Origin of the sequence: Pseudorhodoplanes sinuspersici, from assembly GCF_002119765.1 — a bacterium.
GTDB classification, from domain to species: Bacteria; Pseudomonadota; Alphaproteobacteria; order Rhizobiales; family Xanthobacteraceae; genus Pseudorhodoplanes; species Pseudorhodoplanes sinuspersici.
The window spans coordinates 1290340-1405682 of sequence record NZ_CP021112.1; the positions used below are offsets into that span (position 1 = coordinate 1290340).

Below are 115343 nucleotides of genomic sequence, written 5' to 3' on the forward strand. Positions count from 1 at the left end.
CGCCCTGCATCAGGGCGTCTTGCCGGGCCGCCCCGCCTCGCATGGCTGCATCCGCCTGCCCGAGCAATTTGCCAGCTTCCTCTGGCGCACGACCAAGCTCGGCGCCCGGGTAGTGGTCTCACGCGAAGACACCGCGCCTTATGACATCGCGCACGCCAAGCTGTTCCAGCCAAAGCCGGCGCCGACCACGGTCGAAACCGAGCCGCCGCTGCGCCGGACGCTGGATACGACGATGCCAGTCTTGGTCCGCACGGCCGGGATGGGGCTGATCGAGACCGGCGCGTCGGCCCGGCACACGCACGATGAAACAGCGGCGCCCACCGCGGAGCCTACGAAAGAGAGCCTCACCGCCTCGCTGTCGTCGGAAAAAGCCGACATCCCGGACGCGATCCTGGACAGCTTCGCGCAATCGCTGCAGGCCAAGCAGAAGAAGGCATCGCCGAGCGGTCCGATCTCTGTGTTTATCAGCCGCAAGCAGAAGCAGCTTTACGTGCGCCAAGGCTTTATTCCGCTGTTCACCGCACCGGTCACCATCCGCGACGAGCAGGCGATTGTCGGCACCCATGTCCTGACTGCCTACAACAGAGGCGATGACAGCAAGGAATTGCGCTGGATGGCGGTAACCTTGCCAGCTGAACTGCCGCGCGGGGAGAGGTCGAAAAACTCATTGCAGATCGATTCATCGGTTCGCATAGAAGCTCCGGCGAAGCATGCGCGATCGCAAGCGAAGGAACCTGATCAACTAGCGGGACAGAGCATCGTCAATGTGCTCGACCGGATCGATATCCCGCAGGATGTGATCGATCGCGTATCGGAATACATCACCGCCGGCGCATCACTGATCATTTCCGATCATGGTCTTGGAAAGGAGACAGGGCTGTACACCGACTTCATCGTCGAGACGCACTAACACGGTGTCACCTAACCTCAGCGCTTCGTCACTACCTGTTCGGACCGCTCGTCATAAGGCGGCGCATAGATCACCAGCAGCCGGATCACCGGACTGGCGACCTTGATGTTGTGAAACACTCTGGCAGGGAAATAGGGCAAATCACCAGCCTTGACGTTGTACGGTTCGTCGTCGTTCTCGACCAGCGCCTCGCCTTCCAGTACACAAGCGGCCTGATCGAGATCGGGGTGCGCATGCGCCAGCGCACCTTCGTTGCGCTCGATTTCTCGCAGCACAATTTCCAGATGCCGGGAGCCATTGACGCGCGGACCGATCAGTCGCTTGTTGCGCGTGCCCGTATGATTGGCGGCGAATAAGCTTCGATCTCATCGGGACGGATCACATATTTCGAGCATTGTGACATTGGCGTAGCCTCTCGTTCTTCATAACGCTGGCGACAACGCAGGCCCGCCAATGGTCGGCGACAACAGCCCCCGATCCCGCGCAATCCTGGTCACGATTGCAGCGACGGTATCGAGCGTCGGCGTTGCGAGATTGACCGAACGGGCGAAGGCCACCGGCGCAAGAACAATTTCGGCGATTTCCATCGGCCGCCGCTGCTCGTAATCCTGCAGGAGCGACGGCTTGTGATTGAGCAACCGCGCGACCATGCGCTCGGGATCAAGCTTGTCATCAAGCGGAAAGCCATGCGCGGCCGCGATGGCCAGGCCCTCGCGCACAATGCGCATATAAATTTCCCTGAGCGCCGCATCATCGCGCGTGCCATCGGAACGATTGCCAGTCGCCAGTGCTAGCGTCGACCCGCTCATATTGGTCAGCAGCTTGGCCCAGACTGCCGCCCGGATGTCGCCGGGATCTGTCGAGATGATATCGGCCTCGCTCAACGCCTTGCGCAAATCCGCAATGATGTCGTTGCCGCGGCCATCGATCGCGCCGATATCCATCCGGTTGTGATCGGGCGAATTGTTGCGGATGATGCCGGGCGCTTCGACCTCGTTAGCCGAATAGATCAAGCCGCCAACAATCTGATCGAGACGCATTGCCTTCAGAAAGGCTTCGCCCAGATCAAAGATTGGCAGCTTCGGCGGCGTCGGACATTTGGGTGACAGCTTGAGCGGATACCACCAGGTCATTCCATTTTGTGGAAAGACGACAAGGGTGTCATGACCGATAACGGGCGCGATCTGCGGCGCGATCAATGGAATCGCGGTCGCCTTGACGGCAACGATCACCACGTCTTGTACGCCGAAATCCTTCGCATTGTCGCTTGCGGCAACTTCGGCGGCCAGCAGCTCGTTGCCGCTGCGTAACGTCAGACCGTTTTCACGGATGGCGACCAGATGCGGCCCGCGCGCGATCACCGAAATATCATGGCCCGCACGTGCCAGCTTGACGGCAAAATGACCACCCGTCGCTCCAGCTCCGTAAATGCAAATACGCAAAGGTGTCCTCACTCGGCGGGATCAAGCAGGACTGTTGCTCGATCTGGATTGCAGGTCTTTGTCAGGCTGCAAGCTCTGCGCCACCGAAAGTGGCACTTTGATCTTCATCTCCAGCGCCATCTGGCCGAACGCTTTGCCTTGCGGGTCGATGCGTCGCGACGCCATGCCACCGCCGCCGAGCGCGTCCTCCATCAGGAAATTGAATGCGTGCAAACCCGGCGCTTCGTAGCGCACCACCTTGCCATGCACGAGACCATCGAAATGCGCCGCCATCTTTTCCGGCGTCACTTCACGCCGCAGGATCGGCACATAAGCGGGATCGCGGGCGATGATCGCAACATTCGATGAGTTGCCCTTATCGCCCGAACGCGCGACGGCAAGGCTGCGCAGGTCGATTTCGACAGACGCGCCATCTTGCGCGGGAATGGCATGATCCGCCTTCTCGGCTGGGGCGACATAACCGCCGTGCGACGGCACATCGACAGAGAAAGGTTCTTCATTGCCGATTTGCACCGCCGGGGCGCTAAGAGCAGCCTTATCGATAAAGAATGTGAACAGCCGCACGACCGGCACCGGTTTCGGACGCCCGGAGAAGATGCCGGTCGTGCCTTGCGCGAAGCCGAGGCCAACCGACCCGAGCTCGCGTGCGAACACATCGATGCCCTCACGGTCGACATGATCGACCACAAGGCGCAGCAATACTTCGCGCGCCATCCGGACATTGGCTTTCGGACCATAGGCCGATTCCGAGCCCAGCACTTCGGTATGCGCCGCGGTGAAGTCCGGCAATTGCCGCTGGCGAAACAACATGCGCGCACGGGCAAGCAATGCATCTGCGGTTCTCTCCGCTTTCAAGACGGCATCCGGTCCGACGATCGACACCGTCGCAACACCGCGCCAGCCATCCTGATAGGTCGCGGACACCTTGTATTGCGATGTCGGCGGATAGCCGCGCGCTCCGCTCACGCGCACGCGATTGTCCCCAATCTGTTCGAGCGTCACTTGCCTAAAATCGGCAACGACATCGGGAAGGATGTAAGCCGCCGGATCGCCGACTTCGTACAACACCTGCTCGGCGACCGAGGCCGGCACGATCAAGCCACCGGTGTTATCCGGCTTTGACAACACGAAACTGCCATCGGCGCTGCAGGACGCGATCGGATAACCGATATTCTCCCAACCCGGCACTTTCTCCCAGTCGGTATGCACGCCTCCGGTCGATTGCGGTCCACATTCGAGGATATGGCCGACGAGACTCCCAGCCGCGAGCCTGTCATAATCGTCCGCCGCCCATTTGAATTCGTGCATCAGGATACCGAGCGCGAGCGCAGAATCCGCACAACGCCCGGTAATGACGATATCGGCGCCGCAATCGAGCGCCGCTGCAATCGGCAATGCGCCGAGATAGGCATTGGCGGTCAGCAGCTTTTCCGGCAAGGTTTCGCCGGTGGAGGCTTCGCGCGCCGTCGTCCGCAGTGCATCGATGCGCGGCAGCACGTCATCGCCTTCGACCACCGCGATCTGGAGCGATAGTCCAAGTTCATTGCAAACCTGTTCCAAAGCGCGCTTGGCAGCATGCGGATTGACGCCACCGCCATTGCTAACGACCTTGATGCCGCGTCTGGCGATCTCCGGCAGAGACTGTTTGAGATAGGCGACGAAATCCGGCGGAAAGCCGGCATTCGCATCCTTCATGCGCGCCCGCGCGAGAAGCGACATCGTCACTTCGGCGAGATAGTCCATCATCAGATAATGAACATCCGCCGTCAGCAATTGCGGAATGGCCATCGGGCTGTCGCCCCAGGCGCCGGACGCGCCGCCGATCCTGACGATACGGTCTGTCACGTGCCGCCCCGCTTCATATCCGCTGAGCATGATTGTTCGAAAACCGCTTCACACTTTTCGGCATGCTCTAGTACGACTTTGGCAAGCCAAGCTCGCGCTCGGCGATGTAATTCAGCACCATCTCGCGCGAGACCGGCGCAAGACGCACGACCACCGATTCGCGGAAATAACGCTCGACATGGAATTCGGCGGCATAACCCATGCCGCCATGCGTACGCACTGCGCGATCGGTCGCCTTGAAGCAGGCATCGGCGGCGAAATATTTCGCGGCATTCGCCTGCGCACCGCAAGGCTGACCGGAATCGTAAAGCTCCGCCGCATGCAGCGTCATCAACTCGCCGGCAAGAAGCTCCGACCAGCTTTCCGCCAAAGGATGCTGGATCGACTGGTTCTGGCCGATCGGCCGGCCAAACACCACGCGTTCACCGGCATAGGCCACAGCCTTCTCCAGCGCACGGCGGCCGATGCCCACCGCTTCTGCCGCGTTGAGGATGCGCTCGGGATTGAGGCTATCGAGGATGTAGCGGAAGCCCTTGCCATCCTCGCCGATGCGATGCTCCACCGGCACTTCGAGATTGTCATAGAAGGTCTGGTTTGAATTGACCGCGTGGCGGCCCATCTTCGGGATTTCGCGCACCTCGATCCTGGAGCGGTCGAAATCGGTATAGAACAGCGTCAGGCCATCGGTCGGCTTCTTGCATTCCTCGATCGGCACCGTGCGCGCGAGCAACACGATCTTGTCAGCCTGCTGCGCGGTCGAGGTCCAGATCTTCTGGCCGTTGACGATGTAATGGTCGCCTTTCAACACGGCCCGCGTCTTGATCTTCGAGGTATCAAGGCCGGCATCCGGCTCGGTGACGCCGAAACAGGTACGCGACGACCCATCGATGATGGACGGCAGCCATTTCTTTTTCTGCTCGTCGGTGCCGTGCTTGACGATCGAATGCAGACCGAAAATGTTGATGTGAATGGTCGAGCACGCCGCAAACACGCCAGCCGAATGCGCGACCTCCTGCATCATGATTGCCGCTTCAGTGACGCCAAGCCCCGCGCCGCCGTAGTCCTCCGGCATGGCGATGCCGAGCCAGCCGCCATCGGCCATGGCCTTTGCAAATTCATGCGGGAAGGAATGCGTGCGATCCTTCTCCAGCCAATAGTCATCGCCGAAGCGATCGCAGATTGCGCGGATCGCATCGCGGATTTCGCGCCTTTCCGGCGTATTACACAAGGAATCGAAGGTCTTCACGCGTTATTCCTCGATCTTTTCCGACATCTTTTTGCTGGTTACGTCCTTGGCGCGGCCAGGAAAAATCTCGTCGGTATGTTCGCCGAGATTGGGCGCAAGGCGCCGGATCGATGCCGGCGTCTTTGAGAATTTCACCGGGAAACGCGCAGTCTTCAGCCGGCCTTCGGTCGGATGATCCATTTCCTGAAACAGCTTCACGGCTTTCAGATGCGGGTCTTCGAACAAACCCTCAAGCCGATTCACCGCATACGCCGGAATATCGGCAGCGCGCAAAGCCGCGATCCATTCGCCGGTCGTCTTCTGCGGCAGATATTGTTCGAGATACCGCCCCATATCCTCGGCATATTGCGTGCGTGTTTCCTGCGTCTTGAAGCGTGGATCGGTGTCAAGCAGATCAGGTTGGCCGATCATCGCCGAAAAGGCGCGCCAATGTTTGTCAGTGTAAACGACCAGCGCAAGATGACCGTCCTTTGTCGGATAAGGCCCACGGACGCGCGACATCAGCCGTTTGTAGCCCATGTCCCCGAGCGGTGGCACGAAAGCACCACCACCCATGTGATCGGCGAGGACAAATTGCACCATCGTCTCCAGCATCGGCACCTCGATCTCCTGGCCTTCGCCGGTGACAGCGCGATGATGCAGCGCGCTGATGATCGAAATGGCGAGATAGAGACCGACAACGCGATCGCAGATATTCACCGGCGCATAGCGCGGCACGCCATCGATCGCGCCGAACAAGCCGGCGATGCCGCAGGCCGCCTGCGTGAGGTCGTCATAAACGGCCTGGCCGGCATTCGGCCCGTCGGAGCCATAACCGACCGCGAGGCAGTAGATGATCTCCGGATTCACCGCGCTGATAGCGTCATAACCGAGGCCAAGCCGTGCCATCGCCTGCGGCCGCATGTTGGAGACGAACACATCCGCATCGGACACGAGCGACAGCAGCGCCTCGCGATCCTTCGCGTTCTTCAAGTCGAGCACGACGCTGCGCTTGTTGCGATTGGCCTGCAGATAGAGCGGCCCCATGCCGTCGCTGCGGTTGGGACCCACCCAGCGCATGGAATCGCCGCCGGCGGATTCCACCTTGATGACGTCGGCGCCGAGATCGCCGAGGATTTGCGTCGCAGATGGCCCCATCACGACGGTCGTCAGATCGATAACGCGCACGCCAGCCAACGGACCGGACGCCTTTTGCGAGCCGGACGCCGATATGGCACCGCCTTCAGACCTCACCGGCTTCCTCCATTATTCGCTATTGCGAAATTATTATCGCTATTTCGAATATTTTTAGAGCCGGGTCATGGCAGAGTCAAACCGGGGCCGGTGCGGCTGCTTAATCGTTGCCGCCAAGCGCGCGGCAGGTGTCGAGCGTCAACTTGATCGCCTGATCGAGCTTGCCGGCCATGCGAGAACTTGGCCCCGCGATGGTGACGATGTAGTCGGCACCATTCCAGCGGAAGAGGGCCGAGACCGTGGTCGCATCCTCGACGCTCTCCTCGCGATTGAGAAAATAGCCTTGGCGTTGCGACCGCTCAATGTCCTCCCGCAGTTCCGCTTTGGTGCGGATGGTCTTCGGCGTCATCGGCGTCAACTTGGCAGTCTTCAGATAGGCTTCGAACTTGTCCGGCGGTAGGCTACCGAGAAAGGCCTTGCCGGCCGATGTCGCATGCAGACTTCGCACAGTGCTGCCGACACGGACCATGAAGCGCAGTGGATGCGTCGGCTCGAACACGAGAAGATAATTCGCGGTCGATTTTCCGGCTTTCGCCAGCGATACCGATTCGTCGATCGTGTCACGGGCCTTCCGCAACAGGATGTCGGCGCGCTGCAGGATCGGATCGTGATCGGTGATCACCTTCGCCAGATCGAACAGCCGAACCGTCGGATAAAACCCGGCGCGCTGGCCGATCTCATAAAGGTAGCCACGCGCCAGCAATGCGCGTAACACGTCGTGACAGCTCGAAGCCGGGATATTGAGCAACCGGGAAATATCGGACAACGATAACGGCCGGCGTTCGGCCGCAAACAGTTCGATGAAATCGAGAGTCCGGTCGACAATCTTCGACATCAGACGGCGTGGCTCCGCTTGATCGTGCGTCCGCACGATCGCCGATAACAAAGCCTTTTCTTACAGGCTTCCCAACGGATTGTCTTGATTCATTATGGGCGCAAAAGCCGCCTGCATCAGAAATAGGATTGCAGAGTCCCGCGGCGGCGCACGTCGAGGGTTGCGCAGTGATACGCACCGCCAAATGCAGCGTAATGCAGAAAAGGCACAGGAATGGTTTCAAACCCCCACTGCTCAAGCGCACGAACCATGCCTTGGTGATGCGGATCGACGATCGCCCGTTTCTGGTCGACCATTAAGATGTTCATGCTCAGCCATCGCCCACACATCGATGTGATTTCGAGCAGCTTCTCGTTCTTGATCGGCTCCGGCTCAGGCGCGGTCAGGACGTCCCAGGACTTGAAAATATCCGGCAAAAGACTGACGTCGACGTATTCCGGATTCACCAGCAGCTTTCCCGGCGCCAGCGGCAAGAGCGTCGTATCGATATGCATTGGATTGGGGCAGCGGCTTTCGATTTCATGGATACGATAATCCGGGCCAAGATGGCGTCTCAGCCATTCGATGCCTGAAAGGTTTGTGACATTGCTCCGCGTTACCAGAAGATCGCGGCCGCAGCGCACGAAGTCGGCTGCGTCAAACACTGGCTCGAACTCCGTCAGGATGTAACGCAGCGGCTCGCCCTTCTCCGGCAGCCGAAAATCGGGATCGAACAGATCGTCAGTCAGTTCCGGCTTGGGCGCCGAGGTCCAGCGGGCGCCACGCCGGAAATAATCCTTCAGGATCGCCCGATAGGAATGGGTATCGAAATATCGGCACGGCCACGCCATCGGCGTCTCGATGATCTCATCGCCGATCACCAGCATCGAGTCGCGCGGGCAGGAATTGCAGAATCCGCGCGATGACCATTCCGGCGTGCCGAATTTTTTCTTGTGATCGACTGCGTCGGGACGACGCACGATCACACCGAGCTTTTCCAGCACATGGACGAAATGATCAAGCTCCCGCTGTGCCGGCTCGATCATGAGCTGCGGAAAGCGAAATCCCGCGACGAGCTTTTGCAGCCGGCCGGCCCATCCCGGCATATTGCAAGAGACCACCGGATGGGCGGACGGAACCACAGCACCCTCAAGCCGTCCGACAATAATCTCTTCCAGCGGATCCCATTCGTTATGGGAATTGACCGGGCAAACCTCTGGCTCACCCGATGGCTGGTCCCATTTGACATTCTGCGTGGTGCGCTCGAGCATGACACTCTCTGCCCTCGCCCCGGCTTTTCGTCGTACTTAGTGACTGGACCGCCCTTGCACACGCAAAAGCATGCGCAAGGGCGCAGATACCTTCCGTCAAGCTTTTACGACGCCACTGGTTCCAGGCCGGTTGTGACAGATGGCTAGGCTAAGGCAGCCCAGCCGTCTTGCGAGCCTCCCCTGTCAATTCCAGAATATGCATTCCGGTATTGGCGCGATCGACGATGTAGATATAGCCGCGGTCATCGGTCTCGACATTGTTCGTCTGGATCGCGACCTTGCAGCGGTCCTGCCCATCCACCTTGGCGCAACGTTTGTCGGTGGCCTCGGTGATCGCCGGAATGAAGTATCCAATCTCCTTGGGATGATAAGGATCGCGTATATCGATCGCGCGCACTCCGGCATTGAAGAAGGAGATGAACGCGAACTTCTTGTAATAGACCGGCGCCATGCTCTCATTCGATGAATGCGCGCCGAACCGGCCGCCGCGCTGACAGAAATTGCCACTCGCTTCCGGCGCGGTGTAGCTCGAGATCACCATTGGCCGCGTTTCGACCGTCGTATCGACGAACCACACCATCTGGCGTGCTTCCTGGCATTCGTTCACCAGCGACTCGTTGACCAGCATGACGATGTCGCGTGTCTTGCCGTCCTTGTCCCTGGCAAATTCGGCAATCGGCATTTTCAGCATCGGGAAGGTCGTATGCGCGCCAGTGAGCGGCAGCATTTCTAGCCGGCCGATTTCCGGATAACGCAAGTTGGCCGGCGTCGGCTCTTTCGGACCGTTGATGAGCTTTTCGCGATCGACGATCTGCAAGATGCCGCCCTTGTTGGTGCCATAACCAAAATAGACGCGATTGCCAGCAGGCCCGGTCGAGATCGGTCCATGCAGTTCGGTCGGCACTGGTCCTGTGGCGCCTGGCTCCTGTCCCGGCAATCCGAAATCGCGGATCTTCACGGGTTTTGCTGGATCACTGAGATCATAGACCTCGGTCATGCGCCGCGTGCGCCAGCCATCAACGCCCGACACGAGAAACGCAATGCCGGTGTCGCATTCCCACCAATTCTTGTGCGTGTTCTTCAGGCCGCCAAGCCGGACGATGAGCTTAGGGTTGGCGGGATCAACGACATTCCAGATCTCATGCGCTTCATTGCCGAACACACGCAGCATGTAGACAGCATTCGGATCGCCTTTCGGCAACATCTTGCCGTCGCAGACCCGCACCATCTGGCCGCCACCATTTTCGTAATTGCCCTTCGTGCCGGGCAGATGCTTCAGATATTTCGGATTGGCCGGATCGGTGACGTCGATGATCGAGGTGCCGTTGAATTCATTCTGGTTCGTCAGCGGATTGACCGGAGCAGGAACGGCGTCTGTGCCACCATGGTGTCCGATATAGGCAATGTAGCGATCGCCCTGTTTGTGTATCGTCGGCTGATAGGCACTGCGCGCCTGCAGATCATTGTGTCCCACCAGCCGCATGTTATTGGCTTCAGGAGGATCGCCGACTTTCTGCGTCTGAGCGAGAAGCGGTGTGTTCAACGCAAGTGATGCAGTGCAGCAGACTGACAAGACAATCCACGGATGACGGCATGCGCTCATCGGAGATCCTCCCTTGATGGATCGAATGCTTGAAGGCGTTATCGGAACGCTCTTGATTGTCAGATGTTGTGAGACGACCATGGGCCGTCCTTACGCTATGCTAGTGTGAATGCCGGAGTGAAGCCATGAGGACTTTGCAGATCAGCCTGACCGGATTGGCGATCGCATGTGTCGTGATGTCTGCGGCTTTCATCAGCAGAAAAAATCTGAACGATGCCGTAACATCATCCTCCGCATCGCATGCAAGAGACAACATCCATCCATCGTGGCATGAAACGCGCTGGCCATTCCTGATGGATCAATGGGGCTTGGGACGCGCATTCAATTGTACAGCACGCGACTGCGGCACCGAGATCAATGTCTATGTGCGCGCCAAGATCGGCTTCTGCAATTGCACGACAGGTGTCGCCGACGATGAAGAGATTGATCGCATCGGCGATGTCGAACTGATCAGTGCGCGATATGCAGGCGACGCACCCGGCAACGATGTGGCCGTGGCAGATATGAAGGGCCGATCCCGCCGCTATCGCATCACGGGCACGAATGCTGGCCAGGTGCTGGGTGGCCAAGTGCTGGGTGGCCAGGTGCTGGGTGGCCAGGTGCTGGTCGTGGCATTTTCGCGCAAATGCGACGTGATGGTCGCCACCGCGGTAGCCGGCTCCGGCCACACGGCACCGCCGGAAGCGCTTGTCCTGCAATTTCTCAACGGCGACGTTATTACAGGCTGGGCAACCCGCGATCTGGGTGCATGAGCGGGGCCGCACCCATTTGGGCCGATCTTCTTAAACGACAATCTCCCGCATTGCGGTGCGGCCGGCATTTCGGCTATGAAGGCCACCACGCACCCGTAGCTCAGCTGGATAGAGCGTTGCCCTCCGAAGGCAAAGGTCACACGTTCGAATCGTGTCGGGTGCGCCAATTAAATCAAGCACTTATCCAAATCGGCCCGAAACGGGCAAAGCGCAAACTCACCACAGATTCCGCCAACGAAAAATCCCCGGTATTGGCGGGGTCAGACCGCGACGCAGGATGGCGAGCAGGCGCGGATGCGTGGCAGAGGGCTCATTCGCTCGGACGCTAGGCCTGCACCCCTGCCGGTGGTCTTTCGGCAGACACATGACGGAACGGGGCTGTTCAGTAACCGTTAGCAACGTGCACCTGGCGGACCCGAACATGACGATCCGCGACGTGGCACGCAAAATGCGCGCCGATAACATCGGAGCTTTTGCCAGTCGGTGAGAACGACCGGCCGATTCCGGAGAAGTACACAGCGCGGTGAATTTCTTGCAGACCTTCGCAGTCTTTGGCGGGACTGGCTTCCTGGGCCGACGCGTTGTTCGACACCTCGCGAGGCAGCACAAGGTGCGCGTGATTTCGCGTCATTCCGAACAGGGCCGGGACACCTCCCGCGAGGAGGCGCGCATCGAGCCGGTGCAGGCCGATGTCAACGATGGCGCCTCGGTCCGCTCGGCGGTCACGGGCGCAATCGGCGTTGTCAATGCTGTGAGTTTGTATGTCGAGCATGGTGGCCAGACCTTCCGCTCAGTCCATGGCGATGCAGCCGCTCGCGTTGCACGAATATCGCGGGAGTGCGGCGTTAGCCGGCTCGTGCACGTCTCGGGCGTCGGAGCAGATTCTCGTTCGCGCTCCCCTTACATCAGGAGCCGCGGCGAAGGCGAGAAAGCTGTGCGCGCCGCTTTCCCTGCCGCGACAATCGTACGTCCCTGCGTGATGTTCGGACCCGATGACGCATTTCTCACGCCTTTGGTCGGACTGTTGCGAAAATCGCCGGTGCTGCCGCTGTTTGGGCGTGGCCGAACCTTGCTGCAGCCGAGTCACGTCGACGATGTTGCCGAAGCGATTGCGCGCATACTCGACACTCCGAAGCCGGCGGCGATCTACGAATTCGGCGGACCGGATATATTGAGCTATGAAGACTTGCTGCGCACCATTGCAACACACATCGGAGTGAAACGCGTCTTCCTTCCGATGCCGTTCGCGGCATGGCATGCCCTTGCCTTCTTCTCGGAAATGCTCCCTCAGCCTCTCATCACGCGAAACCAGGTTGAACTTATGAAGATCGACAACATCGCGTCCTCGCAATTCCCAGGATTCCGCGATTTCGGCATTGAGCCGCAGGACATCGGACATGTCGCGGCCGCGATCGGCTGAAAGATGGCGTCCGTGAAATCTCATCTTGATCGCACAGCCGCTCCGAGAGAGCTGCCGCGGATAAAGAAATCATCGCGCCCCGACGAAAACGTCGTTATCTGTTTCGTCCATGCCGAGGCGCCGCGATCTTTCAAGATCTTTGCGTCGCCCTGAACACGAATGCCTGTCGCGGAAACGCCCCCCGATGTTTCTGACCAACGGCCCAGAACGAGCGAAAGTGACGCTACTTCTGGCGCATGGCGCCGGCGCGCCGATGGACTCCGCGTCGATGAGCGCGATGGCGACCACCTTGGCGCAAGCCGGCTTGCGTGTTGCCCGATTCGAGTTCGATTATATGGCTGGCCGCCGCAGTTCACCCATCCGCAAGCCGCCTCCGCGAGCGGAGAAGCTCATTCCCGAATACATCGCCGCAATAGGCGCACTGGAGGCAAAAAGCCCGCTCATCATCGGTGGCAAATCGATGGGTGGCCGCATCGCCAGCATGATCGCCGACGATCTTTATGCAGCCGGCCGCATCGCCGGACTGTTGTGCCTTGGATATCCGTTTCATCCCGTGGGTAAACCCGACCAGCTGCGCACCAGCCACTTAGCTGACCTACAGACGCCGACGCTTATGGTTCAGGGCACACGCGACCCGTTCGGGACGAAGGAAGAGGTCTCCGGCTATCCGCTGTCCAAGAAAATCGAGGTCCTTTGGTTGGAAGACGGCGATCATGATCTCAGGCCACGCAAAAGTGTGTCAGGCTTTTCCGCGTCCGATCATCTTCGGACATTGGCAGAGGCCGTCTCGCACTGGGCCGACAAACTTGCCAATGAGAAGCCTCGGTGAAGATTGCCACCTTCAACGTCAACGGCGTCAACGGGCGAATAGTGCCCTTGCTGCGTTGGCTCGAAGAAGCCGCTCCCGACGTTGTCTGTCTTCAGGAATTGAAAGCGCCGGACGATCGTTTTCCCATCGGGGTCATCGAAAAGGCCGGCTATGGCGCCATCTGGCATGGCCAAAAAAGCTGGAATGGCGTTGCCATCTTGGCGCGAGGCACGCAACCGATAGAAACTCGACGCGGCCTGCCGGGCGATCCTGACGACAGCCACAGCCGCTATATCGAAGCGGCGGTTGCGGGCATCGTTATCGGGTGCCTGTATCTTCCCAATGGGAATCCAGCGCCTGGACCGAAGTTTGATTACAAGCTTCGCTGGTTCGAGCGTTTGACCGAGTATGCTGCATCGTTGCTCAAGCTTGGCGTACCTGTTGTTTTGGCCGGCGACTATAATGTCATGCCGACCGAACTCGACGTCTACAAACCGGAGCGTTGGATTGATGACGCCTTGTTTCGTCCCGAGGTCAGAACCGCTTTTCACGCCCTTGTTGCGCAAGGCTGGACCGATGCGCTGCGCGCAATGCATCCGGATGAACGCATTTACACGTTCTGGGATTATTTCCGGAATGCCTTCGGCCGCAATGCTGGCCTTCGGCTTGATCACTTTCTCCTGAGCCCGTCAGTTGCAAAACGCCTCGTTGCTGCAGGCGTCGACCGGGACGTGCGCGGTTGGGAAAAGGCCAGCGATCACGCGCCAGCCTGGATCACACTGTCGGATGCTTCCGGCAACCGCCGCACACTTTCGACAGTAAGACGACGGCAGCCGGTCAGATCCTTGTAACGGATGCGCATGGAAGCGGAGTAGCTCGATCATCACATTCGTGTCACGAGCGAGCGCCAGGAGCCGTGCTGACTTGCCTCCGCATGCCGGTTGGACATTTTGTGACCCTCCGTTTCGACGTCGGCAATGTCCGCACGCGGCGCGGCCCCTCCTTGACAGATAACAGCGAGGCCCCTCTTCTGCGCCGAAGCTCTACTTTGCTGCCAATCGCCGTCTGGCGGGAGGCGAACTGGCCTATCCCTGCATGCGTCCCCATAGCAGGTTGGCACGGGCTTCAGTTCGCATATTCTTTTTGAGAATCACGTCCAAGGCACCATCCGCCCTGCTACAGACGAGCCAACATACGTATCGTGAATGAAACTTGCCCTTATTGTCTTAATCCCTTTCATCGGCGCACTGGTCCCGCCGCTCGCCATGAAGGCCGGGCGGAACGTGTGCACAGCCGCAACGGCCGCGGTTACGGCACTCGCCCTTGTCATCCTGCTCTCGGAGATCCCGGGCGTCTATTCCGGAGACGTTGCGCGAACGGGCGTCGCATGGTTGCCACAGCTTGGCCTCTCGTTCTCGTTCTTCGTTGACGGGCTTGGGCTGTTTTTTGCGGCACTGATCCTCACGATCGGCCTGCTGATCATTCTCTATGCCCGCTTCTATCTCGATCGTACGGACTCGCTCGGGCGGTTCTTCTGCTATCTTCTGCTCTTCCAGGGTTCGATGGTCGGCATCGTCCTGAGCGACAATATCCTCCTTCTGGTTGTATTCTGGGAGCTCACCAGTCTCAGCTCGTTTCTGCTGATTGGCTATTGGTATCACCTGCCGGCCTCGCGCGCGGGCGCACTCATGGCATTGGTGGTCACCGGTGCTGGCGGGCTCGCGCTGATGGGCGGGATGCTGCTGCTTGGACATATCGCCGGCAGCTTCGAATTGAGCGAAATCCTGACACGCGGCGAGACGGTTAAAGCTTCGCCGCTTTATCTGCCGGCGCTGCTGCTGATCCTGCTCGGTGCCTTCACCAAGTCGGCACAGTTCCCCTTTCACTTCTGGTTGCCGCATGCGATGGCCGCACCGACACCGGTGTCTGCCTATCTGCATTCGGCAACAATGGTGAAGGCCGGTATCTTCCTGCTCGCCCGTTTGTGGCCGGTCCTGTCCGGCACGCAGGAATGGTTCCTGATCGTATCGATGACCGGCCTTGTCACGATGGTCATCGCGGCGTGGATCGCACTGTTCAAGGACGACCTGAAAGCGTTGCTCGCCTTTTCCACCGTGAGCCATCTCGGCCTGCTGACAATGCTGCTCGGCTTCGGCACCCGCATCGCAGTGGTCGCCGCCGTATTCCACGTCCTCAATCACGCAACGTTCAAGGCGGCATTGTTTATGTCCGCCGGCATCGTGGATCATGAGGCCGGCACCCGCGACATCCGCAGGCTTGGCGGTTTGTACTATCTCATGCCGATCACCTCGGGCCTGGCCATCATCGCTGCGGCGTCGATGGCCGGAGTGCCCCTGTTGAACGGATTCCTGTCGAAGGAAATGATGCTGGAGGAGGCATCGCACACGGTTTACGCCGGCCAGGCTTGGCTCTTTCCGCTTTTTGCCACCATCGGAGCGCTTCTGTCGGCGGCCTATTCCGCGCGGCTCATTTTCCGGGTCTTCCTTGGTCCGAAGCGGAGCGATTATCCGCTCCATCCCCATGACCCGCCATTCGGCATGTGGCTGCCGGTGGCGCTGCTAATCATTCCGGTCATCGCCATCGGGGTGATGCCTGCGACATTCGCCGGATTGGTCGTGGAACAGACCGCGCGTGCGGCCGCAGGCGGTGCCCTGCCGGACTATCATCTTGCCTTGTGGCACGGCCTGACGCCGGCGCTGGCGATGAGTGCGCTCGCTCTTGTCGGTGGACTGATGCTGCTGTGGGCCTATCCCGCGGCCAATCGCGTGCGGCTTGCGGTGCCGCGGCCTGAGGCGATGACGATGTTCAAGTCATCCGTGGCGGGGATCGTCCGGACATCGCGCGCTATTCTCAGCGACATCGATAACGGAAGATTGCCGCGCTATCTGGGCGTCATCATCGGGTCAATTGGTGTTTTGGCGCTCGTTGGATTCTTGGGCGCAAATCCCGCACCGGTTGCAGGCGATCGCGCAACTCTGCCGGCGACGCTGCCTGCCGTGACCGGCTGGCTGGTCTTGCTGCTGGCCTGCGGCCTGATCATACAGCGCCACTACGATCGGCTTACGGCACTGATCATCACCAGCATCGTCGGGCTCGTGGTCTCGCTCGCATTCCTGCAATTCTCCGCGCCCGACCTCGCACTCACCCAGATCTCCGTCGAGGTGGTCACCACGATCCTTCTCCTGCTCGCGATCAATCTCTTGCCGCGCACGACGCCTGACGAGATACCGCTGCGCGCAAAGCTGGGCGCAGGCGGACTCGCGATGCTCGTGGGAATTGGTGTGGCAGCGCTTGCCTATGCCGTGATGACGCGCAGCTTCGAGACCATTTCCGGCTATCACATCGAGCAGTCGAAACCGGGCGGCGGTGGCACCAATGTGGTGAATGTGATTCTGGTTGACTTCCGCGGCTACGACACGTTCGGCGAAATTATTGTGCTTGCGGTCGCTGCGCTGACGATTTTCGCGCTGCTCGACTCAGCGATGCATGGTGCTGCCGGCCGCCGCCTTGCACGGGTTCGTTTCGATCAGCAGGCCCACGATCCGCATCCGCTGATGCTCACGGTGGTCGCGCGCATCCTGCTTCCGCTCTCGCTGATGGTCGGCGTCTATATTCTCCTCCGGGGACATAATATGCCGGGCGGCGGGTTCATCGCCGGCCTTATCGTCGCAATCGCATTCCTGATGCAATACATGGCGAGCGGTTATGTCTGGGCGCATCGCCGCGCCCGCTTCGACGCCCATGTAATGATCGGCGGCGGCGTCATGATTGCCGGCGCAACCGGAATGGCCTCGCTTCTCTTCGACCGTCCCTTCCTGACGAGCACGTTTGACTATTTTCACTTACCCATATTCGGGGAAGTGGAACTGGCCTCCGCGATGGCATTCGACATTGGCGTATTCTTCACTGTGGTCGGCACCTGCCTGTTATCGCTCGCGACGCTGTCTCGGGTGGAGGAGCGCGCGGAGGAGGCATCACGCCGGGCGGAGGCACGCGTTTGATGAGCATGGAATTTCTCCTGGCGAGCGGGATCGGCGCGCTGACCGCGGCTGGCCTCTACCTCATTCTGCTGCGGCGAACCTTTCCCGTGGTGATCGGGCTGTCCTTTCTCTCCTACGCCGTGAACGTGTTTCTCTTCACCATGGGGCGGCTCGTCATCGACCAGCCTCCAATCGTCAACGCGTCTGCCGGCGGATACACCGACCCGTTGCCGCAGGCGCTCGTTCTGACCGCAATCGTCATCACCTTCGGCATGACAGCCTTGATCGTCGTGTTGTCTCTGCGCGCCTTTCTTGAGACGGGTGACGATGACGTGGCCCTCGATATCCAGCCCGACGAGACATCGTCTGGCACACCTCGCGACGAGGTTGCGCGATGACGAATCAATGGCTCATCATACCCGTCGCGATACCCGCCCTGACAGCGGCGATCCTGGTGCTGGCCATGCGTTACAGCCTGACCGGCCAGCGCATCGTCTCGGTCACAGCGACCGCACTTCAGCTTGCTGTCGCAATCGGGCTCTATGTCCTTGCCGGCGACGGTGAGCCGCACACCTATCTGCTCGGCAATTGGCCTGCACCTTTCGGCATCGTGCTGGTGCTGGACCGGCTGGCCGCTACGATGCTGCTGCTCGCTGGGCTGCTCGCCTTCGGCGTTGTGCTGGCCGCAATCGGCGAATGGGACAAGCGCGGGCGCCATTTCCATGCCCTCTTCCAGTTTCAAATGCTCGGCATCAATGGCGCTTTCCTCACCGGCGACCTGTTCAACCTGTTCGTCTTTTTCGAGGTGCTGCTGATTGCCTCCTATGGCCTGATGCTGCATGGCGGCGGCGCCCATCGCATGAAAGCCGGCTTCCACTACATTGCGATCAACCTGATCGGGTCGACTGTTTTTCTGTTCGCCGTCGGGACAATCTATTCGGTCACCGGGACACTCAACATGGCGGATCTTGCCGTGAAGGTGCCGCACGTCGCAGCGGCCAATCAGGCGCTGCTCGCGGCCGGCGCCCTGCTGCTGCTAACCGTGTTCGCCATCAAGTCCGCGATGGTGCCGCTGCACTGGTGGCTACCGCCCGCTTACGGGTCCACGTCTCCGCCCGCCGCCGCTTTGTTCGCAATCATGACCAAAGTAGGAGCCTATTCGATCATTCGCGTCTACACGTTGATCTTCGGCGCCGGCGCCGGTCCGCTCGCCGATATCGCGACACCATGGATTCTGCCAGCCGGGATATTGACCCTTGTTCTCGGGACGATCGGCGTGCTTGCGAGCCGCCGCGTGCTCGATCTGGTTTGCTACTCGCTCATCGCCTCGATGGGGACGCTGCTGATCGCCATCGGCCTGAACAGTGCGGCCGGTCTCGCAGCCGCTCTCTACTACGCTGTGCAGAGCACCATCGCCAGTGCGGCTCTGTTTCTGCTCGCCGGTCTTCTCGCGCCCGAGAAAGGTAGCCGCGCAACATTCGGATGGTTTCCGCAATATACGGATGTATTCGCCGGCTTCTACTTCCTTCTAGCCATCGCGATGGTCGGCATGCCGCCGCTTGCGGGTTTCGTCGGTAAGCTCCTGATCCTCGATGCCGGGCGCGCGGCGTCCAGCACTGCCACAGTCTGGCCGGCGATCCTGATCACAAGCCTGCTGCTGATCCTCGGTTTCGCACGCGCCGGCATCCAGCTATTCTGGAATCCGCATCCCGTGGCCGAGACGCCGGCGCCGCGCGATGTACCGATGGCGCCAATCTTCGTCATCGCAGGCATGATCGCGGCGGTCGCCGCACTCAGCGTGTTCGCCGGCCCAGTGATGGACGACATGACAGCCGCCGCGGAGCAATTATTGTCGCCGCAGCGCTATATCGCAGCCGTGCTGCGGCCGCAGACCGCCGCGAATCTTGCGGGAGAATAGGTATGCGCGCATTGCTGCCCCATCCGCTGCTGACAGCGATCCTCGCCCTGGTATGGGTGCTGCTGCTCAACGACTTTTCGTGGGGCGCAATCGTGTTCGGATTGCTACTCGGGTTCGCCATCGCCCTGCTCATCAGCCCTTATTGGCCGGAGCGGCCGCATATCCGAAACCCTCTGGCGATCCTCGAATATTTCGCCATCGTTCTTTGGGACATTGTCGTTTCCAATGTGCAGGTCGCCTATCTTGTCCTTTTCCGCCGCGGGGACAGCCTGAAATCGCAATTCGTCACCGTCCCCATCGCCCTAGAAAGCCCGGAAGCGATCGCGACGCTGGCGGGAACGATCACCATGACGCCTGGGACCTTGAGTGCCGATCTCAGTGCCGATGGACGATCGCTGCTGGTCCATTGCCTCGATACGTCCGACCCTGACGGCGTCGTGGCCACCATCAAGTCTCGTTACGAGCGCCGCCTGATGAGGATATTCGTATGATCGCAGCCGCCTCCACTTTCGCGCTGACCGCAATCGCGGCATCGCTCCTGCTGAATATCTATCGGCTGATTGCGGGACCGGACGCGACCGACCGCATTCTGGCACTCGACACGATGGTGATCAATGCAATCGGTCTCATTGTCCTGGCAGGAATCGTGTTCGGGACCACGATATATTTCGAAGCCGCGCTCCTGTTCGCCATGGTCGGATTTGTCTCGACGGTAGCGTTCTGCAAGTTCCTGCTGCGCGGCAACGTGATCGAGTAAGTGCGATGATGGTATTAGTCGAAACGGCGAGCGCGGTCTTCATCGTCATTGGTGGTGTATTCCTGTTCGTCGGATCCTTCGGGCTTGCCAAGCTGCCGGATACGATGCGGCGCCTCCACGGTCCGACCAAGGCGACAACTCTGGGTATCGGCTCTTTGCTGATCGCCTCGATCCTCTTTTTCGCCTTGGTCCAGCAGTCGGTCGGCATCCACGAGATCCTGATCACGCTTTTCCTGTTTCTGACTGCGCCCGTGAGCGCCAACATGGTCGCAAAGGCACACATTTTCCGAAATCAGGGAGTAAAGGAGACATTACCCCCGGATGCGGGCGGCTCCGGCTGGGCGACTCTGACCGCTCAGACCGAATCCAATGAGGCCGTCGCACCTCGCAGCGGTGTGAACAACTCCTAAAGCGCTTTCGAGCGAAATTGGGTACCCGTTCGCGTGAAGAAAACGCGTCAAACAAAAACGAGAGCCCCGACTTTGATTCCATCAAAGCCGGAAAGGCTCTAGAACCCGAACGAATAGGGCTGCGACTGCATCAGTTGAACACGAAAGGAATGCCCTATTATGCTGAAACGCATCCTGGTCCTTTTGGATGAAACACCTTCTTCCGCAACTGCGAGGGATTATGCATTGCGTCTCGCGCATGCAACAGGAGCGGAAGTGGCCGGCCTGGCTGGCATCGATCTGAGTTACATCAAAGTACCAATGCCAGGCGCGGTCGGTGCTGCGGCCTACAAAGCCAAGCTTGAGCAAGAACTCAAGACACAGGCTGATGAAACACTTCAACGAATCCGCGAAACATTCGAGCGAGAATGCACGGAGCAGAACCTGCCTTTCACCTGGCTCTCGTTCGAAGGCGATCCAGCAGAGCACCTGCACCTTGCCGCCGAGACTCGCGATATTATCGTGACGGGGCATGACACTGCGTTTCACGGCGACACCCGCAACGAGTTGCCGGAGATGCTGTCAAATCTATTGCTGGCGACGCCGCGCCCGGTCGTCCTCTGCCCCGATGAACGAGTGAACGAAAGAGACGTGTTGATCGCTTACGATGGCAGCCTTCCAGCCATGCGCGCCGTGCAGTTGTTCGCTCTTCTCGGACTGTGGCGAGGGAGCCGCATTCACGTCACATCGATCGATACCGATCACGCATTGGCCACCCGAAAAGCGCATCATGTTGTCGAATATCTGCAGACACACGATTACCGGGCTGAGGCCCACCCTATAGGATCGAACCTTCATCCATCGGATGTCTTGCGGAGTCAGGTTATCGATCGGAATATCGGCACTCTCGTTATGGGTGCTTATGGTCGGCGAGGTTTGCAGAGCTTTTTGTTCGGCTCAACGACGAAATCGCTCGTACAAACCCCACCTTGCCCTCTCTTCGTTTATCATTGAATTCCGCGGATCATAATCAGAGCGATGATCGACGGGACGGCGGCACGCAGCAACCAGATCCATAACCGCTGAAGCCACATTGTGGTAAGGCCTGCCGCGTTGCCGGCGCAGAAGCGCGGCCACACCCATCCAACAAACATTGAAATCGCAACGCCACTCAGTGGCAGAATGACATTCGAACTGAAATGGTCGATCGCATCGAGCAGCGGTGCGGTATTGGGCGAGGTCCTCTGCAAAACGCTGTAACTTAGCGCAGCAGGAATACCGAGTAAAAATATTACAACAGCGACTACAACTGATGCAGGTCGACGCTGCCAACCCAGCTTCGACATCAAGATCGCAACCGGCACTTCGAGCAGCGCTATCATTGACGTTAACGCTGCGATGAGAAGCAGTCCGAAGAATGCCGTCGCAATCCAGCGTCCTGACGGCAACGCTGCAAACACCTCCGGCAGCACAACAAAAGCCAGCGTCGGACCGGCCGCCGGATCGACCCCGTATGAGAAGACAACCGGGAAAATCATGATTCCGGCGAGCAGCGCTATACATGTGTCACCAGCCACGATGACAAGCGCGGCCCGAGGCAGCCGTTCGGTCCCTTTCATGTAGCCGCCAAAGGTCACAAGAATTCCCATTGCAAGACCGATTGAGAAAAACGCCTGACCCGTCGCAGCAAGGTAGGTTCTTGGCTCCAGAAGCGCGCTCCAGTCCGGTACAAACAGAAACTGAATGGCTCGGCCTGCTCCAGGCAATTGGAGTCCATAACCTGCAAGAGCGATCACCAGAATAGCGAAAAACGGCATCAAGATCTTGCTGGCCAGTTCTATTCCGCGCTCGACGCCAGCTGCGACGATTGTGGTGGCGGCAGCGATCACAATCGCGGACCAAAGCAGCACACGGAATGGATTGGTAATGAGCGCTTCAAAACTCGCTGCGAGATTTGGTCCGAAAAGGAGTGTCTGATCTCCTCCCGCATAGGCCCAAAGATAGCTGCCCACCCACCCGGCGATGACGGGATAGTAACTGAGGATGGCAACACTTGCCGCCGCCCCCAGCCATCCGGCCCATTTCCAAGGCATCCGGGCTGTTATGCGCTCAAAGGCCGTAACGGCATTGCCTTCGGTCGCCTTGCCGATGGCCAGTTCGGCGATAAGCAGTGGCACGCCAAGAGCGAGCACAGCCAACAGGTAAACAACAATGAATGCGCCCCCGCCATTCTCACCAGCGATATAAGAGAAGCGCCAGATATTACCCAGCCCGATGGCGGATCCCAGCGCCGCAAGGGCGAACCCGGCAGTCGACGTCCATCGGCTCTCAGAACTGGCGACAACGACCGTCATTTTCCAAAAACTCTCCGGGTTACGATCTGGCCTATTGAGGCTGGCTGAGGCGTGCCGATGTGCTAGAGGCCGGAACGACAAAAACGTCGATCTCCGATCTGCGCAGAATTTCCTCCGCCACACTTCCAAGGAAAAATTTTTCCGCCCCTGTTCGACCGTGGGTTCCGATCACGACAAGGTCGGCCTTGTGTTCTCGGATACAGTCGCCGATCGTTTCCGGTGCTGACAGCTCAATGCATTGAACAATGCTGCGACTTGGCTGCAACCCAACTTTTGTCAGGAACTCTGTAAGCTCAGCTGCTGCTCGCTTTTCCTCCTCGGCAAAGTACTCCTTCAGCCGATCCTTCGGGATCGACGAACGGAACGTCATGCTCTGTACCGGAGTGTCGAGTGCATGCACCACAGCGATTTTGGCATGATCGAGAATGCCGAGTTCTCGTGCCTTAGTTATCGCAGTGGCGGAACAAGCCGAAAGATCTGTCGCCACAAGGACGCGGTCATAACGTCCTGCAGGAACCGCGTTCGCCATGATAACGGGTTGAAAACTGTGCCGGATCGTCCGCTCGATCGTGGTGCCAATGAAGACGTCTCGCAAGGCTTGCCGTCTGTGAGGTCCCATCACAATGACGTCGGCACGAACGACGTCGGCCGTCTCCGCAATCTCCTCAAATGGTTCGCCAAGAACCAGGCGCGTCTCACATCGCACACGATCGATTTCCCGGACGGTGACGGCGAGATCGTCAAGCAAGCCTGCCGCTTCCCGCTCCTCCGCTTTCAGCAACCGGGACGGTTGGTCGTCGTCGATTACATGGATGATGGTGACATCGGCCGAATACTGGCGAGCCAGCAGAATGGACCGACGCAAGGCACGATCAGAACGCGTTGAGAAATCGGTCGCGACGAGTATTCGTTTCATTTCTGCTCTCTCGCAAAACCATTGCCGGAGGCGAAGGCGACAGATTACGGCCTGACGACCTGCAAACTGGACCATTTGCCGACAACCTGCGTTGATCTTCATCAAACAGTGTCAGCCTCCGCTCAGATACATTCAAACTTGTTGATCGAAACTCGGGAGCACCCAAGTGCTAAGCCGGCAGTTTCTCTCGGTGAGAGACATCGCCGATCTTCTCAAGGTCGGCGAGGCGGCTGTGCGCTCGTGGATCAAGCATAACGACCTGCGCGCCGTGGATGTCGGACGCGAATGGCGCATCGCGCCAGCGGACCTCGAAGACTTTCTGCGGCGGCATGCCAACCGGCCGCCCGACAATACTAAGGAGACGTGACTCATGGCCCAGAAGATGAAGGCAGCGATTTTCGTCGAACCCAACCGCATTGTTCTCGATGAAAAGCCGGTCCCGGACGTCGGCCCTCTGGATGCGCTGATCCGCATCACCACCACGACGATCTGCGGCACTGATATCCATATCCTGAAGGGCGAATATCCGGTGGCGCGCGGCCTGACCATCGGTCATGAGCCCGTCGGCATCATTGAAAAGCTCGGCTCGGCGGTCCAGGGCTACCGGGAAGGTCAGCGCGTCATCGCTGGTGCGATCACGCCAAGCGGCCATAGCGCCGCTTGTCTCTGCGGCTGCTATTCTCAGGACGGCGCAGGCACAAAGCACGGCTTCAAGCCGATGGGCGGCTGGCGATTCGGCAATACCATCGATGGCGCGCAGGCCGAGTATCTGCTGGTGCCCGATGCCATGACAAATCTCGCTCCCATTCCGGACGCGCTCACCGACGAGCAGGTGTTGATGTGCCCCGACATTATGTCGACCGGCTTCTCCGGCGCAGAAAGTGGCAGAATCAAAATCGGCGACGTCGTCGCCGTTTTCGCTCAGGGACCGATCGGACTGTGTGCGACAGCCGGTGCACGGCTGCTGGGCGCAACGACAATCATCGGCGTGGACGCGGTTCCGGCGCGGATGGAGATTGCGCGCCGGATGGGTGCCGACCATATCGTTGACTTCACGAAGGTCGATCCAGTGGAAGAGATCATGCGCCTCACCGGTGGCCGTGGCGTCGACGTCGCTATCGAGGCGCTTGGACGGCAGGAGACTTTCGAGGCGGCGCTGCGGGTTCTTCGTCCGGGGGGAACGCTCTCCTCATTGGGTGTCTATTCAGGCGACCTGAAGATCCCGCTCGGAGCTTTCCATGCCGGGCTTGGCGACAACACGATTGTCACCACGCTCTGCCCGGGCGGGAAGGAGCGCATGCGGCGGCTGATGGAGGTTATTGCGGCGGCCCGCCTCGATACGCGCCCCCTTGTGACACACCGCTTCAAGCTCGACCGGATCGAAGAAGCATACGATCTGTTCGCCAACCAGCGTGAAGGCGTTCTCAAGGTGGCGATCACACCATAACAAAGGGTTTGCCCGGGCAACAACCCGCATTACGTGGGTGAAAACCCCAACATGAATCGCCTTGACGGACAGGTGGCATGCACAACGCGACATTAACCTCTAAGCCGTCCGCGTCGAGCAGGCCTGTCGACGTCAATGCCTCACTGACCTCGCACGATGTCGCATGGCACGCCGTTCCGGCTGATGCCGCTCTCGACGCGCTTCGAACGAGCGTCGACGGTCTCTCCGAGAGCGAAGCAGCACGCCGTCTCGATATCTATGGTCCGAACCGCCTGCCTCAGGGTGCTCATCGCAGCGCCCTCATGCGTTTCCTGCAGCAGTTCCATAATCTGCTGATTTATGTGCTGCTGGCGGCTGGCGTTCTCGCCGCTGCGATCGGCCACGAAACGGACGCACTGGTCATCTTCGCGGTCGTAATCGCCAACGCGATCATTGGCTTCGTACAGGAGGGCCGTGCGGAAAAGGCGCTGGAGGCAATCCGGTCGATGATCGACCCACATGCTTCCGTTGTCCGGGATGGCCATCGCATAACGATCGCCGCTGACGAGGTCGTCCCGGGTGACATCGTGCTGCTTGAGGCCGGCGACCGGGTGCCGGCCGACCTGCGGCTCGTCAAGGCACGTAACCTCCAAATCGACGAGGCCATTCTCACCGGCGAATCCGTCCCCGTGGACAAGACTGTGCAAGCGGTCAACGCAGACGCCGCTCTGGGCGACCGGTTTCCAATGGCATTCTCCGGCACCTTCGTCACCGCCGGCCAGGGGACCGGAACAGTCGTAGCAACAGGCGCCGCCACCGAACTGGGCCGCATCAGTTCGATGATCAGCGCGGTAGAACGACTCGCGACGCCGCTGGTCCGACAGATGGACCAATTCGCCCGGCAGATCACCATTGCCGTGCTCGGTGTGTCGATTCTCGTCTTCGGTTATGCCGTGCTTGTGCAGGCTTATCAGCTTGACGACGCTTTTATGGTCGTCGTCGGGCTCGCGGTCGCGGCGATTCCGGAAGGTTTGCCGGCGGTGATGACCATCACCCTCGCCGTCGGGGTCCAGCGCATGGCACGCCGCAATGCCATCATCCGGCGGCTACCGGCTGTGGAGACCCTGGGCTCGGTGTCCGTGATCTGTTCAGACAAGACCGGTACGCTGACCCGCAATGAAATGATGGTCACGGCCGTGGTCACCGCCGATCAAGTGATCGCGGTCGAGGGCGCCGGTTATCGGCCCAAAGGCGGCTTCCGCACCGATGCCGGCGAGTTACTCGATGCGGCCGCCGAGCCTATATTGGAAGAGCTGTCGCTCGCCGCTCTGTTGTGTAACGACGCACAGCTCCGGCAATCTGCTGCGATCTGGACCGTCGACGGCGATCCGATGGAAGGCGCACTGCTCTCCCTGGCCGAGAAGGCCGGCCATGACACCGCTGCGGCGCGGAACCGCTTCGTCCGTCTCGACGAAATACCGTTCGACTCGCGCCACCGCTACATGGCAACGCTCCACGCCCGCGATGGCCGGCCGCCGGTCGTATACATCAAAGGCGCTCCTGAACGTATCCTCGCGATGTGCGCCCGGGTGGCGTCCCTCGACGGCGAACGCCCTCTCGACGCGGAGTCCTGGCACAGGAAGGTCGATCAGCTCGCCGCGAACGGCCAGCGCGTCATCGCGCTCGCGCGCCGCACAATGAACGACTGCATTTGCGAAGTCGCGCCGCACGATGTCGAACACGGCCTCACCCTGCTCGGTCTGGCGGGCCTGATCGACCCGCCGCGTCCAGAAGCCATTGCAGCGATCGCCGAATGCAAGGCGGCCGGCATCCGGGTCAAGATGATCACAGGCGACCACGCCAAGACCGCCCGCGCCATCGCCGTTCAGCTCGGTATCGCCGATGATCCGAAGGCCGTTACGGGTCATGAACTTGACGCCCTTGAGGAGACAGCCTTCCAAAAGCTCGCGCGGGAATCGACTGTCTTTGCTCGTACCAGCCCCGAGCACAAACTGCGGCTGGTGGAAACTCTTCAGGCTGATGGCTCGGTCATCGCCATGACGGGAGACGGCGTGAATGACGCCCCTGCATTGAAGCGCGCCGACGTCGGCGTTGCCATGGGCGGCAAGGGCACCGAGGCCGCCAAGGAAGCGAGCGATATGGTGCTCGCCGACGATAATTTCGCGTCGATCGTTGCAGCCGTCCGCGAGGGGCGGACTGTCTACGACAATCTCACCAAGGTGATCGCCTGGACACTGCCGACCAATGGCGGCGAGGCCTTCACCATCATCCTCGCCATTCTGTTCGGCCTCACCTTGCCGGTGACGCCCATACAAATTCTCTGGATCAACATGATTACAGCGGTTGCCCTTGGTCTGACCCTGGCGTTCGAGCCGACCGAACCAGGCGCCATGCGCCGCCCTGCACGCCCCGCTAACCAGAGAATCCTGTCGGGCCGTCTGCTATGGCGCATCCTGTTCGTCTCCGCCCTGATGGTCGCCGGCACTTTCGGTATCTACAACTGGGCGACGGAACGCGGCCTGTCGCTCGAAACCGCCCGCACGATGGCTGTCAACACACTGGTGGTCATGGAGATCTTCTATCTCTTCAGTGTGCGCTATGTTCATGGCACGTCCCTCACCTGGCAGGGCATCCTTGGCACGCGCGCCGTTCTCATCGGTGTCGCGACCGTCGTCGTCGCGCAGTTCGCCTTCACCTATCTGCCGCCGATGCAGGCGCTCTTCGGCAGCAGCCCGGTCAGCCTTACCGACGGGCTGGCGATCGTTGCGGTCGGCGTCGCTCTTCTGATGATCGTCGAAACTGAAAAACGCATTGCCGCTTGGGTTATGCAGCGCTCAGAAAGCCCAACGAAGACAACGAAACACAGGGTGGCTAATCGATAACCAGCGAAGAATGCCGCGCATTTCGTCAATGACGGCCTTGGACCGACCGTGCCAGGAGCGGGTGGACTTAAGAAACATATCCGTTCATTGAAAGCATAACCGGCCCAGCTTATCCCTTTACGCAGCATCCCTCATGAAAAAAATCGGCTTCCTGTCATTCGGGCACTGGACACCCTCGCCCCACTCGCAGACACGATCCGCGTCCGACGCGCTCTTGCAATCCATCGATCTGGCTGTTGCGGCGGAAGAGCTGGGTGCAGACGGCGCATATTTCCGTGTGCATCACTTCGCCCGCCAGCTCGCCTCGCCGTTTCCGCTACTGGCGGCGGTCGGCGCGAAGACCGGCCGCATCGAGATCGGAACGGCGGTTATCGACATGCGATACGAGAATCCGCTGTATATGGCCGAAGACGCTGGCGCGGCCGACCTCATTGCCGGCGGACGCTTGCAGCTCGGCATCAGCCGCGGCTCACCAGAACAGGTCATCGATGGCTGGCGCTATTTCGGCTATCAGCCGCCGGAGGGCCAAAGCGATGCCGACATGGCAAGGCGTCACACCGAGGTGTTTCTCGATGTGCTGCAAGGCAAAGGCTTTGCCAAGCCGAATCCACGACCGATGTTTCCAAACCCGCCCGGCTTGCTGCGTGTCGAGCCACATTCGGAGGGCTTGCGCGACCGGATCTGGTGGGGCGCCGCCACCAACGCCACCGCGCAGTGGGCGGCAAAGCTCGGCATGAATCTTCAAAGCTCAACACTGAAGATCGACGAAAGCGGAAAACCGTTTCACATCCAGCAAGCGGAGCAGATCCGGCTATTCCGTGCGGCGTGGAAAGAAGCAGGGCATGCGCGCGAACCGCGCGTGTCGGTGAGCCGCAGCATCTTCGCATTGGTTGACGATCGCGATCGCATGTATTTTGGACGCGATCAGAGCGAGGACCACATCGGCTTCCTGAGCGAAACCGAGCGCGCCATCTTCGGCCGCAGCTACGCCGCCGAGCCGGATGTCCTCATCAAGCAGCTGGCGGAAGACGAGGCCATCGCCGAGGCCGACACGCTGCTCCTCACCGTGCCCAATCAGCTCGGCGTCGACTACAACGCGCATGTCATCGAGGCGATCCTGACGACCGTCGCGCCTGCACTCGGCTGGCGCTGATCGCGTTCAATCCTGCCATGAGGGCGTACAGGCATGAACTTTGGACCACTGGTCGAACAGGCGATCACAAATCAGATCGCGAGTCTTGCGATTCTGGCGCTGATTGTCGGTATCGCCATTGGCGCGATTGCGATGATCCTCGTTCGCCGCCGTCGCTGACTCGGCGGCTCAAGCCGCAAGGCGCGCCAGTTCTAGGCGGCCGCGCTCGGTAATCGTCACCAAGGCTCGAATGCCGGTCTTTGGCGGCAGGGCGCGGACGAGGCCGCTGCGGCACAAGAATTCGCCCTCGGTGCAGTCGCAGAACTGCGCCAGCGGGCGCTCTCCGGCGAGAAGTGCCCTCAATTGCGAGATTTGGAAGCTGTTGAGCTGCATTGCTGCCACCCTTTTGAATGCCTGTGGCCTATAAGTCGCAGGGCGGCGGCGGCTGGTTCAAACTGGCCGGAGGGCATTCAAAAACAGCGGAAAGCACCTATTTACCGGCCGATTCTCAGCGGAACCCGGGCAGAAACCGATGAAAACTCCCGATAACAGCCATCCAATCACGATTACGCCGGCCGAACACCGGGTGCGGATCACCCATGGCGGCCAGGTCATCGCCGACACGCGCCGCGCCCTGGCCCTGAAGGAAGCCTCCTATCCGGTCGTCCACTACATCCCACGGGAGGACGTCGATATGAGCCTGCTGAACCGCACGGAGCACTCGACCCATTGCCCCTACAAGGGCGATGCGGCTTACTACACCATCGAAGCCGGAGACCACACGGCTGCCAATGCCATCTGGACTTACGAGGCACCTTTCTCCGCGGTCGCTGAAATTGAAGGGCACCTTGCCTTTTATCCGCAACGGGTCGATTCCATTGCGCTGCTGCCATTGAAGGACTGAAGATAACGTCCGATGCGTCTGGCGCTGATAAGGACCTGCTGCGGACCTGCGAGCCTGATTCTCGCGCTGGCATGCATTGCATCGCCAGCTTACGCACAAGGTCAATTCGACGCGCGCTACACATTGTCAGTCAACAGCTTCCCACTCGGTAAATTCACCTGGCGGGCTCAGATCAGCGCTTCGGAATACAGCGCCAATGCGGTCGGACGCGCGAGCGGCATCTTCAGCATGCTGCTCAGCGGTGAAGGCACGGTATCGGTCAAGGGCATTGTGAAGGATGGCCGCCTACAGTCTTCGAGCTACGTATCGGCCTTCACGCGCGACAAGGAAAAGGCCGGCGTGACGATGCTGGTCGATGCCGGACGCGTGCGCGATCTGAAGATCGACGAAACCGATCCGGATATGGATCGCATTCCCGTCACCGATGCGCACAAACAGGATATCGCCGATCCGCTGACCGCTTTGCTCATTCCCGCCCCTTCCGGCGATCCGGTTGCGGCAACAGGCTGCGAGCGCAAACTCTCGATCTTCGATGGACGCAGGCGTTTCGATCTCGCCTTGTCCTTTCGCCGCAACGACAAGGCGATGCCCGAGAAAGGCTATACGGGCCCGGCGCTTGTCTGCGCCGTTAAATTCACGCCGATCGCCGGGCACCGCGCCTCAAGCCCGCTGCTCACCTTCCTGATCGAAGGACGCGATATCGAAATCTGGTTCGTGCCGGTTTCCGGCACGCGTGTGCTCGCGCCGGTGCGGCTTTCGATTGCGAGCGGGATCGGCACCATGCTGTTGCGTGCCGATCAATTCGAGACCGCGACAGGGCTGGCATCAGGCAGACTGTAAGCTGTATTCAGTGCAGGCGCGGCGTCTTCAACAGCACGTTGCGATCGCTCGACTTGACCGCAACTTCGAATGTCTGCCCATCGCGGACGAGAGTCATCGGCACTTCGACACCGGCCGGTCCCATCGCCCAGATTTTCCTGAACAGATCGGCGAGACCCTCCACGCTCACGCCATCGACGGCGAGTACGGCGTCGCCGCTCTCGATTTTGGCACGCTGCGCAGGCCCCTTGTTGGCGAGACCCATCACCACCAGCCGGTCATCCGCATCGGCCACATAGAACCCGAGCCACGGACGAACCGGCCCCGTCGGACGGCCATGCGTCAGCAGATCGTCCAGAACAGGCTTCAACAGATCGATCGGCACGACCATGTTGATGTCCTTGCCGCTACCGGATTCGAGCTGCAACGACCCGATGCCGACCAGATCGCCCCCCGGCCCGATCAGCGCCGTACCGCCCCAGTTCGGGTGCGCCGGCGAGGTGAAGATCGCTTCGTCCAGCACGTATTCCCAATAGCCGGCGAATTCCTGCTTGCCGACCACCTTGGCTGCGACCGAACGCTTACGGCCGCCCGCGCCGCCGATCACGACCTTGTCGTCGAGCTTGATCAGCCCGGAGGAACCAAGCGGCAAGGCCGGCAGGTCGATCCGGGCAAGCGCCTGCACCAATCCAAAGCCGGAGGCCTGGTCATAGGCCAGCGCGTGGCCCGGCACAGCACGGCCATCGGCAAGATGGATCCAGATCTGGTCGGCCTCGGTGATCAGATAGCCGATGGTTAGGATCAGCCCATCGTCGCGGATCACCACCCCATGGCCGGCTCTCTCTGTTCCCAGCGTCTCGGCGGTAAATGCGTCCGCCGGCATTGTGGCGCGCAGCCCCACCACGGACTGCAAGGCACGGTCGAGATCGTAGGAATAATCTTCAGGTCGGGGCTGAACAGACGAGGATATTTTCCAGTCGCTGGTCGATGGCATTGCCGCAGTTTCTCCTTTTATGCCCGTCTGTCACCGGACGGTCACCGGCCTCATGTGGGTGGGAAGACCGCAGATGCCAGTGTGCTCCCTGGTGCACTTAACCCGTGAAACACCTGATAAGCCGGTCTCTTCCCTGCATGGCAGCTCGGCGGCCAAGGGAACGCGCCCTTGCGGTGGAAAACCAGCCCTGTAACAAGACTCCCCCTTCGCTCCGCAGCTTCTCCGCGGAGCGGATCAACCGACACCACGAATCAACAACCGCCGGAAGAAACGTGCCAGACCATCACAATGATCCCCGCGTCGAGGATGACGCCCTCATCCGCGGCCGCGGCAAGTTTGTCGACGATGTCGAAAAGCAGGGCGTCGGGCACGCCGTCTTTGTGCGCTCGCCCCATGCCCATGCCCGGATTGTTTCCATTGCCACGGACGAGGCGGCAAAAATGCCGGGCGTCATCGGCGTGCTCACGGCCGCCGACCTTCCTGGCATCGGCACGGTGACGCGCCATCCGCCGATCCCTGGTCGTGGCGGCGCCAAGATCGCATTCTCACATCGCCCGCCTTTGGCGCAGCACAAGGTCATGCATGTCGGCGAGGCGGTGGCGATGGTGGTGGCCGATACCCTCACAGCGGCGCTCGATGCTGCTGAACAGGTGATGGTGGATTATGAAGAATTGCCATCGGTGATCGATGCGCGCGCCGCGCTGCAGCCGGATGCGCCGCAGCTCTTCGACACCATTCCGAACAATCTCGCGCTCGATTGGCCCGGACCTGTTGACGATCCCGCGAATGTCGACGCGATCGAGCAGATTCTCCAGACGGCTGCACATGTCGCGCGCGTGACGGTAACGCATCAGCGTATGGTGATGGCGCCGATGGAAATGCGCGGCGGCACCGCGGGCTACGATGCCAAAACCGAGCGTTACACCCTGCGCGTCTGCTCGCAGGGCGCAGGTCCGATGCGCGACATGCTCGCCGCGATCATGGGCATCGACAGAAGCGCGCTGCGCGTCATTACAGAAGATGTCGGCGGTGCATTCGGTTTGAAGAGCGGCGCCTATCCCGAATATCCAACGCTGCTGGCCGCGGCGAAGATATTCGGTCGCAAGATTCACTGGATGGCGAACCGCTCGGAAGCCTTCAACAGCGACAATCAGGCACGCGACAATGTCACGGTCGGCGAACTGGCGCTCGACGAGAACGGAAAATTTCTCGCGCTGCGCGCGCGGCAGGTGCAAAATCTCGGCGCCTATGTTGCCTCGGCCGGCATCCAGCTTGCGACCAACAACTACGCGCGCTGTTTTCCGGCCGTGTATGATATTCCCAAGCTCGATATCGGCGTGCAGTGCGTTTACACCAATACGCTGCCGACCGGCCCCTATCGCGGCGCCGGCCGTCCCGAAGCCAATTATGTCATCGAACGTCTTGTCGATGAAGCCGCACGCGTCACCGGCATCGATCGCGTGACGCTGCGCCGGCGTAATCTCATTCCGGCGTCCGCGATGCCCTACAAGACGGCGATCGGCACGACCTTCGACAGCGGCGAATTTCCGGAGATTTTCGACAAGGCGCTGACGCTCGCCGATTTCGACAATTTCGACAAGCGCCGCAGCGAATCCGAAGCGAACGGAAAGCTGCGCGGACTTGGCCTGTCCTGCTTCCTCGAACATTCCGGCGGCGTGCCCAACGAAGGCGCTTACCTGACCTTCCCCGGCAAGGACACGCTGATGGTCAACCTGAATGTCGGCAATACCGGCCAGGGTCACGCCACGGTTTATCCGCGGCTTGTGGCCGAGAAGCTCGGCATCGATGTCGTGCATGTGAAGCACAAGTCCGGCGACAGCGATCTCGACATCAAGGGCTCCCCGTCGGTCGCTTCGCGTTCCACCATCACCGCCGGCACCGCCGTGGTGCGCACCATCGAAGCCATGATCGAAAAGGGCAAGACCCTCGCCGCACATGTGCTCGAAGCCGACGAGAAAGACATCGCCTATGCCAGCGGCGCCTTCACCGTGATCGGTACCGATCGCCAGATCGGCTTGTTCGATCTTGCCGCCAAGGCTGTCGAGCTGAAGGACAAGGGCGAGGTCACAGACACGCTCGACACCAAGCTCGATGTCGATACGCCGCAGACCTTCCCGAACGGTTGCCACATCGCTGAAGTCGAGATCGAACCGGAGACCGGCGAACTTGCGGTCGTGGCGTATTACGCGGTCGACGATTGCGGCGTCATGCTCAACCACAAACTCGTGCATGGCCAGGTGCAGGGCGGGTTGGCACAAGGCATCGGCCAGGCGCTTCTTGAAAACGCCGTCTATGACTCATCGAGCGGTCAGCTCGTGACTGGTTCGTTCATGGATTACGCGATGCCGCGCGCGCATCACATACCGTCGCTGCTGCGCGACGACGCCCATCCGGTGCCGGCGACGACCAATCCGCTCGGTGTGAAGGGTGTCGGCGAAGCCGGCACCACCGCTTCGCTCGCCGCGATCATGAATGCGATTGCCGATGCGGTGCCGACGGCCGCGCATATGGACATGCCCGCGACCATCGAGAAAGTCTGGCGGGCCTGTCAGGAGATGCAGCAGGCGGAATGAAGTCTTCACCCTCCCCTTGTGGGGAGGGTCGCGAGCATCGCAGGCAAGTTTACGCAGCCTGCGTATACTTGGCTGCGTGCGAGCGGGGTGGGGGTGGAAATTTGCGTCTCGCTACCACCCCCACCCCGCCTGCCTTCGCTACGCTCGTCAGTCGACCCTCCCCACAAGGGGGAGGGTAAGAAAGATATCGCGGCTTACCCCTGCGAGATGAACTTGCGGTTGGTGTAACCTTCAAGCCCCTCGATGCCGCCTTCCTGGCCGTAGCCGGATTCCTTGATGCCGCCGAACGGGGTTTCCGGCGTCGAAATCGCGACCGAATTCACACCGACCATACCGGACTGAAGCGCATCGCCGATCATCGTCGCGGTCTGTGTATTGGTGGTGAAGGCATAGGAGGCGAGGCCATAGGGCAGCGAGTTCGCGCGCTCGACCACTTCATCGAAGGTCTTGAACCGCACGATCGGCGCCACCGGCCCGAACGGTTCATCGGTCATGATCTTGGAATCGTCCGGCACATCGGTGATGACCGTCGGCTCGAAGAAATTGCCCTGATTGCCATGTCGCTTGCCGCCGGTGACGATCTTGCCGCCGCGGCTCTTGGTGTCCTGCACGATCGCTTCCATCGCATCGAGCCGGCGCGGATTGGCGAGCGGTCCCATCGTCGTGCCCTGCTCCAGGCCATCGCCGAGCTTGATGTTGTTCGCAAATTCGGTGAAGCGCGACAGGAAGCGGTCATAGACACCGTCCTGCACGTAGAAGCGCGTCGGCGAGATACAGACCTGACCCGCATTACGGAATTTGAACGCCGCGATCGTGTCGGCAGTCTTTTCCGGATCGGCATCGCCGAATACGACCACCGGCGAATGCCCACCGAGCTCCATGGTCGCGCGCTTCATACCCTTGGCAGCAAGGCCCGCAAGATGCTTGCCGACCGGGATCGAGCCGGTGAAGGAGATCTTCCTGACGATATCCGAGCCGATCAGATGTTCGGACACGTCCGATGGCACACCGAACACGAGATTGAGCACGCCCTTCGGCACACCGGCATCGTCGAAGCACTTCACCAGCTCGACGCAGGCGCCCGGCGTTTCTTCTGCCGCTTTCAGGATGAGCGAGCAGCCGGCGGCCAACGCACCGGCGATCTTGCGCACCGGCGTCAACGTCGGGAAATTCCACGGCGTGAAAGCCGCGACAACGCCGACCGGTTCCTGCGTCACCAACTGGCGCACATTCTTGCCGCGGCCGGGAACAATGCGGCCATAGGCCCGGCGACCTTCTTCCGCCATCCAGTCGATGATGTCGGCGGTGGTGATGACTTCGCCGCGCGCTTCGGCGAGCGGCTTGCCCTGCTCCTGCACCATCACGCGGGCGATGTGCTCGGCACGCTCGCGCACGAGATCGGCCGCCTTGCGCAGCACCTTGGCGCGATCATAAGCGGACGTTGCGCGCCATACCGCAAAGCCCTTGTCGGCGGCGTCCAATGCGCGATCGAGATCGGCCTTTGTGGCATGCGGCAAAGTTCCCAGCGACTTCCCGGTGGCAGGGTTGAGCACCTCTTCGCCCTTGCGGCTCGCGCCGTTCAGCCATTCGCCATCGATGTAGAGCTGCAGGTCGGTGTACATGGACTTTCCTCGACGATTTTCGGTTTTGATCTGTGATTGAGGAGCACGGCGCATATCGCCGCCCCCGAAAACTCAATGGCCGCACGTTAACAAGACACCGGGGCGGCATCACGCAACGGCGGATCAGGGCGCGGACGCGTCTTAGCAGCTTTGCCGCGGCGTCACCACCGCACAGTGGTGAACGCCTTTCACAAAGTGAAATTGCAGGAACTCAAAACTGCTACTGCCCGGTAAAAGCGGGCTTTCGCTTTTCCATGAAGGCGGTGCGACCCTCAATGTAATCCTTGCTGTCGAAACAGCGCTGCACGCTGGCGGTTGCCGCCTTCATGTCGCGCTGCGCTTCGTCCTTCATCGCTTCCCCCACGATCAGCTTGATCGAACCGACGGTCAGCGGCGCGTTGCCGGCGATGATCTCGGCGTAATTCTTCACATAGCTCTCGAGGTCGGCGTCCGGCACCACGCGATTGACGAAGCCCATCATCCGCGCTTCCTCAGCGTCGAATTGCCGCGCGGTGAAGAAAATCTCCTTGGCGAAGGATGGCCCGACCACATTGATCAGCCGCTTCACGCCCTTGTAATCGTAACCGAGGCCGAGCTTCGCCGCCGGAATGCCGAATTTCGATCCCGGCGTGCAGATGCGCATATCGCAGCAGGTGGCGAGCGCCATGCCGCCGCCGATGCAATAGCCGCGGATCATCGCAATCGTCGGCTTCGGAAAATCGTGTACGCCAGAGAAGGCCTGCTCTGTGGTCGCGTTGTATTTCGCGACACCTTCGGCCGTGCTGCGCTCATTGCCGAATTTGGAAATGTCTGCGCCCGACACGAAGGCCTTGCCACCGGCGCCGGTGAGCACCACCACGCGCACCGAGTCGTCGCTACGGAAATCGTCGAGAATGGCGCGCGTCGCCGCCCACATTTCCAGAGACACCGCATTGTGCCGTTCCGGATTGTTGAAGATCACGTAGCCGACCCCGCCTTCCTTGCGCGAGAGCATCTTGTCGGTCATTTTTTCTCAGTCCTTTATCGCTTCGTTTTCCGTTCGTTCCGCAAAAGCGGGGACGAACGCGACTCATGGAGTTACGTCGCGCCGGCCTTCTTCAGCTCTTCAATCTCGCCGGCGCTAAACCCGAACTCCGCCAACACCTCATCGGTATGCTCGCCGCGCTCAGGCGAATGCATCACCACCTTGCTCGGCGTGCGCGACAGCGACACCGGCTGCCGGACCACCTGCAGCGTCCCGCGATCCGGCGTCTTCATAGCAGTCGCAACACCGATATGCTTCACCTGCGGGTCGGCGAACATCTCGTCGATGGCGTAGATCGGTCCCGCGGCGACGCCCTGTGCGTTCAGTTGCTCGATCCAGTAGGCACTGGTGTTGCTGGCGAGAACGCTCTCGATGTCGGCATTCATCGCGTCGCGGTTCTGCACCCGCAGCGCATTGCTGGCGTAATTCGGATTGTCGAGGAAATGCTCGGCCCCGATCGCCTTGCAGAAGCGTGTCCAAGTCGGCGAACCCGTGGTCGCGATATTGATCTGTCCGTCCTTGGTTTTGTACACGCCGGTCGGAATGCTGGTCGGATGATTGTTGCCCGCCTGCCCCGGCACCACCTTGTCGATCAGCCAGCGCGCCGCCTGGAAATCCAGCATGAAGATCTGGGCCGCCAGCAGCGAGGCCTCGACATATTGTCCTTCGCCCGACCGCTCGCGCTCCAGCAAAGCCACCATGATGCCGAGCGCCGCGAACAGGCCCGCCGCCATGTCGGCGACCGCAGCGCCCGCGCGCACTGGCCCCTGTCCCGGCAAGCCGGTCACGGACATCAGCCCGCCCATGCCCTGCGCAATCTGGTCGAAGCCTGGCCATGTCTCGTAAGGCCCGGTCTGACCATAGGCCGAGATGCTGGCATAAACGATACGCGGATTGACGGCCTTCAGGTCCGGATAATCGATCTTCAGCCGCCGTTTCACATCGGGGCGGAAATTCTCGATCAGGATGTCGGCTTTTTCGGCGAGGCGCAGCAGGGTCGCGCGGCCCTGCTCGCTCTTCAGGTCCAGTGTGATGCTGCGCTTGTTCCGGTGCAGATTCTGGAAATCCCCGGCATGACGCGGGCCGCCGATCGGATCGCCACCCTCCAGCCGCTCCGGCGCCTCGATCTTGATCACGTTGGCGCCCCAGTCGGCGAATTGCCGGGCGCAAGTCGGGCCGGCACGGACCCGGGACAAATCAAGGACAGTCAGATTTTGCAGCGCCGTCGACGCACGCGGAATATTGGGCGAAATACTGGATTTGTCGGGCAATGGTATTTCCTGCGGTGTTGGAAGCAGCCGGCTAGCGGCAGACAATCCCCGAACGGCGCGGCAAATTCAACTCGCGCTTTGCTCCGGATTTGCAGGTCAAACCTTCCGGATCCTGAAGGTCAGAACATCGTCTGCCCGCTCGGCCGCTTCCAGCGCATCGCCGGTTTGGTTGATCAGGTTCGGAATATCGATCGAGGCCAGCGGGTCGGTGCATTCGACCAGGATCACCTCGCCCGCCGCCATGCCGCGCAGGATCTTGCGGGTACGGAGCGCCGGGAGCGGGCATTTGAGGCCACGCAGATTGATGACTTTTTCGGTCATGGTCATAGGCCCGCTCTATCGACGGCTCGCCCGTCCAATTCGGAAACCGGCAATATTTCAGTCGCTTGACCCAGTATGGATGCTTCGTCAGAAACGCAAGCATGAACGCGGACATCGCCGCCACCCAAAGGATTGCCCGGCTGGCACCGCTGGCCGATGTGTTGGCCTTGCTGAGCCGGATCGCTCCGGTAGCTGCGCGGGAGGTGCCGGTTGCGCAGGCGCTGGGTCATGTGCTCGCTACAGATGCGATCGCGGCAAAGGCACAACCAGCGACAGCCTTGGCGGCACGCGATGGCTGGGCCGTGGATGCCGATGCCACGCGCGACGCCGGGCCCTATGCGCCGATGATGTTGCCGCCATCGACCCGGCGCATCGATGCCTTCGCACCGATGCCGCCCGGAACCGACGCCGTCGCTCCGATCGACGCTGTCACGGTCATTGGCGGCCTGATGCAGATCGTCGCACCGGTTGGACCGGGTGAAGGCGTGATGCCACCCGGCGGCGATGCCGAAGGTGGCGCCGTCCTGCGCAAGGCGGGAAAGCCTTTGCGCGCGATTGACATCGCCTCGTTCGCGGCGCTCGGCTTGATGCAAGTCAGCATCCGCAAGCCGCGCATTCGCATCGTGCTTGCAAGACGCGACGATGCAATTTTGCAATCGATCGGCGATTTCTTCACGAGCGCTGCAAGATCAGCCGGCGCCGATGTGACGCTGGCTGACGATCTCGATGCCGGCTTGCGCGACACCGGCATTGACGCGTTGATCGGCGTCGGCGGCACCGGCAGTGGATGCAACGATCGCGCCATCACGGCATTGTCGCACGCGGGCACATTGGCGTGTCACGGCATCGGAATATCGCCGGGAGAAACGGCCGCTTTCGGTCATGTGGAGAAACGGCCGGTGTTGCTCGTTCCCGGCCGCATCGATTCAGCGCTTGCCTGCTGGTTGACGCTGGTGCAGCCGCTGATTGTGAAACTCAGCGGCTGCGTCACAAATGAATTCGTCTTTTCCGCAAAACTGTCGCGAAAGATAACCTCCACCATCGGTCTTGCCGAAGTCGTTCCTGTCCGCCGCGACGGCGACACAATCACGCCGCTCGCATCCGGCATGCTGCCGCTGCAAATGTTATTGCAAGCCGATGGATGGGTACTGGTGCCAGCGGACAGCGAAGGTTATCCGGCCGGCACCATTGTTCCGGTGAGGCCGCTGCCGTGACTCAATTGCCGAAGCCTGAAGAGGCGCTCATCGATGCGGTGCGCCGCGCTGCGCGGCAGGAGCAGTTTCTCGAAGTCGTGTCGGCTGACGAAGCGAAACGGCGTTTCGGGCGCCATCTCGACCTGTCGCCACGCGGCACGCAAAGCATCGCCTTGTCGAACGCGCTTGGCCGCGTGCTCGCAGCCGATGTGCTGGCGCCGCTCGATGTGCCGCCCTTCGACCGCTCGGGTGTCGACGGATTTGCCTTGCGCGCGAGCGACACCACTGGCGCGAGCGACGCAACGCCGCTGCGGCTTCGCCTCAACCGCGAAGTGATCGCCTGCGGTCATGCGCCGCTCATCGAAGTGTCGCCGGTCACAGCAACGGCGATTGCAACAGGCGGAGTCGTGCCGCGCGGTGCCGATGCCGTGATCATGATCGAGCATACCGAGTTGCTCGACGATTCCGAAACGCCGTCCGTTGAAATCCGGCGCTCCGTCGCGCCCGGACAATTCATCGCCTATGCCGGCTCTGACATTGCGCGCGGCGAAACCTTGCTGCGCAAGGGCACTCTGCTCGGTTCGCGCGAGATCGGCATGCTCGCCGCTTGCGGCATCGCCACCATCGATGTGGTGCGAAAGCCAAAGGTCGCGGTGCTCTCGACCGGCGATGAGCTGGTGCAACCCGGCGAAGACCTCGGCCCTGCCAGGATCTATGACAGCAATGGCGCGATCATCGCCGCCGCCGTCACCGAAGCCGGCGGCGAGCCGGAGGCCTATGGCGCATTTCCCGACGACGAGACGTTGCTCGGCGATGCCATGCGCAAGGCACTAGCGGACGCCGACATGCTGATCCTGTCGGGCGGCACGTCGAAAGGCGCGGGCGATCTTTCACATCGCATCGTCTCGACGCTCGGCCAGCCCGGCATCCTTGTACACGGCGTCGCGCTGAAGCCCGGAAAGCCGCTTTGCCTTGCCGTCGCCGACGGCAAACCGGTTGTCGTGCTGCCCGGCTTTCCAACATCGGCCATCTTCACGTTTCATGCCTTCGTCGCACCTGTCATTCGCGCGCTCGCTGGTCTCCCGCCCGAAAACCCGAAGACGCTCACCGTGCGTGTGCCGACACGCGTTCCTTCCGAACTGGGCCGCAAGGAGTTCGCGCTCGTCGCTCTGGTGGAAGGTTCCGACGGCATGATCGCATTCCCCTCGCCCAAAGGATCGGGCTCGGTCACCACCTTCTCGCAAGCGGACGGCTTCATCGAGATCGATGCCCTCGCCAGCGCACTCGACGCCAATACGACAACCGAAGTCACCTTGATCGGCGCCGCGGCTCGCGCGCCCGACGTCGTCATCATGGGCAGCCATGATGTGGCGCTGGATGTCGTCGTCGGCGCATTGGCCGAGCGCGGCTTCACCGCGCGCACCATCGCGGTCGGCAGCCTTGGCGGTGCCGTCGCAGCGCAGCGTGGCGAATGCGACATCGCGCCCGTTCATCTCGTCGATCCGCAGAGCGGGGCCTACAACACGCATCTCGTGCAGGACGGGCTGTCACTAGTGAAGGGCTGGCAGCGCTCGCAGGGCTTTCTCTATCGCGCCGGCGACCCGCGCTTTGAAGGCAAGAGCGCCGATCAGGCCATCGCGGCGGCTTTAGCCGATCACTATTGCCTGATGGTCAACCGCAATGCCGGCTCCGGCACCCGCATCCTGATCGACCAGAAGCTCAAAGGCGCTCGCCCGCCCGGCTATGCCAACCAGCCGAAATCGCACAATGCCGTTGCCGCGGCGATCGCCCAGGCGCGGGCCGATTGGGGCTTTGCGATCGAGCCGGTGGCGCGCATGTATGGCCTCTCCTTCCTGCCGGTCGCACCGGAGGAATACGATTTCCTCATCGTAGACAGCCGCAAGGATCGTCCCGCCGTTCGCGCCTTCCTCCAAGCGCTGCAGGACGACAAAGTGCGACAACGCATCCGCGCGCTTGGTATGCGCCCCGCCAATGATTAGCTTTCCCTGGCGGACCTATGGCCGCATTTCAAATTGGCGATCAGACGATCTGGCATTCCGCCATTCGTCGTTTTTACGGTAAACAGTCTCGCATGCGCATTATTGGCCTCGCTGGCTGGAGCGGTTCCGGCAAAACCACGTTGCTGACAAAGGTCATCCCGCGGCTCACTGCCCGCGGCAAACGCGTGTCCACGCTCAAGCATGCGCATCATGCGTTTGATGTCGACCGGCCTGGCAAGGATTCGTTCGAACATCGCTCCGCAGGCGCGACGGAAGTGCTGGTCGTGTCCGGCAATCGCTGGGCCTTGATGCACGAATTGCGCGGCGCGCCAGAGCCGGAACTGCCGCAACTGCTGGCCAAGCTCTCCAATGTCGATCTGGTTCTGGTCGAAGGCTTTAAGCGCGAGCCGTTTCCGAAGCTTGAAATTTATCGAGCCGAGAACGGCAAGCCGTTACTGCATCCCGATGATCGCTGGATCGTCGCGATTGCGTCCGATACGCCGCTGCCCGACGCCAAGGTGCCGGTCGTCGATCTCAACAATATCGACGGCATCGCCGATCTTCTTTTGGCAAAGGCCATTCCCATCAGTGAAGTGAAAACCCACGCGGACGCGATCTGATGGCGCAACTCACCGACGATTGCTTTGCGTTTTCCGGACCGCTGCTTCCCGTCGGCGACCTCGAACGCATCATCGGTGAGCGTGTATCTCCCGTTGCGGAAACCGAGACCATTCCGCTTGCAAAAGCCCGTGGCCGCACACTGGCGAAAGACATTGCCGCACCGATCAATCTGCCGCCGTTCGATAACTCGGCGGTCGACGGCTACGCCGTGCGCCATGCCGATCTCGATCCGCAATCGGACACGCGGCTGGCCATCGCCGAACGCATCACCGCCGGGCGCGCAGCCGCGCAGCCGCTTGCGCCCGGCCAGGCGATCCGCATCTTCACCGGCGCGCCGATGCCGAAGAACGCCGACACCGTCTTCATGCAGGAGGACGTGCAGACCGAAGATGGCGTGGTGATCGTTCCGCCGGGCCTGAAACGCGGCGCCAATCGCCGCCTGGCCGGCGAAGATGTGCGCCTCGGTTCTGTGGTGCTGCCGGCCGGCCGCATTCTGTCCTTTGCCGACATTGCGCTCGCCTCGGCGATGGGTTTAACCGAACTGACGGTGCGGCGGCGCATTCGCGTCGCGCTGTTCTCGACCGGCGATGAACTCGTCGAGCCCGGCACGCCGCTGCGCACAGCGACGCTCTACGATGCCAATCGCGCGCTTCTGGCCGGACTGATCAACAGCCTCGGCGCGGAGACGACCGATCTCGGCATTCTGCCCGACGATCCGGCCCAGCTCGGTGACGCGCTGAAAGCCGCAGCGGATGGCCACGATCTCGTTCTGACCTCCGGCGGCGTCTCCACCGGCGAAGCGGATCATGTCCGCAATGCGGTCGAGGCGGTCGGCAAGCTTGTGTTCTGGCGCGTCGCCATCAAGCCGGGACGGCCGGTGGCGATGGGTGTTATCTCCGGCAAACGGGCGGATGCGAATGCCGCATTCGTCGGATTGCCCGGCAATCCGGTCGCGGCTTTCATCACGTTCGTTCGCGTGGTGCGTCCGCTGATTATGCGGCTGTCCGGCGCGGTTACAGCGCCTCTGGTGGCATTGCCGGTGCGCGCGGCTTTTCCCTATCGCAAGAAGAAGGGCCGGAGAGAATATGTGCGCGTGGCGTTGACGCGCGCCGATGACGGCGTGATCGAGGCGAGCAAGTACAAACAGGACGGCGCCGGCGTCATCACATCGCTGACGGAAACCGACGGCCTTGTCGAACTCGGTGAAGATACAACCGACATCGCACAGGGCGATATCGTCGGCTTCCTGCCCTACGCGGTTTTGACCGGCTAAAGCGTTTTCCAGCGAAGCGAGTCCCGGTTCGCGTGAAGAAAACGCGTCAGCCAAAAACCTGAAGCTCGCGCGCGATCTCGTTCGCGCGGGCGCGATCCTCCGGCGTATTCACGTTGAAGAAGGGATCGAACGGCGTGTCCGGCCATTCGGCAATGGCGACGCCATGCCGCGCGGTCCAGACTTCGATCTTGTGCAGGTCTTCGTCCACCAGCGCGTGACGTAGGTCGTCACGCAGCGCGACGTTCCACAATCCGACCACCGGATGCCGCCAGTCGCCCGAACGTGCGCAGGCGAGTTTCGTGCCCTCCTGTTCGCGCACGGCATGCAGGCGCTGCACGAGATCAATCGGCAGAAATGGACAATCGCCCGGCACGCTCACCATCCATTCGACATCGGGGCGATGCACGGCGAGCCAGTCGAGTCCTGCGAGAATGCCGGCGAGCGGCCCTGCGAAATCGGGGATATCGTCCGAGACGACGGGAAGACCGAACCTTGCGAAACGTTGCGGATCGCCATTGGCATTGAGGATGATGCCATCGCATTGCGGCGTCAGCGTCTCGAGCACGCGATCGAGGATGGCGCGACCGCCGATTTCGATCAGCGCCTTGTCACCGCCGCCCATCCGGCGCGCGAGCCCGCCAGCGAGAACGAGGCCGAGAGTGGGGGCCACTGACTTTGCCACGCGCATTCTTCACCCTCCCCTGGAGGGGGAGGGTCGGAGCGCTTGAGCGTAGCGAATGCGCGCCGGGGTGGGGTGACTTGCACCGCTAAAGTTCACCCCCTCCCGACGCGCCATGCCGCGTTGCTTATGGCGCGTCGACCTCCCCCCTCCAGGGGGAGGTGAAGTAAAGAGAATTCGCAGCACATCAATCATCATGCATCGCTGCCTTGCGCCGATGCTTGGAACTCTCTTCCTCGACATAGCTGAGGTCCTGATCGAACACGATGCGGTCGAGACCCGCGAGCGCTGTGAAGCGCTTGCCACGGGCGCGGCCAATCAGCGTCAGATTGGCCTTCCGTGCCAGATCCACACCCCACGCCGTAAAGCCGGAACGCGACACAAGGATCGGAATGCCCATGCGCACGGTCTTGATCACCATCTCCGACGTGAGACGGCCAGTCGTATAGAAAATCTTGTCGCCTGCCGGCACCTTTTCACGAAACATCCAGCCGGCGATCTTGTCGACGGCGTTATGGCGGCCGACGTCTTCCATATAAACCAGCGGCCTGTCCTCATGCGCCAGCACGCAGCCATGGATCGCGCCGGCTTCGAGATAAAGCGATGGCGTCGTATTGATCTTGTTGGTCAGCGCATAAAGCCATGACGTACGGAATTGCGTCTGCGGCAGCGTCACGCCCTCCAGCGCTTCCATCAGATCGCCGAACACGGTGCCCTGCGCGCAGCCGGAGGTCTGCACTTTCTTCTTCAGTTTCTCTTCGTAATCGGTCTGCCTCTCCGTGCGCACCACGACGACCGACAATTCCTCGTCGTAATCGACCTCGGTGACGATATCATCCGGCTGCAGCATGCCCTGATTGAGCAGATAGCCGATGGCGAGATAATCGGGATGATCGGCGATGGTCATCGCGGTCACGATCTCCTGCGAATTCAGAAAGATCGTCAGCGCGCGCTCGACCGTGACAACGGTCTCGATCTCGGCGCCAGTCTGGTCAATGCCGCGCACACGCTCGGTCAGCCGCGGATCGTACGGATCGGGCTTGATCAGATAATCGTCGTCTTTTTTCGCGGTCATCCAACCGTCTTTATCCGAACGGAAGTTTCAATCCCGGCGGCAGCGGCAATCCGCCGGTCAGCCCCTTCATCTTCTCGGCCATCACGCTTTCGGATTTCTTGCGGGCGTCGGCATGCGCCGTGACCAGAAGGTCTTCCAGGATTTCCTTCTCTTCCGGCTTCATCAGCGTATCGTCGATCTTCACGGCTTTCAGATCGCCCTTGCCGGACAGCGTCACTTTCACGACACCACCGCCGGAGACGCCTTCGACCTCGACGGCTTCGAGTTCGGCCTGCATCGCCTGCATTTTCGATTGCAGCTCGGTGGCCTTCTTCATCATGCCCATGAAATCGACCATGGCTTACCTTTCATCATCCAGATCGTTGTCGGCGTCACTATCCTCAAATGGCATATCGCCATTCGTCGGCACCGGATCAACCTCGCGCGGCCGCACTGCGACAATCTCGGCTCCCGGAAAGCGTTCCAGCACAGCCTGCACCAACGGATCGCTGCGCACACCGCGCTTCAGATCGGCCTCGCGCGCTTCGGCCTGCGATTTCAGCGTCGGTTCGCCGACCTCGCGCGACAGCACCACGACCCATTGCCGGCCCGTCCATGCCTTGAACTTCGCCGCCAGATCGTTGACCAGCGAATGCTGGGCGCCCTGCTCCAGCGCGATTTCGAGCTGCCCATCCTCGCAGCGCACTAGCCGCACGTCCCGCTCCAGCGCCGTCTTGATCTGCAGATCGCGCTTGTCGGTCGCGAGCTTCACCAGCTCTTCGAAATTGTTGATCACCAGACCCTGCGGTGCAGGCGCCTGTTCGATGGAGCGCGGAACAATGCTCAAGGCCGGCGCACCGGACCCGCGCGGCGCACCGCGCGGCGCTTCAACGCGGGGCGCGAAGCCTGCGCCCGATGACCCCGTATTGGTGAACGATGCCGATGCACCGCCGCCATTGGTGCGTGGCGCCGAGACCGGCGCACTCTCCGCCGCCGAACCATGACCGAGCGAGCGGATCACATCGTCCGGCGTCGGCAGATCGGCGGCATAGGCAATACGAACGAGCAGCATTTCCGCTGCCGCGATCGGCCGGCCGGCCTGCTGCACTTCCGACATGCCCTTCAGCAGCATCTGCCACGTGCGCGCGAGAATGCGCATCGAGAGCTGCGCTGCAAATGTTTTGCCGCGCGTGCGTTCCGACTCGCTGAGCGACAGATCGTCGGCGACGGACGGCACCAGCTTCACACGCGTGACGAAATGCGTGAATTCGGCCAGATCGGACAACACCACCGCCGGATCGGCGCCGGAATCGTATTGGTCGCGCAATTCCTTCAGCGCCGCAGCGATATCGCCACGCAGCAGCATCTCGAACAGATCGACCACGCGCGCGCGGTCTGCAAGACCGAGCATCTGCCGGATATCGTCGGCGCGCACTTCGCCTGCGGCATGGGCGATCGCCTGATCGAACAGCGACAGCGAATCGCGCACCGAACCTTCGGCCGCGCGCGCAATCAGCGCCAGCGCCTCGGTCTCAACTTTGACGTTTTCCTTGTCCGCGATGTTCGACAGATGCCGCACCAGCAAATCGCCATCGACACGCCGCAGATCGAAGCGCTGGCAGCGCGACAGCACGGTGATCGGCACTTTGCGAATTTCCGTCGTCGCGAATACGAATTTCGCATGCGGCGGCGGCTCTTCCAGCGTCTTCAGCAGCGCGTTGAACGCTGCGCCAGAGAGCATGTGCACTTCGTCGAGGATATAGACCTTGTAGCGCGCAGAAACCGGCGCGTAACGCACGGCATCGTTGATCTGCCGCACGTCGTCGACGCTGTTATGCGAGGCCGCGTCCATTTCCAGCACGTCGATGTGGCGGCTTTCGATGATCGCCTGGCAATGCTCGCCCATCACCGGCATGTCGATGGTCGGCCCTTTGATCGAGCCGTCCGGCAATTGATAATTGAGCGCCCGCGCCAGAATGCGCGCCGTCGTCGTTTTGCCGACCCCGCGCACGCCGGTGAGAATCCACGCTTGGGGAATGCGGCCTGTTTCGAAGGCATTGGAGACGGTCCGGACCATCGCGTCCTGGCCGATCAGGTCGGCGAAGGTGGAGGGGCGATAGCGGCGGGCCAGCACGCGATAGCCGGACGCGGTGTCAGTTGCAGCCGCCTGCGGCGCAGTCTGACCCGGCGAACGATTTTCGGCGTCGCTCATTCCCTGTTGGGCTTTCCGTCTGGAGCTTCCGGGTCCGCGGCGCCGGCGCGTGGCCCGGCCACCGTTCAAGAAATAAGTGGGAGGCTGACGAGCGACCCGAACCGGAGCTCGTTAGGGCTGCTTCCTTCCGGACCTGACCCGGTTGGCGAGTGGCTCGCCCACCGCCAACCTCCCGCGCTTTATATCGGGCCTTAGCGCTCCGAAAGCAAGCATATCCGGCGCCGTCGTGATAACCTGCCGTTCCCCGCAATACCTTGGATATCCACATGAATTCAGACGGCTGGTCGCTGCACCCGCAATTGGAGCGGGACACGATCCTTCTTGGCGATATGACGCTGTCTCGCGTCCTCATCATCAAGGACGCCAATTACCCCTGGTTGCTGCTGGTTCCGCGCCGGCCGGCGATCGTCGAAATCATCGACCTCGACGAGGTGGAGCAGGCGCAGCTTACGGTGGAAATCGCCCGGGTCAGCCGCGCCCTGAAAGACGTCACCAAATGCGACAAACTGAATGTCGCCGCGCTCGGCAATGCCGTGCCGCAGCTGCATGTCCACATCATCGCCCGCCGCAAAACCGACAAAGCCTGGCCGAAACCCGTCTGGGGCGCGGCGGAGCCGCTCACCCACGACACTGCCGAGTTGGGCCGCTTCATGACTGCCATGCGCAAGAAGCTCTGGGTGTCGTGATAAGAAGATGAGCTTCGGACATTTTATTCCGCTCGTCCCCGCCAACGGGTCCGCGCAAAGCGCGGCCCAATGACAGGCTCCGGCGGAGACCCAGAAACAACAAGACTGGATTCCCGCTTTCGCGGGAATGAGCGAGTATGGAAGGCATGAGCGCAAAAAGGATTGATTTAACAATGCAGAAGGCGCTCACATTCGGCCCTTGGCCGCAACTCGGCTATATCGACAGCGTCATCTCGCGCGCCGCCGAGTACCGGACCGACACCGCTTTTCTGGATGCCTGCGCAGCGAATGACGCTTGCGGATTCTATCTCGTCGGCGGCGAGATGGTGCTGTTGAAGAACGGCGGCGCGCTTCATGATCCCCTGTTCGCGCCCGCCGAGATTGCATCGATGACAACTGCGCCGGAACGCATCTTTCTCGGCTTGCAAGACAAGGCCGCGCGTTTCGGACTTGCCATTGCTCCCGAGCTTACCGAAGCGATGAAGAACGACAACCGCTTCATCGTCACCGATTTGCGTTCGATCGCGGTTCAGGGCCTCGTTGCACCGGACCATCTCGCGCCGCTCGCCGAGGCGAAAGCATTACTCCACTGGCACGCGCGGCATCGCTTCTGTTCCAATTGCGGACACAAGACCGATGTTGTGCAAGGTGGCTGGCGGCGCGATTGTCCGCAATGTCATGGGCAACATTTCCCCCGCACCGATCCCGTCGTCATCATGCTGGCGATCCGTGGCGACCAGTGTCTGCTCGGGCGGCAGGCGCGATTCGGACAAGGCATGTGGTCGTGTCTGGCTGGCTTCGTCGAGCCCGGCGAAAGCATGGAAGAGGCCGCACGGCGCGAAACGCTTGAGGAAGCGGGCATCATCTGCGGACGCGTGAAATATTTCGCGTCGCAGCCCTGGCCGTTTCCATCATCGCTAATGATCGGCTGTCACACGGAGGCCGTCTCCGAAGCCATCACCGTCGATCAGAACGAGCTGGAAGATGCGCGCTGGTTCTCGCGTGACGAAGCCGCGGCAATGCTGCTGCGACAGCATCCGGACGGATTGAGTACCCCGCCCCCTGTCGCCATCGCCCATCACATCATCCGGGCGTTCGTCGAGAAGGGAGACGGCGTTCTTGAAGGATGAGGCGCATGTATGCGGCGGCAACGGAATGCCGCAACGGAAGCTCATAAATTGGGCTTTACATAGAAATATTTTCTATTATAACGCCTACATTGGTTCCATTTTTGGAATATTATTCCAATGCACCAGCTCGACGCGATCGATCGCAAGATCCTTCTGACCCTCCAGGAGGATGCGTCCCTCTCGGTGGCCGAAATCGGCCAGCGGGTCGGCCTGTCATCCACACCGTGCTGGAAGCGCATCCAGCGTCTGGAGGCCGAAGGGGTCATCCAGAAGCGGGTTGCCATCGTCGATCAGGCCAAGGTCGGCCTCGGCATCACCGTATTTGTTTCGGTCGAGACCGACGATCATTCGGAAAGCTGGCTGAGCAATTTCGCAGCGACCGTGAGCGCGATGCCGGAGGTGATGGAATTCTACCGGATGGCCGGCGATGTCGACTACATGCTGCGCGTCGTCGTCGCCGACATGCATGCCTACGATCTGTTTTACAAAAAACTGATCGCCGCATCGCCGCTGAAGAATGTCACATCGCGCTTTGCGATGGAGAATATCAAGTCGACGACCAGCCTGCCGATTCCTTAAATCCGCTGGAATATGCGTCAGGTCTTTTTTACGGTTTCCGAGAGCCGCGGCCGCATGAATATCTGCTGGCTCAGCGTCAGGGGACCGGTGACGTAGCCCATCGCCGGCGAATAATCATATGTCGCCTCGCCCCACACCAGTGACGTGTTAGGGGTTTTCAGCGCATCAGGCACCGTGACGCTGTCTCCTGTGCCATGACCGGAATCCTTATTCGCCCGGCTCCAGACGATCTTGGCATTGCCATTGTTATCGATGCTGACGACCGACACGATGACTTTCGCATTCGCTGCGGAAAACGGTGCAAGGATGGCAGTCGATGCGCCAAGCGCTGCATCGACGCCGGAATTATCGATCGTGGAGACCTGTGAAACAAGGTCCGCTACCGTCCGCGCGGTCATTTTCACCTTGCGATCGACGATGACACCCTGAGACACTTCGACCAGGCCAAAATAGAGCAACACCATCAACGGCAGGATCAGCGCGAATTCGACGGCCGAGACACCGCGCTTGTCCTGCGCAAAGCGCGACAAACGCCGCCGCACGGATTGTTGCAGTGAAAAGACAAGAGAATGCATTGGAACGCGACTCATTGGGCCACGGAAAACGGCTCGTTTCTGAAAGCTGCGGTGGCCAACAGCAACCGCTTTTCACCGGTCAGATCGGAAAGATTGAACCCGAGCAGCGACAGATGAATAGGCCATTGATAGCCGAGACGCACCACGACGATATCGCCCGGCCCTCCCGGCGCATAGGTCGGATTCAATGTCAGCTTGCCGTCTGCATCGATCGGCTTGGAATTATCGATCGAAGCAAACGAGTTATAAGTGCGGACATCGACGATCAACCCGCCCTCGCAATCAAACAAGGCGTATACGCGGGCGCAGACTTCTTGCTTGAACTTTGCCGCATCGAATTTCTGCGATTGCGCCTGGCCCGTCAGGATCAACCGTCCGGAATTCGCAGCCGCCGTTTCAAGCGTCTGTCCGGCAAAGAAGATCAGGGCCGTCTCCATGATGGCGAACATCAACATCAGGAAGGGCACCATAACGAAAGCGAATTCGACGGCGGCCGCACCATCCTTGCGGCGCAGGAACCGGCATAGAAGACGCGGCGCTTTCGAGCGCGCCGCACCGAATAATTTTTGCTTGAACGTCTTGGACATGAGGTGACCCGAAACGCTGGCGCCGATGACGTCGGCCAGCATTACGGGAGGTGTATCAAAACCGTCTTGTCGAACCGTTGCGCCGTTTAATGACAAAGCGCTGGTGGAACTTTACGGGTTGTAAACCAAGCCGTCGCAGCCGCTTATTTCGAATTGCTCATGCCCGAAGCCTGAGTGTTCAAGGTGGTCGTCTGGGCCAGGGTCTGCGCAAAGAATGCTTCGGCATCACCTGGCACGATGCGCGGCGCGCAGGTTGGCGTACAGCTATAGGTTTCGCGATTGACACCTTTGTACACGACGACCGTGTCAAGCGACGGACCGCTGACCCGCACCCGCTTTTCGAGGAGCACATCTCCCTTGCGGTCGAGGGCGATCAGATTGGTCGTGCCATACCCCTTGCCCGTCATCACCATCAGGCCGCCGGGCTGCAAGGTGGCATCGGCAATCAGCGGATTGCCAATAACAATCGTCGCGACCCGCTCCGGCAGTTTCACGAGCCGCGCCTGATCGAGCACAAGGCTTAAAGAACCGACCGCAGCGCCATCGGCGTAAGCCGGAGACATCCAGAGCGCTGCGGCCACCACGGCCATCCGCGCCACACGACGCATCCAGGCATCAATGCGGGACCCGCCAGACATATAACCCGTACTCCGAACGCAACACGACGCGACTGCACTACCGATTTTTTACCTTCACTTCACTGCGAAAAGATGAATCGCCGACCAGGGCTGTCCTGTCATTCTCGTCCCGGATCGAACGTTAATCGGAGATCCGCCCGGATGGAGGACAATACCGTCCCTCTCCCAAGTTGATTCAAACTTTTCTTAACCACCGCACCAAACTGAGAGACTTTTTTTCGCAAAACTTTTTGGGTTAAGGCCCCTGCAATGGCGCCTTGCTACGGTCCGCCAACCTGATATCGACCCCGTAAAGCGCGGACAGAATCCACACATGCGAAACATCGTCATCCGGTTTGCAAAGGACGAAACTGCGTCCGCCGCCATCGAATATGGATTGATTGCAGCCGGCATTTCCGTCGCGATAATCGCGGTGGTTCAAGGAATTGGCAGAAAGCTCGCAACCACATTCGAAGCTACGCAAGGCTTCTGACGAGATCGACAGCTGCTCTATCGCGAACAAGGCTCCGGCATGATCCGGAGCCTTTTGATTTTCCGGCGTCGGAACACGCATCCCTAACGAGTTCTGAACGACTGCCGCAAAAGCCGGGGCATCGATCTTACAGTTTTTTCAAAAGCGCCTGTTAGCTTCGCGTCACTGCCGGTTGCCCCGGCTGTCTGGTTCACAAACAAGTTCAATGCTGTCTCAACGGAGAGATTACAAAATGTCGACGCTCAAGAAATTTTTCAACGACGAGTCGGGTGCAACCGCCATCGAATATGGCCTGATCGCCGCCGGCATCGCCGTTGTCATCATCACGGCCGTCAACGGTCTCGGCGACAAGGTGAATAAAGCCTTCGAAACCGTGCGCGACGAGATGAAGTAATATTGCCCGGTTGAAGCCGCGTTCCGCTGCAATTTTATCCAGCGGGCGCGGCTTTATCGTTTATGGCGGCGTTCGCGTCGAGTTCGCTAACCGAACTGAAATAGCTACCACCTACCGTCGTAAAAGCAAGAAAAGAGCAGGTGTGAGTTCCTCCATGACCATGATGCTGACAGATACGCTTCGGCTGTGCCTGTTTCCGCTGCTCATGGCTTTTGCTGCTTGGAGCGATCTCTTCACGATGACGATCTCCAACCGCGTATCGCTGATCCTGATCGCAGGATTCGCACTCCTGGCGGCGTTGATCGGGATGAACGGTGCCCAGATCCTGTCGCATGTCGGCGCTGGCGCCCTCGTGCTTGCGGTCACTTTCACATTCTTTGCCTGCGGATGGATCGGCGGCGGCGATGCGAAACTCGCAGCGGCCACAGCGCTCTGGCTTGGTTTCGATCCTCTGATGAACTATCTGCTATATGCATCGCTGTTTGGCGGCGCACTGACGCTGCTGCTTCTGCGCTTTCGCACGCTGCCATTGCCGGAAGCGGTCAGCGGACAGGAATGGGTCCTGCGTCTGCATAACGCGAAATCCGGCGTGCCTTATGGCATCGCCCTCGCCGCGGCGGCGTTGGCGGTTTATCCAAGCACGGTATGGATGCGCCCGTTGGGCCTGTGAGCTTAGCGCTTCATACAAAATTAACTTGGTTTGCAAACCGCTTGTTAACCACGAATTGACCTTTGGATGGTGAAACTACCATCGAGGCCAACGCCCGGCCGTCTGTGTCATTTGCGGGAAGTGAAGCGTAATGAAAGCCGCACGTCTTGTGGTGCTGGGAATCGCGGTTGCGGCTGGCGGCCTCGCTGCGCTGCTCGCTGGCCGGTCCGACAAGCCAGCACCGCCACCGGCGCCGGTTGTCCAGCTCGAGACCGTGGACGTCCTCGTGGCGAGCTCGGACATCGGCCGCGGCACGGCGGTGAAACCGGGCGAATTGCGCTGGCAGACATGGCCGGCTGCGTCGGCCGGACCGAGTTTCATTCGCAAATCGAACCGGCCGGACGCGATCGAGCAACTGTCCGGCTCCATCGCCCGCGGATCGTTTGCGGCAGGTGAACCCATCCAGGAAGCGCGCCTGATCAAGGCCGGCGCATCGGGTTATCTCGCCGCTGTGCTGCCTAGTGGAATGCGCGCCGTCTCGACCGAGATTTCCGCCGAAACCAGCGCCGGCGGCTTCGTCGTTCCGGGTGACAGCGTGGATGTGATCCTGACCCGCCGCGATCATGCCGCGGAAAAGCAGGGCGCTGGAGACACGTTCGTCAGCGAGACCATTTTGTCGAATGTCCGTGTGCTGGCCATCGACCAAAGCGTCAGCGATCCGCAGGGCCAGAAGACGATGATCGGCAAGACCGTGACACTTGAGCTGACTCCCGGCCAAGCCGAAACGCTCGTGCTCGGCAAACAGCTCGGCAACTTGTCCCTGGCGCTTCGCAGCATCGTCGACACCGCTCCCGGTTCCGGCGACGACATCGACAGAAATGCAAATCGCGGCAACGGAATCAACATGGTCCGCTTTGGCGTGACGACAAAGGCCACGCCAAAATGACGACGACCGGAAGGAACTGCTTGATGACGCATGATCGCTCGGTGCGCCGGCCGCTGGTCGCGATGCTTCTCGCCGCGTTGCCGATGATCGCGAGCGCGCCTGCAATGGCCGCGGAACCGGACACCCCGGTCATCTCGGTCGTCGGCAGCGAAGCCAGTTCGCGCCCGGTCTCTCTGGGTATCGGCAAGGCCGTCGTCATCGATCTGCCGCGCGATGCCAAGGACGTTCTCGTGTCCGATCCGGCAATCGCCAATGCCGTGGTTCGCTCGGCCCGGCGCGCTTATATGATCGGCGTCAAGGTCGGCCAGACCAGTATCTTTTTCTTCGATGCCGCAGGCCGCCAGATCGCCGGTTTCGATATTGCGGTGAAACGCGACCTCAACGGCATCCGCCAAGCCATCCGCCAGGTGCTGCCGAACAGCGATATCCGCGTCGAAGCCCTGGGGGCGGAAGGCATCGTGCTCTCGGGCTTTGCAAACAATCAGGCTGACGCGCAGACCGCTTACGAAATCGCCGCACGTCTGCTCGGTCAGGGTACAGCGGGCATCACCGCTGCGGGTGACAAAGTGGTGAATGCCATTGTCGTCAAGGGTCGCGACCAGATCAATCTGCGCGTCACTGTCGCTGAAATGCAGCGCGATGTGATCAAGCAGCTTGGCGTCGATCTGAACGGCTCGTTCAACATCGGCTCGGCCGTGGTGAATTTCAACAACAACAATCCGTTCCCGATCAATGGCGGTCCGCTGGTGACGTCTTCTGGCCCGTTCCCCAATATCGCCGGCGGAAACAACGTTACGGGTACCTTCCGCTCCATCAATGCGACGCTGCGGGCGATGGAACGCGCCGGTATTGTCCGCACCCTCGCCGAACCGAACCTCACCGCGATTTCCGGCGAAGCTGCAAACTTCCTGGTCGGCGGCGAATTTCCGATCATTTCCGGTGTGAGCTGCAATCCGCCGGGATCCAATGCCTGTCAGAACACGGTCGAGTTCAAGAAATTCGGCGTCAGCCTCGCTTTCCTGCCGGTCGTTCTGTCGGAAGGACGCATCAGCCTGAAAGTCACGACCGAAGTGTCCGAGCTGTCCACCGAAGGGGCCATCGTGACCGCCGGCTTCACCATCCCCGCGCTGCGCGTGCGCCGCGCCGACACCACGGTGGAAATTCCCTCCGGCGGCTCGCTGGCGCTGGCCGGTCTGATCCAGGAGCAGACGAAGCAGCAGATCAACGGCTTTCCGGCCCTGATGCAGCTTCCGATCCTCGGCACGCTGTTCAAAAGCCGCGATTACAACAACCGGCAGACCGAGCTGATGATTCTCGTCACGCCTTATGTTGTCCGGCCTGTCGCGCAGAAGGATTTGTCGCGGCCGGACGACGGTTATGCCGATACCGCCGATCCGTCGGCCGTGTTTCTCGGCCGCCTGAACAGGCTTTACGGCATCGCCGGGAAAGTCGAGCCGGGCAAGGCCTATCGCAATCAATACGGTTTCATTCTCGACTAAGCGTCGGATGAGGAGACGATCGATGTCAGTCCAAAGTTTCGCGATCGGCCGCAGACGCGACGTCAGAACGGCAATCCGCATCCTCAGTGTGGTGCTGGCCACATCCACCCTCGTCGGCTGCAACGCCTACAGGGTCAAGGAAACGCTTGAAGTCCCCAACGACTATCGCAAGCGCCATCAGATCGGTTTGCGGGAAGGCACGCGCACGGTCGAACTGTTCATCGGTCAGAGCCGTGGCTCGCTGAATCCGGCACAACGCGCCGACGTGCTGGCATTCGCACAAAACTGGAAACGCGATTCGACGGGCGGCATCGTCATTGAAGTGCCAAAAGGTACGCCGAACCAGTTTGCGGCGTCGCAGGCCGGCCGTGAGATCAATTCCATTCTGATGGCGTCGGGCATGCCGCCGCAGACCGTTGCGATGCGTTCGTATCAACCGGAAAGTCCGGCGCAATTGCCAACGGTCCGGCTGAACTATTCGACGATCAAGGCCGATGCCGGCCCCTGCGGCCTGTGGCCCACCGATCTTGGCCCGGCACCGGAGCCCTTTTACGCCTCGAACAAACCCTACTGGAATCTCGGCTGCGCCAATCAACGCAACCTGGCGGCCATGGTCGATAACCCTGCCGATCTGGTCCAGCCGCGCGGCGAAACCCCAGCCTGGACGTCGCGCCGGACGATGGTGCTGGAGAAATACCGCCGGGGTGAAAGCCCCGAGACGATTTATCCGAACCGGGACAGGGCCACTATCAGCGACGTCGGCAATTGATGACAAACGCCCTTCAAAACGCAGCGCAGAATTTGCCAGCGGCTGAAGCGCCGGCCCGCGATGAGCACATCGCGCCGGCGCCACGCATTTCCATTCAGGCCTTCTGCGAATCGGTGGAAACCGCGGCGGCCGTGCAATCGGCCGGCGAGGATCGCCGCATGGCCAAGGCGCATCTGAAGATTCAGATGGGCGGCATGACAGCGGCCACCGAGGCCTATCGCTCGGCGCCAACGCCCAACGTCATCATTCTGGAATTCGAGCAGCGGCCCGACATCATCCTTGCCGGTCTCGATTCACTGGCGGAAGTTTGCGACCCCGGCACGCGAGTCATCGTCATCGGCAGACACAACGACGTGACGCTGTATCGGGAACTGGTTCGCCGCGGCATCAGCGATTACCTGATCGCGCCCGTCAACACGCTGGATATCGTACGCTCCGTGTGCAGCCTTTACTCCGCGCCCGATGCGAAGCCGGTCGGCCGCATTCTGGCGGTCATCGGCGCGAAAGGCGGCGTTGGCGCATCGACCATCGCGCATAACGTCGCCTGGTCGATCGCGCGCGATCTGTCGCTGGATTCGGTCGTCACCGATCTCGACCTCGCTTTCGGCACGGCCGGACTGGATTACAATCAGGACCCGCCGCAAGGCATCGCCGATGCCGTCTTTTCGCCCGAACGCGTCGACACCAACTTCGTCGACCGGCTGCTGGCGAAATGCTCCGACAATCTCAGTCTGCTGGCTGCGCCGGCGACGCTCGAACGCGTCTATGATTTTGGCGCCGATGCATTCGACGCGATCTTCGATTCGCTCCGCGCCACGGTGCCATGCATCGTTCTCGACGTTCCGCATCAATGGACCGGCTGGACCCAGCGCACGCTCCTCGCCGCCGATGATATCCTGATCGTCGCCACGCCGGATCTCGCCAGCCTGCGCAACGCCAAGAACCTTGTCGATTATCTCAAGACCGCGCGGGTGAACGATCACCGGCCGTTCTATGTTTTGAACCAGGTCGGCGTGCCGAAGCGTCCTGAAATCAAGCCGTCGGACTTCGCCAAGGCGCTGGACGATCACCCGGCCGCCATTATTCCTTTCGAGCCGCAACTGTTCGGAACGGCCGCGAATAACGGCCAGATGATCGCTGAAGTTTCGAACGGCCACAAAGTCGCGGAGACGTTCCGTCAGCTCGCGCAAGTGATGACCGGACGCTCCGAGGCAAAGAAATCCAAAGCCGGATTGTTCGGGCCGATCCTGGAGATGCTGCGCAAGTAGTCGGTCTGGCGTTGTACGGAGTAACGAGTCGTGTTTGGAAAGCGTAATCAATCCGGCCCCGGCGCCGCACCGCCTCATGTTCCCGCGAGCGGCGCAACGCTCGCGCCCACGCAAAAGCCGATCGCGGCGCCCGCGCCGATGCCGTCGCAAGGCTCCAGTGACGGACGAGCCCCGCTGCCGGCAACGGGCTTGGGCGCATCGCTTCTGTCTGCGCCGACGTCACCGCAAAAGACCGCTCCCATTACGGCAACCGACAGCAGGCGGTCGGAATCCTACTACGAAGTGAAAGGGACCATTTTCGGCGCCCTGATCGAAGCGATCGATCTTGCACAGCTCGCGCGTCTCGATGCCGATGCCGCACGCGAGGAAATTCGCGACATCGTCAACGAAATCATCGCCATCAAGAATGTCGTGATGTCGATTTCCGAGCAGGAAGAACTGCTCGACGACATCTGCAACGACGTTCTCGGCTATGGACCGCTGGAACCGCTGCTCGCACGCGACGACATCGCCGATATCATGGTGAATGGGTCGGGAACGGTCTATATCGAAGTCGCTGGCAAGATTAACCGGACGGGCATCCGCTTCCGCGACAACCAGCAGCTTCTGAATATCTGTCAGCGTATCGTCAGTCAGGTCGGCCGCCGTGTCGATGAATCCTCACCGATCTGCGACGCACGCTTGCCCGACGGCTCGCGCGTCAACGCCATCGTGCCGCCGCTGGCGATCGACGGCCCTGCGCTAACCATCCGCAAGTTCAAGAAGGACAAGCTGACCCTCGATCAGCTCACCCGCTTCGGCACGATCACGCCAGAAGGCGCGGAAATCCTCAAAATCATCGGCCGCTGCCGCGTCAACTCGATTGTGTCCGGCGGTACCGGCTCCGGCAAGACCACGCTCTTGAACTGTCTGACGCAGTTCATCGACGACGACGAACGCATCATTACCTGCGAAGACGCCGCCGAACTGCAACTGCAGCAGCCGCATGTGGTGCGGCTGGAAACGCGGCCGCCCAATCTCGAAGGCGAAGGCCAGGTCACCATGCGCGATCTGGTGAAGAACTGTCTGCGTATGCGGCCCGAACGCATCATCGTCGGCGAAGTGCGCGGACCTGAAGCCTTCGACCTGCTTCAGGCCATGAATACCGGCCATGACGGTTCGATGGGAACGCTGCATGCCAACTCGCCGCGTGAAGCCTTGTCGCGTATCGAATCGATGATCACCATGGGCGGCTTTTCGCTCCCGTCGAAGACCATCCGCGAAATGATCTGCTCCTCGGTCGACGTCATCATCCAGGCGGCGCGCCTCCGCGATGGTTCCCGCCGTATCACGCACATCACCGAAGTGCTCGGCATGGAAGGCGACGTCATCATCACGCAGGATCTGTTCGTCTACGACATGATCGGCGAAGACGCGCACGGCAACCTGATCGGCCGGCATCGCTCCACCGGCATCGGCCGGCCGCGATTCTGGGATCGCGCCCGCTATTATGGCGAGGAAAAACGGCTCGCGGCCGCGCTCGACGCGAGCATCATGGCCGACGCGGACCTCACGAGCTGACCTCAATGTTTGGCGAGCTCAACCAGACCCTGCTCCTGTTCATCCTCGCCGCCATCGCGGTCGGCGGTCTGGCATGGGTGTTCGTTTATCCGATCCTGTCCGGTGAGCGCGCCGTCGAAAAGCGCACCGCCAGCGTCGCGCAACATCAGCCGGCGCAACGCATTGTGCGCGGCAGCCAGAAAACGCGGCGCGAGCAGGTCGAAGAATCGCTGAAGGAGCTTGAACAAAAGGAACAGAAGAACCGCAGATTGTCGCTGTCGCAGCGGATCTCCCAAGCCGGCCTCACCTGGTCGAAGCGACAATACATCCTTGTTAGCGCGGGCTTCGGCATCGTCGCATTTCTCACTGTTCTGGGCATGGGTCTTGGTCTGCTCCCGGCTTTGGGGCTCGGCTTCGCCGCATCCTTCGGCCTGCCCTATTGGATGCTGTCCTGGCTCAAGAAGCGGCGCGAGAACCGCTTTCTCGATGTCTTCCCCGATGCGGTCGACGTCATCGTGCGCGGTATCAAGTCGGGCCTGCCGCTGGCGGACAGTTTGCGCATGATCGCGGCAGAGGGGCAGGAGCCTGTGAAAAGCGAATTCAAAACCATTCTGGAAACGCAGGCGATCGGCATTCCGCTCGGCGAAGCCTGCCAGAAGCTCTACGAACGAATTCCCCTGCCGGAAGCCAATTTCTTCGGCATCGTCATCTCCATTCAGCAAAAGGCCGGCGGCAATCTCTCCGAAGCGCTCGGCAACCTCTCCAAGGTGCTGCGCGATCGCAAGAAGATGAAGGCCAAGATCCAGGCGATGTCGATGGAGGCGAAAGCCTCTGCCGCCATTATCGGTTCCTTGCCGCCGGCGGTGATGGGACTCGTATGGATGTCGAGCCCCAAATACATCGAACTGCTTTGGACACACCCAACCGGACAATTAATGCTTCTCGGCAGCGCCGTCTGGATGATCATCGGCTGTCTTGTCATGAAGAAGATGATCAATTTCGATTTCTAACGCTTGACGCCAAAGAGTGTGATGCAGGTTTTCGGATGATCATGCCTAGTGCCGCGATTTTGAAGTTCCTGCACCATTTGCAGCAAGCTCCTGTCAGGAACTTCAAAATCAAAAGCGGCACTAGAATCATAGACTTGCTAGTGCACCTTTGTTTCCGAAGTTCGTGTTTGAGATCGCCGCAGATACGGCACGAACTTCGGAAACGGTGCACTAGGTTATGAGTGAACGAAAATGACTCAACTCCTGATGGGCATTTTGCAGGACTCCCGGCTTCTGGCGATGATCCTCGCCGGCGTCGCCGCGATTGCGACCGTGATCACACTGGCCATGCCGCTTCTGGTTTCGGATCCGCTGCCGCGGCGCATGAAGTCGGTGGCGCTGGAGCGCGACAAGATCCGCCAGCGCGAACGCGAGCGGATGGCGCGCGGCGACAAGATATCTCTGCGTCAGAGCCCGAAACAATACATGCAGCACGCGGTGGAGAGGTTCCAACTCGCCAAATGGGTCGGTCAGGAGGAGGCCCGCGAAAAGCTGGTGCAGGCGGGTTATCGCGGCCAGGCGCCCTACGTCACCTATCTGTTCTTCCGCATGGTGATGCCGATCGCCGCATTGCTGATCACTCCGCTCTATGTGTTTTTCATCCTGAATCTGGCCTATCCGTTGCCGATCAAGATCGGCATCTGCCTGTTCGCGGTCTATCTCGGCATGCAGGTGCCGTGGCTGTTTCTCAAGAACAAAATTCAGAAACGCCAATTGTCGATCCGCCGCGCCTTTCCCGATGCGCTTGATCTGATGTTGATCTGCGTGGAATCGGGCATGTCGATCGAAGCCGCCTTCAAGAAGGTCAGTGACGAGATCGGCTCGCAATCGATCGCACTGGCGGAAGAGCTGACACTGACGACCGCCGAATTGTCCTATCTTCCGGATCGCCGCCAGGCCTATGAGAATCTTGCCAAGCGCACAGATCTGGAGGGCGTGAAGTCGGTTTGCGTGGCCTTGCAGCAGGCGGAACGTTACGGCACGCCGCTCGGTCAGACCCTGCGGGTGCTGGCGCAGGAAAATCGCGACATGCGCATGAATGAAGCCGAGAAGAAGGCTGCCGGACTGCCGCCGAAACTGACCGTGCCGATGATCCTGTTCTTCCTGCCGGTGCTGTTCATCGTCATTCTCGGACCGGCGGCCATCCGGGTAATGGGGCTGCAATAACGGACACTATTCAGCCGTCCGGTTCGCCGCTTGCTGCTGCAGCATCCGCGGCGACGGCTTGCCTTTCTTGGTATCGTTGGCGCTCTTTTCCGCAGCCAGCATGTGCCGCAGATCGGCAACATTGGCGGCCGCTTCCTCCGGCGAAAGATCGGCCCGCATGATGTCTTCCGCTTCTTGAAAGCGACCCTGCAAGCCGACGACCAGCGCCAGATTTTGGCGCACGCGCGGCTCCTTGCTCGAATAGGCATTCGCACGCCGCAGTGTAGCCTCGGCCTCACGCAAATTCTTCGAGAGCGCGTAGGAGAGACCGAGATTGGACATCACGGACGGTTCGTCCGGAACGATCTTCAGCGCACTCATATAATAGCGGCGCGCATCGTCATGCTTCCCCATCTGGTCGAGCACGGCACCCTGCGCCGACAGAATGCGCCAATCCGGCTGGTCCGGCGTATGTGCGCGGCTCAGCACATCAAGCGCCTGGCCGTAGTTGCCGGTATCGGCGAGGGCCCGGCCATACGCCCCCAGCACCTGCATATTGTTCTGATTGTGGATCGAGGATTGCTCGAGCACGGCCACCGCCTGTTCGCGCTGGCCGGTGGAGCGCAAGGCCTGCGCATAATTCACCGCGGCTTCGGGATTTTTCGGGTCCCTGCGATAGCGTTCGCCCCAGGCGTCCACATCGCGGCGCCATTCGGCCTCCGTCCGGGACCCGGACGATGCGACGATCGAGCCTGTCGTGTCCGCCGTGCGGGTCGTCTTGCAGCCGGCCATCGTGAGAGCAGCCAGGATGGCCATCGAGGCCAGCAGGTGACCCTTGGACAGGGCTTTGAACTTGCTACGATACATGACGCGCCTCGATCGGCGATAACGATCACCAGACGCCTCGTTCAATAAACTGTTAACCCTAACGGCTGGTTAAGGAACCTCGTGCCAAGAGAGTTTCAGGACGACATCGTGCTCAGTTGGAATCGCAGCGCGTGACCCGATAAGAAAGTGCCCATGCAGTCGATCTTTACCGAAGCCAGCCCATCCGCCATCCCGATCTGGTTCGTCACCAAGGCCACATGGCCGGAGATTCGCGCCAATCTCCCTATGCCCGCGCAAGCTTTTGCCGAAGCGGCCGGATTCGAGCCGAAAACCGGGCGCACTCTCGCCGTTCCCTCAGCCGATGGCAGCATCGCCGCTATTCTGTTCGGGATCGAAAAGAAGAAAGCGGACGCCAATCCGCTCCTCCCCGGCAATCTTCCCGGTCTCCTGCCCGCCGGCACCTATCGCTTCGCCAATGATCCGCACGACCCGCGTATCGCCGCGCTCGCCTTCGCGTTCGGCAGCTATCGTTTCGAGCGCTATCGCAAGCCGAACGGCAAGGAGATCAAGCTGGTGCCGCCACACGGCACCGACGTCGCCGATCTCACCCGCATCGTCGAGGGCGTATTCCTCGCCCGCGATCTCATCAACACGCCGTCGAACGATATGGGCCCGGCGGAATTGCATGAGGCCACGCGGCTTCTCGCCGAGCGTCACGATGCCTGGATCGAAGCCGTCACCGACGACGAATTGCTGCTGAAGAATTTCCCGCTGATCCATGCGGTCGGACGCGCATCGTCACGGCCGCCGCGCCTGATCGACCTGCGCTGGGGCAATCGCTCGCATCCGAAGGTGACGCTGGTCGGCAAGGGCGTCTGTTTCGACACCGGCGGCCTCGATCTGAAGCCCGAAAGCGCCATGCTGCTGATGAAGAAGGATATGGGCGGCGCGGCCGCGGTGCTGGCACTCGCGCACATGATTATGGATCGCAAGCTGCCGGTATCGCTGCGCGTCCTCATCCCCGCGGTCGAGAATTCGGTGTCCGGTTCGGCGTTCCGTCCGCTCGATATCTACCCCTCGCGCAAGGGCATCACCGTCGAAGTCGGCAATACCGATGCGGAAGGCCGCCTCGTTCTCGCCGATGCGCTGACGCTCGCCGACGAGGAAGAGCCCGACCTGCTCGTCGACATGGGCACGCTGACCGGCGCTGCGCGCGTTGCGCTCGGCCCGGAATTGCCGCCCTTCTATACCGGTGACGACGAACTGGCCGCGGCCGTTGCAAAACATGCGATCGCTGAGCGCGATCCGCTGTGGCGGATGCCGCTCTGGGCGCCGTATGAATCGATGCTCGATTCGAAAGTCGCCGACACCAGCAATGTCGGCGGCAGTTTTGCCGGCTCGATCACCTGCGCGCTGTTCCTGAAGAAATTCGTGTCCGCCGCCAAATCATGGCTGCATGTCGATATCTATGGCTGGACTCCCTCGGCCAAGCCGGGCCGGCCGGAAGGCGGCGAATGCCAGGCGGCGCGCGCGGTTTATGCGCTGCTCTGCGAACGATATGGATAGGACAACGTGAACCTTGACCCGCGCCTGACGCCGGCCCGCGCCGACCTCGCCGCCAAACATCTTGAAGGCAAGGTCGAAGCCGAACGCTTTGTCGAGGGCACGTTGTGCGAGGTTGTCGATCCTGTTGCGCCGGTGCGGCGCGAGCCGCGGCCCGACGCAGCGCAGGACACGCAGGCGCTGAAGGGGGAGCGCGTCATCGTCTACGAAGTCACCGAAGAAGGCTGGTGCTGGGGCCAGCTTGAGAGCGATGGCTATGTCGGCTGGATTCCAGCCAATGCGATATCAAAGCCCGGCACCGACGCAACCCACAAGGTGACGGCGCTGAGCACGCTGGTTTTTCCAGCGGCGAATATCAAAATGCCGCCGATCGAAATGCTGCCGTTCGGCGCACGTGTCGCGATTACGCGCATCGAGGAGCCGTTCGCTGTCACATCCAACGGCGGCTTTATTCCGGCGCGGCACCTTGCGCCCCTTAGCACGTTTGAGAATGATTTCGTGGCCGTTGCGGAACGCTTTCTCGGCACGCCCTATCTGTGGGGCGGCAAGAGCCATCTCGGCATCGACTGTTCGGGCCTCGTGCAGATCGCCGCGACCGCCTGCGGCGTAACGTGTCCGCGCGACAGCGACATGCAGCAGGCATCGCTTGGCGACGCCGTCAGTCTGAGCGGTGCGCTGTCCATGCCGCAACGTGGCGATGCGATGTTCTGGCCGGGCCATGTCGCTATCGTGCGCGACCGCAAGACCATCATCCACGCCAATGCGTATCATATGGCCGTTGCGATCGAGCCGATCGATCAGGCCATCGCCCGCATCAAGGCGGCGGGCTCTGCGGTATCGGGCGTGCGGCGTATCCTGTACCGGATGCAATCGGGCGGGTAGCGAGAAGATCCGCATCGTTTCTGCTTTACCTCCCCCCCCTGCAAGGGGAAGGTAAAGAAAGAAATCAACACACCGCCTTGCCGCATTTGCGGACCTGTTCGACGATGCCCTTGATCGTCTTCTGTCCGGGATGGCCTTGAATCGCGACGTCGTGGATCAGATACGATGGCGTCGCTTTCAGCCCGAGCTTGTCGGCAAAGCGCACATGCGCCTTCATGATCTCGGTGATGCCGTCGTCATTCGCCGCATTGACGATCTTCTGCTGGTCGAGCTTGAACGGCTCCATCGCCGCGAGCGCGCGTTGCCCGTCAATCGTACCGCGGCCTTCATAGAGCTTGCGGTGATACTGATAGAACGTCGCCGGCGGCACGGCTTTCGAGACCGCAATCTCGACGCGGCCGGCCTGGATCGACGGAATGCCGAGGACCGGGAACGGCACAAGCACGACGCGCAGTTTCTTGTCGGCCGCGAGCAGCGCATCGATATCGGCCGAAGCTCTCCGGCAATAGGGGCAATTGAGATCGTAGAATTCGACCAGCGTCACGTCGCCACCCGGATTGGCGGCCACCACAGCACCCGGCAGCTTCTCGGCAGCGGCCGTGCTCGATGGCATGATCTGGTGATTCATGATCGGGCTGCCGTCATCGGCCGTGATCGGCAGCCGCACCGGCACACCTTGCGCCGATGCCAGATGCGGAGTGAGAACGAAGGCAACAGCAATCAGAAGTCGTTGCATCATTATCAAAGCACCTAAGTCAGAGCGTCTTGTGATCCTCACAGACGCGGAACAGGAACCAAAATGGCGTTATGCCGAAGCTCAGGCCGATGCCGCTTCGAGATTGAAGGCGGCTGCGAACAGCGTGCGCGTGTAATCGCTTTTCGGATTCTTGAACAGTTCCTGCGCCGGGCCTTCCTCGACGATTTTACCATTGCGCATGACGATCAGACGGCTGGCCAGCGCCGCCACGACTTTCAGGTCGTGCGAGATGAAGAGGTAGGTCAGTCCACGACGTTTCTGCAGATCGCGTAACAGATCGACGATCTGCGACTGAATCAGCATATCGAGCGCCGAGGTCGGCTCGTCGAGCACGATGAACTTCGGCTGCAGCACCACGGCGCGCGCCACCGCGATACGCTGGCGCTGGCCGCCGGAAAACTCATGCGGATAGCGAAAGCGCGTCTCCGGATCGAGGCCGACATCGCTCAGCGCCTGCACCACCATCGCCTCGCGCTCCTGCGCCGGCATTTTCGGATGATGCACGAGGAGGCCCTCCTCGATGATATCGGCGACCGACATGCGCGGGCTGAGCGAGCCATACGGATCCTGGAACACGATCTGCATGTCGCTGCGCAGCGGCCGCATCTGCTTGAACTTCAGGCCCTGCACGTTATGACCCATGAACACAATCGGGCCTTGCGAGGAAATCAGCCGCAGGATCGCAAGACCGAGCGTCGTCTTGCCGGACCCGGATTCGCCGACAATGCCGAGCGTCTCGCCCTGCCGCACTTCGATCGAGACGCCATCCACCGCCTTGATGTGCCCGACGGTCGAGCGCAACACGCCGCGCTTGATCGGGAACCAGACTTTCAGATCGTCGGTCTTCACCATCACCGGCGCCGCCGGCTGCAAGGGCGCGGGATCGGGCTTGGGTTCAGCGTTCAACAACGCACGTGTGTAAGGGTGTTCGGGCTTGTTGAAGATCGTTTCGACATCGCCTTTTTCGACGATCTGGCCCTTGTTCATGACGCAGACGCGATCGGCGATCTTGCGCACGATGCCAAGGTCATGGGTAATGAACAGCACCGCCATGCCAAGCCGCGATTGCAGGTCCTTCAAGAGCTTCAGGATCTGCGCCTGCACGGTGACATCGAGCGCCGTCGTCGGTTCGTCGGCGATCAGAAGATCGGGTTCATTGGCGAGCGCCATCGCGATCATCACACGCTGGCGCTGTCCGCCCGACATCTGGTGCGGATAGCTCGCCAGCCGTCCGACCGGATCGGGAATGCCGACCTGCGTCAGCAATTCGACGATGCGCTTGCGCGCGGCATCCCCACGCAGACTGGTATGCAGATCGAGAATTTCGCGGATCTGCCGCTCGATCGTCTGCAGCGGATTGAGTGACGTCATCGGTTCCTGGAAAATGATGGTGATGTCGTTGCCGCGAATCCCGCGGATCTCGCGCTCGGACATCCCCAGCAGTTCCTGGTCCTTGAAATGGATCGTGCCGCTCGGATGGCTTGCCGCGGGATAAGGCAAGAGCTTCATCACCGACATTGCGGTGACCGACTTGCCGGAACCCGATTCGCCGACCAGCGCCACGGTCTCGCGCGGCTTCACATCGAACGAGATGCGATCGACCGCAAGCGTCGTGCGCCCGGCTTGCGTGAACGCGACCGACAAATCCTTCACCGACAGGATGGGGCTCTCACCGCTCATGCGAAGATCTTTCGTGGATCGAAGGCATCGCGCACCGCTTCACCGATGAAGATCAACAGCGACAGCATGATGCCGATCGAGAAAAAGCCGGCGATGCCGAGCCATGGCGCCTGGATGTTGGCCTTGGCCTGCGACAGCAATTCACCGAGCGACGGCGATCCGGGCGGCAGGCCGAGCCCTAGGAAGTCCAGCGCCGTCAGTGTCGTCACCGATGCGGAGAGGATGAAGGGCAGGAAGGTCAGCGTCGCCACCATCGCATTCGGCAGCAAATGGCGGAACATGATGTTGATGTTGGAAACGCCCAGCGCCCGCGCCGCCGTCACATATTCGAAATTGCGGCCGCGCAGGAATTCCGCGCGCACAAGGCCGACCAGCGACACCCAGGAGAACAGCAGCAAAATTCCGAGAAGGACGAAGAAACTCGGCGTCAGCACCGACGAAATGATCATCAACAGGAACAGTTGCGGCACCGATGTCCAGATTTCGAGGAAGCGCTGGAACAACAGATCGACCTTGCCGCCGAAATAGCCCTGCACCGCGCCCGCAACAACGCCGATCACCGATGAAATGCTGGACAGGATCAGCCCGAACAGAACCGAGAGCCGGAAGCCGTAGATCAAGCGCGCCAGCACGTCGCGGCCCTGATCGTCGGTGCCGAGCCAGTTATATTCGAGATCGCGGCAGCTATTCAGTTTCTTGCGCTCGACCACCGGCCTGCATTGCTCTTCCGTCAGCATCCATGTCGGCGGTGATGGCGCCGGCGTCGGCAGATCGAGATTATGCGTCGAGTACGAGTAACGGATCGGCGGCCACAGCATGAAGCCGCCCTTTTCCGCGATCTTCTCCTGCAGATACGGATCGCGATAATCCGCGGCCGTTTCGAACTCGCCGCCGAAGGTCGTCTCGGCATAGGTCACGATGGCGGGAAAATAGAAACGGCCGTCGTAGCGAATGAGGAACGGCTTGTCGTTGGCGATGAATTCGGCAAACAGCGACAGGAGGAACAGCGTCAGGAAGATCCACAGCGACCAGTAACCTCGCTTGTTCTTTTTGAAGTTTTCCCATCGTCGGCGATTGATCGGCGAGATCGCCAGCGGCCGCCGCTCCGGCAGAACGGCCAGGCCGGTTGCTCCGATGGCGCCGGTCTCCGGCTGGGTGTTCGGCACGCGCGCATCCATGTCAGACCTCGCGCGCTTCGAAGTCGATCCGCGGATCGACCAGCGTGTAGGTGATGTCCGACAAGAGGCCCACGAACAAACCGATCAGCGCGAAGATATAGAGATTGGCGAACACCACCGCATAATCGCGGTTCATGATGCTCTCGAAACTGAGCAGGCCCAGGCCGTCCAGCGAGAAGATCGTTTCGATCAGGAAGGCATCGGCGAAGAACGCACTGATGAAGGTGCTCGGAAAGCCGGCGATGACGATCAGCATGGCGTTGCGGAACACATGGCCGTAGAGCACCTGACGGCTGGTGCAGCCCTTGGCCTTGGCGGTCAGCACATATTGCTTACGGATTTCATCGAGGAACGAGTTCTTGGTCAGCAGCGTCATGGTGGTGAACGCGCCGAGCATCATCGCCGTCAGCGGCAGGGTCAGATGCCAGAAATAATCTATGATCTTCGAATACCACGGCAGTTGCGACCAGTTGTCGGATGTCAGGCCGCGCAACGGGAACCAGTCGAGGAACGAGCCGCCGGCAAACAGGACGATCAACAGGATCGCGAACAGAAATCCCGGGATGGCATAACCGACAATGATAATGCCCGAGGTCCATGTGTCGAAGCGCGAGCCGTCCTGCACCGCCTTGCGGATGCCGAGCGGGATCGAGATCAGGTAGACGAGCAGCGTCATCCACAGGCCGAGCGAGATCGAGACCGGCAGCTTCTCCTTGATCAGTTGCAGAATGCTGATGTCGCGGAAATAGCTCTTGCCGAAATCGAAGCGGATATAATTCCACAGCATCAGGAAGAAGCGCTCGTGGGCCGGCTTGTCGAAACCGAATTGCTGCTCCAGCTTCTTGATGAATTCCGGATCGAGGCCCTGCGCGCCGCGATAGCGGGACGAGGCGCCATCGATCGATGCCGCGCCTTCCGCTCCCGTCCGCCCGCCGAAATCGCCGCCCGGCGATCCCGAGACGCGCGACGTGGCGCCGGTATCGGCGCCGGACAATTGCGCGATGATGCGCTCCACCGGGCCGCCGGGCGCAAGCTGGATCACCACGAACGAAACCAGCATGATGCCGAACAAGGTCGGGATCATCAGCAGCAGACGTCGGATGATATAAGCGCCCATGAGAACTCGATTTGCCGTTGCCCTAGATCCATCTCCGCTCATTCCCGCGAAAGCGGGAATCCAGAATTGTTCAGTCTGGGCCCCCGCCTTCGCGGGGACGAGCGGCAATGGAGACTTGGATCAGACTCCAGACCTTAAACCGGCGCATTCACTCGCCGTCCTTCACCTACGGGAGACGTGAAAGAAATTACTTAACCTTTTCGCTCCAACTGCGCCGCTTTTTGCGGATCGTACCACCATGTCTCGGGAATGCCGCGGGCATATTTCGGCTTGCCCTGCGCCGGCCGGTCGAACATGTCCCAATAAGCGAGCCAATGTGAGGCCTTGTACCATTGCGGCACCCAGTAACGGCCGGACCGGATCACGCGATCGAGCGCCTTGCAGGCAGCAACGAGGTCCGGGCGCGTGGGCGCCGCGACGATCTGCTCGATCAGGGCATCGATCACCGGATCGGAAATGCCGGCGAGATTTTGCGAGCCCCTGGTGGCCGCCGCGCGCGACGAGAAATACGACCGCAACGAATCGCCGGGAACGGTCGAGAATCCGAACCGCTGGATCGCGATGTCGAAATCGAAATCAATCATGCGCAACTGCTCTTGCGCCGGATCGACCATGCGCACATTCGCCTCGATGCCAAGCACATTGAGATTCTTGATATAGGGCATGTGGTGCGGCTGAAAGCTTGGCTCATCCAGCAGAAACTCGATCGTCATGCGCTCGCCCTGCGGAGTAAAGCGCTTGCCGTCTTTAACCGGATAGCCGGCCTTGGTGAGAAGCTGCGATGCATGCCGCAACAAGCTGCGATCGTTGCCGGAGCCATCCGACACCGGCGGCACGAACGGCTCGCCGAACACTTCATCGGGCACCTTGCCGCGGAATGGCTCCAGGATCTTCAGCTCGTCTTCGCCTGGCTTGCCGACCGCCATCATATCGGAATTCTGGAACACCGAATGGGTCCGGTCATAGGACCCATACATGATGTTGCGATTGGTCCATTCGAAATCGAAGGCGTAGATCAACGCTTCGCGCAACTGCACGTTCTGGAATTTCGACCGCCGCGTGTTGATGAACCAGCCTTGCGCGCCGGACGGCGTCTCGTCCTTCAACACATCTCGCTTCACCCGCCCATCGCGAACGGCGGGAAAATCATAGCGGGTCGCCCAGATCCGCGAAGTGAATTCCTCGCGGAACGCGTAGCTCTTGCCAGTAAAACCCTGGAATGCGACATCGCGGTCGCGATAATATTCGTAGCGGATCACATCGAAATTGTTCTGGCCGCGCTCGGCCGGCAGGTTCGCGCCCCACCAGTCTTTGACGCGTTCGTATTCGATCCAGCGGCCGGTCTCGAATCGTCCGACCTTGTAGGCGCCGCTGCCGAGCGGAACATCCATCGTCGATTCATCGAACGGCCGCTTGCTGTAATAGGCGCGTGAGAAGATCGGCAAGCCCGCGACAGACAGCGGCACATCGCGCCCGCGCTTCTCCTTGAACCGCGCAATCACAGTCAGATCGTCGATCGCTTCCGCGCCTTCGAAATCGCGAAGGATCGATCCGATAATGGGGTGACCCTTCTCTTTCAGGATATTCAGCGAAAATGCGCAGTCATGCGCGGTCAGCGGTGAGCCATCATGAAAGGCAAGGCCCGGCCGCATCAGGAAGCGATAGGTCAGCCCGTCATCGGAAATCCGCACCGCCCGCGCGGCGAGGCCGTACATCGAATCGGGTTCGTCGGATGCGCGCGACATCAGGCTGGCAAATGTCCGCTCCATCCCCATCGGGGCGTCGCCCTTCAGGATGTAGCTGTTCATCGTGTTGAAGGTGAGGAAGTTCTGGTTATACGCCCGGCTGGTTCCAACCAGCGAAAAAGTCCCGCCCTTCGGCGCGTTGGGATTGACGTAATCCAGATGCTTGAAGTCCGCCGGATATTTGAGATCGCCGAACGCCGACATGCCATGCGCTTCGCGTCCAGGCGTTTCGGTCGCTTGCGCGGCCTGCGCAAAAGCCGGACCGGAGCGCCCGAGAGAAAGAGCACCGGCGGCGCCGGCAGCGATGGTGAGGACCCTGCGGCGCGTCAATGACGTCACGAGCGCGTTCCCACCTTCGAGGCCCTGTCCGCATCCCACCACCACACCGTGGGGAAGCCGGACATTCCGTATTTCGGCAGCGGATCGGGTTTGCCGAAACGATCCCAGCGCGCCGTGCGCACTTTGCCGTAAGTCCATTGCGGCACGACGTAGTGATGCCACAGCAGCACGCGATCCAGCGCTTTGGTCGCCGCCACGAGTTCTTCGCGGCTCTTGGCGAAAATGACGCGGTCGATCAGCGTATCGATGGCCGGATCCTTGATGCCGACATAGTTGCGCGACCCCGGCTGATCGGCCGCCTTCGAACCCCAATAAGCCCGCTGCTCATTGCCCGGCGACAGCGACTGCCCCCAGGACGCGACCACCATGTCGAAATCCCAGTTGCGCAGACGATTTTCGTATTGCGTCGGGTCGACGAGCCGGATCGTCATATCGACGCCGACGCGATCCATCAGCGGCTTCCAGAATCCGACAACGCGCTCGAAAGTCGGCGAAGCGATCAGCACCTCGACCGTCATCTTCTCGCCGGTCTTGACATTGGTCAGCTTGCGGTCGCGTATCTCCCAGCCGGCCTCGCGGAACATCCGCAGCGCCTCGCGCAGGTTGCTGCGCACGGCCTCGTTGTTGCCGCCAGCGGGGCTCCAATAAGCGGTCGTGAAAACCTCCGCCGGCACCTTGTCCTTCACCGTCTGCAGGATTTCGAGTTCCAGTCCCTCCGGCAATCCGGACGATGCAAGTTCGGTGCCTTCGAAATAGCTGTTGATGCGCTTGTATTGCCCGAAGAAGATCTGCTTGTTCATCTCCTCGAAATCGAAGGCGAAATTGAAGGCACGCCGCACGCGCGGATCCTTGAATTTCTCGCGCCGGATATTGAAGGCGAAGGCCTGCATGATGCCTATATTGGTGATCGGGAATTCCTCCAGCAGCACGCGCTTGTCGCGCACCGCGGGAAAATCGTAAGCCGTCGCCCAGTCCTTGGCGCTGTTCTCGGTGCGCCAGTCGATCTGGTCGGCCTTGAAGGCTTCCAGCGCCACCGTCGAGTCGCGAAAATACTCGTAACGGATCTCGTCGAAATTGTTGGTGCCGACATTCACATTGATGTCGTTGCCCCAGTAGTCGGGCACGCGCTCATAGACGATGCTGCGGCCGGCGACGAACGACTTCACGCGATAGGCGCCGCAACCGAGCGGCGGCTCCAGCGTCGTCTGCGACACATCGCGCTGTTTGCCCTGCGCGTCTTTGCCTTCCCACCAATGCTTCGGGATCACGTTGATCTGACCGACGATCTGCGGCAATTCGCGATTGCCGGCCTGATCGAAAGTGAAAGTGATGTCGCGCTCACCGGTCTTCTCGGCCTTGATCACATGCCGGTAATAGGCCGAGAGCTGCGGATCGTGCGTCTTGAACGCATTGAACGAGAAGATGACGTCTTCGACCGTCACCGGCTTGCCGTCATGCCATTTCGCTTCCGGACGCAGCCGATAGGTGCAGCTCGAGAAGTCGTCCGGATAGCTCACCTTCTCCGCGAGCAATCCATATTCCGCCGACACTTCGTCGAGCGACGACGTCATCAACGCGTCTGACGTGTAAGTGATGGCGGCCGCAAGCTGCCCTTTCGTGCCGGCGACGACGAAGTTGAAATTGTCGAAGGTGCCGATCGCGACCTGGCGCACCGCGCCGCCGCGCGGCGCTTTCGGGTTCACATATTCGAAATGCTTGAAGTCGGCCGGATATTTCAGGTCGCCGAACAGCGACAGCCCGTGCCGCCAGTTGTTGGTGGCAGCGGCTGACCCTTGGGCAGCGGCCTTCAAGGGCGCGAGGACTTCGAGGGAGGAAAGGGCGGGGGCTGTCAGCGCGAGCGCGCCAGCACGGATCAGAGAACGGCGGGACAGGTTCAAGGTCGGTCTCTCCGGGCGGTATCGGACGGCGGTACTAGGCGGTCATCTATGTCGCTTTTACGGATAACCCCACCAGACAAACATTAATTGCTGGCAATTTACCCTGTTTGACCAACAAACCGGCAACGCCATCGTTCATAGGGCCTCGTCGCGAATCCTAAGCCATTGAGGTTACACCAAATTCCTGTCCGGATGTCTGCTCTTCCCGGCCCCGGGACAAGCTGCGACATCGAGACTCAGCGCCGCTCGCAAGAGCTACGACCCAGCCCGCTTGGCTGGTGCAGTCAACCGCGGCGCCACGGGATAGGGCCCCTCAGAGAATATTTCGGCGTGATACCCCTTCGACCCGATGGCCTGCGCCAGGGGACTCTGGATGGATTCGCCGCGGCTGAGACGATCGACAATGGACGCGAAATCGGTGCGCGGCTGCCAGCCGAGCTCGCGGCGCGCCTTGTCGCTGACATAGACGCGGTCGATGCGCGGCAGCATGGTCCAGTTCCGGCGCGCATATTCGGCGACGTAGCCGGGGACGTGCCGCGCGACGGCCTTCGGTGCATCGACGCGGATGGTCTTGAGATCGTCCGGCGTGAATGGCGTCGTGGCGCTGATGATGTATCGCGCAAAGCCGATCCGCGGCGCATGCTCGGCCGCCAGCAGATGCGCCTGCACACAGTCATCGATCTCGACACGACGATGCAGATATTCGTTCGCCTTCATATTGTCGTCCGCATAGGCCGCGCGCACGGCCTTGTCGTCGTCTTCTTCCGGAAAGAACCGCGATGTTCGCAGGATGATGCAGGCAAGGCCGCTGTTGCGATGAAACAATTGACACAGATCTTCGGCCGCAGCCTTGGTCACGCCGTAGATATTCTTCGGGATTGGCCGGACCTCTTCGGTAATCCAGGCCGCCGGTGCACCGGCCGGCGGAATCAGCGCGTCACCGAAAACGCTGGTGGTGCTGGTGAAGATGAACGAGCGGAGGTTTATCCGCACGGCTTCTTCGAGCAGCGTCAGCGTGCCGCTGACATTGGTATCGATGAAAGCCTGCGCGGGATGCGTTGCCACATGCGGCTTGTGCAAGGTCGCGGCGTGAAACACCACCTCCGCACCGGCCATGACACGCGCCACGCAGGAGGGATCGGCGATCGAGCCGATATCGGTCGTCATCGCCCCCGGCACGATATCGAGCCCGGTGACGTCATGACCCGCACTTTTCAGGGTCCGCACCAGTGCCTCGCCGAGATGGCCGGAGCTGCCTGTTACCAGCGCTTTCATCGTCCTTCGATCCGTCGCGTCCCTTAAAAGCAAACGGCCAGGCACATGGCCCGGCCGTTTTCGACAACCACCCGAAGATGGACCTTACTGCTGCTTCTCGGCCGGCGGGGCCGATGGCGCTGCTTCGGCCGCTTTCGGCAGCGGCGCCGGATTGTCCGACAGGCTGCGCAGGTAGCTGATCACGTCGGCGCGCTGGCCGGGGCGAGAAAGGCCCGCAAAACCCATACTGGTGCCCTTAATGAAGGCCTTTGGGTTGGCCAGGAATTGGTCCAGATCCTCATAGGTCCACTTGCCACCCGCCGCCTTCATCGCCGCCGAGAAGTTGAAGCCGTTGCGGCCATGACCCTTCTCGTCGTTGACGATGTCATAGAGGTTCGGGCCGACCCGGTTCGGACCGCCCTTTTCGAAGGTGTGGCAGGAGGCACACTGCTTGGCGGCCGCTTCGCCCTTTTTGGGATCAGCACTCGCCAGACGCACCGCGATCGGCTCGGCCGCTTCCGGCTTGGCCACCTCGCCACCGCCCGCTGGTGTTTCCGGCACGGCAATGTCGTAGCCCGGCTTGGCCAGCTTGCCGGGGGCGAAAATCGCGCCAGCCGCGATATTCAGGGTCAAAACACCCAGGCAGGTCGCCAGAACGGCGCCCATGATCTTGTTCAGTTCGAAGGAATCCATCTGGGGTCTCGTGCGGAAGCTGGCAGCGCTCGGATTAGAACCGCATGAAGCTGCGGCGGCGCATGATTAGCCGGTTTGCGCGCGGGGATGCAACCCGTATAAGCGGGCATTCCCTGCGACATTCGCATGCCGGCAAACGCCCTGAAAAACCGCGTCAATTCCCATGACCAAGCGCGACATTCTGATCCTCATTCCGGCCCGCATGGCGGCCTCGCGCCTGCCGGGCAAGCCGCTCGCCGACATCGCCGGCAAACCGATGATCGCGCATGTCATTGCGCGGGCGGAAGCGGCGGGTCTCGGCCATGTGATTGTCGCGACCGATTCCGAACCGATACTCGCGGCGGTTGAGAAAGCCGGCCGCCGGGCGCTGATGACCCGCACCGACCACGCCTCCGGCTCGGACCGGATTTTCGAGGCGCTGGACCTCGCCGACCCCGACAAGGCGGTGAAGATCGTGGTCAACGTGCAGGGCGACCTGCCGACGCTCGAAGCCGATGACCTGCGCGCCGCGGTGAAGCTGCTCGACGACCCCGCGGTCGATATCGGCACGCTCGCGGCCGAGATCACCAACGACGAGGAGCGGTTCAATCCGAATGTGGTGAAGCTGGTCGGATCGCCCGCAGGGCCCGATCGCCTCCGCGCGCTCTATTTCACGAGAGCCACCGCGCCTTATGGGGAGGGGCCGCTCTACCATCACATCGGGCTTTACGCCTATCGCCGCGCCGCGCTGGAGCGCTTTGTCTCGCTGCCGCCTTCGACGCTGGAAAAGCGCGAGAAGCTCGAACAGCTCCGCGCTCTCGAAGCCGGCATGCGGATCGATGCGGCGATCGTGAAATCGGTGCCGCTCGGCGTCGATACGCCGGAAGACCTCGAGACCGCGCGCAAGCTTCTCAGTCGTTGACTCTCCTCGCGCGCAAGGCGTAACGGAACCCGCATGACCAAGAAGAAGATTTCGTTCCAGGGCGAGCCCGGCGCCAATTCGCACATTGCCTGCCGCGAAGCCTATCCCGATTTCGAGCCGCTGCCCTGTCCGACCTTCGAGGATGCCTTCGCGGCCGTGGCCAATGGCGACGCCGCGCTGGCGATGATCCCGATCGAGAATTCGGTCGCCGGTCGAGTCGCCGACATCCATCACCTGATGCCGCGCTCCGGCCTGCACATCGTCGCCGAATGGTTCCTGCCGGTGCAGCATCAATTGATGGCGCCAAAGGGCGCAACGCTCGACGGCATCAGGACGGTCGAAAGCCATGTGCACGCGCTCGGCCAATGCCGCAACATCATCCGCAAGCTGAAGATCAAGGCGCTGGTCGCCGCCGACACCGCCGGTTCCGCGCGCGAAGTATCGGAGCGCGGTGACAAGAGCGCAGCCGCCATCGCCACCCGCCTCGCCGCCGAAATCTATGGTCTCGATATTCTCGCCGAAGACATCGAGGATGAAGCGCACAACACCACGCGCTTCATCGTGCTGGCGCGCGAGCCGCAATGGGCGGAGACCGGCAACGGCCCGGTCGTCACCACATTCATCTTCCAGGTGCGCAACATTCCCGCCGCGCTCTACAAGGCGCTGGGCGGCTTCGCCACCAACGGCGTGAACATGACCAAGCTGGAAAGCTACATGGTCGACGGCAATTTCTTCGCCACCATGTTCTATGCCGACATTGAAGGGCACCCGAGCGATCACAATGTCGCGCTGGCGCTGAAAGAGCTCGAATATTTCTCCAAGGAAATGCGCGTGCTCGGCGTCTATCCCGGGCACCCGTTCCGCGCGACGTTCAAGGTCGCAGCGGAATGACTTCACCCTCCCCTGGAGGGGGAGGGTCGCTTACCGAGCGATAGCGAAGGTAAGCGGGGTGGGGTGGCAGTGTTTGAGATCACCCCACCCCGTCTCGTATCTCACATCCGTTCGATACTCGCCGACCCTCCCCCTCCAGGGGAGGGTGAACGCTAAATCGTCTGGTTATATTCCCCAACCTCCGGATGCGTGCGCAGCACGCCATCCACGGCCTTGAACATGTCGCGCATGCGCTGCTCCGACGCCGGGCTTTCGACCACCACCACAAGCTCCGGCTTGTTCGACGAGGCGCGGACCAAGCCCCAGGTGCCGTCTTCCACCGTCACCCGCACGCCGTTGACGGTGACGAGATCGCGGATCGGCTGACCGGCCACCTTGTCGCCCTTCTTTTGCGCGTCTTCAAAATGCTTCACCACCGCATCGACGATGCCGTATTTCTTTTCGTCGTCGCAATGCGGCGACATGGTCGGCGACGACCAGGTCTTCGGCAGCGCGTTCTTCAGATCGCTCATGCTCTTGTCGGGATTGCGGTCGAGCATGTCGCACACGGCAATCGCCGAAATCAATCCGTCGTCATAGCCGCGGCCGAACGGCTTGTTGAAGAAGAAGTGGCCGGACTTCTCAAAGCCGACCATCGCGCCGCTCTCATTCACGCGCCGCTTCATGTAGGAATGGCCGGTCTTCCAGTAATCGGCTTTCACCTTGTTCTTGATCAGCACCGGATCGGTGGCGAACAGGCCGGTCGATTTCACATCGACCACGAAGGTCGCGCCGGGATGAAGAGCGGATATGTCGCGCGCCAGCATCACGCCGATCTTGTCGGCGAAAATCTCGTCGCCCTCGTTATCGACTACGCCGCAACGATCGCCGTCGCCGTCGAAACCAAAACCGACATCGGCGCCCGCATTGATCACCGCATCGCGCATCGCGTGCAGCATCTTCATGTCTTCGGGATTGGGATTGTATTTCGGGAAGGTGTGATCGAGGTCGCAATCGAGCGGGATCACCTCGCAGCCGATGGCTTCGAGCACCTTCGGCGCGAACGCGCCGGCTGTGCCGTTGCCGCAGGCGGCGACCACACGCAGCTTGCGTTTCAGCTTCGGCCGATTGGTGAGATCGGCGATATAGCGCGCCGGGAAATCGTCGATAAAGGTGTAGCTGCCGCCCTCCTTGGTCTTGAACTTGGCGTTGAGCACGATGTCCTTCAGTCGCGTCATTTCATCGGGGCCGAAAGTCATCGGGCGGTTGGCGCCCATCTTCACGCCGGTCCAGCCATTGTCGTTATGCGAGGCGGTCACCATCGCAACGCACGGCACATCGAGATCGAACTGCGCGAAATAGGCCATCGGCGATAGCGCGAGACCGATATCGCGCACCCGCATGCCGGAGGCCATCATGCCGGAAATCAGCGCCATCTTCACCGAGGCGGAATAGCCGCGGAAGTCATGTCCGGTGACGATATCCGGACGCACGCCCATCTCGTGCACCAGCGTGCCGATGCCCATGCCGAGCCACTGCACGCCCATCAGATTGATTTCCTTGCCGAGCAGCCAGCGCGCATCGTATTCGCGGAAGCCGGTCGGCTTCACCATCGGCTGGGATTCGTAGGCGTAGGTATTGGGCGCGAGTTGCGCCGCGGGCTTGGGAAACATCAATATCCTCGGAGGTGCGATTTGGCGCGGGACGAGAACGCCACTCATGCGAAATGGTTGCGGCGGAATAATGAAAAGCTAGAGCATGATGCTGAAAAGTGCGAAGCGGTTTTCGGACGACATCATGCTCCAACGTGTGAGAATTGATCACGTTTTATGATTTTGGATCGATTCGATCCAAAATCATCGTGGTCTATTGCTCCAGTACCAATTTGCCATTGGCGTATTCGAAACGTTTGAGCTTCGTCAAATAAGACAGCCCGAGCAAATTTTCGCTTAAGGCGTTGCCGGGGACGACCAAGGCCTGCACGTTGCGGACCACAAGACCGTCGATATCGACAGTGTTGAGCATCACCGGCGCCGCCTTGACGGTCCCGTTGGCTGTTTTGACCTGGGCGGTGAAGGCATCGCGGGACGGGCGGATGCCGAGGCGGACGGCCTCGCGTTCGGTCAGCGCAATCACCGAAGCGCCGGTATCGACCATGAAGTCGACGCGCCGGCCGTCGATCCGGCCGCCGACCTGGAAATGTCCTCGCGGGTCACGCGGGATGGTGACAGAACGGGCGGCCGATGACGACGGCGCCTTGCCGACGGTGACCGCCGCCACCGAAGAGGGCGCGGTTGCTTTCGCCGCCGGCGGCGGATCACGGTCGAGGACATGCGCAATCAGTCCCGCCGCCGCGAGCACCAGTCCTGCGAATACGATGATCGAACGCATCGTTTACGGGTCCGTCCGTCTGTCCTGCTTCACCCGTGGACCACAAAGCATTGCGGGTGGAAATACGACGCTAAAAGGACACGCCGAAGGATGCGGATTGATCCGGCTTGGTCACTGACTGCTGAACGCGACCATTCAAATTTGAGACAAAGCGAACAGGAACGCTCACGGCGAACACGTCTGCTCGAACCCTTCTGCTTATGGCCCGAAGCGGCGTTTGGAACGTCCGCCATTTAGGAGGCAACCCGATGCAGTTGCCACCTTGGATCGCCTGCGCAGCGCGCGTCGAGACTCGGCTCAGTTCTGCGAGGTTCACCGCGCCCAGCCGATCTTTCGCATGCACGCCGTTGGCAAGGGCATGCAGTCATGCTACATCTAAAGTTACATGACTTGTGAAGCATCGGGAATGCGACAGTTTGAGAATAAGGACCACTGGGATAGTGCAGCGAGCCATTATCAGCAGACCGCGCACCCTTTCACGGCGCTCTTTGCGGAAGCGGCGCTGGCGCGCGTAACCCTGACGCCTCAGAGTCATGTTCTCGACGTGGCGGCCGGCACCGGCGCGCTCGCGCTGGCAGCCGCGCGCACCGGGGCACGCGTGCTGGCGACCGACTTCTCGCCCGGCATGGTGGGATGCATCGCCGCTGCCGGTCGGCCCAATGTCGAGGCGCGGGTTATGGACGGACAGGCGCTGGACCTGCCCGACGCGCATTTCGATGCGGTCTTTTCGATCTTCGGTGTCATCATGTTCCCCGATTGGCGCAAGGGCTTGGCCGAGATGCGCCGCGTCACGCGGCCCGGCGGATATGGCGTGGTCGCGACCTGGCAGGATCGGGGCGCGGCGACCTTCCTCCTGTTGGGCGAAGTCCGGCAGAAACTGTTCCCTGATCGCTCGGGCATGGCAATGCCTGAAGCCGTTCAGGCGTTGAGTGATCCGGACGATTTCGCCCGCGCTCTCGTCACTGCTGGCTACCGCGATCCCCGGATCGACGTGGTGACTCATGATTACCTACTCGACGTGGCGGCGCTCGACGCGCCTGACACGCTTTTCGGCATGTCGCCCGACTGGACCAGCTTGAACGATGTCGAAAAGGCCGCGGTGATTGCCGAGGTGCGGGACAGGGCCGATGGTCGTCCGATCCTGCCAATCACCTCGACCGCGCTCATTGGCGTGGCGGAACGATGAATACCAACCGCATTTTTGCGGGCCATTCCGGACGCCGACGCATGTCCGCTTTAAGGGATAAAGCGGAGGAGACGCATTTATGCGTCCACGCGCCTTAGCCCAACCGGATGCCGCGGCTCTCGACCTGCCAGATCTCGAAAAACTTGCCGAGCACCCGCGACAGCGATGACGCCGCCGCGCCCGCGGCGCGCAACTGGATGTCGCGCGTCATCGGCTCGTGGCGCAAACCTGCTGCAAGATTGGTGGCGACAGCAACACCCAGCACCCGCAGGCCGAAGCGGCGCGCCAAGATCGCTTCGGGCACGATGGTCATGCTGACGAGATCGGCGCCCAGTTTCTGCGCCACGCGTGCCTCGGCCGGCGTCTCGAAGCTCGGTCCGGGAATCCACATCACCTCGCCCTCGTGCGTTTTGCGGCCGAGATGGGACGACGCGAGATTGTAGCGTTCGCGCAGATGGCGGTCGTAAGTGCCAGCCATATCGATGAAGCCGCCGCCATCCGCTTCGCCTATCAACGGATTGAAGCCGGTCAGATTGACATGGTCGGTGATCGTCAACAGTGTGCCGGGCTGGATCTCGTTGCGCACCGCGCCTGCCACACCCGTCAGCACCACCGCCTTGGCGCCGAGCCGCGCCAGCGTTTCCAGCGGCACCCGCATCGCATTGATGTCGCCTGTCTCGTTGTAGTTTGCGCGGCCGCGAAAGACAGCAACACGCGCGGTGCCGATGATGCCGAGCAGAAGCTCGTAAGCCATCCCTTCCGGCGCATGGAAGCCCGGCAATTCGGAATACGGGATGCTGATCGCCTGAGTCGCATGATCGGCAATGGCGAACAGCCCGACACCCAGAACCAGTCCCACATCGATCGCCGCATCGCCGATCTGATCGCGAATGATCTCAACACATCTCTCGGCTTCGCTCGACACGTTCAGTCCCCGGCCAATCCTTCGTAACGGCGCATCCATGCGCCTGCGCGCAAGTGATAGCGGAGATGATTTAACGGCAGCCTACCGCCTTACCCATCTCAGGTTCCCGGCCGCTTGGCGCGTCGCGTCGGCAGCGCATTGGCGGGATCGTCCGGCCAGGGATGTTTCGGATAGCGCCCGCGCATATCCGATTTCACCGCGCCATAGCTGCCTTGCCAGAAACCCGGCAGATCGCGCGTCACCTGCACGGGCCGGTGCGCCGGTGAGAGAAGTTCAATCACCAAGGGTACGCGTCCATCGGCAATCGAGGGATGGCGGCTGAGGCCGAACAATTCCTGCACGCGAATGGCAATCGTCGGCCCGGCTTCGGCTTCATAATCGATCGGCACCTGCGTTCCGGTTGGCGCCTCGAAATGCGTCGGCGCTTCCGCGTCAAGCCGGCGGCGCATCGTCCACGGCAGCAATGCCATCACCGCGTTCGACAGTTCGTCAGCGCCGAGATCTTTGAGCGCGGTCTTGTCGCTGAAAAGCGGCGCCAGCCATTCGCGAACCGTCGCGGTCAATGCTTCGTTCGAAAGGTCCGGCCATTCATCGCCTTCCGATTTTCGCAGGAACGTGACGCGATCGCGCCATTGCAGGATGTGTTTGCTCCACGGCAAGCGATGCAGGCCGGCTGCAGCAATCGCGTCGGCCAGTTTGATGGCGTTTTCTTCAGAGGGTTCTGCTGAGGCGATCTGTTCGGAAAAAACGATCGCGCCGAGCCTGCGCGCTTTCCGCGCGCGCAGGGCCAGTGTCGCCGGATCGACCGTGACATCATCGCGCTGTTCGATGCGATCGGCGAAACGCTGTTCGATGTCCGCGAGCGAGATCGGTGCGGCAAGAAGAATGCGCGCCTGCGCGGCCGTCCCTGATAATTCCGCAGCGACGATGAAGGGTTCGCGCGCAAGCGCCAAAGCCGGATCGAGTGTCGCGCCGCGGCCATTGGCGAGCAGAAAGCCGCCCTGCCCGCCACCGCGATTTTTGGCGACGCGATCGGGATAGGCGAGTGAGAGGATGGCGCCGACGGAGTCATTCCGGGACGGCGCGACAGCGCCGGGCCCGGAATCCAGACTTCCAGTCGCGGCTCTGGATTCCGGGTTCGCCACTTCGTGGCGCCCCGGAATGACGGAGGATGCCCACCGCCGCGCCATCCGCCGCGCTTCATCCGCTCGGCGCGAGCGGTCACGCCAAAACTGATCGACTCTGTGCGTGACATCGACATCGTTGCCGCCCAATCCACGTTCGGTGACGATGACGGCGATATCGGCAGCAAGTTCACCGGCATTCTCGCGCGCCGCATCGACCACCATGCGCGCCAGTCGCGGCGGCAATGGCAGCGCGCGAAGACTGCGGCCCTCATCGGTAATGCGGCCATTGTCGTCGAGCGCCGACAATTCCATCAGCAGCTTGCGTGCTTCGGTGTAAGCGGCCTGCGGCGGCGGATCGAGAAAGGCGAGCTTGGCCGGATCGCTCACGCCCCATTGCGCGAGATCGAGCGCGAAGGATGACAAGTCGGCGCTGAGAATTTCCGGCCGCGCAAAGGCTTCGAGCGACACCGTCTCCGGCTCGCTCCAGAGCCGATAGCAGACGCCGGGCTCGGTACGGCCGGCGCGGCCGCGCCGCTGATCGGCCGCAGCCCGCGACACGCGCACGGTCTCGAGCCGTGTCAGCCCGACGCCGGGCTCGAAACGCGGCACGCGGGCGAGGCCTGAGTCGATGACGACGCGCACGCCTTCGATGGTTAGCGAAGTTTCGGCAATCGAGGTGGCCAGCACGACCTTGCGGCGACCGGACGGCGACGGCGAAATGGCGCGGTCCTGAACCTGCGCATCGAGCGCGCCGTAGAGCGCCACGACATCGATGTTCTCGTCCGTGCTCCGGCCGAGCAACCGCTCTTTTACGAGCATTTCGGTGCGGCGGATTTCCGCCTGACCGGGCAGGAAAACGAGCAGCGATCCCGGCTCGGCCCGCAATGCTTTCATAACCGCATCCGCCACCTGCGGCTCGATATGCGCCCGCGCATCGCGGCCAAGATATTGAGTTTCAACGGGAAATGCGCGGCCGAGACTCTCCACTTGCGGCGCCTCGCCAAGCAGCCTCGCCACCCGCGCGCCGTCCAGCGTCGCCGACATGACGAGAATCTTTAAGTCCTCGCGCAAGCCCTGCTGCGCATCGCGCGCAAACGCCAATCCGAGGTCGGCATCGAGCGATCGCTCGTGAAATTCATCAAATAAAACAGCGGCATAGCCGGACAATTCCGGATCGTCGAGGATCATCCGGGTGAAGATCCCCTCGGTCACCACCTCGATTTTCGTCGCCTTCGACACTTTCGAGCCGAACCGCACCCGAAGCCCGACGGTCTCGCCGACCGTCTCCCCGAGCGTCTTCGCCATCCTCTCGGCCGCCGCCCGCGCCGCCAGCCGGCGCGGCTCGAGCACGATGATCTTGCCGGTCTCCGCCCACGGCTCGTCTTTCAGGACCAGCGGCACGCGCGTCGTCTTGCCGGCGCCCGGCGGCGCAACGAGCACCGCCGCCTCATGCGTGCGCAGCGCAGCTGTCAGCGCCGGTAATGCGTCGTCGATGGGAAGCGGAGAATCGAAAGCAGTCATTGTCATGCAGCATTTGCGCTCCTTACCTCCCCCTGCAAGGGGGAGGTCGACTGCCGGAGCGAAAGCGGAGGCCGTCGGGTGGATCCTTGCCTAAGCCCCCTCCCAATCCCTCCCCCTTTCAGGGGAGGGATTGGGAGCCAGCGCGGCTAACCCCTCCCAACACCCGTATACGCAAACCCGTGCCGCGCGGCTTCTTCCGCCGGGTACACATTGCGCAGATCGACGATGACCGGATTGGCCATCGCGACCTTCAGCGTCGGAAAATCGAGCGCGCGGAACTGCTCCCATTCCGTCACGATGACGAGCACGTCCGCCCCCTTGGCGCAGGTATAGGCATCATCGGCATAATCGACATTCGTGAGAACCTCTCGCGCCTGCTCCATGCCTTCCGGATCATAGACCTGCACGCGCGCACCCATGTCCTGCAGCGCCGTGATCAGCGGAATCGAAGGCGCATCGCGCATGTCGTCGGTATTGGGTTTGAAGGTGAGGCCGAGCACGGCCACGGTCTTGTCGCGCAGGTTTCCGCCCGCGGCCGCCAGCACCTTGCGCGCCATCGCGCGCTTGCGCTGATCGTTCACCGCCGCGACCGTCTCCACAATCCGCAGTGGTGCCTCGTGATCCTGCCCGGTCTTGATCAGCGCCACCGTATCCTTCGGGAAGCACGACCCGCCGTAACCCGGACCGGCATGCAGGAATTTGCCGCCGATGCGATTGTCGAGACCGATGCCGCGCGCGACATCCTGCACATTGGCGCCAACCTTCTCGGCCAGATCGGCAATCTCGTTGATGAAGGTGATCTTGGTCGCAAGAAAAGCATTGGCGGCGTATTTGATCAGCTCCGCCGTCCGCCGCTCCGTCACCATGATCGGGGCGCGGTTGAGATAGAGCGGACGATAGACATCCTGCATCACTGTCTTGGCGCGTTCGTCCGTCGTACCGATGACGATGCGATCGGGATGTTTGAAATCGCGGATTGCCGCGCCCTCGCGCAAGAATTCCGGATTCGAGACCACCGCAAAATCGCCATCAGCCCGCGTCTTGCGCATCACCCGCTCGACCTCGTCGCCAGTGCCGACCGGTACGGTGGATTTGGTCACCACCACGGTAAACCCGTCCAGCGCCTCGGCGACCTCGCGCGCCGCTTCATAAACATAGGTCAGGTCGGCATGGCCATCGCCACGCCGGGACGGCGTGCCGACCGCGATGAAGACGGCGTCGGCGTCGGTGACCGGCCCCTTCAGGTCGGTCGTGAATATCAGCCGGCCCTGCCGCACATTGTTGGCGACCAGTTCGGCGAGGCCCGGCTCGTAGATCGGCATCTCGCCCCGTTTGAGCTTTTCGATCTTGCGCGCATCCTTGTCGACACAGACGACCTGATGCCCGAAATCGGCGAAGCAGGCTCCGGAAACAAGGCCCACATAACCGGAGCCGATCATGGTGATGCGCATGGATAAAACCCAAGAAAATGATACCGGAACAGGGTTCCGCCCCGGCGATTGCCATAGTAGACGCGTCCATCGCTGACGAGCATTGTCGCATGACAGGGGCGTGACAGGATATCCACTATCGCCGTTGCCATTACCGCCGGGACGGCCCACATTGCCGCCATGCCTTCAGCAAAATCAGCCAAATCGTCGGCGAAAGCCGCCGCCGCCAAATCCGCCGTCACCAAGACAGCCCCCGCCAAAACTGCACCCGGTCTGGCAGGCGCGCTGAAGAAAGACGATCACGTCTTTCTGGTCGATGGCTCGTCGTACATTTTCCGCGCCTATCACGCGCTGCCGCCGCTCAACCGCAAATCGGACGGGCTGCAGGTCAACGCCGTGCTCGGCTTTTGCAACATGCTGTGGAAGCTGCTCCGCGACATGAAGCCGGAGGAGCGGCCAACCCATCTCGCGGTGGTCTTCGACAAATCCGAAAAAACCTTCCGCACCGATTTCTATCCCGACTACAAGGCGCACCGTCCTGACGCGCCGTCCGATCTCATCCCGCAATTCCCGCTGATCCGCGAGGCCGTCCACGCCTTCGACATTCCCTGCCTCGAACAGGCGGGCTATGAGGCCGACGATCTGATCGCGACCTATGCACGACTCGCCTGCGAGGTCGGCGCCAGCGCCACCATCGTCTCGTCCGACAAGGACCTGATGCAGCTCGTGACCGACTGCGTCATCATGTACGACACGATGAAGGACAAGAAGATCGGCGTCGCCGAGGTGATCGAGAAATTCGGCGTGCCGCCGGAAAAGGTCATCGAGGTGCAATCGCTGATCGGCGATTCCACCGACAACGTGCCCGGCGTGCCCGGCATCGGCGTGAAGACAGCGGCGCAGCTCATCGGCGAATTCGGCGACCTGGAAACGCTGCTCAGCCGCGCGAACGAAATCAAGCAGGAGAAGCGGCGGCAGACGCTGATCGACAATGCCGAGCAGGCGCGGCTGTCGAAACGGCTCGTCACCCTCGATCAGAATGTCGATCTCGAAGTGCCGGTCGAAGACCTCGCCGTGCACGAGCCGGACTACAAGAAGCTGATCGCATTCCTCAAGGCGATGGAGTTCACCACGCTGACGCGGCGCGTTGCTGAAGCGTCGGAAATCGACGCCAGCCAGATCGAGCCGGATGCACGGCTGAGTGCCGGTGCGCCGCCGCTTCCTCCGGTGCGGCCGGAGGATGGCGCAGTCTCAGCGGCGCCGGGCGGGGTCATGTCACAGGCGACCCCCACCCGGTCGCCTTCGGCGACCACCCTCCCCCTTTCAGGGGGAGGGATGAACCGGAGCAAGGGGGGAGGGGGGCAGCGGAGCAAGCTGTTTACACTCCGATTTCACTGGCCGAAGTGCGGCTCGCAAAGCTCAAAGCCATCCCGTTCGACCGCAGCAAATATGAGGTCGTGCGCGATCTCGCCCGCCTGAAGGCCTGGATCGCGCGCGCGATCGATGTCGGACAGGTCGCGATCAATACGCAGACCAATTCGCTCGATCCGATGCAGGCGACCTTGTGCGGCTTCTCGCTTGCGCTGACACCGAACGAAGCCTGTTACGTGCCGGTCGCCCATCGCGAAAGCGGCGAAGGCCAGGGCTTGTTCGATGCCGGCATCCTTCCGCATCAGATCGCGGAAAAAGACGCGATCGATGCGATCAAGCCCCTTCTTGAAGATCCCGGCGTTCTCAAGATCGGCCACAACCTCAAATTCGATTGGCAGATCTTCGCGCAGCGCGGCGTCGTGACAGCGCCTTATGACGACACGTTGCTGATGTCCTACGTCGTCGATGCCGGCCGCACCGACCACGCCGTCAGTTCGCTGACGCATCGCTATTTCGGACACACCGTGATCGACTTCAACGAGATCACCAAGTCCGGAAAGACCAGGGTCACCTTCGATTGCATCCCGATCGAGAAGGCCGCCGAATTCTCTGCCGAGGATGCAGATGCAACCTTGCGTCTGTGGCATGTGCTGAGAGCCCGCCTTGCCGCCGATCGCATGGTCAATGTTTACGAGACCTTGGAACGGCCCCTGGTCGCCGTTCTCGGGCGCATGGAAGGTCGCGGCATTTCCATCGACCGGCCGACACTGGCGAAACTCTCCAGCGAGTTCGCCGCCGAAAGCCTGCGGCTCGAAGGCGAGATCCAGAAACTCGCCGGCATGCCGCTCAATCCCGGCTCGCCGAAGCAGATCGGCGATGTGCTGTTCGGCTCGCTCGGTTTACCCGGCGGCACCAAGACCAAGACCGGCGCATGGTCGACATCCGCACAGGTACTCGACGAACTTGCCGAACAAGGTCACGAACTGCCACAGAAGATTCTCGACTGGCGGCAGGTCTCGAAGCTGCGCTCGACTTACACCGATGCCTTGCCAACTTATGTCGATCCGAAGACGCATCGCGTGCATACGAGCTACGCGCTCGCGGCAACGACCACCGGCCGCCTGTCGTCGTCCGAACCGAATTTGCAGAACATCCCGATCCGCACCGAGGCTGGCCGCAAGATCCGCAAGGCCTTCGTCGCGCAGCCCGGTCACAAGCTTGTCTCGGCCGACTACTCGCAGATCGAACTGCGTCTTCTGTCCGAAGTCGCCAACGTGCCGGCCTTGCGCCAGGCCTTCAGGGACGGCACCGACATTCACGCGATGACGGCGTCGGAAATGTTCGGCGTGCCAGTGAAGGACATGCCGGGCGAAATCCGCCGTCGTGCGAAGGCGATCAACTTCGGCATCATCTATGGCATCTCCGCTTTCGGTCTTGCCAATCAGCTCGGCATCGCCCGCGAGGAAGCCGGCGCTTACATCAAGAAATATTTCGAGCGCTTCCCCGGCATCCGCGATTACATGGATGAGACGCGCGACTTCTGTAGAGAGCATGGTTATGTGCTGACGCTGTTCGGTCGCAAATGCCACTATCCGGATATCCGCGCGTCCAATCCCTCGGTGCGCGCGTTCAATGAACGCGCCGCGATCAACGCCCGCCTGCAAGGCTCGGCCGCCGACATCATCCGCCGTGCGATGGTGCGGATGGACGACGCGCTGTCAGATGCCAAGCTAAAAGCGAGAATGCTGCTGCAGGTGCATGACGAACTCGTCTTCGAAGTGCCGGACAAGGATGTCGAAAAGACATTACCCGTGGTGAAGCGCGTGATGGAAGACGCCCCGCATCCCGCCGTGCAGCTCCACGTTCCGCTCGCCGTCGAAGCCCGCGCCGCCGACAACTGGGACGAGGCGCATTGATCCTATTCGGCCTCATCCTGAGGAGCATCGCGAAGCGATGCGTCTCGAAGGATGGGGCCGCCCCTCGTCCTTCGAGACGGCGCTACGCGCCTCTTCAGGATGAGGGCGGAGTTAGCTCAACAGAAACGAAAGTGAAGAATGTCCTCCCTCTCCGCCTTTCCCATCACCAAACGCTGGCCCGCCAAACATCCCGATCGTCTGCAGCTTTATTCCTTTCCGACGCCGAACGGTGTGAAGGTGTCGATCGCGCTGGAAGAGATCGGCCTTCCCTACGAGGCCCATACGGTCAATATCGGACAGAACGAGAGCTGGACGCCGGAATTCCTCTCGCTCAATCCGAACGGAAAAATCCCCGCGATCGTCGATCCGAATGGTCCCGGCGGCAAGCCGCTCGGCCTTTGGGAATCCGGCGCGATTCTTGGCTATCTCGCCGGCAAGACCGACAAACTGATCCCGCATGATCCGGCGCGGATGATCGAGACCATCCAGTGGGTGCATTTCCAGATGGGTGGCATCGGCCCGATGTTCGGTCAGGTCGGATTCTTTCATAAGTTTGCCGGCAAGGACTATGAGGACAAGCGGCCGCGCGATCGCTACGTCAACGAATCGAAGCGCTTGCTTGGCGTGCTCGAAGGCCGATTGAAAGGCCGGCAATGGATCATGGACGATGACTTCACCATCGCCGACATCTCGATGCTTGGCTGGGTGCGCAATCTCGTCGGCTTCTACGGCGCGCGTGAGCTGGTCGAGTTCGACAATCTCAAGGAGGTTCCGGCCTGGCTTGAGCGCGGCCTTGCGCGACCGGCGGTGCAGCGGGGGCTTGAGATTCCGAAGCGGCCTTAGGTCTCGTGTCCCGGGCGCGGCGCAGCATATCATGATGCGCCGCAGACCCGGGACCATCTGGCCTGCGTCGGTCCCAGATCAGCAGCGCATCACTTCGCTTCGCTCCATGCTGCGCAGCATCCGGGACACGAGAACACAATCACACCCACACGCTCATCTCATCCAGCGCCTTCTTGGTAATCACCGGCACCTGGCAATCATCCACCGGATAGCCTGTGACAAGGAGGATGTAAGCCTTCTCGCTGTCGGGGCGGCCGCAGATCTCGTTGAGAAAACCCATCGGCGACGGCGTATGCGTCAGCGTCGCGAGCCCGGCATTGTGAAGCGCGGCAATCAGAAAGCCCGAAGCAATACCGACCGATTCCGGCACATAATAGTGCTTCACCTTCTCGCCATCCGGCCCCATGCCATAGCGCTGGCCGAAGATCGCGATCAGCCAGGGCGCCGTTTCGAGAAACGGCTTTTCCCAATCGGTGCCGAGATGACGCAGCGCACCGAGCCACTCCTCGCCCGCGCGTCCGCTGTAAAAGGTTTTCTCTTCTTCCTCCGCGGCGATGCGGATCTGCGTCTTGATCGCCGGATCGGAGATGCACACGAAGGTCCAGGGCTGCTGGTTGGCGCCCGATGGCGCCAAAGCCGCTGTGCGGACCGCATTAGCGATGATCTCGCGCGGGACCGGCCGGTCACTGTAGTCGCGCACGGTGCGCCGCCGCGCCATCATGGCGAGAAAGTCGCGCGAGCGCTGTTCCATGTCCTCGAGCGACATCTCCCGGAACTGAAGCGGCTGGTAGATTGGATCCTGTGCGGTCTCGGCCATGGCTGTTTCCACTTTGAAATTTTCGGCAATGAATGGGGGAAAATCGCCCCGTCCGCCAGCCGCAAATTGGCGAGGCCGACGCAATGGTGCTACTCAGACCGAAATCGCAGCGATTAAAGGCTTCTCATGTCGGCTTCAGACTCCCGCGCCCGCCTTCTCGACATCATCCGCAAGCGGTCGTTTGGCCGCGGCGAAATCACCCTCGCTTCGGGCCGCAAGAGCGATTTCTATTTCAATCTGAAGCCGACCATGCTGGACGCCGAAGGCGCGGCCCTCCTCGCTGAACTGACCCTGGATGCACTGCAGGGCGAGAATATCGACTATGTCGGCGGCCTGGAAATGGGCGCAGTGCCGCTCGCCGGCGCCATCGCCCAGCTCAGCTTCATGCGCGGCAAGCCGATCCAGGCGTTTTTCGTGCGCAAGAAGCCGAAAGAGCATGGCGCGCGTCTGTCGGTCGAAGGGCTCGCCCCGGGCGAAACGCTGGCCGGCAAGCGTATCGTCATTGTCGAGGATGTGACCACCACCGGCGGCTCGGCGATCAAGGCGGCAGAAGCGGTCCGCGACGCCGGCGGCAACATCGTCATGGTCTTCACCATGGTCGACCGGCAGGAAGGGGCGACCGAAGGCTTCCAGGAAGCCAAGCTGCCCTTCCGTTCGCTCTACACTGCGTCGGAATTCCTCAAAAATTGAGAGACACCGGTCACGGCGCGTTTACAGACGACCTGTATAGTTTCAACCTTCAGTGAACCACGGCCAATAGCCACTATTGGGTCTGGCTGACGCAACCAACGTCGTGTTTGGTGCGTTTGCGAGTGTGGTCTTCAGACAGTGAAGGGGGCCCGTCCCGTGGGTCGATTGATGTCTGTTCAGCGCTCTCCATTCTTATCAGGCACTGTGATCGCGGCCATATTGGTTGCCTTTTCACCTGCTCCCGCATCCGCTCAAAACCTGTTCGATCTATTCTTTGGCGGTATGCGCCGCGCCATGGCACCTTCAGGCTCCTATGCCGACCCTCGCCAGGACGGACGCGTGACGCGTTTACGCCATAACAGCGGCCCCTATGTCGGTGGCGGCGGCGTCGCTTATTGCGTGCGCCTCTGCGACGGCCGCTATTTCCCGATCACCTACAACACCCGCAATGCCGCTGACATCTGCAACTCGTTCTGTCCGGCATCGCCGACCAAGGTTTTCAATGGCAGCGGCATCGATCATGCTTATTCGCCAGAGGGCAAACGCTATTCGGACATCCCGAATGCGTTCGTCTATCGCGCCAGACTGGTGAAAGATTGCACCTGCGACGGCAAGAGCCCGACCGGCCTTGTGCGGCAGGATGTGAATGATGACGACACCTTGCGTCAGGGCGACCTCGTTGCGACCAGCAAAGGCCTGATGGCCTATCGCGGCGAGAGCCGCAACGTGGCGCAATTCTCACCGATCAATCCCTCCAGCTTCTCTCCGGCGATGCGCAAACAATTGCTGGCGACTCGCGTCGAGCCTAACCGGACAGCAGAAGAAATGAAGGGCGCGGATGAAGCGGCCATCGTCAGCCGCAATATCGACCAGCGCAATCAGGCTGCAAGATAAGTCACGCTTTTCCGGCCAATGCTTTGACGACGTCTTCCGCCAGCGACAGCGAAGACGTCAGTCCCGGCGATTCAATTCCGAACAGATTCACAAGGCCGGGCATTCGGTGCTCTGCCGGGCCTGCGATCATGAAATCGGCCGCGGGCTCGCCCGCTCCGGTCAGCTTCGGACGAATGCCCGCATAATCGGGAACGAGCGAGCCGTCCGGCAATCCCGACCAATAGGTGCGGATGCGTGCATAGAATGACGCCGCCCGCGCCGGATCGACTTCGTAATTCTCCTTGTCGATCCATTCGACATCGGGACCGAACCGCATCCGCCCGGCCAGATCGAGCGTGACATGCACGCCGAGGCCGCCATCAACCGGCGTTGGATAGATCAGCCGCTTGAACGCCGGTCGCCCGGCGAAACCGAAATAATTGCCCTTCGCCAAGACCTGTTTGGGAATCTGCGCCAGCGGATAGCCCTCGATATTGCGCGCCACTGCTTGCGCCGACAGTCCGGCGGAATTGATCACCGCATCGACGTCGAGCGTACCCGGCTCGCGCCCACCGAAATGTACGCGCCATCCGTTCAGCATCGGCGTCAGCGTCTCGACCGGCGTCTCGAACGCAATCACGCCGCCATGCGCTTCGAGATCGCCCTGCAGCGCGAGCATGTAGGCATGGCCGTCGATGATGCCGGTTGTGGGCGAGACCAATGCTGCGATGCAGGTCAGCTCCGGCTCGAGATCGCGCGCCGCATTGCCGCCGATCAGTTCGAGCTCTTCGACGCCATTGGCAATGCCCTGCTTGTGAATGGCTTCCAGGCGCGAGCGCTCGGCCTCATTCGTCGCAACGATCAGTTTGCCGCAGCGGCGATGCGGCACGCCATGTTCGGCGCAGAAGTCGTACAGCATCCGATTGCCGCGCGGACAATGCTTCGCCCGCAGCGATCCGCTCGGATAATACATGCCGGCATGAATGACCTCGCTGTTGCGCGAGGAAATGCCGGTGCCGATGGCATCGGCCGCTTCGGCGACGATGACATCGTGTCCTTTCAGAGCCGCCTCGCGCGCAATCGCAAGTCCGACCACACCCGCGCCAATGACAAGAACCTGCATAGACACTCAAAAAATGATCCGCTCTGCCAAGCCATACAAGCTTTGTGACAGCGAGAGAACCGGCTTGAGAGAATAGGCTCGGCCGACTGCCATCGGCGCGGCACAATGTCTCGCAGCTTCCATTCATGGAACATTCAAGCCCGAAAGCGCTTTCTTGGCATCGGGGCGACTGTTCGACCGGGGACCGTGACCGATGTTTCGGCCCATTATTGCACTGTTTCTCGCGGGCCTTATCGGTCTTGCCGCGTATCCCGCCTCGGCACGGATGCTGCAGGGTGCGGCCGACGATCGCTCTGCGATCACCGACTTTTCCGCAAAGAACGGCGACGGCCGAGGCGGCGGCGGTAAAGCCAGTCGTGGTGGCGGCGGCGGTGGGAAGGTCAATCGTGGCGGAGGCGGGCGCAAGAACTTTGGCGGCGGCCGCGGCGGCGGAGGTCCCAAATTCGGCCGCGGTGGTGGCGACCGTCCCAAGTTCAGCCGGGGCGGCGGCGACCGCCCCAAGTTCGGTCGTGTCGGCGATCGCCCGAAGTTTGGACGCGGGGGCGGCGGCCAGCGCGGAGAAGGCCGTCGCGATCGTGGGCCGCGCATCGATCGCGCAGGCAGACGCGACAATATCGGACGCGAGCAATTGCGCGAGCAGCGGCGGGAACGTGTCGAACAGCGCAGTCGCAACCGCGATCAGTTGCGCCAGTTGCAGTCCCGCCAGCGCGAGCAATTGAGAGACAGGAAACTCGATCGTGCCGGACGCGAGAAGCTGCGCGCGCAGCAACGTCAGGAGCGCCGGGACCTCTTATCGCGGCAGCAAGATGAGCGCCGCCAGCAAGTGCAGGAGCGCGATCGGCGTCGTGATCAAATCAATAACGAGCGGCGGGCGAAACGCGAGGAAGCGCGCAAGCAGCGCGCGGAGCGTCGCGAGCAGCGCCTGCGCGATCGCGACAAGATCCGCGAACAACGGGCTGACCGTCGCGAACGCCGCCGGATCAGCGATGACGATGCACGGCGCGGCCGTTTCGTAAACCGCGATCGCTTTGAACGGCGTGGAGGTGATTTCTCGCGCAAGGCATGGCGGCATGGGCGGCGCGCGGCATTCGTCGCCTGGAGCGGACCGGTATTCCTGCCGTTCATCTACGCCGATCTGTTCGACTATACCTTCTTCCCCTACGCCTACGATCCCGGCTATTGGGGCTATGTCTATGATGATTTCTTCGACAGCATGTTCTGGGCCTATGGCAGCCCCTATTCCGACCCGGGTTTCGCAGCGCCATTGCCGCGCGGCGGGCGTCCCGCCCGCGTGTCTCCGCAAATGCGGACTGCCATTACGCAAGCCTGCACGCCCGACAGAGGCCTGACCGCGTGGCCGTTCCAGCACATTGAGAGCGCAGTCAAACCCACTGCCGATCAGCAAAAGCTTCTCGATGCAGTGCGGACAGCGGCAAGCGAGGCTGCCGATGCATTCAAGGCGTCATGCAGCACCGACTTTGCATTGACACCGCCAGGGCGCGTCAACGCGATGATCAGCCGTATCGAAGCGACGCTGGAGGCGCTGCGCATCGTGCGTCCGCCGCTCGAAGCGTTTTACAACTCACTGAGCGACGAGCAGAAGGAGCGCTTCAATCAGATCGGGCCGAATATCGGTCGCAACGACGAGAGGGCGGCACGCAGCCGCGGCACACCGGAGCAAGAACTGCAATCGTGCAAAGAAGCAGGAACCGGCCTCGCCGCTGCCCCGATCGATCGTATCGAGGATGCGGTGCAGCCCACCGAGATGCAGCGCGCGGCCTTCCAAAAGCTCAGCGATGCCAGCCAGAACGCGGTGGAAACATTGCAGGCCGCCTGTCCAGAGGCCATCGCACTGACACCGACGGGACGGCTGGAAGCCATGCAAACACGCCTCGAGGCGATGCTCGATGCCGCTGAAATCGTGCAGCCCGCGCTCGAGGAATTCTATGCGACGCTGACGAACGAACAGAAGGCTCGCTTCAACGCGCTCGGCCGGGATGCGCGGCGAGTGAATTGATCGAAGGTCCGCAACATCAGGGCGGCGGAACGCGGTTCGCGCGACAGACGTTGAACCACGTTCGCCAACAAATTGCGGCATCCGTCATGTTTCTGATGTTTCAAATTTTAACGGTACTCGTCGTTGCCATTGCCATGGCATTGACGCTGGCGCACGCGCTGGAACTTCCCGGGAAACTGCAACTCTCCAAGGAACAGTATCTCGCTGTGCAGAAAATCTATTATCCAGGCTTCACCGTGGGCGGCGCAGCCGAACCTGTCGGCGTCCTGCTGTTGCTTGGATTGATGCTGATGTTTCCTATCGGCAGCACGGCATTCTGGCTGGTGGCCGCAGCGTTATCGGCACTGGCCGCGATGCACCTCGCCTATTGGCTGCTGACGCATCCAGTCAATCATTTCTGGCTTCGGGACGTGGATCTTGCAAAAGGCGGATCTGGCTTTTTCAGCTTCGATCCGCTGGGGCGGGCCACGGACGCCGATCAAACCGACTGGAAATCGTTACGCGACCGCTGGGAGTTCTCGCATGTGGTGCGGGCCGTGTTCGGCATCGCCAGCTTGATTTTTCTGGTGACAGCGATTGCCGTTCATGCGTAGGGCACAAATCTTCTCAGAACGTGCGCAAGGAAAAGGCATCAAAAAATAAAAAGCGGGAGCCTCGCTTTGATTCCCATCAAAGCGAGGCTCCCGCACGAAGCACCAGACCATCTCCGTCACCTTCGAGGCTTGTGAGCCTGCTATCGATCGGCGCATGCGCCGATCGATGGGCGACGGCAATCCTTATTCTGCCGCGAGTTGTACTTCCGGCGCAGCCGCCCGCACATCGGCGTCGACCTTGTCCTCGAACTTGGCGAAGTTGTCCTGGAACATCTTCACCAGCGAACGCGCGGTCTCGTCGAACTCTTTTTTGTTCTGCCAGGTCTTCATCGGATAGAGCAGATGCGGCTCGATTCCCGGCACCGATGTCGGCACCGAGAAACCGAAATACGGATCGGTGCGGAACGATGCATTCTTCAGCGAACCGTCGAGCGCGGCGGTGACGAGCGCACGCGTTGCCTTGATCGGCATGCGGCGGCCGACGCCATACTTGCCGCCGGTCCAGCCGGAATTGACCAGCCAGCAATCGACATTGTGCTTGGCGATATAGTCGCGCAGCAAGTTGCCGTATTCAGCCGGCGGACGCGGCAGGAACGGCGCACCAAAGCAGGTCGAGAATTCCGGCTGCACGCCGACAAGACCCTTCTCGGTGCCGGCGACCTTCGCCGTGTAACCCGACAGGAAGTGATACATCGCCTGCGCCGGCGTCAGCTTGGCGATCGGCGGCATGACGCCGTAAGCGTCGGCGGTCAGGAAGACGATATTCTTCGGATGACCGGCGCAGCCGCTGCGCGACGCATTCGGGATCGATTCCAGCGGATAGGCCGAACGCGTATTCTCGGTCTTGGAGATGTTCGTATAGTCGGGCACGCGCGTGATCGGATCGAAAACGACGTTCTCGAGCACCGCGCCGAACCGATTGGTCGCGTCCCAGATCAGCGGCTCTTTCTCGTGTGTGAGATCGACGCATTTGGCGTAGCAGCCACCTTCGAAATTGAAGATGCCATCCGGACCCCAGCCGGTCTCGTCATCGCCGATCAGCGTGCGGGCCGGATCGGCCGAGAGCGTCGTCTTGCCAGTGCCGGACAAACCGAAGAACAGGGCGCTGTCGCCATTCGGTCCGACATTGGCGGAGCAATGCATCGGCATCACGCCTTCGGCCGGCAGATAGAAGTTGAGCGTGGTAAACACCGACTTCTTCATCTCGCCCGCATAGGACGAACCGCAGATCAGCACGATCTTGCGGGTGAAGTCGATCGCCACCATCGTGTCGGAGCCTTCGCGGCCGCCGTGACGCGCCGCATCTGGACGGAACGACGGCAGATCAATGATGGTCATCTCCGGCACGAAGTCGGCCAAAGCCGCGACTTCGGGACGAATGAGCAGCGTGCGAATGAACAGCGAGTGCCAGGCGAGTTCGGTAAAGACGCGCACCTTGATGCGATAGGTCTTGTCGGCGCCGCCATAGAGATCCTGCGCAAACAGCGTCTTGCCTTTGCAATGCGCGAGGAAGTCCGCGTACAGATTGTCGAAATGCTCTTTCGAAAGCTTGCGGTTGCCGTCCCACCACACGCTATCGCGCGTGAGATCGTCGACCACCGTATGCTTGTCTTTCGGAGAACGGCCAGTGTGGTGCCCGGTTTCCGCGCACAGCGCGCCGCCAGCCACGATATGGGCTTCGCCCTTGGCAATCGCATGCTCGTAAAGCGGCGCATCGGTCAGATTCCAATGCACGGCCTGAAGATCCTTCAGGCCGAATTTGTCAGCCCCGTAAGCTTTATTCCTTACGCCTGTTTCCTGCACGGAATGCCCTCCGAAAAAACGCTTCCACCACCCTGGCGGGCTGGAATATTTTCACCCCGATGTCGGCGTGAACATTGAGAAAGGTCAAGTGCGGCCGCTGCCCCGGGCCGCGCGGTTTTCTTAGAGCCGCATCGGGCATATGCCAAGCATTTTGACGCTTGCAACGTTCCAAACTGCGTCGTTCTGCGTCGTTGCAGCGCAACAAACGCCCGAATTAATTGCATCTTCGTGCATTAAGATTATGCGCAGGCTCAATCGGGACAGACCTTAGCTGACCAACCATTTCTGGATCACCGCCGCGACCTCGGCGCTGTTCTTATCCTGCATGACCATATGCGAATTACCTTTGATGCCGATCTCCGGTAGATTGATCCAGTCGACCATACCACCGGCCGCCTTGCACGGCGAAGCGATCCCGCACATGAAAAGGGCGGCCGCGATGGGCCGCCCTTGCGATTAAATTTTCGAGCTGAAGATTACTGCGTTGCGTTTACAACCTCGACGCGACGGTTCTCACCAGACAGCGGTTGCCCCGGCAGCTTCAGACGTTCCTTGCCGAAGCCGGCAACAAGCAGTGTGTCCGGCGCGATCTTGTAAGTCTCGATCAAATAGCGGCGCACCGATTGCGCGCGACGATGCGAAAGCCCGAGATTATATTCGGCGCTGCCGGCTGCATCGGTGTGGCCGTTCAGCACGAAGGTGCCGCCCTTGAGACCCGGCTTGATCAGCGCTTCGCCAAGTGCATTCACCGCGACAACCGCTTTCGGTCCGATCGCATCGGAATTGTAATCGAAGTAGATTTCGAGATCGATCTTCGGCTTGCCCTTGACGATCTCGGCGATCTGTTCGCGCTCTTCTTTCGCGGCAGGTTGCACAGCTTCGATCGAAATCGCACGCGTGCGCGCACGATCGAGAACCTGCTTTTCGGCCGCAGCCTTGGGATCGGCGCCGATGGAGCGTGTGCCGCCAAGGCTTCGCGTCACCGGCTTGGTCGGATCGACCTTCGGCTTGAGCGCCTCTTCGATCTGGTTGGACGATTGCGCCAGAGCAGGCGCCGCGCCGGCAAACAGAGCGAATGCGGCAGCAGCGATCAGTGTCGTGAAGCGGGTCATCGCACTTTCCTTCCCATCCGGACGACGGGCAATCTTAGCACGGCAAATCGTCACTGGGATCAGCCGCTGGATCGGTCCGATCCAACATCATCGTGATGCCGAGCACCGTTTGGTCGCTTCAAAAAGGACCGCGGTTCAAACGCTGTGGTTCAAACGGCACTCGCCTCTCGATTCAAACGGCTCTCGCCTCCTGCGCCAGCTTGACCAGCATGACGCGCAGCGGTCCAGAACCATCGACCCGTTGCGGGAATGGCAGGCGAAGCGCCACGCGGCCGTTCTGCAGCTCCAGGCCTTCCGGATCGAAGCCGACGCAACGCCAGTCACCGTCCGGCGCTCCCAGAAGCTTCGTCGCATAGAGGCGGCAGGCATCGGCGTGATCCTCGTTCATATGCGCCGAGGCGCGCTCTTCGGATGCCAGCAGATCCCCGGCATCGGAGAGATCGAGCAGGATGTCCTGCGGCTTCAGATCGACGATACGGCCGAATCCGGCGACCAGATGCGCAGACGAAATCGTCACCTTGTAGAAGGCGAAATCGCCGAAATCGGCAAACATCGCAGCCTCCGGCTGCCGGGCCAGATAGCGGCGGCGATCGTTTTCATCGGTCGTGATCGCTGCGCGGCCCATCAGCATCACGCGCGCGCCTTCCAGCGGATCGCCCTCCTTGCGCTCGTCCAGCATCAGCGACACGCGGCTGTCGGCGATCACGTTTTTTGTATGGACTGCAAGCTTCGAGATCAGCAGCAGGGGGGTCCCGTCGGCCGCGCTCGCCACATTCACCAGCGAGCAATAGGGGTCCCCGGAGCCGGGCATCAGGGTCGCCAGAGCGCCGGAACGCGCCTCCCGCAGTAGCTTCTTGGCGGCAATTTTCGGGTCGAAATCGGTTTGCATTCGGGCCTCGGGCTCCTTGTTAACCATTGTGGCAGCCCTGCTGGCCGCGGGAAGGAAAGAGGTTTATGATCGTCTTCCAAAGTAGAATCATAGAGTTGTTGCCGAATAGTCACATTTCGGCCCAGCTTTACGGGCTTCAAGCCAGCTGGGGTTTTTATCTACCAACAGAAGAGGCGTCATGCCGACCATCGCTCTCGTCGACGACGACCGCAACATCCTCACGTCCGTCTCCATCGCGCTCGAAGCGGAGGGGTACCGGATCATGACCTATACGGATGGCGCGTCCGCCCTCGATGGCTTCAAGTCCTCGCCGCCGGATCTTGCCATTCTGGATATCAAGATGCCGCGCATGGATGGCATGGAGCTGCTGCGTCGCGTCCGCCAGAAGACCGACATGCCGGTGATCTTTCTTACCTCGAAGGATGAGGAGATCGACGAGCTGTTCGGCCTCAAGATGGGCGCCGACGATTTCATCCGTAAGCCCTTCTCGCAGCGTCTCCTTGTCGAACGCGTCAAAGCCGTGCTCCGACGCGGCGCGCCGAAAGACGGCACGGCGCCGAAGGAAATCGACACCGCCAAGGTGCTGGAGCGCGGCCTTTTGCGCATGGATCCCGAGCGTCACACCTGCACCTGGAAGGGCGAACCGGTGACCCTCACGGTCACCGAATTCCTGATCCTGCAGGCACTGGCGAGCCGTCCGGGCGTGGTGAAGAGCCGTAACGCATTGATGGACGCCGCCTATGACGATCAGGTCTATGTCGACGATCGCACCATCGACAGCCACATCAAGCGGCTGCGCAAGAAATTCAAAGTGGTCGACGACGACTTCGACATGATCGAGACCCTTTATGGTGTCGGTTATCGATTCAAGGAAGCCTGATCCGGCGTTCCGATAATCTGACACCAGTGTGGCGGTTCAGAAATTCCCTCAGTGGGGCCGCCCGACCGTCAGGGAATTTCTGAACCAATGCCACACTGGCCCTAAGAACGTTGCCGTATCCGGTCGAATGCGAAGTTCGTATTTGCAGGCCGCGACATCAACGAACTTCGCATTCGGGACACGGCCGCATCCTTGGACTACAATGGGGCCTTCAGGGCCCCATTGTACAAAGGGGGCCGATATTTCAGCCAAGGCGCGGACGCCGCAGCGTGCTCGACCGGACTAAGGAACTCGAACAGCAAGACAAAGTCGCCAATCGCGCGGCCGTGGAGACGCTTGGGCTGCCTAAGAAGCAGGGCGTGATCCGAAAGTTGCGCGGCTATTGGCAGTATTTCGTCGGTCAAGGTTCATCCAGCCTCACGCGGCGCATCGTCTTCCTCAACGTCGCCGGCCTGTTCGCACTGTTCGTCGGCATTCTCTATCTGTCGCAATCGCGCGCCTTCTTCATCGAAGCGCGAATTCGCAGCCTGCAGGTGCAGGCCGAAATCATCGCCGGCGCCATTGCCGCTTCGGCCACGGTGGAAACCGATTCGATCACCATCGATCCGGATCGCCTGCTGGAATTGCAGCTCGGCGAGACCTATGGCCCGGACGATAGTTCCTCGGCACTTGAATTTCCCATCAATCCCGAGCGCGTCGCACCGGTGCTGCGGCGATTGATTTCGCCGACCAATACCCGCGCCCGCATTTACGATCGCGATGGCGTCTTGCTGCTCGACAGCCGCAATCTGTATGGCCGCGGCGACGTGCTGCGCTTCGATCTGCCGTCGGCGGTCGAGAAGCCCGGCTTCTTCGAGAAGCAGCTCAACTCGATCCGCAAATGGTTCGCCAAGGGCGATCTGCCCGTCTATCAGGAGCTCGGTCCGGAAAACGGCAAGGGTTATCCGGAAGTCGCCAGCGCACTCAATGGCAACACCACCTCGATCGTGCGCATCAATCAGCGCGGCGAAGTCATCATCTCCGTTGCCACGCCGGTGCAGCGCTTCCGCGCCATTCGTGGCGTGTTGCTGCTGTCGACACAGGGTGCCGATATCGAGCAGAGCGTCGCCGCCGAGCGTCTGGCCATCTTCAAGGTGTTTCTGGTCGCCGCCGTCACCATGACCGTGCTGTCGATGCTGCTGGCGCGCACCATTGCCGGGCCGGTGCGGCGGCTCGCCGACGCCGCCGAGCGCGTGCGCCGTCGCGTGCGCACCCGCGTCGAAATCCCCGATTTCACCAATCGGCGCGATGAAATCGGTGATCTCTCCGGCGCGCTGCGCGAGATGACCAATGTGCTCTATAGCCGCATCGAGGCCATCGAAAGCTTCGCCGCCGACGTCGCGCATGAACTGAAAAATCCGCTGACTTCGCTGCGCTCCGCGGTCGAGACCATTCCGCTGGCCAAGACACGCGAAAGCCAGGAGCGGCTGATGGCCGTGATCCAGCACGATGTGCGGCGGCTCGACCGCTTGATCTCCGATATCTCGGATGCGAGCCGCCTCGATGCCGAACTGCAGCGACATGAATCGGCGCCAGTCAATCTATACACGCTGCTCACCACCGTGGTCTCGGTCGCCAACCAGGTGAAGCAGGAAGACGACATCCAGGTCAGGCTGAGCTTCGAGGGCGGCGGCCCGAACGCGTTCATCGTCTCCGGTCATGACTCCCGCATCGGACAGGTGATCGACAACCTGATCGCCAATGCCCGTTCTTTCTCGAGTCCCGGGGGCAGCGTGCGCGTGACCGCGCGACGGGTGAAGAATTTTGTCGAGATCATCGTCGACGATGACGGCCCCGGCATTCGTCCCGATGCGTTCGAGAAGATCTTCGAGCGCTTCTATACCGACCGTCCGCATCAGGGCTTCGGCAACAATTCCGGGCTCGGCCTGTCGATCTCCAAGCAGATCATCGAAGCCCATGGCGGAAAGATCTGGGCGGAGAACCGGCAAGGCGTGCCGACGCATGACGGCGCCGACCCGCTGATCCTCGGCGCCCGCTTCACGGTACGACTGCCGGCCGTGTGAAGCGCCAACGCGTTTCACGCGAAGTGGGCACCGGTTCGCGTGAAGAAAACGCACTAAAATAAAATATGACACCGACCATCCACGCCTCTGCAGTCCTTTTTGGCCATCGCGGCATCCTGATTCGCGGGCCGTCCGGCTCCGGCAAATCGCGTCTGGCGCTGACCATCCTGCAGAATGCGGGCGCCGATTTTGCCCGCCTGGTCGGCGATGACCGCATCCATCTTGAAGCCGCCCATGGCCGTCTGCTCATGCGGCCGGCCAAGGCTCTGGAAGGCCTGATCGAAGTCAGAGGGATCGGAATCATCCGGCTGCCTTATGAGCCGGTGGCTGTGACTTCGCTTGTCATCGACCTCGATGCGCCGGGCGTGGTGCGTCTTCCACAGGAAACTGACCTTGACGCGAAGATCGAAGGCGTCGCCCTAGCGCGGCTTCCGGTCGCACCCGGCGACGACCCGTTGGCTCTTCTCAGAGCCAATCTTCTCCCAAAAGCGCTGTCCGGCGGGCAAAACCTTACCTTAAGGTAACTTCGAGCCACTCGAAAAAAGAGGGTGGCTTTCCTATTTCCTGCGATGCAACATGCATCCCGAAATGCCCGGGCGGGCCTTGCAATGGGTTTTCGGATGGTCAAGATGAGCGCCCTTTCGTGCGGCGCCCGCGTAGCTAACTGCGCCCGCCGGAGTCCTTGATGATCGGCCTAGTTCTTGTCACTCACGGTCGCCTGGCCGTGGAATTCCGCTCGGCGCTGGAGCATGTCGTCGGTCCGCAGAAGCAGATCGAAGCCATAACCATCGGCCCTGACGATGACGTCGAGCAGCGACGCAAAGACATTATCGAAGCGGTAAAGCGCGTCGATGGTGGCGATGGCGTTGCCATCCTGACCGACATGTTCGGCGGCACTCCGTCGAACCTCGCCATTTCCTGCATGAGCCAGCCCAAGGTCGAAGTGGTGGCGGGTATCAACCTGCCGATGCTGGTGAAGCTTGCGAAGGTGCGCGGCGACATGCCCTTGTCGGAAGCCGTTTCCGCCGCCCAGGACGCGGGGCGCAAATACGTCACCATTGCCAGCCGTGTGCTCGCCGGAAAATGAAGACCGACGGGGCGATCATCCGCGAGCTCTGCATCTGCAACAAGAAGGGTCTGCACGCCCGCGCCTCGGCGAAATTCGTGCAGACGGTCGAGCGTTTTGATGCCGATGTGAAAGTGACCCGCGGCAGCGAAACGGTGGGCGGCACCTCGATCATGGGCCTGATGATGCTGGCCGCAGGGCCGGGCTCAACCATCACGGTCGAAGCCAGCGGCAAGGAAGCCGCCGACGTGCTCGATGCGATTGAAAGCCTGATCAGCGGCCGCTTCGACGAAGACGATTGATCCTCCCGACACGCGCGTTGAGACACCCCTAAGCCGCGTCTGCTACGCCAAGGAATGAAGCCCCCGACCATGTCGGGGGCTTCATTGTTACTTCGACAGATCTTTCGCAGCCTCGTCGATGAGGTTCGCAACCGCGGCGGGTTGCGACATGAAGACGGCGTGGCTCGCCTTGACCTCCACCGGCTTGCTGCCGGCGCGCTTGGCCATGAAGCGCATCAGATCGGGGTTGATCGCGCGATCGTCGGTCGCAATCAGGGCCCAACTCTTCCTGGTCTTCCAGCCCGGTTGCTTGATCTTGGTTTCGAAGGCCGCCTTGGCCGGGAAGACTTGCGAATGCGCCATGAATTCGGCGTCAGCCTTCGGCACGTCGGCCGCAAAGTCGGCGGCATAGACCTTCGGGTCGAGATACAGGAAGTTGTCGGAGGTTGCCGAAATGCCTTTGGTCGCAGGCGCGATTTTGCTGGCAAGGTCCAACAGCGTTTCGCCCGCGTCGGGTTGAAATGCCGCGATATAGACGAGGCCGGCCACATTGTCGGCATTGCCCGCTTCGGTGATGATCATGCCGCCATAGCTGTGCCCGACGAGAACGGACGGGCCATCCTGCAGATCGAGAATGCGCTTTGTCGCTTCGACGTCGGCCTGCAACGAGGTCATCGGCGGCTGCACGACCGTGACTTTGTATCCCTTGGCCGTCAGGAGATCGAACACCTTGCGCCATCCCGAACCGTCGGCCAGCGCACCATGCACAATCACCACGTTTTTGATCTGGGCAGCGCGGGCCGGAATAACGAAGGCAGATGCGAGCAACATGGTGCTGGCGAGAAGCAGGGAGATCTGGGTTCGCATGACGCAATATCCTTTCGAGTAGGTTTGATTTGGCTGCCGCGGCGAAGTCCGTCGACGGGGCGGGCTGTTACGTCAAAACAGACGAAAGGTGCTCTCTAAGTTGTCTCCGTAAGTTATTGGATTCTCACATCATTACCAATATACTGCAATTTCTGGATCGTTTTTGGATCAAAAATGGAAGAATCTCTCACACCGGGTTTGGACCGAATTGATTTGAAAATTCTGCGCGCGCTTCAGGCTGATGGGCGGATGACAAACGCGGAGCTTGCCGTACGCGTGAACGTCAGCGCCGCCACCTGCCACCGACGGACGCAGCGGCTGTTCGACGAGGGTTACATCACCGGTGTTCGGGCAGAGATCACGCCCGCCGCGGTGGGCTTGGGTGAACTCGTCATGGTCGGTGTCGTGCTGGACCGTTCAACACCGGACAGCTTTGCAGCCTTTGAAAACGCCGTGGCCCAGATGAAAGACGTGCTCGACTGCAATCTCGTCGCGGGAGATTTCGATTACCTTCTGAAAATCCGCGTTCGGGATATGGCCGATTTCAACAAGCTGCATGGCGAGAAGCTCATCGCGCTTCCCGGTGTCAGACAAACCCGGACCTTCTTTGTGATGAAGCAGGTCAAGGAAAATGCGCGCCTGCCTTTTTGATTCGCGATCAAATCTCAGCGCACGCGCATGTCAGGCATACGCCACCCAGCCGCGCCAGGTGAAGGCCGCGTAAAACAAGCTGACATCGGTAAATCCGGCCTCGCGCAGGATTGCTTCGTCCTGTTCCGGGCTCAGCATATCGAGATGCGCTTCAACCTTGGTCAGCATGGCCTTCGCGCTGTCGCGATCGACACCCGATGCGACGGCGAACGCCGCATAACGCGACAGCCAGATCGCACGTTCGTCCTTGCCTTGCGGAAAGCTGCTGTGCGCGGCGACGAACGGCGCGCCGGGTTTGAGACGACGCCGGATTTCCCGCGTCGTGCGCAGCCTTTCCTCAAACCCAAGAAAATGCAGCGTCAGCAGACAGGTCGCAGCATCAAACGGCCCGTCCGGCGCAATGTCGATGATGCCTTCATGCAGGCGCACACGCATTGCATGCACACCGACCGTCCTCTGCGCAAGCGCGAGCATTTCGGGCGCAGGATCGACTCCGTCGAACGTCCAGCCCGCATGCATGTCGGCCAGCGCTTTCAGCTCAAGCCCGCCGCCGGCGCCGAGCACAAGAACACGCGCATCTGTTGGCGCGCGCTCTGCAAGCAAAAGGCCGGTCATCGTGTGCATATCCGCGACGCCCGGCACGAAACGCCGCGGCCCTTCGGTATAGCGCGCGACTGCTTCGGAATCGCGGAAGGGTGCCAGAAGTTCGCTCACACTCATGATGCCTTGTGCTCCATTGCCTGCGTTGCGCCACGGGCCACGAGACGCTGGTGAAAGTCGGCGCTCAAAGCCGCCAGCGTCACGTCACCGAGCCGTGACAAGAGAAGCGTCTCCGCTTCGCGGAAGGCCTGATCGAGAGATGCGTTCACCGCCTGCTCAACGAGACATTCGGGGTTGTCTGTTCGGTGACCGATGGCCAGCAGGGACGGGCAGCCGAGAGCGGTATAGACGTCACGCAGGGTGACCTGTGACAGGTCGCAGGCGATCGTCCACCCGCCGCCATGTCCTTTCTCTGAGCGCACATAGCCCTGCTCCCGCAGGCCGGCCATGATTCGCCGCACCACGACCGGATTGGTGCCCATCACCTGCGCGAGCTTCTCGGATGTCACCGGGCCATCCATCTCCGCCATGTGCAGCAGGACGTGGAGCACGCCCGACAATCGGCTGTCGTATTTCATGTAACTACATATGTTACATGATCGCGCAGCCGTCAAGAGGCTCTGGCGGTTTGGCCGCTCAAGAAAAGTCGCGCTCCGCCTCTCTGGAACGCACATAAAGAAATCTTTATATCGTTATTGCGGGCGGGGTGCCTCCCTGCTATAGGCTCCGTTGGACAGCGGTGCCCTCAAGAAGGCGCACCGCGATCGTTTTTCCACCCATTTACCGACCGCGAGCGTCAAGGGAGCGTCATGACCGCAGCCACCGCCAAGAAGGCCGAATTTACCGATTACATCGTTGCCGATATCGGCCTTGCTGAATTCGGCCGCAAGGAAATCTCGCTGGCCGAGACCGAGATGCCGGGCCTGATGGCCACGCGTGAGGAATACGGCCCGAAGCAGCCGCTCAAGGGCGCACGCATTGCCGGCTCGCTGCACATGACAATCCAGACCGCCGTTCTGATCGAGACCTTGGCGGCGCTCGGTGCCGACATCCGCTGGGTGTCGTGCAACATCTATTCGACGCAGGACCACGCCGCAGCGGCCATCGCCGCAGCCGGCATTCCGGTGTTCGCGGTGAAGGGCGAGAGCCTGAAGGATTACTGGGATTACACCGCCAAACTGTTCGACTGGCACGGCGGCGGTCATCCGAACATGATCCTCGATGACGGCGGCGACGCCACCATGTATGTCCATCTCGGCCTGCGCGCCGAGAAGGGCGACACCGCGTTCCTCGACAAGCCGGGCTCGGAAGAAGAGGAAGTGTTCTTCGCGCTGCTCAAGAAGCAGCTGAAGGAAAAGCCGAAGGGCTACTTCCAGGCGATCGCCGACAGCATCAAGGGCGTCTCGGAAGAGACCACCACCGGCGTGCATCGTCTCTACGACATGCAGAAGGCCGGCACGCTGCTGTGGCCTGCCATCAACGTTAACGACTCGGTGACGAAGTCGAAATTCGACAACCTCTATGGCTGCCGTGAATCGCTGGTCGACGGCATCCGCCGCGGCACCGACGTCATGATGTCGGGCAAGGTCGCGATGGTGGCCGGCTTCGGCGACGTTGGTAAAGGTTCGGCGGCGTCGCTACGCCAGGCCGGCTGCCGCGTGCTGGTGTCCGAAATCGATCCGATCTGCGCATTGCAGGCAGCGATGGAAGGCTACGAGGTCGTCACCGTCGAGGACGCGCTGCCGCGAGCCGACATCTACGTGACCGCGACCGGCAACAAGGACATCCTCACCGTCGATCACATGCGCCGCATGAAGGATCGCGCCATCGTCTGCAACATTGGCCACTTCGACAATGAGATTCAGGTTGCAGGCCTGAAGAACATGAAGTGGACCAACATCAAGCCGCAGGTCGACGAGATCGAATTCCCGAAGGGCAACCGCATCATCTTGTTGTCGGAAGGCCGCCTGGTGAATCTCGGCAACGCCATGGGTCACCCGAGCTTCGTGATGTCGGCATCCTTCACCAACCAGACGCTGGCGCAGATCGAACTCTACGCCAACAACAAGGACGGCAAGTACAAGAAGGAAGTCTACGTTCTTCCGAAGTCGCTTGACGAGAAGGTCGCGCGGCTGCATCTCGCCAAGATCGGCGTCAAGCTCACCGAGTTGAGCAAGGATCAGGCCGATTACATCGGCGTGAAGCAAGAAGGCCCGTACAAGTCGGACCACTATCGGTATTGATCACACAATGAGCCGCTCGTCCCCGCGAAAGCGGGGACCCGGAAAACAACAGACTGGATTCCTGCTTTCGCGGGAATGTGCGAAGAAAAGCCACTGCCAATGGCCGGGCGCCTCGCCCGGCCATTTCATTTTCTGCGGTTGCGCTTGCGTGATCTCTGCGGTCTGCTGCCCTCCATCACCAACAAGGAGGAAACCCATGGATCAGCGAACTCGTCCGGCGCCACGCCTTGCTCCGCTACCTCCCGAGCACAGCCCGGATCTGAAGGAACAATTCGACGCCACGCAGAAGCGCATGGGATTTGTGCCGAACAGCATGCTCATCATGCAGCGCGACGCCAAGCTGACACGCGCCTATGCGGCGCTCTCCGGTGCGATCTGGAGTGCGGACAGCAAGGTCGATCTCAAGCTAAAACGGCTGATCTCGCATGTGGCCAGCCGCTCGGCCGGCTGCCGCTATTGCATGGCGCATACTGCCGAAGGGGCGTCGAAGCTCGGCGTCGAACAACAGAAACTCGACGAGGTCTGGAATTATCAGACAAGCCCGCTTTACACGCCAGCCGAGCGCGCGGCGCTCGACGTTGCTGTTGCCGCCGGCTGCGTGCCGAACGCCGTGACAGACGACATGTTCCTCGAATTGCGCAAGCACTGGAGCGACGAGCAAGTGGTCGAGATCGTCGGCGTCATTGCGATGTTTGGTTTTCTCAATCGCTGGAACGATACGTTCGCGACGCCGCTGGAGGACGAGCCGCTGCATTTCGGCGAAACCCATCTCGCATCGCAAGGATGGGACGCCGGCAAGCATCTGCGCTGACGGTCCTCGCGCATGCGTTTCGCCGCGCTCGTGCTGTTGTCGGCTTTATGCGCGGGTGTCCCGTCGACCGAGGCCGTCAGTACGGAATGGCGTGCCGGGATCGTTCCTGCGCCCGGACCGGTGGGTGAGGTCGATTCCTTCGGCGGCGAAGCGCTGGTTACAATCGGCAAGGATCGATACCGGATCGCGACAGCCCCTTTGCGTCTTGAACCCGTAGCGGCGCCGCGCAAGCCGGTTGCCCCGGAGGGCGCGCTGCCCGATACGCGGATTGCGACCAGCCGCACCATTGCGCGTGCCTGGCTGGTCGAGCCGACCCGGCGCTACGCACATGGCGTGCTCGGCGATGCCATCGAGGCCGGCGGGCTGACGATCGAAAGCCGTGACGGCAATCGCAAAACACTGAAGCTCGGCTCCGATGCGGTTTTTGAGGATATCGAGCCACGCATCGCTACGATCGGCGGCATGGAGCGGATCGTCGTGGTGAAGTCCTATCTCGACCGTGGCTCCGCGATCGCCGTCATCGACGCGGCTTCGGCGTCGGTCATTGGAGAAACGCCACCGATCGGGCGCGCCAGCGCGTGGCGCAACCCGGCCGGCATCGCCGATTACGACGGCGACGGCGCGACCGATATTGCGGCGGTGCGCCAGCCGCATGTCGTCGGCGGGCTGGAATTATGGTCGTGGCGCGATGGCAAGCTTGCCAAGACTGTTGAGGTGCCCGATGTGAGCAATCATGTCATCGGATCGCGCGCGATAAGAATGACTGCGACCGCGGATTTTGACGGCGATGGACGGCCTGACCTTGCCATTCCCGATTTCAGTCGCCGCACATTGCGCCTGATCGCCTTCGCTCCCTCGGTTCGCGATATCGCGCGTGTGGCACTTCCGGCCCGCATCGTCACGGATTTGGCGCTGGTCCGATTGCGGGGCCGCCCCGCCATCCTGGCCGGACTGGAGAACGGACAACTTGTCCTGGTCGCTGAGCGGCCATGATCTAACAAGTTTGTGATGTAACATTTCCATATCCTTGAACGAACTGCCCCGTATGCGCGGAGCGTCTGAAACGAAAATCCAGGAGCGACCCGCCTGATGCGCTCGGGCTTTCCGGGCGAGTCAATGTGAGCAACGCAACGTTGAGGTCGCCCGATCTCAACGGCACTCTTCATCAGTGGAACCTTATCATGCTGAGCAAACGTAATCTTCTGGGCGCGCTGGGCCTTTGCCTGACGCTCAGTCTCGCCTCCGTTGCCTTTGCGCAGGACAAAAAGCCGTTCGACCGCGCGAACTTCGAAGCGGCACAAGCCGCGGGTAAGCCGATTTTGATCGACGTGAGCGCACCCTGGTGCCCAACCTGCAAAGCGCAGGCTCCGATCCTGTCGAGGCTGATGAGCGATCCTCGCTTCAAGGGCATGATTGCCTTCAGCATCGATTATGACTCGCAGAAGGATCTGCTGAGGACGTTCAACGTGCAGCGGCAGAGCACGCTGATCGTGTTCAAGGGCAAGCAGGAGGCCGGACGTTCGACCGGCGACACCAATCCAGCGTCGATTGAAGCGATGCTGGCCAAGGCGATCTAGCGCATCATGTCGGGCATCGGCCTCGCCCTGCTTGCGGGGCTGCTTTCGATCCTGTCGCCCTGCGTGCTGCCGCTGGTCCCGATCGTGATCGGCGCAGCCAGCGGAGACCATCGTTACGGCCCCGCGGCGCTGGCTGCGGGTCTGTCGCTCTCTTTCGTCGCCATCGGACTCTTTGTAGCGACGATCGGCTTCTCGATCGGGCTGGATCAGGATCTGTTCCGCATGCTGGCGGCTGTCATGCTGATCCTGGTCGGCGCGACACTCTTGATCCCACGTGTCCAGCTTCAGCTCGCCGCCGCAGCCGGCCCGATCGGACAATGGGCGCAGACGAGGACCGGAGACCTGGCCGCGCCGGGTCTCGGCAAGCAATTCGCGATCGGTTTTCTGCTCGGTGCGGTATGGGCGCCATGCGTCGGGCCGACGCTCGGTGCCGCCTCGGTGCTGGCGGCGCGCGCCGAAAATCTGACGCTGGTCGCGCTCACCATGCTGGCTTTCGGCATCGGCGCTGCTGTTCCGCTGCTGTTGATCGGTCTGATGTCGCGCGAAGCACTGGCACGTTGGCGCGGCCGCATGCTCGCGGCGGGCAGCGGCGGCAAGGCGGTGATGGGAGCCATTCTGCTCGCGACCGGACTGATGATCCTCACCGGCCTCGACAAACGGCTCGAGGCGTTTCTGGTCGAAGCCTCACCGGCCTGGCTGACGGAACTGACGACCCGGTTCTAGCTTTGGTTTTGACACGTTGTCTTCACGCGAACCGGTACCCACTTTGCTCGAAAACGCTTAACGCCGGCTCGCATCACAGCACCAACTGCACCAGCACCATGTCGAGCCGTTTGCCGAATTTCTCGCCGACGCCGGGCATGCGGCCGGTCTCCTCGAAGCCCATGGTCTCGTGCAAAGCGAGCGAGGCGTAATTGCTGGCATCGATGGCGCCGACCATCACTCTTTTGCCCATGCCACGCGCCTCCTCGATCAGCGCCCGCAGCAGCATCTTGCCGACACCGCGACCCTGCGCCTCCTCCGTCACATAGACCGAGTGCTCGACGGTGTAGCGGAAGCCCTCATAGGCCCGGAACTCGCCGAAGCTGCCATAGCCGAGAACGGATGCCTTTCCCGGCCCGCTATCGGCCACCAGCACCGGAAAGCCGGCGCTCGTCCGGGCCGCCAGCCAGGCCCGGCGGTCGTCGAGATCGGCCGGCGTCTCGATCCAGATCGCGGTCGAATTCAGGACCGCGTCGTTATAAATCTCAAGAATCGTAGGCAGATCGGCCTCAATTGCGGGCCGGATTTTCAGCATGGGCGGTTCCTCGAACCCAGATCTTGGCTCCCCGTTCCGGTGCCCGATCTCGTTCCTTGTGGCGCTTTTCCCACAATGCTATCCCGCCGCCCATGACAGCGGCAACCATCGACAACATTCGCAACTTTTCCATCGTCGCGCATATCGATCATGGAAAATCCACCCTCGCCGACCGGCTGATCCAGCTCACCGGCGGGCTGGAGGCGCGCGAGATGACCGAGCAGGTGCTCGATTCGATGGATATCGAGCGCGAGCGCGGCATCACCATCAAGGCGCAGACCGTGCGCCTGAAATATCGCGCCGGGGACGGCAAGGATTACATCCTCAACCTGATCGACACGCCCGGCCATGTCGACTTCGCCTATGAGGTGAACCGCTCGCTCGCCGCCTGCGAGGGCTCCCTCTTGGTGGTCGATGCCTCGCAGGGCGTGGAGGCGCAGACGCTCGCCAACGTCTATCAGGCGATCGACAACAATCACGAGATCGTGCCGGTCCTGAACAAGGTCGATCTGCCCGCGGCCGAACCGGACAAGGTCAAGCAGCAGATCGAGGACGTGATCGGCATCGATGCCTCCGACGCGATCCCGATTTCCGCCAAGACCGGCGTCGGCATTCCCGACGTGCTGGAAGCCATCGTCAACCGCCTGCCGGCGCCGAAGGGCGACCGCAACGCCCCGCTGAAGGCGCTCCTGGTCGATTCCTGGTACGACGTCTACCTCGGCGTCATCGTGCTGGTGCGCATCGTCGACGGCACGCTGAAGGAAGGCGACACCATCAAGATGATGGGCACCGGCGCGACCTATGGCGTCGACCGCGTTGGCGTGTTCACGCCCAAGAAGGTCGAGGTCAAGGAGCTCGGGCCGGGCGAGATCGGCTTTCTCACCGCCTCGATCAAGGAAGTGGCCGATACGCGCGTCGGCGACACCATCACCGATGCGAAGAAGCCGGTGGCCGACCCGCTGCCGGGTTTCAAGCCGGCGATCCCGGTGGTGTTCTGCGGCCTGTTCCCGGTCGATGCCGCAGACTTCGAGGAATTGCGCGCGGCGATGGGCAAGCTGCGGCTGAACGATGCCAGCTTCTCGTTCGAGATGGAGACGTCAGCCGCGCTCGGCTTCGGCTTCCGCTGCGGATTTTTGGGGCTCCTGCATCTCGAAATCATCCAGGAACGGCTGGAGCGCGAATTCAATCTCGACCTGATCGCCACCGCGCCGTCGGTCATCTACAAGATGACGCTGACCGACGGCTCAATGATCGAGATTCACAATCCGGTCGACATGCCGGACGTGGTGAAGATCGAGGAGATTGAGGAGCCCTGGATCGAAGCCACCATCATGACGCCGGACGAGTATCTCGGCTCGGTGCTCAAGCTCTGCCAGGACCGCCGCGGCGTGCAGAAAGAGCTGACCTATGTCGGCAACCGCGCCATGGCGAAATACGATCTGCCGCTCAACGAGGTGGTGTTCGATTTCTACGACCGGCTGAAATCGGTCTCCAAGGGCTATGCCTCGTTCGACTATCACCTGACCGACTACAAGCCGTCGGACCTCGTGAAGATGCAGATCCTGGTCAACGGCGATCCGGTCGATGCGCTGTCGATGCTGGTGCACCGGACACGCGCCGAAGGCCGCGGCCGCGCCATGGTGGAGAAGCTGAAGGAGCTGATCCCGCCGCACATGTTCCAGGTGCCGATTCAGGCCGCGATCGGCGGCAAGGTGATCGCGAGAGAAACCGTGCGCGCCTTGCGGAAAGACGTAACGGCCAAGTGTTACGGCGGCGACGCCACGCGTAAGCGCAAACTTCTGGAGAAGCAGAAGGAAGGCAAGAAGAAGATGCGCCAATACGGGAAGGTCGATATCCCGCAGGAGGCGTTCATTGCCGCGTTGAAGGTGGATGTGTGAGATTAACTAAGCCTATCCTCTTCTAGTTCCATAAGCTCTCATTTCTCCAATTCATTGGAAATCCCGCCGATTGAAGCGATACAATTTTGGAAGACGGAAATTCGGATACCAAGTCTTTCAGGCGCTCGCGCCAACTCGAAGTGGGATTTATCGAGCTTAGAAAATATGCACAAATACAAGCAGTACCATAAAGTCGCGTTTGAGCATGCGTATCGCCTTCAATGTGTCTGAGAATTTGGCACTGTGTGCGTGAAGGCCACCGCGGCTGCACCGCACTAGCTTTGTTCCATAGTCGACTGTGATGAGCGCAGATATTTCGCGTTACATTCAACGATCGAAGCCACGTTTCCATAATTTGAAATGACGGAACGCCGAAGGCCGTAGCAACAGTTGTTTGATCTGTTTTCCGCATTCCGCTGTATAGAATGGACATAGAGCCAAAATCCCACAACTCAGCGGCTATCCAAAGCGGAGGTTCTTCGCCTGGATAACGTCGCTTAAAGTGTTTCGCAAACTCCTCTTTGGATCTTGCGAAAGCATCGTCTTGGCGGCGCAACCATTCGCTATGAAATGTACGACCTGTTGCAGGATCAATGCGCCTAGAGAAATTAGAATGAAGGAAATCAGGGCCACGATGAGCTGCGGGACTAAAAGCTCCGAGCGTAAGCGTTATTTGAACACGTAGGGCAATTTCGATTCGCTCAATTGCGTCTAATATCAACATTCTCAATTTTTTATCGAACACATAAAGCTCGACTATTTCAGAGAAAGTTGTACCGGCTCGGAAATTGTCACCTACAATTGTCTGTCCACCAACCACAACGGATTCCCGATAAGGATAAGAGTATCCACTGAGGCGGTAGTATCCAATTTTCTCTAAATAGCTTTGCGCCCGTTGATCGTCCGAAACTGACATTCCTCGCGCTTTCATCAGCGCAAGTTGCTCAGCTGGGGTCAAATAGGGCTTAGTGTAAGGCACGCCGACCTTACAAAAACGAAGACCGACCCGTACACTTGCGTGCAGAGGGGCCGGCCATGTTGATACTTATATGAGTCACTTGAGTAAATCCGTCAATAGATTTATTTTCCTAGAATCGTCAAACTTGTTGGCAACTTGATTAACTATTTTG

General features: G+C 61.0%; 106 protein-coding genes, 1 tRNA gene, 1 other RNA gene and 1 pseudogene (1 of these 109 running past the window's edge). 61 read left to right on the forward strand and 48 right to left on the reverse strand.

From position 1 onward, the window contains the following. On the forward strand, positions 1–910 hold the 3' portion of the coding sequence (locus CAK95_RS06375) for a L,D-transpeptidase (RefSeq protein WP_086087162.1). 515 nt of this gene lie to the left of the window's left edge; the window shows 910 of its 1425 coding nt (coding positions 516–1425); the start codon falls outside the window, past its left edge; its stop codon occupies positions 908–910. Between the two features lie 17 nt (positions 911–927). On the opposite strand, the gene CAK95_RS06380 is transcribed toward CAK95_RS06375, so the two are convergent. From CAK95_RS06380 to CAK95_RS06415, 8 genes are all read right to left on the reverse strand, one after another. Further along, positions 928–1185, reverse strand: a complete 258-nt coding sequence (locus CAK95_RS06380; RefSeq protein WP_157699556.1) for a cupin domain-containing protein — start codon at positions 1183–1185, stop codon at positions 928–930. A 147-nt stretch (positions 1186–1332) separates the two neighbouring features. Further along, entirely contained in the window at positions 1333–2352 is a 1020-nt protein-coding gene (locus CAK95_RS06385) for a ketopantoate reductase family protein (protein WP_157699557.1), read from the reverse strand. Between the two features lie 21 nt (positions 2353–2373). After that, positions 2374–4197: an acyclic terpene utilization AtuA family protein gene (locus CAK95_RS06390; protein ID WP_086091235.1), complete on the reverse strand. Its 1824-nt coding sequence runs from the start codon at positions 4195–4197 to the stop codon at positions 2374–2376. A 67-nt stretch (positions 4198–4264) separates the two neighbouring features. Next, positions 4265–5443, reverse strand: coding sequence for an acyl-CoA dehydrogenase family protein (locus CAK95_RS06395; protein WP_245303647.1), 1179 nt, complete (start codon positions 5441–5443; stop codon positions 4265–4267). Positions 5444–5446: 3 nt separating this feature from the next. Next, positions 5447–6676: a CaiB/BaiF CoA transferase family protein gene (locus CAK95_RS06400; protein ID WP_086087165.1), complete on the reverse strand. Its 1230-nt coding sequence runs from the start codon at positions 6674–6676 to the stop codon at positions 5447–5449. 100 nt (positions 6677–6776) lie between these two features. Beyond that, positions 6777–7511: an IclR family transcriptional regulator gene (locus tag CAK95_RS06405; protein ID WP_147413685.1), complete on the reverse strand. Its 735-nt coding sequence runs from the start codon at positions 7509–7511 to the stop codon at positions 6777–6779. A 116-nt stretch (positions 7512–7627) separates the two neighbouring features. Continuing rightward, positions 7628–8761, reverse strand: coding sequence for an amidinotransferase (locus CAK95_RS06410; RefSeq protein ID WP_086087167.1), 1134 nt, complete (start codon positions 8759–8761; stop codon positions 7628–7630). Positions 8762–8909: 148 nt separating this feature from the next. After that, complete coding sequence (locus tag CAK95_RS06415; protein WP_245303648.1) at positions 8910–10364, reverse strand: LVIVD repeat-containing protein; 1455 nt, start codon at positions 10362–10364, stop codon at positions 8910–8912. A gap of 125 nt (positions 10365–10489) precedes the next feature. Here CAK95_RS06415 and CAK95_RS06420 point away from each other — a divergent pair, with 125 nt between their 5' ends. The 12 genes from CAK95_RS06420 (at position 10490) to CAK95_RS06475 (ending at position 21423) form a co-directional block, all read left to right on the forward strand. Then, entirely contained in the window at positions 10490–11116 is a 627-nt protein-coding gene (locus tag CAK95_RS06420) for a hypothetical protein (protein ID WP_120265425.1), read from the forward strand. 89 nt (positions 11117–11205) lie between these two features. Next, positions 11206–11282, forward strand: a tRNA-Arg gene (locus CAK95_RS06425). 357 nt (positions 11283–11639) lie between these two features. Then, on the forward strand, positions 11640–12536 hold the full coding sequence (locus CAK95_RS06430) for a complex I NDUFA9 subunit family protein (RefSeq protein WP_198343812.1): 897 nt from the start codon (positions 11640–11642) through the stop codon (positions 12534–12536). A 184-nt stretch (positions 12537–12720) separates the two neighbouring features. After that, positions 12721–13365, forward strand: coding sequence for an alpha/beta hydrolase family protein (locus tag CAK95_RS06435; RefSeq protein ID WP_086087168.1), 645 nt, complete (start codon positions 12721–12723; stop codon positions 13363–13365). Next, a complete protein-coding gene (gene xth / locus CAK95_RS06440; protein WP_086087169.1) occupies positions 13362–14195 on the forward strand; it encodes an exodeoxyribonuclease III in 834 nt (277 codons plus the stop codon). The genes CAK95_RS06435 and xth overlap by 4 nt, the downstream gene beginning before the upstream one ends. 354 nt (positions 14196–14549) lie before the next feature. Beyond that, positions 14550–17366, forward strand: a complete 2817-nt coding sequence (locus CAK95_RS06445; protein ID WP_086087170.1) for a monovalent cation/H+ antiporter subunit A — start codon at positions 14550–14552, stop codon at positions 17364–17366. Between the two features lie 5 nt (positions 17367–17371). Next, positions 17372–17743 (forward strand): Na+/H+ antiporter subunit C, encoded by a 372-nt coding sequence (locus CAK95_RS06450; protein WP_086091240.1) that lies wholly within the window; start codon positions 17372–17374, stop codon positions 17741–17743. Next, positions 17740–19263, forward strand: coding sequence for a monovalent cation/H+ antiporter subunit D (locus CAK95_RS06455; RefSeq protein WP_086087171.1), 1524 nt, complete (start codon positions 17740–17742; stop codon positions 19261–19263). Before CAK95_RS06450 ends, CAK95_RS06455 begins: the two co-directional genes overlap by 4 nt. Positions 19264–19265: 2 nt before the next feature. Then, positions 19266–19754 carry a Na+/H+ antiporter subunit E gene (locus CAK95_RS06460; protein WP_086087172.1) on the forward strand — a complete coding sequence of 163 codons (489 nt, stop codon included), beginning with the start codon at positions 19266–19268 and terminating at the stop codon, positions 19752–19754. After that, on the forward strand, positions 19751–20020 hold the full coding sequence (locus tag CAK95_RS06465; protein WP_086087173.1) for a K+/H+ antiporter subunit F: 270 nt from the start codon (positions 19751–19753) through the stop codon (positions 20018–20020). Before CAK95_RS06460 ends, CAK95_RS06465 begins: the two co-directional genes overlap by 4 nt. A gap of 5 nt (positions 20021–20025) precedes the next feature. After that, positions 20026–20430, forward strand: coding sequence for a Na+/H+ antiporter subunit G (locus CAK95_RS06470; RefSeq protein WP_086087174.1), 405 nt, complete (start codon positions 20026–20028; stop codon positions 20428–20430). 159 nt (positions 20431–20589) lie between these two features. Next, on the forward strand, positions 20590–21423 hold the full coding sequence (locus CAK95_RS06475; RefSeq protein ID WP_086087175.1) for a universal stress protein: 834 nt from the start codon (positions 20590–20592) through the stop codon (positions 21421–21423). On the opposite strand, the gene CAK95_RS06480 is transcribed toward CAK95_RS06475, so the two are convergent. Together CAK95_RS06480 and CAK95_RS06485 are read right to left on the reverse strand one after the other, a co-directional pair. After that, a complete protein-coding gene (locus CAK95_RS06480; protein ID WP_086087176.1) occupies positions 21417–22763 on the reverse strand; it encodes a sodium-dependent transporter in 1347 nt (448 codons plus the stop codon). The two genes, CAK95_RS06475 and CAK95_RS06480, sit on opposite strands and share 7 nt — an antisense overlap. 31 nt (positions 22764–22794) lie before the next feature. Next, positions 22795–23781 (reverse strand): universal stress protein, encoded by a 987-nt coding sequence (locus CAK95_RS06485; protein WP_245303649.1) that lies wholly within the window; start codon positions 23779–23781, stop codon positions 22795–22797. A gap of 64 nt (positions 23782–23845) precedes the next feature. On the opposite strand from CAK95_RS06485, the gene CAK95_RS06490 reads away from it, so the two are divergent. The 5 genes from CAK95_RS06490 (at position 23846) to CAK95_RS30160 (ending at position 29320) form a co-directional block, all read left to right on the forward strand. Beyond that, positions 23846–24046 (forward strand): helix-turn-helix domain-containing protein, encoded by a 201-nt coding sequence (locus tag CAK95_RS06490; protein WP_086087177.1) that lies wholly within the window; start codon positions 23846–23848, stop codon positions 24044–24046. Positions 24047–24049: 3 nt separating this feature from the next. After that, positions 24050–25126 (forward strand): NAD(P)-dependent alcohol dehydrogenase, encoded by a 1077-nt coding sequence (locus tag CAK95_RS06495; RefSeq protein WP_086087178.1) that lies wholly within the window; start codon positions 24050–24052, stop codon positions 25124–25126. A 77-nt stretch (positions 25127–25203) separates the two neighbouring features. After that, positions 25204–28008, forward strand: a complete 2805-nt coding sequence (locus tag CAK95_RS06500; protein WP_086087179.1) for a cation-transporting P-type ATPase — start codon at positions 25204–25206, stop codon at positions 28006–28008. 133 nt (positions 28009–28141) lie between these two features. Further along, entirely contained in the window at positions 28142–29161 is a 1020-nt protein-coding gene (locus tag CAK95_RS06505; RefSeq protein ID WP_086087180.1) for an LLM class flavin-dependent oxidoreductase, read from the forward strand. Positions 29162–29194: 33 nt separating this feature from the next. Continuing rightward, positions 29195–29320 (forward strand): hypothetical protein, encoded by a 126-nt coding sequence (locus tag CAK95_RS30160; RefSeq protein ID WP_280949849.1) that lies wholly within the window; start codon positions 29195–29197, stop codon positions 29318–29320. A 9-nt stretch (positions 29321–29329) separates the two neighbouring features. Here CAK95_RS30160 and CAK95_RS06510 read toward each other — a convergent pair whose 3' ends face one another. Continuing rightward, a complete protein-coding gene (locus CAK95_RS06510) occupies positions 29330–29533 on the reverse strand; it encodes a hypothetical protein (protein ID WP_086087181.1) in 204 nt (67 codons plus the stop codon). Positions 29534–29672: 139 nt separating this feature from the next. Here CAK95_RS06510 and CAK95_RS06515 point away from each other — a divergent pair, with 139 nt between their 5' ends. After that, on the forward strand, positions 29673–30044 hold the full coding sequence (locus tag CAK95_RS06515; RefSeq protein ID WP_086087182.1) for a DUF427 domain-containing protein: 372 nt from the start codon (positions 29673–29675) through the stop codon (positions 30042–30044). A 12-nt stretch (positions 30045–30056) separates the two neighbouring features. Further along, complete coding sequence (locus CAK95_RS06520) at positions 30057–30884, forward strand: DUF3108 domain-containing protein (RefSeq protein WP_086087183.1); 828 nt, start codon at positions 30057–30059, stop codon at positions 30882–30884. A gap of 7 nt (positions 30885–30891) precedes the next feature. On the opposite strand, the gene CAK95_RS06525 is transcribed toward CAK95_RS06520, so the two are convergent. Next, complete coding sequence (locus CAK95_RS06525; protein ID WP_086087184.1) at positions 30892–31857, reverse strand: S1C family serine protease; 966 nt, start codon at positions 31855–31857, stop codon at positions 30892–30894. Between the two features lie 272 nt (positions 31858–32129). On the opposite strand from CAK95_RS06525, the gene CAK95_RS06530 reads away from it, so the two are divergent. Continuing rightward, positions 32130–34451: a xanthine dehydrogenase family protein molybdopterin-binding subunit gene (locus CAK95_RS06530; protein WP_183044301.1), complete on the forward strand. Its 2322-nt coding sequence runs from the start codon at positions 32130–32132 to the stop codon at positions 34449–34451. A 194-nt stretch (positions 34452–34645) separates the two neighbouring features. Here CAK95_RS06530 and CAK95_RS06535 read toward each other — a convergent pair whose 3' ends face one another. The 4 genes from CAK95_RS06535 to CAK95_RS06550 form a co-directional block, all read right to left on the reverse strand. Then, complete coding sequence (locus tag CAK95_RS06535) at positions 34646–36073, reverse strand: NAD-dependent succinate-semialdehyde dehydrogenase (protein ID WP_086087186.1); 1428 nt, start codon at positions 36071–36073, stop codon at positions 34646–34648. Positions 36074–36293: 220 nt separating this feature from the next. After that, positions 36294–37079, reverse strand: a complete 786-nt coding sequence (locus CAK95_RS06540) for an enoyl-CoA hydratase (RefSeq protein WP_086087187.1) — start codon at positions 37077–37079, stop codon at positions 36294–36296. 71 nt (positions 37080–37150) lie between these two features. Beyond that, positions 37151–38368 carry a CaiB/BaiF CoA transferase family protein gene (locus CAK95_RS06545; protein WP_245303650.1) on the reverse strand — a complete coding sequence of 406 codons (1218 nt, stop codon included), beginning with the start codon at positions 38366–38368 and terminating at the stop codon, positions 37151–37153. A gap of 96 nt (positions 38369–38464) precedes the next feature. Beyond that, the gene (locus CAK95_RS06550) at positions 38465–38695 is read right to left on the reverse strand and encodes a sulfurtransferase TusA family protein (protein ID WP_425349674.1); all 231 of its coding nucleotides are present in this window, start codon (positions 38693–38695) and stop codon (positions 38465–38467) included. A 95-nt stretch (positions 38696–38790) separates the two neighbouring features. On the opposite strand from CAK95_RS06550, the gene CAK95_RS29065 reads away from it, so the two are divergent. The 4 genes from CAK95_RS29065 (at position 38791) to CAK95_RS06575 (ending at position 43776) form a co-directional block, all read left to right on the forward strand. Then, positions 38791–39903 (forward strand): MoeA family protein, encoded by a 1113-nt coding sequence (locus CAK95_RS29065; RefSeq protein WP_120265424.1) that lies wholly within the window; start codon positions 38791–38793, stop codon positions 39901–39903. Beyond that, positions 39900–41882, forward strand: a complete 1983-nt coding sequence (locus tag CAK95_RS06565) for a molybdopterin biosynthesis protein (RefSeq protein WP_245303651.1) — start codon at positions 39900–39902, stop codon at positions 41880–41882. The genes CAK95_RS29065 and CAK95_RS06565 overlap by 4 nt, the downstream gene beginning before the upstream one ends. Positions 41883–41974: 92 nt before the next feature. After that, the gene (mobB, locus tag CAK95_RS06570) at positions 41975–42502 is read left to right on the forward strand and encodes a molybdopterin-guanine dinucleotide biosynthesis protein B (protein WP_086091244.1); all 528 of its coding nucleotides are present in this window, start codon (positions 41975–41977) and stop codon (positions 42500–42502) included. Continuing rightward, complete coding sequence (locus tag CAK95_RS06575; RefSeq protein ID WP_086087190.1) at positions 42502–43776, forward strand: molybdopterin molybdotransferase MoeA; 1275 nt, start codon at positions 42502–42504, stop codon at positions 43774–43776. The genes mobB and CAK95_RS06575 overlap by 1 nt, the downstream gene beginning before the upstream one ends. A 46-nt stretch (positions 43777–43822) precedes the next feature. Here the strand turns inward: CAK95_RS06575 and mobA are convergent, their stop codons facing one another. From mobA to ffs, 5 genes are all read right to left on the reverse strand, one after another. After that, the gene (mobA, locus tag CAK95_RS06580) at positions 43823–44464 is read right to left on the reverse strand and encodes a molybdenum cofactor guanylyltransferase MobA (RefSeq protein WP_086087191.1); all 642 of its coding nucleotides are present in this window, start codon (positions 44462–44464) and stop codon (positions 43823–43825) included. 178 nt (positions 44465–44642) lie between these two features. Next, positions 44643–45530 (reverse strand): formate dehydrogenase accessory sulfurtransferase FdhD, encoded by an 888-nt coding sequence (locus tag CAK95_RS06585; RefSeq protein ID WP_086087192.1) that lies wholly within the window; start codon positions 45528–45530, stop codon positions 44643–44645. 10 nt (positions 45531–45540) lie between these two features. After that, positions 45541–45867 carry a YbaB/EbfC family nucleoid-associated protein gene (locus CAK95_RS06590; RefSeq protein ID WP_086087193.1) on the reverse strand — a complete coding sequence of 109 codons (327 nt, stop codon included), beginning with the start codon at positions 45865–45867 and terminating at the stop codon, positions 45541–45543. Between the two features lie 3 nt (positions 45868–45870). Next, positions 45871–47721, reverse strand: coding sequence for a DNA polymerase III subunit gamma/tau (locus CAK95_RS06595; RefSeq protein WP_086087194.1), 1851 nt, complete (start codon positions 47719–47721; stop codon positions 45871–45873). Between the two features lie 76 nt (positions 47722–47797). Then, an RNA gene (gene ffs / locus CAK95_RS06600) (signal recognition particle sRNA small type) lies at positions 47798–47894 on the reverse strand. Positions 47895–47987: 93 nt separating this feature from the next. Here ffs and CAK95_RS06605 point away from each other — a divergent pair. From CAK95_RS06605 to CAK95_RS06615, 3 genes are all read left to right on the forward strand, one after another. Next, positions 47988–48407: an HIT domain-containing protein gene (locus CAK95_RS06605; RefSeq protein WP_086087195.1), complete on the forward strand. Its 420-nt coding sequence runs from the start codon at positions 47988–47990 to the stop codon at positions 48405–48407. Positions 48408–48580: 173 nt separating this feature from the next. Then, on the forward strand, positions 48581–49537 hold the full coding sequence (gene nudC / locus CAK95_RS06610) for an NAD(+) diphosphatase (protein WP_086087196.1): 957 nt from the start codon (positions 48581–48583) through the stop codon (positions 49535–49537). 117 nt (positions 49538–49654) lie between these two features. Beyond that, positions 49655–50116, forward strand: a complete 462-nt coding sequence (locus CAK95_RS06615; protein WP_086087197.1) for an Lrp/AsnC family transcriptional regulator — start codon at positions 49655–49657, stop codon at positions 50114–50116. A 17-nt stretch (positions 50117–50133) separates the two neighbouring features. On the opposite strand, the gene CAK95_RS06620 is transcribed toward CAK95_RS06615, so the two are convergent. The 3 genes from CAK95_RS06620 to CAK95_RS06630 all read right to left on the reverse strand — a co-directional run bounded on the left by CAK95_RS06620 (position 50134) and on the right by CAK95_RS06630 (position 51916). After that, positions 50134–50691, reverse strand: coding sequence for a TadE/TadG family type IV pilus assembly protein (locus CAK95_RS06620; protein ID WP_157699558.1), 558 nt, complete (start codon positions 50689–50691; stop codon positions 50134–50136). An 11-nt stretch (positions 50692–50702) separates the two neighbouring features. Continuing rightward, positions 50703–51278, reverse strand: a complete 576-nt coding sequence (locus tag CAK95_RS06625) for a TadE/TadG family type IV pilus assembly protein (RefSeq protein WP_086091245.1) — start codon at positions 51276–51278, stop codon at positions 50703–50705. Between the two features lie 143 nt (positions 51279–51421). Continuing rightward, the gene (locus CAK95_RS06630) at positions 51422–51916 is read right to left on the reverse strand and encodes a pilus assembly protein N-terminal domain-containing protein (RefSeq protein WP_086087199.1); all 495 of its coding nucleotides are present in this window, start codon (positions 51914–51916) and stop codon (positions 51422–51424) included. A 313-nt stretch (positions 51917–52229) separates the two neighbouring features. On the opposite strand from CAK95_RS06630, the gene CAK95_RS06635 reads away from it, so the two are divergent. The 10 genes from CAK95_RS06635 to CAK95_RS06680 all read left to right on the forward strand — a co-directional run bounded on the left by CAK95_RS06635 (position 52230) and on the right by CAK95_RS06680 (position 61668). After that, the gene (locus CAK95_RS06635) at positions 52230–52388 is read left to right on the forward strand and encodes a Flp family type IVb pilin (protein WP_086087200.1); all 159 of its coding nucleotides are present in this window, start codon (positions 52230–52232) and stop codon (positions 52386–52388) included. Between the two features lie 232 nt (positions 52389–52620). Continuing rightward, on the forward strand, positions 52621–52782 hold the full coding sequence (locus CAK95_RS06640) for a Flp family type IVb pilin (RefSeq protein ID WP_086087201.1): 162 nt from the start codon (positions 52621–52623) through the stop codon (positions 52780–52782). A gap of 163 nt (positions 52783–52945) precedes the next feature. Continuing rightward, complete coding sequence (locus CAK95_RS06645; RefSeq protein ID WP_086091246.1) at positions 52946–53452, forward strand: A24 family peptidase; 507 nt, start codon at positions 52946–52948, stop codon at positions 53450–53452. Between the two features lie 130 nt (positions 53453–53582). Then, positions 53583–54377 carry a Flp pilus assembly protein CpaB gene (gene cpaB, locus CAK95_RS06650; RefSeq protein ID WP_086087202.1) on the forward strand — a complete coding sequence of 265 codons (795 nt, stop codon included), beginning with the start codon at positions 53583–53585 and terminating at the stop codon, positions 54375–54377. A 23-nt stretch (positions 54378–54400) separates the two neighbouring features. After that, positions 54401–55876, forward strand: a complete 1476-nt coding sequence (locus CAK95_RS06655) for a type II and III secretion system protein family protein (RefSeq protein ID WP_086087203.1) — start codon at positions 54401–54403, stop codon at positions 55874–55876. Between the two features lie 22 nt (positions 55877–55898). Then, complete coding sequence (locus CAK95_RS06660; protein ID WP_086087204.1) at positions 55899–56645, forward strand: CpaD family pilus assembly protein; 747 nt, start codon at positions 55899–55901, stop codon at positions 56643–56645. Beyond that, positions 56645–57913, forward strand: a complete 1269-nt coding sequence (locus CAK95_RS06665) for a CpaE/TadZ family protein (protein WP_086087205.1) — start codon at positions 56645–56647, stop codon at positions 57911–57913. Before CAK95_RS06660 ends, CAK95_RS06665 begins: the two co-directional genes overlap by 1 nt. A 30-nt stretch (positions 57914–57943) precedes the next feature. Beyond that, a complete protein-coding gene (locus CAK95_RS06670; RefSeq protein WP_425349675.1) occupies positions 57944–59473 on the forward strand; it encodes a TadA family conjugal transfer-associated ATPase in 1530 nt (509 codons plus the stop codon). A gap of 5 nt (positions 59474–59478) precedes the next feature. Beyond that, positions 59479–60462 carry a type II secretion system F family protein gene (locus CAK95_RS06675; protein WP_086087206.1) on the forward strand — a complete coding sequence of 328 codons (984 nt, stop codon included), beginning with the start codon at positions 59479–59481 and terminating at the stop codon, positions 60460–60462. 231 nt (positions 60463–60693) lie between these two features. Next, positions 60694–61668: a type II secretion system F family protein gene (locus tag CAK95_RS06680; protein WP_086087207.1), complete on the forward strand. Its 975-nt coding sequence runs from the start codon at positions 60694–60696 to the stop codon at positions 61666–61668. A 6-nt stretch (positions 61669–61674) separates the two neighbouring features. Here the strand turns inward: CAK95_RS06680 and CAK95_RS06685 are convergent, their stop codons facing one another. Continuing rightward, the gene (locus CAK95_RS06685; protein ID WP_086087208.1) at positions 61675–62514 is read right to left on the reverse strand and encodes a tetratricopeptide repeat protein; all 840 of its coding nucleotides are present in this window, start codon (positions 62512–62514) and stop codon (positions 61675–61677) included. A 153-nt stretch (positions 62515–62667) separates the two neighbouring features. On the opposite strand from CAK95_RS06685, the gene CAK95_RS06690 reads away from it, so the two are divergent. Continuing rightward, a complete protein-coding gene (locus CAK95_RS06690) occupies positions 62668–64041 on the forward strand; it encodes a leucyl aminopeptidase family protein (RefSeq protein WP_086087209.1) in 1374 nt (457 codons plus the stop codon). A gap of 6 nt (positions 64042–64047) precedes the next feature. After that, positions 64048–64920 (forward strand): C40 family peptidase, encoded by an 873-nt coding sequence (locus CAK95_RS06695; protein WP_086087210.1) that lies wholly within the window; start codon positions 64048–64050, stop codon positions 64918–64920. Positions 64921–64984: 64 nt separating this feature from the next. Here the strand turns inward: CAK95_RS06695 and CAK95_RS06700 are convergent, their stop codons facing one another. The 8 genes from CAK95_RS06700 to CAK95_RS06735 all read right to left on the reverse strand — a co-directional run bounded on the left by CAK95_RS06700 (position 64985) and on the right by CAK95_RS06735 (position 75581). Continuing rightward, on the reverse strand, positions 64985–65659 hold the full coding sequence (locus CAK95_RS06700) for a thioredoxin domain-containing protein (protein ID WP_086087211.1): 675 nt from the start codon (positions 65657–65659) through the stop codon (positions 64985–64987). Positions 65660–65737: 78 nt separating this feature from the next. Further along, a complete protein-coding gene (locus CAK95_RS06705) occupies positions 65738–67357 on the reverse strand; it encodes an ABC transporter ATP-binding protein (RefSeq protein WP_086087212.1) in 1620 nt (539 codons plus the stop codon). Beyond that, a complete protein-coding gene (locus CAK95_RS06710; protein WP_086087213.1) occupies positions 67354–68535 on the reverse strand; it encodes an ABC transporter permease in 1182 nt (393 codons plus the stop codon). Before CAK95_RS06710 ends, CAK95_RS06705 begins: the two co-directional genes overlap by 4 nt. Before the next feature lies 1 nt (position 68536). Then, positions 68537–69652 (reverse strand): microcin C ABC transporter permease YejB, encoded by a 1116-nt coding sequence (locus CAK95_RS06715; RefSeq protein WP_086087214.1) that lies wholly within the window; start codon positions 69650–69652, stop codon positions 68537–68539. Between the two features lie 191 nt (positions 69653–69843). Next, positions 69844–71736 carry an extracellular solute-binding protein gene (locus tag CAK95_RS06720; protein ID WP_183044300.1) on the reverse strand — a complete coding sequence of 631 codons (1893 nt, stop codon included), beginning with the start codon at positions 71734–71736 and terminating at the stop codon, positions 69844–69846. Then, on the reverse strand, positions 71733–73634 hold the full coding sequence (locus CAK95_RS06725) for an extracellular solute-binding protein (RefSeq protein ID WP_086087215.1): 1902 nt from the start codon (positions 73632–73634) through the stop codon (positions 71733–71735). Before CAK95_RS06725 ends, CAK95_RS06720 begins: the two co-directional genes overlap by 4 nt. 255 nt (positions 73635–73889) lie before the next feature. Then, on the reverse strand, positions 73890–74909 hold the full coding sequence (locus CAK95_RS06730; RefSeq protein WP_086087216.1) for an NAD-dependent epimerase/dehydratase family protein: 1020 nt from the start codon (positions 74907–74909) through the stop codon (positions 73890–73892). Positions 74910–74993: 84 nt separating this feature from the next. After that, positions 74994–75581: a c-type cytochrome gene (locus CAK95_RS06735; protein ID WP_086087217.1), complete on the reverse strand. Its 588-nt coding sequence runs from the start codon at positions 75579–75581 to the stop codon at positions 74994–74996. Between the two features lie 163 nt (positions 75582–75744). Between CAK95_RS06735 and CAK95_RS06740 the strand changes: the two genes are divergently transcribed. Both CAK95_RS06740 and CAK95_RS06745 read left to right on the forward strand, forming a co-directional pair. Continuing rightward, complete coding sequence (locus tag CAK95_RS06740; RefSeq protein WP_086087218.1) at positions 75745–76482, forward strand: 3-deoxy-manno-octulosonate cytidylyltransferase; 738 nt, start codon at positions 75745–75747, stop codon at positions 76480–76482. A gap of 33 nt (positions 76483–76515) precedes the next feature. Beyond that, entirely contained in the window at positions 76516–77373 is an 858-nt protein-coding gene (locus tag CAK95_RS06745) for a prephenate dehydratase (RefSeq protein WP_086087219.1), read from the forward strand. A 152-nt stretch (positions 77374–77525) separates the two neighbouring features. On the opposite strand, the gene CAK95_RS06750 is transcribed toward CAK95_RS06745, so the two are convergent. Both CAK95_RS06750 and CAK95_RS06755 read right to left on the reverse strand, forming a co-directional pair. Further along, positions 77526–79025, reverse strand: a complete 1500-nt coding sequence (locus CAK95_RS06750) for a phosphomannomutase/phosphoglucomutase (RefSeq protein WP_086087220.1) — start codon at positions 79023–79025, stop codon at positions 77526–77528. 193 nt (positions 79026–79218) lie between these two features. Beyond that, positions 79219–79743: a retropepsin-like aspartic protease family protein gene (locus CAK95_RS06755; RefSeq protein WP_086087221.1), complete on the reverse strand. Its 525-nt coding sequence runs from the start codon at positions 79741–79743 to the stop codon at positions 79219–79221. 406 nt (positions 79744–80149) lie between these two features. Between CAK95_RS06755 and CAK95_RS06760 the strand changes: the two genes are divergently transcribed. After that, positions 80150–80929: a class I SAM-dependent methyltransferase gene (locus tag CAK95_RS06760; RefSeq protein WP_086087222.1), complete on the forward strand. Its 780-nt coding sequence runs from the start codon at positions 80150–80152 to the stop codon at positions 80927–80929. A gap of 94 nt (positions 80930–81023) precedes the next feature. Here the strand turns inward: CAK95_RS06760 and CAK95_RS06765 are convergent, their stop codons facing one another. From CAK95_RS06765 to CAK95_RS06775, 3 genes are all read right to left on the reverse strand, one after another. After that, a complete protein-coding gene (locus CAK95_RS06765) occupies positions 81024–81854 on the reverse strand; it encodes a purine-nucleoside phosphorylase (protein WP_157699559.1) in 831 nt (276 codons plus the stop codon). A 98-nt stretch (positions 81855–81952) separates the two neighbouring features. Next, a complete protein-coding gene (hrpB, locus tag CAK95_RS06770) occupies positions 81953–84508 on the reverse strand; it encodes an ATP-dependent helicase HrpB (protein ID WP_086087224.1) in 2556 nt (851 codons plus the stop codon). Between the two features lie 140 nt (positions 84509–84648). After that, positions 84649–85953, reverse strand: coding sequence for a UDP-glucose dehydrogenase family protein (locus tag CAK95_RS06775; protein ID WP_086087225.1), 1305 nt, complete (start codon positions 85951–85953; stop codon positions 84649–84651). Positions 85954–86112: 159 nt separating this feature from the next. On the opposite strand from CAK95_RS06775, the pseudogene polA reads away from it, so the two are divergent. Both polA and CAK95_RS06785 read left to right on the forward strand, forming a co-directional pair. Further along, positions 86113–89219, forward strand: a pseudogene (polA, locus tag CAK95_RS29860) (DNA polymerase I). Positions 89220–89357: 138 nt separating this feature from the next. After that, positions 89358–90062: a glutathione S-transferase family protein gene (locus tag CAK95_RS06785; RefSeq protein WP_086087226.1), complete on the forward strand. Its 705-nt coding sequence runs from the start codon at positions 89358–89360 to the stop codon at positions 90060–90062. Positions 90063–90201: 139 nt separating this feature from the next. On the opposite strand, the gene CAK95_RS06790 is transcribed toward CAK95_RS06785, so the two are convergent. Continuing rightward, positions 90202–90879, reverse strand: coding sequence for a nitroreductase family protein (locus tag CAK95_RS06790; protein ID WP_086087227.1), 678 nt, complete (start codon positions 90877–90879; stop codon positions 90202–90204). A gap of 126 nt (positions 90880–91005) precedes the next feature. Here CAK95_RS06790 and pyrE point away from each other — a divergent pair, with 126 nt between their 5' ends. Both pyrE and CAK95_RS06800 read left to right on the forward strand, forming a co-directional pair. Continuing rightward, positions 91006–91569, forward strand: a complete 564-nt coding sequence (gene pyrE / locus CAK95_RS06795) for an orotate phosphoribosyltransferase (protein ID WP_086087228.1) — start codon at positions 91006–91008, stop codon at positions 91567–91569. Positions 91570–91908: 339 nt separating this feature from the next. After that, positions 91909–92463 carry a DUF2865 domain-containing protein gene (locus CAK95_RS06800; protein ID WP_157699561.1) on the forward strand — a complete coding sequence of 185 codons (555 nt, stop codon included), beginning with the start codon at positions 91909–91911 and terminating at the stop codon, positions 92461–92463. 1 nt (position 92464) lies between these two features. On the opposite strand, the gene CAK95_RS06805 is transcribed toward CAK95_RS06800, so the two are convergent. Next, entirely contained in the window at positions 92465–93565 is a 1101-nt protein-coding gene (locus CAK95_RS06805) for an NAD(P)/FAD-dependent oxidoreductase (protein WP_086087230.1), read from the reverse strand. Positions 93566–93758: 193 nt separating this feature from the next. Here CAK95_RS06805 and CAK95_RS06815 point away from each other — a divergent pair, with 193 nt between their 5' ends. Together CAK95_RS06815 and CAK95_RS06820 are read left to right on the forward strand one after the other, a co-directional pair. Next, positions 93759–95582 (forward strand): Spy/CpxP family protein refolding chaperone, encoded by a 1824-nt coding sequence (locus CAK95_RS06815; RefSeq protein ID WP_157699562.1) that lies wholly within the window; start codon positions 93759–93761, stop codon positions 95580–95582. 95 nt (positions 95583–95677) lie between these two features. Further along, complete coding sequence (locus CAK95_RS06820; protein ID WP_245303652.1) at positions 95678–96175, forward strand: anthrone oxygenase family protein; 498 nt, start codon at positions 95678–95680, stop codon at positions 96173–96175. A 183-nt stretch (positions 96176–96358) separates the two neighbouring features. Here CAK95_RS06820 and CAK95_RS06825 read toward each other — a convergent pair whose 3' ends face one another. From CAK95_RS06825 to CAK95_RS06835, 3 genes are all read right to left on the reverse strand, one after another. Beyond that, complete coding sequence (locus CAK95_RS06825) at positions 96359–97978, reverse strand: phosphoenolpyruvate carboxykinase (RefSeq protein WP_086087232.1); 1620 nt, start codon at positions 97976–97978, stop codon at positions 96359–96361. Positions 97979–98454: 476 nt separating this feature from the next. Further along, complete coding sequence (locus CAK95_RS06830) at positions 98455–99090, reverse strand: OmpA family protein (protein WP_086087233.1); 636 nt, start codon at positions 99088–99090, stop codon at positions 98455–98457. Between the two features lie 172 nt (positions 99091–99262). Beyond that, on the reverse strand, positions 99263–99979 hold the full coding sequence (locus tag CAK95_RS06835; RefSeq protein WP_086087234.1) for a HugZ family pyridoxamine 5'-phosphate oxidase: 717 nt from the start codon (positions 99977–99979) through the stop codon (positions 99263–99265). A 178-nt stretch (positions 99980–100157) separates the two neighbouring features. On the opposite strand from CAK95_RS06835, the gene CAK95_RS06840 reads away from it, so the two are divergent. From CAK95_RS06840 to CAK95_RS06860, 5 genes are all read left to right on the forward strand, one after another. Continuing rightward, positions 100158–100859 (forward strand): response regulator transcription factor, encoded by a 702-nt coding sequence (locus CAK95_RS06840; RefSeq protein WP_086087235.1) that lies wholly within the window; start codon positions 100158–100160, stop codon positions 100857–100859. A gap of 269 nt (positions 100860–101128) precedes the next feature. After that, the gene (locus CAK95_RS06845; protein ID WP_183044299.1) at positions 101129–102922 is read left to right on the forward strand and encodes a stimulus-sensing domain-containing protein; all 1794 of its coding nucleotides are present in this window, start codon (positions 101129–101131) and stop codon (positions 102920–102922) included. Positions 102923–102987: 65 nt separating this feature from the next. Then, positions 102988–103446, forward strand: coding sequence for an HPr kinase/phosphorylase (locus CAK95_RS06850; protein WP_086087236.1), 459 nt, complete (start codon positions 102988–102990; stop codon positions 103444–103446). A gap of 161 nt (positions 103447–103607) precedes the next feature. Further along, a complete protein-coding gene (locus tag CAK95_RS06855; RefSeq protein WP_086087237.1) occupies positions 103608–104009 on the forward strand; it encodes a PTS sugar transporter subunit IIA in 402 nt (133 codons plus the stop codon). Further along, positions 104006–104290, forward strand: a complete 285-nt coding sequence (locus tag CAK95_RS06860) for an HPr family phosphocarrier protein (protein ID WP_086087238.1) — start codon at positions 104006–104008, stop codon at positions 104288–104290. Before CAK95_RS06855 ends, CAK95_RS06860 begins: the two co-directional genes overlap by 4 nt. A gap of 87 nt (positions 104291–104377) precedes the next feature. Here the strand turns inward: CAK95_RS06860 and CAK95_RS06865 are convergent, their stop codons facing one another. Next, the gene (locus CAK95_RS06865; RefSeq protein ID WP_086087239.1) at positions 104378–105136 is read right to left on the reverse strand and encodes an alpha/beta fold hydrolase; all 759 of its coding nucleotides are present in this window, start codon (positions 105134–105136) and stop codon (positions 104378–104380) included. A 174-nt stretch (positions 105137–105310) separates the two neighbouring features. Between CAK95_RS06865 and CAK95_RS06870 the strand changes: the two genes are divergently transcribed. Further along, positions 105311–105787 carry an Lrp/AsnC family transcriptional regulator gene (locus CAK95_RS06870; protein WP_086087240.1) on the forward strand — a complete coding sequence of 159 codons (477 nt, stop codon included), beginning with the start codon at positions 105311–105313 and terminating at the stop codon, positions 105785–105787. 30 nt (positions 105788–105817) lie between these two features. On the opposite strand, the gene CAK95_RS06875 is transcribed toward CAK95_RS06870, so the two are convergent. Then, positions 105818–106507 (reverse strand): class I SAM-dependent methyltransferase, encoded by a 690-nt coding sequence (locus CAK95_RS06875; protein ID WP_086087241.1) that lies wholly within the window; start codon positions 106505–106507, stop codon positions 105818–105820. Then, a complete protein-coding gene (locus CAK95_RS06880; protein ID WP_086087242.1) occupies positions 106504–106965 on the reverse strand; it encodes an Rrf2 family transcriptional regulator in 462 nt (153 codons plus the stop codon). The genes CAK95_RS06875 and CAK95_RS06880 overlap by 4 nt, the downstream gene beginning before the upstream one ends. Before the next feature lie 231 nt (positions 106966–107196). On the opposite strand from CAK95_RS06880, the gene ahcY reads away from it, so the two are divergent. The 5 genes from ahcY to CAK95_RS06910 all read left to right on the forward strand — a co-directional run bounded on the left by ahcY (position 107197) and on the right by CAK95_RS06910 (position 111741). Continuing rightward, complete coding sequence (ahcY, locus tag CAK95_RS06885) at positions 107197–108630, forward strand: adenosylhomocysteinase (RefSeq protein ID WP_086087243.1); 1434 nt, start codon at positions 107197–107199, stop codon at positions 108628–108630. Positions 108631–108826: 196 nt separating this feature from the next. Next, complete coding sequence (locus CAK95_RS06895; RefSeq protein WP_086087245.1) at positions 108827–109441, forward strand: carboxymuconolactone decarboxylase family protein; 615 nt, start codon at positions 108827–108829, stop codon at positions 109439–109441. A 12-nt stretch (positions 109442–109453) separates the two neighbouring features. Then, positions 109454–110434, forward strand: coding sequence for an FG-GAP repeat domain-containing protein (locus CAK95_RS06900; protein WP_086087246.1), 981 nt, complete (start codon positions 109454–109456; stop codon positions 110432–110434). 188 nt (positions 110435–110622) lie between these two features. Then, complete coding sequence (locus tag CAK95_RS06905) at positions 110623–111018, forward strand: thioredoxin family protein (RefSeq protein WP_086087247.1); 396 nt, start codon at positions 110623–110625, stop codon at positions 111016–111018. Positions 111019–111021: 3 nt separating this feature from the next. Further along, positions 111022–111741, forward strand: coding sequence for a cytochrome c biogenesis CcdA family protein (locus CAK95_RS06910; protein ID WP_086087248.1), 720 nt, complete (start codon positions 111022–111024; stop codon positions 111739–111741). A 73-nt stretch (positions 111742–111814) separates the two neighbouring features. Here the strand turns inward: CAK95_RS06910 and CAK95_RS06915 are convergent, their stop codons facing one another. Beyond that, entirely contained in the window at positions 111815–112312 is a 498-nt protein-coding gene (locus tag CAK95_RS06915; protein ID WP_280949878.1) for a GNAT family N-acetyltransferase, read from the reverse strand. Positions 112313–112407: 95 nt separating this feature from the next. Here CAK95_RS06915 and lepA point away from each other — a divergent pair, with 95 nt between their 5' ends. Beyond that, on the forward strand, positions 112408–114213 hold the full coding sequence (gene lepA / locus CAK95_RS06920; RefSeq protein ID WP_086087250.1) for a translation elongation factor 4: 1806 nt from the start codon (positions 112408–112410) through the stop codon (positions 114211–114213). A 22-nt stretch (positions 114214–114235) separates the two neighbouring features. Here the strand turns inward: lepA and CAK95_RS06925 are convergent, their stop codons facing one another. Then, positions 114236–115192, reverse strand: a complete 957-nt coding sequence (locus tag CAK95_RS06925) for an Abi family protein (RefSeq protein WP_147413684.1) — start codon at positions 115190–115192, stop codon at positions 114236–114238. Positions 115193–115343 lie beyond the last annotated feature (151 nt).

Excerpts from the sequence above, each read along its gene's own strand:
- CAK95_RS06405 (WP_147413685.1), bottom strand. The coding sequence starts at position 7,511 with ATGTCGAAGATTGTCGACCGGACTCTCGATTTCATCGAACTGTTTGCG.
- CAK95_RS06410 (WP_086087167.1), bottom strand. The coding sequence starts at position 8,761 with ATGCTCGAGCGCACCACGCAGAATGTCAAATGGGACCAGCCATCGGGT.
- CAK95_RS06415 (WP_245303648.1), bottom strand. The coding sequence starts at position 10,364 with ATGAGCGCATGCCGTCATCCGTGGATTGTCTTGTCAGTCTGCTGCACT.
- CAK95_RS06420 (WP_120265425.1), top strand. The coding sequence starts at position 10,490 with ATGAGGACTTTGCAGATCAGCCTGACCGGATTGGCGATCGCATGTGTC.
- CAK95_RS06435 (WP_086087168.1), top strand. The coding sequence starts at position 12,721 with ATGTTTCTGACCAACGGCCCAGAACGAGCGAAAGTGACGCTACTTCTG.
- CAK95_RS06445 (WP_086087170.1), top strand. The coding sequence starts at position 14,550 with ATGAAACTTGCCCTTATTGTCTTAATCCCTTTCATCGGCGCACTGGTC.
- CAK95_RS06450 (WP_086091240.1), top strand. The coding sequence starts at position 17,372 with ATGGAATTTCTCCTGGCGAGCGGGATCGGCGCGCTGACCGCGGCTGGC.
- CAK95_RS06455 (WP_086087171.1), top strand. The coding sequence starts at position 17,740 with ATGACGAATCAATGGCTCATCATACCCGTCGCGATACCCGCCCTGACA.
- CAK95_RS06460 (WP_086087172.1), top strand. The coding sequence starts at position 19,266 with ATGCGCGCATTGCTGCCCCATCCGCTGCTGACAGCGATCCTCGCCCTG.
- CAK95_RS06465 (WP_086087173.1), top strand. The coding sequence starts at position 19,751 with ATGATCGCAGCCGCCTCCACTTTCGCGCTGACCGCAATCGCGGCATCG.
- CAK95_RS06470 (WP_086087174.1), top strand. The coding sequence starts at position 20,026 with ATGATGGTATTAGTCGAAACGGCGAGCGCGGTCTTCATCGTCATTGGT.
- CAK95_RS06475 (WP_086087175.1), top strand. The coding sequence starts at position 20,590 with ATGCTGAAACGCATCCTGGTCCTTTTGGATGAAACACCTTCTTCCGCA.
- CAK95_RS06480 (WP_086087176.1), bottom strand. The coding sequence starts at position 22,763 with ATGACGGTCGTTGTCGCCAGTTCTGAGAGCCGATGGACGTCGACTGCC.
- CAK95_RS06485 (WP_245303649.1), bottom strand. The coding sequence starts at position 23,781 with ATGAAGATCAACGCAGGTTGTCGGCAAATGGTCCAGTTTGCAGGTCGT.
- CAK95_RS06495 (WP_086087178.1), top strand. The coding sequence starts at position 24,050 with ATGGCCCAGAAGATGAAGGCAGCGATTTTCGTCGAACCCAACCGCATT.
- CAK95_RS06500 (WP_086087179.1), top strand. The coding sequence starts at position 25,204 with ATGCACAACGCGACATTAACCTCTAAGCCGTCCGCGTCGAGCAGGCCT.
- CAK95_RS06505 (WP_086087180.1), top strand. The coding sequence starts at position 28,142 with ATGAAAAAAATCGGCTTCCTGTCATTCGGGCACTGGACACCCTCGCCC.
- CAK95_RS30160 (WP_280949849.1), top strand. The coding sequence starts at position 29,195 with ATGAACTTTGGACCACTGGTCGAACAGGCGATCACAAATCAGATCGCG.
- CAK95_RS06510 (WP_086087181.1), bottom strand. The coding sequence starts at position 29,533 with ATGCAGCTCAACAGCTTCCAAATCTCGCAATTGAGGGCACTTCTCGCC.
- CAK95_RS06515 (WP_086087182.1), top strand. The coding sequence starts at position 29,673 with ATGAAAACTCCCGATAACAGCCATCCAATCACGATTACGCCGGCCGAA.
- CAK95_RS06520 (WP_086087183.1), top strand. The coding sequence starts at position 30,057 with ATGCGTCTGGCGCTGATAAGGACCTGCTGCGGACCTGCGAGCCTGATT.
- CAK95_RS06525 (WP_086087184.1), bottom strand. The coding sequence starts at position 31,857 with ATGCCATCGACCAGCGACTGGAAAATATCCTCGTCTGTTCAGCCCCGA.
- CAK95_RS06535 (WP_086087186.1), bottom strand. The coding sequence starts at position 36,073 with ATGTACACCGACCTGCAGCTCTACATCGATGGCGAATGGCTGAACGGC.
- CAK95_RS06540 (WP_086087187.1), bottom strand. The coding sequence starts at position 37,079 with ATGACCGACAAGATGCTCTCGCGCAAGGAAGGCGGGGTCGGCTACGTG.
- CAK95_RS06550 (WP_425349674.1), bottom strand. The coding sequence starts at position 38,695 with ATGACCATGACCGAAAAAGTCATCAATCTGCGTGGCCTCAAATGCCCG.
- CAK95_RS29065 (WP_120265424.1), top strand. The coding sequence starts at position 38,791 with ATGAACGCGGACATCGCCGCCACCCAAAGGATTGCCCGGCTGGCACCG.
- mobB (WP_086091244.1), top strand. The coding sequence starts at position 41,975 with ATGCGCATTATTGGCCTCGCTGGCTGGAGCGGTTCCGGCAAAACCACG.
- CAK95_RS06575 (WP_086087190.1), top strand. The coding sequence starts at position 42,502 with ATGGCGCAACTCACCGACGATTGCTTTGCGTTTTCCGGACCGCTGCTT.
- mobA (WP_086087191.1), bottom strand. The coding sequence starts at position 44,464 with ATGCGCGTGGCAAAGTCAGTGGCCCCCACTCTCGGCCTCGTTCTCGCT.
- CAK95_RS06585 (WP_086087192.1), bottom strand. The coding sequence starts at position 45,530 with ATGACCGCGAAAAAAGACGACGATTATCTGATCAAGCCCGATCCGTAC.
- CAK95_RS06590 (WP_086087193.1), bottom strand. The coding sequence starts at position 45,867 with ATGGTCGATTTCATGGGCATGATGAAGAAGGCCACCGAGCTGCAATCG.
- CAK95_RS06595 (WP_086087194.1), bottom strand. The coding sequence starts at position 47,721 with ATGAGCGACGCCGAAAATCGTTCGCCGGGTCAGACTGCGCCGCAGGCG.
- CAK95_RS06605 (WP_086087195.1), top strand. The coding sequence starts at position 47,988 with ATGAATTCAGACGGCTGGTCGCTGCACCCGCAATTGGAGCGGGACACG.
- nudC (WP_086087196.1), top strand. The coding sequence starts at position 48,581 with ATGCAGAAGGCGCTCACATTCGGCCCTTGGCCGCAACTCGGCTATATC.
- CAK95_RS06615 (WP_086087197.1), top strand. The coding sequence starts at position 49,655 with ATGCACCAGCTCGACGCGATCGATCGCAAGATCCTTCTGACCCTCCAG.
- CAK95_RS06620 (WP_157699558.1), bottom strand. The coding sequence starts at position 50,691 with ATGCATTCTCTTGTCTTTTCACTGCAACAATCCGTGCGGCGGCGTTTG.
- CAK95_RS06625 (WP_086091245.1), bottom strand. The coding sequence starts at position 51,278 with ATGTCCAAGACGTTCAAGCAAAAATTATTCGGTGCGGCGCGCTCGAAA.
- CAK95_RS06630 (WP_086087199.1), bottom strand. The coding sequence starts at position 51,916 with ATGTCTGGCGGGTCCCGCATTGATGCCTGGATGCGTCGTGTGGCGCGG.
- CAK95_RS06635 (WP_086087200.1), top strand. The coding sequence starts at position 52,230 with ATGCGAAACATCGTCATCCGGTTTGCAAAGGACGAAACTGCGTCCGCC.
- CAK95_RS06640 (WP_086087201.1), top strand. The coding sequence starts at position 52,621 with ATGTCGACGCTCAAGAAATTTTTCAACGACGAGTCGGGTGCAACCGCC.
- CAK95_RS06645 (WP_086091246.1), top strand. The coding sequence starts at position 52,946 with ATGCTGACAGATACGCTTCGGCTGTGCCTGTTTCCGCTGCTCATGGCT.
- cpaB (WP_086087202.1), top strand. The coding sequence starts at position 53,583 with ATGAAAGCCGCACGTCTTGTGGTGCTGGGAATCGCGGTTGCGGCTGGC.
- CAK95_RS06655 (WP_086087203.1), top strand. The coding sequence starts at position 54,401 with ATGACGCATGATCGCTCGGTGCGCCGGCCGCTGGTCGCGATGCTTCTC.
- CAK95_RS06660 (WP_086087204.1), top strand. The coding sequence starts at position 55,899 with ATGTCAGTCCAAAGTTTCGCGATCGGCCGCAGACGCGACGTCAGAACG.
- CAK95_RS06665 (WP_086087205.1), top strand. The coding sequence starts at position 56,645 with ATGACAAACGCCCTTCAAAACGCAGCGCAGAATTTGCCAGCGGCTGAA.
- CAK95_RS06675 (WP_086087206.1), top strand. The coding sequence starts at position 59,479 with ATGTTTGGCGAGCTCAACCAGACCCTGCTCCTGTTCATCCTCGCCGCC.
- CAK95_RS06680 (WP_086087207.1), top strand. The coding sequence starts at position 60,694 with ATGACTCAACTCCTGATGGGCATTTTGCAGGACTCCCGGCTTCTGGCG.
- CAK95_RS06685 (WP_086087208.1), bottom strand. The coding sequence starts at position 62,514 with ATGTATCGTAGCAAGTTCAAAGCCCTGTCCAAGGGTCACCTGCTGGCC.
- CAK95_RS06690 (WP_086087209.1), top strand. The coding sequence starts at position 62,668 with ATGCAGTCGATCTTTACCGAAGCCAGCCCATCCGCCATCCCGATCTGG.
- CAK95_RS06700 (WP_086087211.1), bottom strand. The coding sequence starts at position 65,659 with ATGATGCAACGACTTCTGATTGCTGTTGCCTTCGTTCTCACTCCGCAT.
- CAK95_RS06705 (WP_086087212.1), bottom strand. The coding sequence starts at position 67,357 with ATGAGCGGTGAGAGCCCCATCCTGTCGGTGAAGGATTTGTCGGTCGCG.
- CAK95_RS06710 (WP_086087213.1), bottom strand. The coding sequence starts at position 68,535 with ATGGATGCGCGCGTGCCGAACACCCAGCCGGAGACCGGCGCCATCGGA.
- CAK95_RS06715 (WP_086087214.1), bottom strand. The coding sequence starts at position 69,652 with ATGGGCGCTTATATCATCCGACGTCTGCTGCTGATGATCCCGACCTTG.
- CAK95_RS06730 (WP_086087216.1), bottom strand. The coding sequence starts at position 74,909 with ATGAAAGCGCTGGTAACAGGCAGCTCCGGCCATCTCGGCGAGGCACTG.
- CAK95_RS06735 (WP_086087217.1), bottom strand. The coding sequence starts at position 75,581 with ATGGATTCCTTCGAACTGAACAAGATCATGGGCGCCGTTCTGGCGACC.
- CAK95_RS06740 (WP_086087218.1), top strand. The coding sequence starts at position 75,745 with ATGACCAAGCGCGACATTCTGATCCTCATTCCGGCCCGCATGGCGGCC.
- CAK95_RS06745 (WP_086087219.1), top strand. The coding sequence starts at position 76,516 with ATGACCAAGAAGAAGATTTCGTTCCAGGGCGAGCCCGGCGCCAATTCG.
- CAK95_RS06750 (WP_086087220.1), bottom strand. The coding sequence starts at position 79,025 with ATGTTTCCCAAGCCCGCGGCGCAACTCGCGCCCAATACCTACGCCTAC.
- CAK95_RS06755 (WP_086087221.1), bottom strand. The coding sequence starts at position 79,743 with ATGCGTTCGATCATCGTATTCGCAGGACTGGTGCTCGCGGCGGCGGGA.
- CAK95_RS06760 (WP_086087222.1), top strand. The coding sequence starts at position 80,150 with ATGCGACAGTTTGAGAATAAGGACCACTGGGATAGTGCAGCGAGCCAT.
- hrpB (WP_086087224.1), bottom strand. The coding sequence starts at position 84,508 with ATGACAATGACTGCTTTCGATTCTCCGCTTCCCATCGACGACGCATTA.
- CAK95_RS06775 (WP_086087225.1), bottom strand. The coding sequence starts at position 85,953 with ATGCGCATCACCATGATCGGCTCCGGTTATGTGGGCCTTGTTTCCGGA.
- CAK95_RS06785 (WP_086087226.1), top strand. The coding sequence starts at position 89,358 with ATGTCCTCCCTCTCCGCCTTTCCCATCACCAAACGCTGGCCCGCCAAA.
- CAK95_RS06790 (WP_086087227.1), bottom strand. The coding sequence starts at position 90,879 with ATGGCCGAGACCGCACAGGATCCAATCTACCAGCCGCTTCAGTTCCGG.
- pyrE (WP_086087228.1), top strand. The coding sequence starts at position 91,006 with ATGTCGGCTTCAGACTCCCGCGCCCGCCTTCTCGACATCATCCGCAAG.
- CAK95_RS06805 (WP_086087230.1), bottom strand. The coding sequence starts at position 93,565 with ATGCAGGTTCTTGTCATTGGCGCGGGTGTGGTCGGACTTGCGATTGCG.
- CAK95_RS06815 (WP_157699562.1), top strand. The coding sequence starts at position 93,759 with ATGTTTCGGCCCATTATTGCACTGTTTCTCGCGGGCCTTATCGGTCTT.
- CAK95_RS06820 (WP_245303652.1), top strand. The coding sequence starts at position 95,678 with ATGTTTCAAATTTTAACGGTACTCGTCGTTGCCATTGCCATGGCATTG.
- CAK95_RS06830 (WP_086087233.1), bottom strand. The coding sequence starts at position 99,090 with ATGACCCGCTTCACGACACTGATCGCTGCTGCCGCATTCGCTCTGTTT.
- CAK95_RS06835 (WP_086087234.1), bottom strand. The coding sequence starts at position 99,979 with ATGCAAACCGATTTCGACCCGAAAATTGCCGCCAAGAAGCTACTGCGG.
- CAK95_RS06840 (WP_086087235.1), top strand. The coding sequence starts at position 100,158 with ATGCCGACCATCGCTCTCGTCGACGACGACCGCAACATCCTCACGTCC.
- CAK95_RS06850 (WP_086087236.1), top strand. The coding sequence starts at position 102,988 with ATGACACCGACCATCCACGCCTCTGCAGTCCTTTTTGGCCATCGCGGC.
- CAK95_RS06855 (WP_086087237.1), top strand. The coding sequence starts at position 103,608 with ATGATCGGCCTAGTTCTTGTCACTCACGGTCGCCTGGCCGTGGAATTC.
- CAK95_RS06860 (WP_086087238.1), top strand. The coding sequence starts at position 104,006 with ATGAAGACCGACGGGGCGATCATCCGCGAGCTCTGCATCTGCAACAAG.
- CAK95_RS06865 (WP_086087239.1), bottom strand. The coding sequence starts at position 105,136 with ATGCGAACCCAGATCTCCCTGCTTCTCGCCAGCACCATGTTGCTCGCA.
- CAK95_RS06870 (WP_086087240.1), top strand. The coding sequence starts at position 105,311 with ATGGAAGAATCTCTCACACCGGGTTTGGACCGAATTGATTTGAAAATT.
- CAK95_RS06875 (WP_086087241.1), bottom strand. The coding sequence starts at position 106,507 with ATGAGTGTGAGCGAACTTCTGGCACCCTTCCGCGATTCCGAAGCAGTC.
- CAK95_RS06880 (WP_086087242.1), bottom strand. The coding sequence starts at position 106,965 with ATGAAATACGACAGCCGATTGTCGGGCGTGCTCCACGTCCTGCTGCAC.
- ahcY (WP_086087243.1), top strand. The coding sequence starts at position 107,197 with ATGACCGCAGCCACCGCCAAGAAGGCCGAATTTACCGATTACATCGTT.
- CAK95_RS06895 (WP_086087245.1), top strand. The coding sequence starts at position 108,827 with ATGGATCAGCGAACTCGTCCGGCGCCACGCCTTGCTCCGCTACCTCCC.
- CAK95_RS06900 (WP_086087246.1), top strand. The coding sequence starts at position 109,454 with ATGCGTTTCGCCGCGCTCGTGCTGTTGTCGGCTTTATGCGCGGGTGTC.
- CAK95_RS06905 (WP_086087247.1), top strand. The coding sequence starts at position 110,623 with ATGCTGAGCAAACGTAATCTTCTGGGCGCGCTGGGCCTTTGCCTGACG.
- lepA (WP_086087250.1), top strand. The coding sequence starts at position 112,408 with ATGACAGCGGCAACCATCGACAACATTCGCAACTTTTCCATCGTCGCG.